This is a genomic window from Exiguobacterium sp. NPDC077395, assembly GCF_050269125.1.
Lineage (GTDB): Bacteria > Bacillota > Bacilli > Exiguobacteriales > Exiguobacteriaceae > Exiguobacterium > Exiguobacterium aestuarii_A.
On record NZ_JBNNHU010000004.1, the window covers coordinates 56,174 to 137,019 of the forward strand.

Consider the following 80,846-nt stretch of genomic DNA (forward strand, 5'->3'; position numbering starts at 1 on the left):
AGAAGACGAACCTGACGAACTGTTCGTGCGTCAATCGTGGGAACGTATCTTTGACAAAGCATGGTGCGAAGCGTCTGTCGCGGACCAACCAAATGTCGAATTGGTATATCAACACGTCATCCACCGAATTGATTTAACTCAAGTTCGAGCCGTTATGCCTTTTGTCGGTCGAGGCGACAGGTTATTAGACCGAGTGAGAGGGATGGGATGGCGCATCGGATTCAAACTCGGACTCATTCGATCTAAACCGTTTGAATGGAAAGCGTGATAAGGCGAAACGCAGCTAACCTAAGTCAGCTGCGTTTTGTGTTCGAATCTAATTGTTGTTCGATGTGGTCGAGACGTTCAATCAATACTTGTAACTGCTTCGAGCGTTCACGTTCCATAAAGAGTTGCTCGTCAGCCCGTTTCTCAGAGCGTACGACGACATTACGAATCCACAACATACCGATGATTAGCACGACGATTGGCAACATCGTGAAGATGAGTCCGAATAATGAAACCATGATGACGTTCATATAGACATTCCTCCCTTTCTACGTCTTCATTATACTTCCAAATACATCCAGATTAAAAGACTGTCATTGGTATTGTATCCTATATGCTCGTTAAACTGAATACAGAGACTTGAAAGGAGTCGATTGAATGGCAATTTATTATACATATCAACATGCAGGTGCGTGGGAAGCCGCTAAGAAGAATGGTTTTTTATTCGGTGACCCGAACTACGGTATGCTTAAAGATGAGGAAGATGCCAATCATCGATCTGCCTACGATTGGTTGGTTGACCAATATGAGAAGCGCACGAAACGATTACTGAATGAGAATAATCCCGTTTGGCTTAGTAATACCCCACCAAATGTCGCACGTGGTGGTTTTTTAGAGGTTGGGGAGCCGGGTGTCGTATTGACCGTCGAGCTACCTGATGAGGCCGTGTTAGAACTGGAAGCAGGGTATTGGGTGTTCGCCTTAAATCGATGGTTCCTTTCTTTTGAAGACCGTGAGGCAGAGAGCGAGGAAGAACTGCGTACATCGTGGGAGAACATGTTCGACCGTGAATGGTGTGAAGCAATCGTTAAGGAATATCCCGAAACGAATACGAAATATGACTATATCGTCGACCAGATTCATCTTCACCAAGTGCTTGATGTCCAATCGTTCATTGAACAAGGTGTGTCATGATCAAGCCGACCCGACTTGGAACAGACGAAGCGGGTTACGTCATCAACCAAACATCCATCCGTCATATACAGCCTGAGTTTGAAACTGTCCTTTTTAAAGCAATCGAATTGGTGAAAGAAGCATTCGATGAACAGCTACATAGCATATACCTATACGGAAGCATCGGTCGCGGGACGGCCGTTGCTGGAAAATCGGATCTCGATTTGACGGTGCTTGTGCATGAGGATGTCGATGCGACGGAATTGGTGGAACAGACGGAGCAATTACTAACGGAACATCCGGAAGTCATCAAAATCGACTACGATATCGGTCGTCTGGATGTGGCACTGGATTCAGCGAACCGTTTTGAATGGGGCTTTTGGCTAAGACATCTCTGTACGTGTGTTTACGGGGAAGATGTTTCGACTCAATTCCCACTCATGAAGCCGGATGCTCGTGTGAGTGAGGAGTTGAACCAGGATTTAGTTTCCACCATCGAAACAGCTAAGTCCAAATTGCTTCGTCGACAGATGTCACATCTGGAGAAGCGCTCTATCGTGAAGCGCGTCATCCGAGGTTGGTATTTGACGATCAATGTGAAGGACGAGAGTTTTTCGACGACTGTAGAAGCGTGCTTGGCGATTCTAAAGCTCTATTTCCCAGAAGATCCGCGAGTAGAGCAAGGGGAAACGCTATTGAGACAAGATGACATCACAAATCAACAGCTTCTAGACTATTTGAATGAAATAGATTGGACTTAACGATGTCGTTCTTCGATTGGGATATATCCGTTTGGTCGTCTTCGCTTTACGTCCGTCTCAAAGTAGAGTTGGGGCGTGTATAGAGCGCTCATTACGTAAAGGACGATAACAGACTCGACTATAATCGACCATTGAATGAGGTCGACCAAAAATAGAAACCATATAGAGTGTGAAACGAGACATAGCGCCCAAGTCATCCCATTCTCTGTCCGAATAAATCGGTACAGGATGCGCATCAATACGATATAAGGGAAGAAAAGATAATAGAACATATTTTTCAATTGATGTCGTCCTTTCTAGAACAGATCCAATCATCTAACTCAGTATAATCGAGGAGAGACGGACGACAAAGGAGAATTTACAATGAAATCAATCGCCATCATCGGAGCTGGTGTCAGCGGGCTCTATGCCGCAAGCGAGCTTCATCAAAAAGGATATGACGTCACAGTGTTTGAGGCACGTGACCGAGTTGGTGGACGCATTTTGACAAAGGACGGCTACGACCTCGGACCGACATGGTATTGGCCAGACACGGAGAAGACCATCTCGGAACTCGTGGATACACTCGCACTCGAGTCATTCCTTCAACATACGACAGGGGAGATGGTGCTCGAACGCCAAACGACGACTGCGCCGGAACGACATGTGTTGCCGGAAGAAAGCATCGTCCGATCCAAACGTTTAGTCGGTGGGATGACGAGTTTAGTGGAAGCCCTATACGCGCAGTTAACCGATGAGGTTGTTCAACTTGGGTATCGCCTCACATCCATCGACCGACAGTCAGACCGAGTACAATTGACGTTCCAAAATGGGGCGGTGCATCACACGGATGAAGTGATTTTTGCACTTCCTCCACGCCTTGTCGCCAATCTAACAATCGAGCCTGAATTGTCAGCATCGACACGGAATGCACTCAAAACGACTCCGACTTGGATGGCGTCTCAGGCGAAGGCGCTCATCGTATACGAAACACCGTTCTGGCGAGAAGAAGGTTTGTCTGGTTTTGGGATGAGCTGGGTCGGTCCGCTCCAAGAGATTCATGACGCCTCACAGATGGACGGTCAAGGCGCGCTATTCGGATTTTTCCGTCTGTCACCGGGAGAACGAGAAGCGCTAGGGGAAGGACAAGTGAAGACACGTGTCATCGAACAACTAGAGAAGTTATATGGTCCGAAAGCGAATGATTTTCTGGCTTTTCATTACATGGACTGGTCGACAGAATCTGAGACGGCGACATCTGACGACCTCATGCCGCTCACGGCATTCCCGGCTTACGGTCCAATCGAACTCGGTGACCGTCTCCATCTGATCGGTTCGGAGACGGATGCGCAGTTTGGGGGACATATCGAAGGGGCATTACGGTCGGCGGAGCGGATGGTAAAACAATTCAACATAGAAGATTAATCGAGTCTGTCACCCTGTGTGACAGGCTTGTTTCATATATCGAAACTTTTTTGGGTATCTTTGAAGTAACAATACATTCTGCTTATGATAAGCGACACGAGGTGATTCAACATGGAAGCATACATGGTGACCACACTGCAAAAAGGACTACATTTGATTGATTTGATTCGGGTGAATGAATCGATGACACTGACCGAGCTGATGCGAGCATCCGGTTACAACAAAACGACAACGTTCCGTCTCCTGTATACGCTCGAACAGCTGCGCTATGTGGAAAAGACGGAAGACGGCTATCGCCTCGGTGATAAGCTCGAATCGGTCGAAGCACCGATTGATACGGTGACGAACTGGTATACCGTGCCACCGCTCCAACAGCTAAGTGAAGAAACTGGCGAAACGGTATATGTCGCCATCCTGCATGGTACAAATGTCGTCAACACACAGGTCGTGGATGGAACGCATTCGATTCGAAGTCACACGGAAGTCGGAGAACGTTCGCCGGCGCATCAAAGCGCGCTCGGGAAAGCGATTCTCGCTTTTTTGGACGAGTCGTCGTTACAGCGTGTCATGACGGAACTCGAACTCGTTCAAAAGACGGCGCACACGTTCGTCGATCGTCAGTTGTTGACCTATCATCTTCGTGCCATCCATGAACAAGGGTACGCAGTTGATGACGAAGAAGCCGAAATCGGACTGCGTTGTATCGCGGTCCCGATTATGCGTGACGGTCATGTCATCGCCGCACTCGCCATCTCGGGTCCGAGTTCACGGTTGACGAAAAAGCGTGACCGTCAGCTCAGTAAAGTCCTTCAGCAGTATAGTCAAGCCATCACCTCCTTCATTCAATAATTCAGGAGGAATTCATTATGACGAAACAGATGTACCGCGCCTTGTTCGCGTTGGCCATCAGTGCCTTCGCCATTGGGACGACCGAGTTTGTCATCGTCGGTCTGCTCGAGACGGCCGCGGATGATTTAGCCATCTCGTTGACGACGGCTGGAAGTCTCGTCTCCGGTTACGCACTCGCATTGGCCATCGGGACACCGATTTTAGCGGTCGTCTTCAGCGGGATGAACAAAAAACGCTTGCTCGTTTGGTTAATGGTCGTGTTCACGATTGGGAATGCCCTTGGGGTCATCGCACCAACCTATGAATGGTTGATGGTGTCTCGTGTCGTGACTGCTGTCGCACACGGATTATTCTTCGCCATGGCGACGATTGTGGCGACACGAATCGTTCCACCCACGAAGCAAGGGACTGCCGTCTCCATCATGTTCACAGGTCTCACGGTCGCAACGATTTTAGGCGTTCCGCTCGGGACTTGGGTCGGTCAGTCGTTCGGTTGGCGCACCACGTTCGGTGTCGTCGCTGCGTTCGGTGTGATTGGATTAATTGCGATTCTCACATCTGTGCAACAAGACAAACAGCAGACCGAAGAAAAGACAACCCTTCGTGATATCGGAGCGCTCGTGAAGAATCCTCATATATTAGGAGCACTCACAATGACGATCCTCGGGTTTGGGGCGACGTTCGTCCTGTTCACGTATATGGCACCAATCTTATCGGGTGTCAGTGGGTATGCGAGCTCGAGCATCACGTGGATTCTGTTACTATACGGCGTGTTTGTCGCTATCGGGAATATCATCGGAGGGCGAATCGCAGACAAGGAGCCGCTCAAAGGCTTACGTTTCGTCTTTCTTGCTCAAGCAGTCATTTTAGCGCTGCAATACGTCCTATTACCGGAGAAATTCTTGGCGCTTGTTGCCATTTCACTTCTCGGACTCGTAGCGTTCATGATGTCAGCCGGTGTACAGACACACATCGTTCAGCTCGCGGAACGATACGTCCCGTCGGCGAAAGGAATGGCATCTGCATTAAACATTTCGGCATTCAATATTGGGATCGCACTCGGTTCGACGCTCGGTAGTGTCGTCCTCGCCGTCTCAGACGTATTGAATACCGCCTTTGTCGGAGCAGGGATGGCGTTACTCGCGTCACTTATTGCGATGGTCAGTTACAACAAACAAAAGGAGAGATTATGATGAATACAACACAACTTCAAGCACAAGAGGAACAATTGACACTTTCGACATTCGGTCATGAAGAGGCCCTTCAACTCGGTCAGACAATCATCGACTTGGCGAAAGAGGACGGGGTGAACGTCGCCGTTCATATTGAAAAGAACCGTATCCCGGTCTTCACGCATTTGATGGAAGGAACGACAGAAGAGAATTACATGTGGTTGTTCCGGAAGAAACGGGTGACGGACCACTATCAACGTGGCTCGCACTTCATCGCGAAGCGTTTTGAGGAGTCGGGTCTTTCACACGATACAAATTCACTGTTACCAGCGAACGACTATCAGGCCATCGGGGGAACGCTTCCGATCCGCGTGAACGGTGCCGGGATGATTGGTACGGTGACAGTCGCAGGCTTAACACCAGAACTCGATCATGAGTATGCGGTCAGAGGCATGGAACGTTTTCGACAGTATCAAAATTAAATAAAGAAAAGAACGACTTTAAATAAATCAGAAACAATCTGATTTTAAGTCGTTTTTTTCTATTAAAAAATATTTAAGTGTATTTTTGTAGAAACGTTTCGATAAACCATTGCATCTCTTTTTGTAAGCGCTTATACTTTTGATATACAAAGGTGAAACGTTTCGATTTACAAATCATAGATAAAGGCGGGATGGAATGAGAGCGACACAATTAGTGCAGGAGATGACAGTGGCTGAAAAGGTGGGACAGCTTGTTCAAACACTACCATCCATTTTTTCGGATGATGAGCAAGATGTGATCACCGGACCGATTGCGGAGTTGTTGAAAGAAGACGGCATTACCGATGAGAATCGGTGGAACGTCGGATCTGTCATCGGAATCAATAACGCGAAACAAGCGCAAAAGTTGCAAGAAAGTTACTTGCGACATAATCGACTTGGCATCCCGCTCTTATTCATGGCGGACATTATTCACGGTCACCGGACGATTTTCCCGATTCCGCTCGCAATGGCTTGTTCTTGGGATGTTAACGAAGTTGAACGAATGGCACGTACTTCGTCTATCGAAGCGACGGCATCCGGTTTACACGTCACGTTCTCTCCGATGGCTGACTTGTCGCGTGACCCGCGCTGGGGGCGTGTCATGGAATCGACCGGGGAAGATGTGTGGTTGAACGGGGAGATGGCGGCTGCGTTTGTCCGCGGTTATCAGTCGGACGATTTGAAGAAAGAAGATACGTTGGCTGCCTGCGTTAAGCATTTTGCTGCTTATGGCGCGCCAGAAGGAGGACGCGACTACAATACGGTCGATGTATCTGACCGCGAGTTACGTGAGTTCCATTTACCAGCCTATAAACGAGCTCTTGAAGAGGGTGCGAAGATGGTAATGACAAGTTTCAATGTCGTCCATGGTATTCCGGCCACGGCTAGTGAATATCTCATGCGGAATATCCTCCGCAGTGACTGGGGCTTCGAAGGAGTATTAATTTCGGACTGGACGGCAATCAAAGAACTCATCCATCATGGCGTCGCCGAGACGCTGAGGGAAGCGGGTGAACTCGCACTTCGAGCTGGCGTTGATATCGATATGATGTCAGGCGCATACACAAATCATCTGGAGGCGATGCTTGCAGATGGAGTCGATGAGTCTTTACTTGATGAGGCGGTATTGCGGATTTTGACGCTAAAAGATGACCTAGGTTTATTCGACAATCCGTACCGAGGGATTGATCAAACGAAAGAGACAACGCTCCATCTTTCAGATGAACATCGAGACCAGGCGCGCCGTCTAGCAGAAAAAAGTGCGGTTCTTTTGAAAAACGATGACATCCTTCCGTTGCAAAAGCAACGAGTCGCGCTCATCGGACCATTTGTTGACTCGAACGACGTTCTTGGTCCTTGGGCCGGGTTTGGGAAAAGAGAAGAGGCCGTGACATTGCGGCAAGCATTTGACCGCGCTGAAATTCCATATGTTTTTACAGAAGGGTCGACCGTTGAAAATGAAATTGATTGGACGGAGGCTTGCCGTATCGCAGAACAGTCAGATGTTGTAATCCTAGCGCTTGGCGAAGCCTCATGGATGAGCGGTGAAGCTGGAAGCCGTACGGATATTCGCCTTCCGAAGACACAGCGAGAAGGGCTTAAGCATTTAAAGGAAATCGGTAAGCCGATTGTAACAATCTTGTTCAACGGTCGCCCGCTCGACCTTCGTGACATCGTCGAACATTCGGACGCAGTGCTTGAAGCCTGGTATCCGGGGACTGAAGCAGGGGCGGCGCTCGTAAACTTGTTATACGGGAAGGTCAGTCCGTCAGGGAAACTGACAATGTCATTTCCTTACAATGTCGGACAAGTACCGATTCGCTACGATGCGCTCCGAACAGGACGTCCATCAGATATCGAACACGCCGACCCTCGCTACACGAGCAAATATCTCGACGCACCGAACGAACCGCTTTTCCCGTTCGGTTACGGCATGACATACACCACGTTTAGCTACAACGATTTCATCGTCAAAGACGTGATAGGCGGCATTGTCGAGGCGACTGTCGTCATTCGAAATGACGGGACGACGACGGCAGATGAAATTGTCCAATGGTATATCCAAGACAACATAGCCAAAGTCTCACGGCCGGTCAAACAATTGAAAGGGTATGAGAAAGTGACCCTTAAAGCCGGTGAATCCGTGACGGTAACGTTCTCTGTTGAAGGAGATATGCTCAGCTATCTTCAGCCGAACGGTTTGTTTGGCGCTGACCCGGGAATGTTTACGCTCTTTGTGGGCCCGAACAGCCGTGATGTATTGGCAAAATCTTTTGAACTAAAAACAAAAATGAGGTGTACGACGTGAATGTATTAACCGAACAGACAACGCTAACATGTGGAGAGGTCAGCCTTTCGCTCACTCCTATGGGGGACATCCGCCAATTGAAAACTGGACCAATCATGGTCAACCAGCTAATTCATCATCCATTTGATGGCTCGATGGCAAACCTATACGTTCGACATGAGGGTGGAGTTGCCCAGCCGCTGCTTGGACTACATTCACCTAGTGACTTCATGGCCTTAGGTCAAGAAATCTTTTGGTCAGGGTGCTATCCGGAGTTCGCTTATGAAGTGCGGGGTACGCTCAGCGACCACGGAATTCGTTTTGATGCGACATTTGAAGGGACAGGTCAATTCGACGTCACGTATGTCCAAGATCTCGGACTCGCTGATGAAGGGGGTGTTCGCACGAACGAGGCATACATGGCCCAGTATATCGACTATAAGAAGACGAGTACAGCGCTAATGGCGCGTCAAAATCAAAAGCAGTCGACCGGATTTCCAGCGATTCGAATGACGTCGTCCCGGACCATTGCTGAATATGCGACGGACGGTTTTGACGTGTATGGCACATCATATAAATTGACGGGGCGGGCCGTGGGGCTAGACGGTGCATTGCCTTCGCGTGTCTATCAATACGAGTTCGCTTTGCCGACACTTCGTACAGAGACGTTAGACATGGGGACGGAACGAGAAATCACATTCGAATTGTCATTCGTTCAAGATCACCCTGAAGAGCTGACAGAGAATTCAATCAAGCATTTCACAACAATCGAAGCGGGCTCACCTGTAGGACAAGCAGTACGTCCGCGCCCGCGGCTTCGCCAATCGTTCCAATCAATCAGTGGTGGCGGGCTCGCGATGAGCGAAATCGAGCGTCTCTATCCGGTGCGACGACTCGAAGAGATAGAGGATGGACAGCTCGTGTCCTTCTTCACCGAAGAGGGTTCGCACGTCGTCTTAGCGGCGAAAGAGTATCTCGTTGAGCGAAGTCACGGGAACATCTTATTGAACGCCGGAAGTCTGATGCCGGACGAGTCGAAGCTCGCGACGACTGTGTTCATGAATGGTGTCTTCAACTCACATATTGTTTACGGTAATACAAACTTCAACAAGTGGACGACTAACGTCCGAAACCCACTCAATGTCCCTAAAACGTCGGGACAACGTATCTATGTCGAGATGGATGGTGTATACCGTTTGCTGACGATGCCGAGTCTGTTCGAGATGCGTCTGAACGAGGCCGTATGGCGCTACGATTTGGACGGGGAGACGATTATCGTCCGAACAGTTATCGCCTCAGATGCTCCTGTTATCAAGACGACCGTCGAATCGTCGCAATCGCGACGATTCGTCATGAGCCACCAGGTCGCGATGAACACGCAAGAGTACGTCGTTCCGTTCCGTATGGAGCAAATGGACAACCGGCTCCTATTCAAGGCGGACAAAACGGCAGACAGCGCGAGTATACGACCTGATCTGACGTATGCGATTGAGAGCAATCAGCCGTTTGAGCTCCTCAAAACTTCAGATTGGTTCAATCAACCGTTCGAGGATGAGCTCGTTTGGATGTCATTCGAACCAAGCGAGCGCGTGACGATCCACCTAGGTTTGGCGAATCACACACCATTCGAGTTAGACGAAAAGCAGGAGCGGAACGCTTACCGAATGTGGATGGATCGCTATATGAACGGACTCACGCTTAAAGGTGAGACACTTGACATCGAAGCGTTGAATATTCAAGCGCTCTGGTACGTCCAAAACATGCGGGTGCACTATCAGTCACCGCACGGTCTAGAGCAGTATGGTGGAGCCGCTTGGGGGACGCGTGACGTTTCACAAGGACCAATGGAGTTCTTACTTGCGACCGGTCATTTTGAAGAGGCGCGAAAACTCTTGCTCGTTATTTTCAGCCATCAATTTAAGGACGGGGATTGGCCACAATGGTTCATGTTTGATGAATATGCGGGCATTCAACAAGAGGATAGCCATGGTGATGTCATCGTTTGGCCTCTCAAGGCATTGTCGGATTATTTGGCCAGAACCGAGGACGTGACATGTCTAAACGAAACAATCCCGTTCCGCGACCGTGACGGACAAACAAAAGCAGACGCTTCACTGTATTCACACGTGGAACGAGCACTCGGGTTTATTGAAAGTCATTTTGTTGACGGTTCTGTCTTCTCAGCATACGGCGGAGGCGACTGGGACGACACGCTCCAACCAGCTGATGAGGATTTGAAACGTCACCTCATCAGTTCGTGGACGGTCACCTTGACGTACCAAGCGTTCCGTCAGTTGCACGAACAGTTGCCGGCGTCACATTTGGCAGATCGCTTAGGTGAGTTGAGCCAAGCGATTCGGAAGCAGTTCACTGACGAGATGATTCGAGATGGGGTAATCGCAGGATTCTTAAAAGAAGTTGATGGACGCTTCGAGACGATGCTTCATCCATCTGACAAGACGCTCCCAATGCACTACCGCTTGTTGCCAATGACGCGCAGTGTCATTGCTGAACTTGTCGATCAAGATCAGATGATACGTAATTTTGATTTGATCGCCACGCATTTGACGTTCCCGGACGGAGTCCGTCTCATGAACCGACCTGCCGAGTACCGAGGCGGAGTCAGTCGTCACTTTATGCGGGCCGAACAGGCAGCGAACTTTGGTCGTGAGATTGGGCTGCAGTACGTTCATGCTCACATCCGCTACATCGAGGCGCTGGCGAAGGCAGGGCTACGCGAGAAGATTCGACCGGCTTTCAATATGATCAACCCGATTCGGATGGATGAGGTGAAGAATGCCGCACCGAGACAACGCAATGCCTACTTTAGTAGTTCGGACGGCGACTTCGCTGACCGCTATGCGGCGGAGTCACAGTTCGGCCGCTTGAAAGATGGAACGGTACCCGTGAAAGCAGGCTGGCGCATTTATTCGAGTGGACCGGGAATCTGGTTCAACCAACTCGTCTCAAACTACCTGGGGATTCGCCTCGGGACAAACCATGTCGAGTTCGATCCGATTGTAGATGACGACATGCATGTAAACCTCCGCCTCTTCGGTGTGGAGACGACGGTCCAGTTCAGGACGGGTGAGCCGAGCGTGACGTTGAACGGTCAGAGGTTGAACGGACACACCCTATTGAATCCATACCGCGAAGCAGGACAGCGTGTCGAAAAAGATGAATTTTTACGCTACGCTCAGGAAAAGAATGAATTAGTGATTACGGTGAAGGGGTGACGAATTCGTCACCCTTTTCTTAATAGGAGGACCATATGGACGCAAACAAAGTGAGCACAGTCTATCAAATATATCCAAAGAGTTTTCAAGACAGCGACGGTGACGGGGTCGGTGATTTACAGGGAGTGATCAGTCGCCTCGATTATTTAAGTTGGCTCGGAGTAGAGATGATTTGGTTGAATCCGGTTTACGTCTCGCCCGGTTACGATAACGGCTATGACGTCGCAGACTATACACGAATCGACCCTTTGTTCGGGTCGATGGATGATATGGATGAGTTAATTCGTGAAGCAGATAATCGAGGAATCGGAATCATGATGGACATCGTCGCCAATCACACGTCGCATCAACATGAGTGGTTCCTCCAATCCGAACGTGATCCGGAAGGAGCGTACGGTAATTTCTATATTTGGCGCGATACACCGAATGAATGGAGCTCGTTCTTCGGGGGTGGAACGTGGACGTACTCACCGATCCGGAACCAGTATTACTTCCATGCATTCGCTCCGGAACAACCAGATTTAAATTGGAAGAACGAGTATGTGCGCAAGGAGATGGCGGAAGTCTTAGCGTTTTGGGTCGAGCGAGGGGTGACTGGTTTTCGTTTTGATGTCATTGATTTGATTGGGAAAGACGTCGACCGTAAGCAATGGCTCGACTTTCCACTGATGCGCCGTTACTTGAAAGATTTAGTGGCGCAAGTTGACACTTCTTCCTTGTTACTTGTCGGGGAGGCAGGCGGATTGACCCCGGACGAAATTTTAGATTTGCAACGGGACAGTTCGCTAGACGTCGTCTTTAATTTTGAAGTGTGTGCCCTCGATGAGCAGGGCGGGCAAGGCAAATGGAAGCTGGCTCCGTTCGAGCCGTCGAGGCTGAAAACCACGCTCGATACGTGGCAGCGCGCATTTGCAATGGAAGGACGCAATAGTCTGTTTTGGAATAACCATGACCAGCCGCGTGTCATTTCACGATGGTATGACGATGACGAGCGAGCTGCGAAGATGCTTGCAGTTCTCCTATACGGATTGAAAGGAATCCCGTTTCTGTATCAAGGAGAAGAAGTAGGGATGACGAACGGTTTAATTGCACCAGAGGATTATCAGGATATTGAAACGTTAAATTATCTAAAAGCGGGTGGAACGCTTGATGCCGTTCGTATGAAAGGACGTGACCATGCTCGAATTCCGATGCTATGGGGCGAAGGAACGGACTCGTTCAGCACGGGAACACCGTGGCTTCAATCAGCTCACAACGAAGCAGGCAGGAACGTCGCGACGATGTGCACAGATGAAACGAGTCTGCTTTATCTGTATCGAGAATTGATTGCACTACGCCGGACAAATCAACTGCTTCGAGACGGAGCGTATGAACTCGTCCCGACCGAGGAACGGCTATATGTGTATCGCCGCATAATCGATGGAGAGCCTCCACTCCTTGTCGTCGCAAATTTGTCTCAAGATACGTTGCCGCTACCAAGTGGTTGCGGAGAGCGTTTAATTTCGACAGAAAAGGATGAGGCGCCAATGCTACGGCCATTTGAAGCGTTCATATGTTATAATTTTTGACAGAAGGAAGTGAGAAAATGGCAGGAATCAAAGACATCGCAAAAGAGGCTGGGGTTTCAATATCGACTGTCTCATATGCGCTGAACGGCAGTCCGAAAGTGACAGAAAAGACGAGGCAACGCATCTTAAAAATAGCCGAAGAGTTGAATTACGTTCCAAACGCAGCTGCGAGGACGCTAAAAACGAGAAAGACACATATTATCGGTGCTTTTTTAGGTGATTATTCCGGATCGTTTTATGGAGAGTTGCTAAAAGGCATCAACCAAGAGCTGTCTGATACGGGCTATGAGTTGATTGTTTGTAACGGTCCCGAATCACATCGTCTGATGACTGAACGCATGGTGGATGGAGCGCTTATCTTAGGGCATCGCTTCACCCAAGAACAGATTTTAGAGTTTGCGGACCGGGGCCACCCTCTGACGATGCTCGACCGTGAGATTGAGCATGTGAACATCAGTTGTGTGCTACTCGATAATCAGATTGGGATGAATCAAGAGATGGACGCCATCTTAGAGACCAATCCTGGACAGATTCATCTTGTGAACGGTCCGATCGGCAATCATGATGCTGTTGAAAGGCGGAAAGTTGTCGTTGATCGCGCGAATGCGGAAGGAATCACTGTCCGAGAATGGGCAGGTGAATTTACGAAGCGGTCAGGCATTCGGGCAGCAAGTGACTTACTTGAAGTGCTCGAAGAAGGGGATGCCATCATCTGTTTAAATGATGATATGGCGCTAGGGGTCTATGACGTCATGCAAAACTCTTCTTTTAGGATTGGGGAAGACATTTCGCTCGTTGGCTTTGATAAACTTGAGATTACAAACTATACGCAGCCTCGAATTGCAAGCGTCAGCTATTCGAAGTCTGAATGGGGAAAGAAGGCGGCCCGCGCGTTACTCCATCTGATTGAAGAGAAAGAAAATATGAAAGAAACGATTCCTTCAAAGTTCATGAAAGACGCCTCGATTCGAAAAAATAATAAGAAAAGATAAAATACGTATTGTAAGCGGATACATTGTGAATTATAATGTTTATAGAAACGTTTAACCTGTTGATTTTCAGTATAACCTTTGTATAAACATTATTTTTTTACACGTCAATCGAAACGTTTCGATTGACGAAAAAGGAGGAATTCAGATGAAAAAATTAGGCTTGGCAGCGGTAGCGGGTACGGTAATCATTTCTGGTTTATTGGCGGGATGTTCTTCTGGATCGAGTGGTGAGGACGCAAATACCATCACGGTTTGGGCGATGGGTGAAGAAGGAAAAGCCTTACCGAAACTAGCGGAACAATATGAAAAAGAGAACGAAGGTGTTAACGTCAAAGTACAGGCGATCCCTTGGGATACGGCGCACGATAAACTGTTGACTGCGGTCGCTTCAAAAAATGGTCCAGATGTCGTTCAAATGGGAACATCTTGGATGCCTGAATTCGTAGAGGCGGGAGCACTTGCTAATATGAAAGATTTCGTAAAAGAATACCCTGAACTTGACCCATCGAACTTTTATGAAGGATCGATTGAAACGGTTCAATTCGAGGATGGTCTTTACGGGGCACCCTGGTATGTCGATACACGTGTTCTTTATTATCGGAAAGACACACTTGAAAAAGTAGGTTATCCGGAAGCGCCAAAAACGTGGGGTGAATTAGAAGACGTTTCGAAAAAACTTGCGGCTCGTGACGGAGAAGACATGTACGGGATTACGTTGGACACGAACGACCAAATGCTATCGTTTATGTTCGCTCGTCAAAACGGTTCAGAGCTATTAACAGAAAATCAAGAGCCGCTCTTTGATCAACCAGAATTCATCGAAAGCGCAGAATATTTAACAAACTACTTCACAGAAGGATATGCACCAATCGATTTAGGGCTTGATGTTGTGCAGGCGTTCGGGGCAGAAGAACCAAACGTGCCGATGTTCATCAGTGGGCCATGGATGATTAACATTATCAATGATCAAATGCCTGACATTGAAGAGAAGTGGGGTACAGCCGTTCTTCCAGCGAAAGAAAATAACATTTCGTTCCTTGGTGGATCGAACTTAAGTATTTTCGAAAGTAGTGAAAAGAAAGACGAAGCCGCGAAGTTTATCGCATACATGAGTAAACCAGAAACACAGACTGAGTGGATGGAGATGACGAAGTCACTTCCATCAACAAAAGCGACATGGGCAGAGAACGAAACGCTCAAAAACGATGAGAAACTCAAAACATTCGGTGAGCAGATGGAAGCGGCAGAGCCGATGCCGATGATGACAACGTGGGAAAAAGTGGCACAAACATATTTGCAGAGCTTTGAAAAAATGTATCGCGGTGCGGCTACTGTAGAAGATGAAGTTAAGGTGTTCCAAGAAAAAGCGAAATCGATTTTAAAATAAACGGAGGGGGACACCCCCTCTCGTTTAATTAAAGGAGAACCTTATGAAACAATTTCTTAATAATCGCGCGCCATATGTGCTCGTCGCGCCGACCGTTCTTTTGTTACTCATGTTTTCAATCATGCCGTTATTCATCGCTTTTTTCATGAGTTTTACAGATATGGATTTGGCAGGAATTGCGAACTGGGCGAATATTGAATGGATTGGACTCACAAACTACATCGAAATCTTCAAAGATGAAGTGTTCATTCAAGCGTTATTGAACACAATCGTTTATGTCGTTATTGGAGTACCGATTGTAATCGGTCTTTCGCTCGCGATTGCGATGGCAATCAATTTCGGGACTGGTAAAGTCTTCGAATGGTTCCGTGTTGTTTTTTATATGCCGTCAATTACGAACGTCGTAGCAGTCGCGGTCGTTTGGGGCTTTTTGTTTAATCCACAGTACGGTCTCTTCAATTTCCTATTAAATACAGTCGGTCTTCCGGACGTTCCATGGTTACAAGATCCGTTTGTCGCTAAGTTATCATTGATCATGCTTGCCGTATGGCGTGCGGTCGGGATCAACATGATTATATTCTTGGCAGCTCTTCAAGGAATTCCACGAACATACTACGAAGCGGCAGCCTTGGACGGGGCAAGTACGTTCCAGCAAATGTTCAAGATTACAATTCCTTTGCTTCGATATGCGATTTTTTTCGTGACGGTGACAACTTTAATCGGTTGGATTCAGTTCTTCGAAGAACCTCTCATCATGACCGAAGGTGGACCGCTCAATTCGACGACATCACTTGCATTGTTTATATACAACAACGGATTCCAGCTCAGTAATTTTGGTTATGCTGCTGCAGGGTCGGTCGTGTTGTTTATTCTGATCATTACGGTGACACTCATTCAGTTCCGTCTTCAAAAAAATGAAAACAACTATTAAGGAGGGGCATTCATGATTCCAAAGGAAAAGCCGGTTACCGTGAATGTGAAGCGAGAGAATTTTTCACCACTTCCCGACTTAAACCATAAACGAAAAGCTAAATTGTCTCAATTATTTGTAGCGCTTATTTTAAGCGTTTTGGGTATCGCGTTCATGTTACCGTTCTTCTGGATGGTAATTTCGTCCTTTAAGACGGATGCGGAAATCTTATCGCTACCTCTGACAATCCTACCGGAAAATGTAACGTTTGAACATTACATCGATCTATTTGTGAATTTAAACTTTTTAACGTATTTGAAGAACACCTTGTTAATCGTTCTCGCATCATTTTTTGGTTTATTACTCACAGCGATGGCCGGTTATGCGTTTGCGAAGCATAAATTTAAAGGTAGTAATATTTTATTCATTGGTGTTTTAGCGACAATGATGATTCCAGGTCAGGTTACAATGATTCCAGTCTATTTGATGCTCAATCAACTGGGTTTAACGAACACTATGATGGGGATTGTCCTCCCCGGTCTTGTAGGTGCGTTCGGGGTATTCTTGTTCCGTCAGTTTATGACGACAATTCCCGAGGAAATGTTGGAGGCGGCTCGTTTGGACGGAGCAAGTGAATTTCGAATTTTCTTCTCGATTGTTTTGCCGATGTCAAAGCCAATCTTAGCCGTACAAGGAATCTTAACGTTCATAGGTGCTTGGAACAGTTTCTTGTGGCCACTTATTATCGCCAATGATGAAGCTCTTTACACATTGTCGGTCGGATTAGCACTTCTGCAAGGGCAGCATGGTGGAAACTATGCCTTACAGATGGCAGGTGCCACGTTCATGGTTGTACCGATTATCATTATCTTTATGATTTTCCAAAAGCATATTATCGAAGGGTACAATATCTCTGGAATGAAATAATGGCGAACTAAGAGAAAGGGATTTCCGATGTGGAAATCCCTTTCTTCATTTGAACTTTTGAATCATCAACGCGAGCGAGCGATTGATCATCTTCATCTCGTCATCTTCGAGGACGGAGAACATCTCTTCAGCGAGGCGTTCTTCAATCGCATCGATTTGTTTCGAGTACGCCAGGCCGTTCGGACCGAGACGGATGAAACTTTCCCGAAGGTTCTCAGGATTTTTTTCGCGAACGACGAAGTCGCGTTGCTCGAGCACTTTGATCACCTGACTGACGGCACTTTTGGAGATGGACATCTTCGTCGCAATCTCTGTCGTCGTCCACGTCTCTTGGCGCTTGAAGAGAAGCAACATCTGTTCTTGTTGATAGCTCAACTCGAACTCGTTCAGTTCCGTGAAATATTTCGTGAACAGCAAGTCGAGCTCATCGATTTGGCGGTACATCGTGAGGACTTGTTGTTTTCGTGTTTCATTCAACGTGTCATTCATCCTTTCTTTACGGTGTCCGTCGGAACGTTTCACTCCGGAGATATAAGAGGACACCACACACTAGTCCGATTATACCAAATGCCAATAAGAGCGTTTGAATCGGTACAGCCAGGGCGACAAGAATCGATAAGATTGCAAATGCAATCGGTTCAAGCCCCGAGGCAGCGAGTGACATGATGCTCATGACGCGTCCAATTTTGTCAGAGTCGCTTTGTTCCTGCATGATGGTGACGGTCGGCAAGTACACGAGCATGATCATAAATCCGCTCATGGAAGCCGCGACGGCAAACAGTGGAATCGATTGAACCTGCGTGTAGAGGAAGAATGCACCGAGCGTCAGGAACAGTGCTCGGAAGACGAAACGTCCACGATGAACGGACCGCAATAATAGAATCAAGAAACTTGCGACGAACGTTCCAACGGCGAGTCCGCCTTCGATGATACTTAAATCAAAAGCCGTCCCTCCGACCGCACCGACGAGAATCGGGATACTCATAATGAGCGGTCCCATGACGAACAAGTTCACGATGGCGATCGCGAACGTTCCACTTCGTAAAACAGGTGTCTTCGATACGTAACGAATGCCTTCTTTCAAATCAACGAGCACATCTTTTGGGGAGAGCGGAGCGACCTCGGGAATGTGATCTTGAATCAGCCGAGGCATGATCAAAATCGCAGAGAGGAAGATCAAGGCAGCCGCTGTTCCGAAACTGAGACCAAAACTTCCCCACGTGAGTAGGATCCCTGCAAGGAAAGGACCGATGACGAACATCAACTCTAGCGACCCTTGGAAGAGGGAGTTCGCGCGTTGCAACTGTTGACCTGATACGATTGAAGGCATGAGTGATGATAGTGCGGGGTAAGACATGCCGTCTAAAAGACCAAACAATATGGAGATGACCAAGAGTGCTGCCACCGAATAGGCGTCAGCAAAATGAAGCGAGACGACAAGTAACATCAACACGCCTTGCCCGATATTCGTTAAACATAACAAGCGACTCTTTTGGAACCGGTCGGCGAACACACCGCCGAACACCATCATGATCACGCGAGGTAACGAGACCGCGGTCAAAATGATTCCGAGTAGCGTGGGTTGTTTCAACACATCAATGGTTAACCACGAGACGCTCAAGAAGAAAATTGAAAACCCGAGCGTGAGCGTCATCCCGGATAACCAGGTAAACACAAATCGGGAATTGCTTAATAAACTCATGTTGATAACCTCTTACTTTCATTCTTTAACATATAGTTAAGTTAACTAAACTATAAGCCGAGACAATCGTATCGTCAAGAAACATGACTTTGGTACGAAAATGTAAAATAACGGAACTTTTCTCATGCGCATTCCGTATAGTGAAATAAGAGGTGAATGAGATGAACAAGCAAGAACGACTACATACAATCAAACAATCAAATCGAAAGCGACTCCTGCAACGCTTACTCTTAGCGATTCCGGCAGGTCTTGCGGTTTATTTCCTCATGCGAACGGACGGGAACATTTGGATTGGGTTCGCAATCATCGGTGGGGTGTTACTTGCGACGCGTTACTTCTTTTCGAATGAAGCAGAGGCGATCAGTCAATTGTCGGAGCAAGAACAGGTGAAACGTGTCGTGACACTGCAGTATCATCTGGACTTCCTCTTTATCGCATTGCTCGGACTGGTGAATCCGTTGGCCATTCGAATCATGGAGTGGTCTTGGATTCCTGCGGTCCTCATCGGTGGGGCATTGCTTTATATCTTATGGGCTCAAGAGAAGCTCGATCAACAAATCCGCTGGCTCGACCCGGAACAACCGACACGTCGAGAGATTCGACGATTCTGAAAGGATGAATGAGATGAATAAACAAGAACGGATCAATACGATTTATCGTTATCAGCAGCGTTGGCTTTTGTTGCGCTCAATTCTTGCAATACTGACAGGTGGACTTGTCGTACTCGTGCTTCAATCTAATGGAGAACCGATGTACACTATCCCGTTGGCGCTCGTACTAACAATTATGCTTTACGTCATCGGACGAGAACGTCGCTTCGTCAGGAAGTTAACGAATGTTGAACAAGCCAAACGGATCATCGATTGGCAGTATGTATCGGAAATGGGGCTACTCGTCTTATTAGCCATCCTCTTTCCATTCATCGTTCTAATCGGTTGGCCGGGATGGTCGCTATTCGTCGTCTTCTTAAGTGGAGTCATCTTATTGCATTTCTTACAGAAGATGCTCGACAGACAGATTTCCGAGTATGACGCGGAACAACCGATGCGCCGCGAAATCAAACTCGACTTCGTAAAAGACTGAGGTGACACCATGGACAAAGCTGAACGACTTCAACAAATCGAGCAGTTTGAGAAGCGATTCACCCGTCTGAATATCATCGTAAGTGGAGTCATGTTAGCCGTATCGATTTATTTTCTGTCGACATGGAGTCCGTATAGCATTCTCCTACCAGGTGTCGCACTTCTTTATGCGACATGGCTTGAATGGAACAAGATGAAATTACAGCAATCCTTCAATGAATCGACACGCTATCATCGTCTGTTACGAATGGATTTTACTGTCATGTTAATCAGTCTGATGTGGTTCGTGATTTTGATTGTCATGCATTTCAACGGAATCGATCTCTTACCTTGGATGAGTTGGACGCTCCTCGTCGGCGGACCGTGTCTCATATTGATTCCACATTGGATTGACCGAAAGCAGTCCGCGCTTGATGAGCACCACGTCACATCGGGCGAATGGACCCGGGCAAACCGTGAGCGTTTGAAACGTGCGTTAGATGAAATTTCAAGGAAGGATCGTAAAGAGTTATGACGAAACAAGAACGAATTCAATATATCGGCGCGTATCGGCAATTGCATCAAAATAAGAGCATCTGGCTTACAGCGGCCCTCGTTGTCTGTAACAGTTTCGTGCTCGGCTTGGACACATGGTGGATATGGGGAATCGGGTCGACGCTAGCAGCGACTGGACTCATGTATCTCACACGTCAAGAAAGTAAACAGTTGCAAACCTTGACGTCCGGAAAAGCCGAGTTACTCACGAGACGCTTGTACCGCCTCTATTCTTACTGGATTGGAGTGGTCATAGGAATGGTCCTTCTCAGTCGCCTTGAGGTTTCGTCAATCGGTCTAGGCTTCATCATCCTGGGCATCATTGGTCTAGGGATTGTCCTGCTAGCATGGACTCACTATCAGACCGTCCGGCAATTACGACAAGCCGACCCGGACCAACCGACACGGGATGAGGTGACGAAGCACTATCGATCTTACGAAGGGAGTACATATGCTGACGAAAGAAAAGCGAATTGAACAGTTGCTCAAACAAGATGACAGTCATTGGCGTTGGCGGTGGGGCGTCTCCATCGCGACCGTCGTGATGACATTCCTCATCGCTGCGCAGTACAGACTGTACGCTCCGCTCATCGTGTTCATCAGTTTTTTTCCATATCTCTGTCTCGAGTGGCGGAAGACAAAACTTCTTCTTACCTTTAACGAGGATGCCCGTTATCAACGTCTGGTGTATACAGACTTTGGAATCCAGTGGCTCTGTTTCGTCTCGACCATCTGCCTACTAGCCGCCTATTATGCTGATTCGTTGTCGCCCGTCGTTGCCATTGCCGGGTTATTCGGGATCGGTGGGCTGTCGATTTTGGCACCATACATCATCAATCAAAAGCTTCATAAGTTCGATGTGCATCACGTACTTGGGAAAGAATTGCGTGAAGCACGCGATCAGCGTTTCCATGAGTCCAAAACGAACACCTGAAAAGGGTTCGTTTTTTTTTGAGGACATCGGTCCTTTTCTTCTTGGGTGCCGAGGCGTAAGCTGACAATGTATAGAGAACTAGTAGAAGAATCGAGGAAGACATTCATGTTAGCTATTTTGATTGGATTGACGATTGGGATTTTGCTACCGATGCAGACGAGTGTGAACTCTCGTTTGCACCAAGTGGTCGGCTCCCCGTTCGTCGCATCGTTTTTATCGTTTACCGTCGGGACCATCTTTTTATCTCTGTTGCTCCTTTTGACCGGGCAGTCATTCGGGTTTGACAGCTCGGTCATTCAGCAAGGTCCCACTTGGATGTGGGTTGGCGGATTGTTAGGTGTCTTGTTCTTAACAGGAAATATCTTGTTGTTCCCGAGGCTCGGAAGTGTCCAGACGGTCATCATGCCAATTTTTGGACAGATTTTGATGGGCTTGTTAATTGACCATTTTGGTTGGTTCAACTCCGTTGAGCATCCGATCACGGCGTTACGCTTGTTCGGAGTCGTGCTCGTCTTACTTGGCGTCATCGGAACGGTTGCCTTATCCGACTGGCTTAACCGCCGAAGAGGCAAACTGGTCGTCTCGATGGAAACGGACACCGGGAACCTGAATCTTTGGCGACTGTTTGGAATTTTTACAGGAATGATGAGTGCCACGCAAACGGCCATTAACGGCTATTTGGGAACGGTGCTCGAATCGGCTCTGAAAGGGGCATTGGTCTCTTTCGTTGTGGGAACGTTGGCGCTCTTACTTATTTTACTCGTCTCACGTCAACCCGTTCCGCTCGGTCAACTGAAAGGTCAGCCATGGTGGATCTGGCTCGGTGGGATCATCGGGGCGCTCTTCATCGGAGGAAACGTCCTTATCGTTCCGATTGTGGGTACGGGGATTGCTGTCATCATCGTCATTGTCGGACTGTTATGTGGAAGTTTACTGATCGACCGTTTCGGTTGGTTCGGAGCGAAGAAGAACCCGGTCACCGGTGTTCAACTCGTGAGCTTGATCGTCATGGTGCTTGGAATTGTATTGATTCGTCTATCTTAAGGGGGGAAAACGATGCGAGGAGTGTTGTTTGCAATCAGCGGAGGCTTCTTTTTGACGTTACAAAGTGTTGCGAATGCGCGAATCAGTTCACAGATTGGAACGTGGCAAGCGGCGACGTTGACACAGTTCACGGGATTCATCGTCGCGCTCCTCGTCATGTTGGCGTTACGCGACCGCACGTATATCGAGATGCGTCACGTGAACCCGCTCTATTTATCGGGCGGAGCGTTCGCGGCAATCATCTTGTTCAGTAATATGACAGCCGTCCACGAGCTCGGGGTTACGCTCACGATTTCCTTGTTTCTCATCGCGCAGTTGGCACTCGCGCTCGTCATTGACTGGCGTGGATGGTTCGGAATGGTGCGTCGGAACTTGAACGGGATGCAGTTGTTCGGGGTGTTCATGATGATTGCGGGCGTCATATTATTAAAATGGTAGGGGGAAATGTGCATGGTTGAGGCGTATAAAAAGCAATTTGAATTAGCCGTTTTGCCTGTCGCTGCGCAGAACGAATTGAAGCTCGTCCGATATGAGGCGGGAGACGTCATCTGTACGCAAGGTGATGAAGCAGGGCATCTCCGCTTCTTAGTGAAAGGGAAGATTCGCGTCTCTCATACTTCCGCTACCGGTAAGCGACTCGTCCTTTCCTTCAAATATCCGCTCGATTTGATTGGGGATATCGAATATATTCAGCGGACTCCTTATTTGAATACGGTCGAAGCGGTCACAGAAGTTGAGATGCTTGTCATCCGATTCGAGAACTTGGTTCGTCATGCGCACCAAAATGTTGCGTGGTTACACTATTTATTAGAAGAAATCACGCGAAAGTTCGAACGGAAGTCGCAATCCCTCAGCTTCAATTTGTTCTATCCCGTTGAGGTTCGCTTAGCGAGTTATTTATTGTCGATGACGCCAGATGACCAAACGCTAGGTTCGACGGTCGACCAATTGACGGATATCGCTGATTTGATTGGGACGAGTTATCGTCATGTGAACCGGACGCTTCGGCGTTTCGTCGAAGCCGGTTTAATCGAGCGCAATCGACGGATGATTACCATCATCGACCGAGAAGGGTTGTTGGAGATTGTCGGGGAGAGTATTTATGAATAGGAGGGGAGAACCATGGCGATTGGGATGATGCTTGCTGTCATCGGCGGAATGCTCGTCTGTGTGCAAAACACGTTTAATGCCAACGTCAAGAAGCGTGTTGGTGCGTGGGCGACGACGACACTCGTCCTTGGACTCGGATTTTTAGCATCGCTACTGATCGGTCTATTCCAAGAAGGAAGTGCCTTGTTCCGAGTAGAGGAGATGGAGACATGGTACTGGTTCAGTGGAATCCTCGGCGTCGGGGTCGTCATGAGTGTGACGCAAGGTGTCGAGCGACTCGGACCGAGTTATGCCATCTCGATTGTCATGGTGTCTCAAATCTTGTTCGCGCTCCTCTGGGATACGTTAGGATGGTTCGGCTTGACGGCCGTTCCGTTCACCTGGAAGACGGTCGTCGGGATTGTGTTGATTGTTGGTGGGGTGCTCGTGTTTCAGTTGAGTGGGAAGACACCCGTCACATCAGCGAAAGTTTCAAAAGCCGGATAACGAGAAGCATCTGATAACATCAGGTGCTTTTTCCTTTTTAATGGAAAATCCTCGAAAGTTTGCTTTTAGATTGTTAGGATAAACATGTAGAGAGAATTAGATGTTTTTTACTTTTGGAGGTGTGTGAGGTGTTACGGGAAGAAAGAATGGAATACTTATATGACAAAGCGTGGACGAATAAAGGTCCACTTCTTGTGCTGGTCATCGGTGTCGTGACAGCACTTTGGTTATGGTTCAATGACTCAAGAATGAGCCTGCCCTTGTTCATCTTTTGTGCGGCAGTGTTCATGCCGCTTTTGGTTGCGACGTGGCACAAACTTAAGTTATTTTTACAATTCAATGACTCGACTATATACCGAAGATTCATCTACTTAAAAGGCACCATACAGTTGGTTCTCTTGATTGGTGTCATGTCGATGTTGGCGCTCTACTCATTGAAGTACATTACGCTAGACACGATGAGTCTTGGGGGAGCTGTTCTCATCGCGAGTTGCCTATTTCTTGAGTCATGGGTGGATTGGAAGGTTCTGAAGATTGATGACGAACATGTCGTCGAGAGTTTATTGGGGTTGATGAATCGGGAGAAGCGTAAGGGATGAAACGAATCGAGAATAGGTTTCGTACATAAAACTAACGAGAACACTCGAGGGGGATTCGATGGTAGACCATGAAGTTAGATTAGAACGAATGTTGAAAGATGATAAGAAACGAAAGAGACAAATGGTGATTCCGTTAATCGGCGTCATGTTGCTCTTCTTTTTATATTTTTGGAAGACGGATATTCTCTTATTGTTACCGATGATTCTCGTTGGACATGTTCCGCTCTTGTATCATGCATGGCATCGCAAAAAGTTACTCCTTTTATTTAACGAGGACACGCGATACCAACAACTTGTGCGGTTCGAGTTTTTATTGAATTTTGCTCAGCCGCTTCTGCTTCTCATCCTGATTGCTTGTATAGAGCTTGAATGGATTACATTACTCACGTTCATCATCGCAGCGTTTATCGGAATTATCAGCTTGTTGACGTTAAGCGTTCGCTTAGACCGCAAGCTAAAAGAAATCGACCCGTTACATGTGACGGGTGTCGAGCTCGGCCATGTCCAATTTGAGCGGAAGAAACAAAAAAGGAGGAAAGTGAATGGATAAACAAGAACGTCTCCCCAAAATGGTCGAACAGGACCTTGACGCACGAGGCGTCAGCGCGATATTTGGCATCATCGGCCTGTTTTTATTTCTAGTCGTTTCAGTCATAAAAGGTGTCACGGTGACGACGCTTGCCTTCTCTTTCCTCGTGACTCAACTGCCGATGCTCTATCAAGCGTGGCGACGGATGAAGCTGTTGCGCACATTCAACGAAGACGAGGAATACCGACGCCTCGTGCGCCGAGAATTTCTTATCATCGTCGCTATGTTTGGGTCACTTGTTGTATTTACCTTTCTTACATGGTTCGTATTCGGTTCGATGCAGGAGCTACTCGGTGTCGCATTGATAGGCGTCATCCCGCTTCTCATCTTGTACATCCCGATGGACCGTAAATTACGTGAAGCGGATCCTGAGCATGTGACCAATCGGGAGTTACGACAAGCACATCGTAAACAGAAACTCAGCCCCTGACAGAGCGTCAGAGGCTGAGTTTTTTTCATGAGAACATGGAGATGAGAAAACCGCAGACTACCATGCCGATTGTATAGAATGTGAACCGGTGTCGTTCCCAAAACGAGTCATTCATCGTGTCACCGCCACATCATCAAGTGGTGTGTCGACCATCCGAACGAACGCTTCATCCGGGTCGGTCGTTCCAGATTCTTTGAGCCAGTCCTGGAAGTCCCCTTCATACAAAATACGTCCACCGTGTAGGAAGATGACGTGGGCATCAAGTTGAACCAAGTCATGCAACTGATGCGTCGAGATGAGGCATGTCTTGCCTTCTTCGACGAGTCGCTGCAGGCGACGCATGATTTGAATGCGTGACGCAGGGTCGACTCCGCTTGTCGGCTCATCAAATAAATAGAGAGATCGTTTGATCGAAGACAATAGTGTCACGAAGAGCCATTTCTTCTCCCCGACGGACATTTTTCCGAGTTTCATCGTCCATAGATGTTCGAACAGTTCTTGCTCTCGGGAAGTTGAAAGGTTATTCACATAAGACTCGAGTTTCTTGAAGTCGGGGCGCTGCGACAGACGTCCGATGAAATAGGCGAAGTCTTTTCCCGTCAACTCATGATGGTTGTACATGAGTTGTGTCAAGTACAACATGTCCGTCGTCGGGACGAGGTCGAGTGACGCTTTGTCAACGGGAAGGGTACCCGTCATACTATCAAACAGTGTCGTCTTGCCGGCACCGTTTTGTCCGATCAACACATTCAGCTTATTTGGTTGCAGGGTGAACGAGACGCCGTCGAGTACAGGGCGCGTCGCTTTCGGATAGCGATAAGTGAGTTGGTTTACGTGCATAAGAACCTCCTAGCGTGTGATGAGTGAGACGAGACTGAAGCGTTTCAACGCAATCGCACCGATGATGAAGTAACCGAGTACGGAAAGGAATGTCGCCCATACTCCGAACGAGAGATCGACTTGAGTCGTCAGATGCAGCAACCCGAGCGCGAATTCATGGAGCGCGTAGAACGGGTTGAGGAAGCTGAACCATTGATTAGGTGACTTGATTGCCAATAAAAAGAGTGGGAACATCAGTATGTTTGCGAACGTTCCGAGACTCGATACTTTCACTGGAAGCGACGTGATGGCAACACTGGCAACCGCGAACGGGATACTGCCAATCAATACGAGTAGAGACGTTGCAATCAACTTGAACGAAAAGAACCCGTGTACGAGCGTAACGACCGTTGTGAATAAAAGTAGGCTGATGGAGGCGAATAGAAGTTGCGCCAAGATGACGGCGATGACGTATGTCAGTTTGTTGCCTGAGATCATCACGTACGTTTTCATCAGTCCATATTCGCGCATGCGAGCGAGTTCGATACCTACACCATTCACATATGTAGCAAGGACAATGTATACCCAAAAATAAGCGATTTGTCCGTAATATTCTGCAGGTGTCGCTTGATGAACACCTGATAATGGTGTCGTCAAAGCGATGACGAGTGGAATTCCGAGTGTCCAAAAGAATGGAACTTTATCCGTGACGACAACTTTGGCATACATAAAGAAATAACTTGTGATTTGATGCATCCTGTTCCTCCGTTTGTATGTTTGATTGTTTGTATCGTATCACAATATACGGAAGGGATTTGGAAAAAGTTTCAAAAAAATAATCCCTCATATTGAATGAGGGATGAAAGAACATCATTTCACTTTGTCACGTTTCGCAATCTTGTCGCTCACTTGCTGACCGCTGAGCGTCACCATCGGCATCCCACCGCCCGGGTTGACGGTCCCGCCGACGAAGTAGAGGTTATGGTAAAGCTCGCTCTGCTTCTTATGTTTGAAGCCACCGTTCCGATTCTTGTCGGCGACCGTTCCATAAATGGCACCTCGGTCCGAGCCATACGTCCGCTCGATATCATGAGGCGTCCATACGTCACGCGTCACCGTATGTTCACGCAGACCATCAAGACCCATGCGTTCTAACTTATCGAGTACACGCTCTTCAAAGGCGGCGTACTCTTCTTCGGTGAACGGATTGTCTTGGATATACGGGATGTGTGGCAAGATTTTAATGTTCTCATGTCCCGGTGGTGCTTGAGTCGGATCGGTCTTGTTGACGTTGACGAGATAAATCGTCGGATCGTCTGGAAGTTCGTGTTTCTCAAAGATTTTATCCATCTGCTCATGCAAATTTTCGGAGAAGAAGAAGTTATGGTGCGCGAGCTGAGGATAGGCTTTTTTCACCCCGAGATGGAGGACGAATCCAGAGCTGGCCGGTTCATATTTATCGACGAGTTTGTCGACGTACTGTTCGTCGGCGTCGACCATTTTCTGATAAAACGGGATGACTTCCATATTCGAAACGAAATAATCGGCCGAACGGAGACGTCCATCTTCAAGTTCGATTGCTGTAATCTTTTCATTCACCGCGTGGGCACGGATGACGCCCTGACCGGTATGTAGCTTCACACCGATTTCTTCGGCGAGCTTTGTCAATCCTTCCGCGAGTTTGTGGGTCCCACCTTCGACGTACCAACAGCCTTGGGCATACTGCATGTAAATCATCATGTTTAAGACGGCTGGTGCGTTATAAGGAGACGACCCAACATATTTGACGTAATACGACAGCATGTCCCGAAGATGCGGATTACTGATGCGCTTCTTGATGGCGCTATACATCGTCGACGTCAAATCGAACCCAAAGAGCGTTGGGAAGATCCCCGTCTTCATGACGGCTTCTAAAGGTGACTCAAACCCTTCAGCCAAGTAGCCTTTCTCGGTCGTCTTATAAATGCGGGCTGCGTAATTCAATAGTTCACGATATTCTTGCATGTCTTTTCGAGAGAGGGAAGGATTCGCGCGTTGCATCTGTTCGAGGTCATGATAGAGGTCGAGCACGGTCTCGTCCGGGAAGAACGAGCGCCATTCGAGCTCAAGCCGTTGGATGGAAACATAGTCCTCCATCCGTTTGCCGCTTCCGCGGAACAGTTTGTCGAAGATATGGGGCATCGTTAAAATCGAGGGTCCGAGGTCGAAGCCGAATCCGTCTTGTTCGAGACGGTTCACTTTCCCTCCGATGTGGTCGTTCTTTTCGTAGAGTGAGACGTCGTATCCCTTTTGAGCGAGCGAGATGGCTGCTGACAATCCACCGAGCCCTCCACCGATGACGATGACCGACTTATCCAATGATTGCATATATTCGCCGCCTTTCCGAAGTATTATTTTCAAAAAACAGAATGATTGCTACCTCTTCTATTCCCGTTTCTAAATGAATCGAACATGCTTTTACGGATTTGCCACATCCACAAAGATGTCATCCCTGAACGGGGAAAAGTCTTGTATAGTAAGGGAACAGAGACTGAACGAAAGTAGGAATTTAAGATGATCGTAAAAACAATCACGCTTCACTTTGCGAACGGCGATGAGATCACGATCCCGTTTGACGATATCGAATCGTGTCGGATGCATGATATTCAAGACGGGATGCGTGTTGCGGCGGATGGAGAATTGATTAAAGAGAAAGTGATGTACGGGCTCGACCTCGTATTAAAGGATTCAGCAAACCAACTGGAATGGGATGGTCCAGGTAGACCGTTTGACCGTATCCTAGGTATGTCGGATTTACAACATCTCGCCTTCGAGTTTGAAGGGATGCGAGGAAAGTCGTACCGCATCGCGTGGCATGATTTGGAGGCGTCACAAAACGTTTATCAGGAGACAACTGAAGAGAATGGAAGCTTGCACGTACAGGTTCGCGTCTCATAAAATAAGCCTCTCGCAAAAATATGCGGGAGGCTTTAGTCGTTTGATTTCACACCGCCGGCGACGAGCGGTCCTTCAAACGTGATCGTATAGATAATGCGAGCGATGTCTTCTGCTGTCTCTTCTGCTGACGGATTATTCAACCATTCGTAGATGACCCCCATGTGCGCCGAAGAGAGATAGGCGACGAGATACGGGGGCGGCACCATCATTTTGTCCGGGTCAAACAAGCTTACCGGAGAGCGCTGAAACAAGGCAGCCTGCATGAATGCACGGAGCTTCGTTTGAAATGTCGGGTCTCCGTTCGGTCCAAGCAGTGGCTTCATGATGATTTGGTTGTCTTCGATGAAGCGGATGAACGGAATGAGGTAATGGTACGAGTTGTCGGTCCGTTCGTCTCCGAAGATGTGTGGCAAGTGATAAATCAACTTCTGTTCAGCCTCTTCAAAGATTTCGTTGACGCATTTCTCCATCAACTCAAACTTATCCACATAGTGGCTATAAAAGGTTCCTCGATTGATACCGGCCCGTTCGGTCAATTGCTTGACGGTGACAGCTTCAAATCCCTGTTCTTCAATAAGACTGAAGAAGGCATCTTTGATCAACTTCTTCGTCCGGATGACGCGTAAATCGGTTTGTTCCATATTATTTCTCCTTTTCCTCAACACATTCATTGCATCTGTCGGAAAACCGACACGATGACCGATATTGACGATTGTTGCCACCGTGAACGGGGTCTATACTGAACTTATAAACCAACACGGTGTCGATTATCTTGAGTATACACGATGAGGCGCCGAAAAGGAGTGATAAGCATGAACATTCAATTGCAACACGTCGACAAGTCATTCGGTGACCAGCTCGCCATCGACAACATCGACTTCACGATTCCGTCCGGTGAGATTTGCTGCTTGCTCGGACCATCTGGATCGGGGAAGACGACGCTCATTCGACTCATGATTGGCGCACTTGCACCGGACAAAGGAAGTGTCCATATCGGGGAAACAAAGATGCCGAATATGGCCATGCTCCGACAAATCGGATTTATGCCGCAAAACGATGGCTTGTACGAAGACTTGTCGGCCGAGGCGAACCTCGCCTTCTTCGGTTCAATTTATAAGTTAGGGAAAAAAGCGCTCCAGGAACGGATCACCGAAGTGCTCGCGCTTGTTGATTTAACAAACGATCGACATAAACTCGTCCGTAATTTTTCGGGAGGGATGAAAAAACGTCTGTCGCTAGCCATTGCTATCTTGCATAAGCCAGACGTGCTGTTCCTCGATGAACCGACGGTCGGGATTGATCCGATTTTACGCCGTCAGATTTGGGATCAGTTCCAAACGATTCGAGCGGAAGGGACGACCATCATCGTCTCGACACACGTCATGGATGAAGTGCTCGAGTGTGACCGTGCTGCACTCGTCTATAATGGACGATTGATTGCGTACGATCATGTGCAAGACTTGCTCGACCAGACCGAGAACGGTCGCGTCGAAGAACTGTTCTTAATTGCTGGGAAAGAGGAGGTGGGTGACCATGCGTAACTTAGCGAAACGTGTTATCTTCCAAACGTTGAACGACAAGCGCAGTGTCGCCTTGATTTTAATCGCACCGCTTCTCATTTTGACACTCGTCTACTTCTTACTCGGAGACTCGGATTATGTGCCGACCGTCGTCCTCGACGAAAATGTACCAGAACAGCTCGTCACCGCATTTGAGGACGAGACGCTCGAAGTGGAACAGGCATCGTTCGATGATTCGAAGACGTATATCGAAGACAATGAACAGGTCGATGCCGTGTTTGAAATGAATCAGGAAGGTACGACTATCACGTTACGTGAGCCGTCGACGAAGTCTTCGAAAGCGGTTCGCGAGATTCAAGATGCGTTGACGACGCTCAATCCTGCAGCCGAGATCGATACGGCATTCGTCTATGGAGAAGAAGACCAATCTACGTTCGATTCGTTCGGCTTCGTCTTCCTATCCCTCTTTTCATTCTTCTTCGTGTTCATCCTTTCTGCGATGGCACTCGTCAAAGAACGGAGTGGCGGAACGCTCGAACGACTCTTGATGACTCCAATCAAGCGAGGACAAGTCATTTTAGGATATACGCTCGGGTACGGAACGTTTGCGGTCGTTCAGTCGATTTTCATCGTGCTCTATTCGATTTATGTGCTCGGTCTTTCTTCTCTTGGGAACATGGCATGGGTCATGTTGACGATGCTACTCATGGCGGGTACGGCGGTTCTCTTCGGAGCGACCATCTCGGTGTTTGCCCGTTCGGAATTACAAGTCGTACAGATGATTCCGTTCACCATCATCCCGCAAGTGTTCTTCTCGGGACTCATCCCGCTCGACTTGATTCCATATGGTCTCGGGAACTTGAGTTACATCATGCCAATCTTTTACGGAGCAACGGCAATCAAGGAAGTCATGATTTACGGTAGCGGCTTCTCAGGCATCTGGGTGTATTTACTCGGATTGATTCTCTATGCAGGTGTCTTGTATCTCTTAAATATGCGGGCACTCGGAAAATACAGAGGACATTGAGTTAAATAAACGTTAGCTAAAGCCGTGGTACTTATAGAGCGCCATGGCTTTTTGTTTATCCACAAAAAAAGCACTCGGACAATTGCCCGAAATGCTCATTAGCGCTTGAGTAACAACATCACGCCGGTCACGAATAGTGCGATTCCGCTCGCGAGTCTAACTTGTTTGCACGTCACGTTCTTTCACCCCTACATTTCTTCATCGTTTTGCTTTAGCGACACGTTTCGGTGTTTTCGACATTTCTTGATAAATCGAAAGAATCTCGTTTCCGTAATTTCCTTTTGGCTGCATGGCCCACTTTCGGTGAAGTGACGGCCAAGTCGTCGCGGAGCCCCGTTTGACGAGGTGGAAGCGTGGATCGACTTTTGTCATATTCAGCGCATCTTTTGAGGCGTATGCCTTTAGATGCTGAATTTGAGCAGTTACGCCTTGGTGTGGTGAACGGAAAAAGTGTCCCTTCACGCCGTTCCCAGTCGTCCCAATCCCTGAATAGTTATGTTGTTTCGGAAGGACATCGCCGGCATAACGGAAATAACCCGTCTCTTTTAGTGCCTGTGCGAACGCAACATCACCACGGACGCCTTCTTTTGCGCCGATAATGACGAAAAGTTTCGCCAAATCTTCGACAGACGTTTTCGCGAGCCGGACATCACGAGGATTCTTTTGTTTTACGTAATCCGCCATTTGTTGCGGAGTCAAAGCCGATACTCCCATGATAGCACGATTCTGCTTCTTTGGGGCCGCCTCAACGATTGATCCAGTCGAGACGAAAGATGAAATGACCAGAAGAACAACAATGATAAAGCCGAACACTTTTTTCATAATATGTACCCTCCTAAATGAATCCTATCCATTGAGAAATAATACCATATATGTATTAAAGTTTAATTTCATATTTATGTATAAGGGGAATGAGAAATTAAAAAAGCCAATCTGAATCCTAGATTCAGATTGGCTTTTCCATATTAATTCGCTTGTTTCAATTCTTCAACAGCTTCTACATTATCATCGAACTTCCGTACATCCACGCGTTTCACGAAAAATGCTAAAACAAGCGCCAAGAGGTTCATCCCGAGTGCGACGTAAAATGAATATTGAATCCCGGATAAGAGGGCTTGCTGAGTGATGGCACCCATTGAGCTTTCTGTGAGTGTCGCAGGATCGACTCCTGTCATCAATGATTCAGCTTCCGTACGTGTCACCGAGTTCATGATGGTCACGAGTACTGCCGTACCGATCGCACCAGATACTTGTTGGGCCGTGTTGTTGATGGCCGTTCCGTGTGGATTGAGGCGAGTCGGCAATTGGTTCAGTCCATTAGTCATGATGGGCATCATGACCATTGACATCCCAAACATACGCAACGTGTACGTTAAGACGATGTATGTGTAGGTCGAGTCAAGTTGGACGTTTGCGAGCATGTACGTCGATACCGCGGTGATTGTCAATCCGGTAAGTGCCAATAATTTTGGCCCGAATCGGTCAAACAGTTTACCCGTGATCGGCGACATGATTCCCATGATGATCGCACCAGGGAGAAGCATGAGTCCTGAATCGAGTGGGGAGATGCCACGAACGCTTTGGACATAAGCCGGTGTCAAAATCATACCGGAGAACATGGCGACCGCGTTGACCATCGCAATGACTGACGCGAGTGCGAACATCGGATGTTTGTAAGCACGCAAGTCGAGTAATGGTTTTTCCATATGGAGCTGGCGATAGATGAATGCGATCAACGAGATGGCACCGACAATCATCGTCGCTAAGACAATTGGGTTGTCCCAGCCGTCCGAGCTTGCTGAACTGACACCATACAAAATCCCACCAAATCCGAGCGTCGATAAGACGAGTGACAAGTAATCGAGTGACTGATCTTTATTTTGGACCATGACGTTCTCCGCTTTCCAAATAGCGAGCGCGAGACCGATGATGGCGAGCGGTAAAATCATTTCGAATAAGACGCGCCAATCATAGTACTCGACGATATAACCCGAGAGTGTCGGTCCAATCGCAGGTGCTGAGATCATGACGAGCCCGAAAACCCCCATCGCCATTCCACGTTTTTCACGCGGGAAGCTGACGAGCATGACGTTCATGAGGAGTGGTCCCATCGTTGAGGCACCGACTGCTTGAATCATTCGACCAGTCAAAAGCCAACCGAAGCTTGGTGAGAAGGCAGCGATAGCCGTACCGAGCGCAAAGATGCTCATCGAGGTGATGAACAAGCTGCGGTTTGAAAAACGAGTGATCAAATAGGCGGATGCCGGGACGAGCACACCCGTCACGAGCATAAAGCCTGTCGCGAGCCATTGTACGGTCGAGTAGTCTGCAATCTCGAGATCGACCATGATTGAGGGGAGCGCGACGTTGAGTAATGAGTTGTTTAAAAATGCGATAAACGCACCCGCAAAGAGGACCGCCAACATGACGTAAGGCGGTTTCTTTTGGAATTCTGGTTTCATATGGATGGCTCCTTTATTTTCTAAATAGTTATGTGTTGGTAAGTGTCGATGAAATGATTTTATACCCATTGTATAAATAAAGCAACCATTTTGTACTATTAGTCTAAAATGGTTTTCGGTGCTATAGTAAAGGTACAAACCAGACAGAACGGAGTCATAAGAGAATGAAAGAGAAAAAGAGAAAAGTCGCAGACATTGCCATGTCTCTTTTCATCGAAAATGGAGTGCAACATACATCGGTGCAAGAGATTATCGATCGTGCCAATATCTCAAAAGGGACGTTTTATAACTACTTCTCATCGAAGACGGATTGTGTGGCCAGTATCCTCGAGAACTTACGATATGATGCCGGGCAGCGCCGAATTGAGATGCAGATGGGACGAGATAAACGAGATCGTGATGTCTTTATCGAGCAAATCTCGATATTAATTCAATTGAACGAAGAACGGAACTTGCACGCGTTATTTGAATCGATCATGTCGTCAAACGAGAATGAATTGAAAAAACTCGTACTTCAACATCGCATTTATGAAATTGAATGGATTGCGATGCGTTTGACGGAAATCATCGGAGAGGCTGTCAGACCGTATTCGATGGAATTAACGGTACTCTTCAACGGAATGTTACAACATATCTTATTTACGAACCGGATCACGAATGCCGCTTACTCTCCTCAAAAAGTCGTGAGGAGTTTATATGCGTACGTAGAACTGATTGCTGCACGAATGATAGAGACAGGGGAGCACGTCTTGAATCCGGTCACGGTCGAGCAAATGCGTGGAACGACAGATAAACATCTCATTACGATTGAAGAATTGAACGAGATGGCTGCTCGCATCGAAGAGCATGTTGAGATGACGGAAGAACAACGAGATTTGTTCGATGCAATCGCGTACGAATTAAAACAAAATCGTCTTCGGAAGATTGTCTTAGAGCAATTGTTGAAGCCATTTCAACGTCTATTTAAAGGCGTGACAGGCGAAACGGAAGTACAAAAGTTTACGAATCTCGTCTGGTTGTATACACGGACACATTAGAAATCATCCAAAATTTTGGATGATTTTTATTTTTGGTTAGAAAAGATAGAACAAGTGTAGGTTTGTATGGGAAATATGGGTAATAATTAATGGTGGTTAATATTGAACTGAAGGTGGTTGAAGATAGGAGGAGCTGAATATGCTAGAAAATGTGATTGCATTTACTGCGATCGCTCTACTAATAGGTGGAGCGGCATATGGTCTCTATTCTGTATTTCGTTATTTCATCAAAAAGGATATCACGCCATTCCCGATTATATTAGGAGGTTCGATTTTTCTCGCGGGTATTTGGTTGATTTTCATACTCGGAATTCTTGAAACAAATAATCAAGAAGCTGTTACTAATTTTGAAGAAGAGAGCACGGTAGCAGTTACAGAGGACGAAAGTGAACCTGAACCGGTAATTGAAGCGGAGGAACCTGAAGAGGTCGAAGAAGTTCAAGAACCTTCTGTGGAAGAGTTTTTACAGGATGTTCAGCCGGAGGATCCACTATCGAACTATGAAGATTACATGGAATTTTATGAATTACAAATTAACCGAGGATACACTGTTTACGGCATGGAGTTTGATGAAGTTACAATCGAGAATCAAAACATAATCGTGGTATATGACGCAGACTCAATTATCGAGGTAGGTGTGAATAAAGATTTAGATCAAGTAAAAAATGATCATGTCAAAAGGGTTCAAGAAGACTTGACGACAACGATAGAAGGTTCATCAGATATGGGGACAGATGCAATTCAACTTGAAAGAGGTTTTGCTGTTGTAGCCAGCACTTACAATGGATCAAGCAACTTTGCAGTGACACTTCAAAATGATCAAGGGGAAATGATTGATTTACTAGTGAATGAAATAGGAAACTATTCAGGAAAGAGTTTTGTTTGGATTGAGGATACAGGGGATTATTACTTAAATATAAATGGCAATCAAGGTAATTGGACAATTAACGTTATGCAATATCGACCACTCGAAATAGAAAGTCTACCAGGTGATATAAAAGGAAAAGGTGACGATGTGGTCTTTTTTGAAATTGATAAAGGGTCTTATCAAATTTCATTTTCACACAATGGGGATTCTAATTTCGCTGTGACCGTTAACAAGGTTGATTTGTTAGTGAACGAAATAGGGAGTTACGAAGGCTCTCAACGTTACTCTTTTGAAGAGTCTAGTGTATATGTGTTTGTTATAACGGCAGATGGAGACTGGAGTATCAATGTTAAAGAATAGTTAAATTAAAACTGATAACGAAATAGTTTAACTTGGACACAGGTATGACAAAAATCTTCCCGATACAGTAATATAGAAGAAACAAGGAATGGGAAAAAGAATCAAAAAGTTTCCTCGAAAAAGAATTGATTCCTACAAATTCATGCGCTACAATCAAATTACCGAAAGCGCTTTCGGGAAGAGGAGAATAATATGGGTACGATTTATGATTTAGCCAAAAAAACAGGATTCTCAATCACGACAGTGTCCAAAGCGTTGAACAACTACAAAGACGTGAGCGACAAGACGAGAGCGAAGATTCTTCAAGCCGCTGCTGAGATGGACTACTTGCCGAACGCACATGCCCAGTCGTTATCGACGAAAAAATCATGGGCGATCGGGGTCATGTTCTCAGAGGCGAACGAAGTCGGGATGAAACACCCGTTCTTCAACGGAATCATCGAAAGTTTTCGTCACGCGACAGAGGAGCAAGGCTATGATTTAATCTTTGCCTCGCGTAATCTGCGCAATCGTGATATGAGTTATCTCGAGCACTTCAAACACCGTGCGGTCGACGGCATCGTCGTCATCTGCTCGGACCGAATGGATGAGCAAGTTCAGGAGCTCATGCGAAGCGACATCCCGATCGTCGTCGTCGATATGGACAGCGCCAATTGTAGCGTCGTCTATTCCGACAACATCGAGGGGGCACGTCTCGCTGTGAATTACCTCTATGAACTCGGTCATCGAAAAATTGCCCACATCGCTGGGGATGAGACGATTGACGCTGGAGCGGCACGGATCAAAGGATATGAACTTGCGATGCAAGAGCTGAACCTTCCGATTCGACCAGGCTACCTCGTCAACGCTGGTTTCTTCTCAGTAGGAGAAGGTAAGCAAGCGATGGAGCGATTGCTTGAACTCGACGATCAACCGACTGCAGTCTTTGTGGCCGGGGATCAAATGGCAATCGGCGTCATCGAAGCGATTCACGAACACGGTCTTCACGTCCCGAATGACATCTCTGTCATCGGATACGACGACATTGAAATGATCCAATACATTACGCCGAAACTGACTACGATTCGCCAAGATACGGATGAAATCGGGGAAGCGGCAGCAGAACTTTTACTTGAACAAATGACCGCGAAAGAGCGACTCACCGAACGTCGCATCATTCCGGTAAGCTTAGTAGAACGGGCATCTTGTGCGCCGGTCAAACAGTGATTTATAGCCAATGATATTTCGAAGTCGCTCTCTTTTCTTCAGTGGATGGAGAGGGGAGCGCGATTTCGAAAGTCATTTTTAGAGAAAATCGAAACCGCTTTCGATATTTTATTTCGGATAAACCGAAAGCGCTTTCGACAATTATTTACCTCTTTTTGCAAGCGCTTTCTAATACTACTTATAAAAAGGATGGGAACAACACATGCGTAAACTTGTTAGCTTACTTACCATTGGAGCACTTTCAGTTGGTGTCTTGAGCGCTTGCTCTGACGGCGGCGAAGGATCATCTTCAGAAGGTTCAAAAGATGATGTCCTAAAAATTTGGTCATTCACAGATGAGTTGAAAGAGCCAATCAAAACGTTCGAAGAGCGTAACGGCGTGAAAGTCGAATTGACAATCGTACCGACGGCTGACTACGCAACGAAGTTGAAGCCAGCTCTTGAAAGTGGCGTCGGCGCACCGGACGTCTTCACGGGTGAAATCGCGTTTCTTAAACAATGGATTGACGCTGGATATTGGGAAAACCTTTCGGAAGAACCATACAACGCAGAAGAAGTTTCTGGAGACATCGTTCCTTACGTCTTCGACCTTGGGAAAGACAAGGACGGAAACGTTCGTGCCCTTTCATGGCAAACAACTCCAGGTGGGATCTACTACAAACGTAGCATCGCTAAAGAAGCACTCGGTACAGATGACCCGGCTGAAGTCGGCGAAATGATGAGCTCGATGGACGGACTTTTCGAAGTCGGTGAAAAGCTTAAAGATAAAGGCTACAAACTCTTCCCAGACGAAGGTTCAATCCGTTGGTTCGCACAAGGCGATGACCCACAAGCATGGGTAAACGAAGACAATGAACTTGTCTTGACTGAAGGGAAACAAAACTACTTCGACTACGCAAAAGAGCTTCGTGAAAATAACTTGACTGCCCTTGCACCAGAATGGTCACCATCTTGGTTCGAAGGAATGGACAAGCCGATCAAAGTGAAAGAAGGCGGTAAAGAAACGGAAACAGAAGTCTTCTCTTACGTACTTCCAACTTGGGGTCTCCACGCTGTCTTGAAAGAGAACGCGAAAGACACTGCTGGTGACTGGGCTGTAACAAGCGGACCAAGCCCATACTTCTGGGGCGGTACATGGGTCGGAATCTACAAAGACTCTAAACATAAAGAAGAAGCTTACGACTTCATCAAACTCATGACACAAGATGAAGAGTTCTTGACTGAATGGGCGAAAGAAACAGGCGACGTACTTGCCTTCAACCCAGTTACAGAAAAAATCAAAACGGACTTCAGCGACGAGTTCCTCGGCGGACAGAACAACTACGAGTTCTTCCTCGGCGAAGCAGAATCGATCAAACCAGGGATCGTTACGAAATACGACCAACAGCTCGACACGCTTTACGGAGCGGCAGTTACATCTTACGTAGAAGGTAAGAAGTCGAAAGAAGATGCAATCAAAGAGTTCAAGAAACAAGTTAAAAACGCTTACCCAGACATCGTAGTAGACTGACGATGACCAACACGAGGGAGGGATTTCCTCCCTCGGTTCTTATGGAAGGAGAAATACACGTGAAAAAATTAGATCGTTACGGCTATCTGTTCATCGCCCCGTTCTGGGTTGTTTTCTTGACGTTTAGCATTTATCCGGTTTTCTTGACGCTTTATTATAGCTTCACGAATTACACCGGTAGCCCAGGAGAAGAGATTGTCGGATTTGCGAACTATACACGGTTGTTGACGGACACATACTTCATCGAAGCGTTTTTCAACACCATCAAGATTTGGGGAGTCAACTTCGCCTTGCAGATGGGAATGGCCCTTTTACTGGCGCTCTTATTCTCAGATCTACGTTTGAAGCTAAAAGGATTAAACTTCTTCCGTTCATTCTTCTATCTTCCAAACTTGATCACAATCAGCTCGGTCGCGCTTTTGTTCGGTATTTTGCTCGACTGGCAGCATGGTTCACTCAACATGGTGTTGATGAAAATCGGTTTGATCTCAAATCCGATCGACTGGTTGGCAGAACCCGTGACGGCTCAACTATCCGTCTCACTCATCTTGACATGGATGTGGTTCGGTCACTCCTTTATCATCGTGATGGCCGGTGTCTCAGGAATCTCAACAGATTACTTTGAAGCCGCTCACATCGACGGTGCGAACCGTTGGCAGATGTTTACGAAAGTGACGTTGCCGCTCTTAAAACCAATTCTTCTCTACATCATGATCACATCGCTCATTGGTGGACTTCAATTGTTCGACCTTCCGATGTTGATTACAGATGGAATCGGTTCACCAGACGGCTCGTTGAACACGATGGTGCTTTACTTGTATAACCAAGCCTTCAAGTACAACAACTACGGCTACGCATCTGCGGTCGCTTACGGCTTATTCTTGATCACGCTCATCTTCTCGGCGATCGTCTTCAAAGGTATGTTCCGCAACGAACGCGCAACACAGAAGAAGGGGGCGTAAGCGATGGAACAAAATGCAGAAACACGGCGAATGCTTCCGGATAGCGAAGCGCAGCCAAAACGTAAAGAAGACCGTCCACTCAAAGTGGTGCCACCTAAAAAACAAAAGTCGAAGCATCGTGTTGTAAGAGGCTTGATCTATGCAAGTTTGGTTATTCTTGCGATTATCTGCTTCATCCCGTTCTTGATGATGATCATCAACGCGACTCGGACGAATGGAGAAGTCATATCTGGCTTCACCTTGATCCCTGGTAATGCGTTGCTCGATAACTACGCTACCCTAAGCGAGTACATCAACATCTGGACCGGCTTTAAAAACAGCTTGATTATCTCGGTATCGGTGACGGTACTTTCGGGCTACTTCTCAGCCCTTACAGCTTATGGATTCACGTTCTACAACTTCAAAGGGAAGAATGCGATGTTCATCTTCATGCTCGTCATGATGATGGTTCCGGCACAACTTGGACTCATCGGATTCTACGAGATTTCAAAAACGCTCGGCATTCTCGATACGTTCATCCCGTTGATTGTCCCTGCGATTGCAACACCGTTCACGGTCTTCTTCATCCGCCAGTACACGCAAGCGACACTTCACATCAGTTTGATTGAAGCGGCACGGATTGACGGTGCGAGCGAGTTACGTATTTTCCATACAATCGCGCTCCCAATGATGATGCCAGCGATTGCGACGATGTCGATCTTCACGTTCATCGGCTCGTGGAACAACTACTTGATGCCACTTGTCCTCTTATTCTCTCCTGAGAAATACACGTTGCCTGTCTTGATGGGCTTCTTGAAAGGATCACAAGTCGCAGAAAACCTTGGCGCGCTTTACCTAGGAATCGCGATCTCGGTCGTACCGATCATGATTGCCTTCTTGTTCCTCTCGAAGTACATCGTCAGCAGTATTTCGGCAGGTGCTGTCAAAGAATAAATATAGAGAAAAGAGGAAAACACTATGCATTTTAAGAAAGACTTCGTATTCGGGACAGCCACGTCCTCATACCAAATTGAAGGCGCACACAATGAAGGGGGACGTACCCCTTCCATCTGGGATATGTTCTGTGACATCGACGGGCGCGTGTTTGAAAAGCATAACGGCGATGTCGCATGTGACCACTACCATCGTTACGAAGAAGACATCCAACACATCAAAAAGCTAGGTGTCGACACGTATCGATTCTCCATCGCGTGGCCACGAATCTTCCCTGCCAAGGGAGAGTATAACCCAGAAGGTATGGCGTTCTACAAAAACTTGGCGCTGCGTCTCCGTGAAGAAGGAATCAAACCAGCCGTCACGATTTACCACTGGGACCTTCCGATGTGGGCTCATGAAGAAGGTGGCTGGGTCAACCGTGAGTCGGTTGACTGGTTCCTCGATTATGCGAAAGTCTGTTTTGAAGAGCTTGATGACATCGTCGACTCTTGGATCACCCACAATGAGCCTTGGTGTGCCGGCTTCCTCGGCTACCATGTCGGTGTTCACGCACCGGGTCATCGTGACATGAACGAAGCGGTACGCGCCGTGCACCACATCTTGTTGTCGCACGGAAAAGCGGTCGAATTGTTGAAGCGAGAGATGACATCCACGACCCCGATCGGCATCACGCTCAACTTGTCACCGATGTACGCGAAGACGGATTCGGCGAATGACCGCCTTGCGATGAACAATGCCGACGGGTATTCGAATCGCTGGTTCCTCGATCCGGTCTTCAAAGGCCAGTATCCGGTCGACATGATGAACTTGTTCTCTAAATATGTGCATAACTTCGATTTCATCCAATCGGGTGATCTGGAGACGATCTCGACAGCTTGCGATTTCTTCGGCATTAACTTCTACAGCCGTGGCATTGTCGAGTTCAACGCAGCAAATGATTTCTTGAAGGCAGACGCTTATTCGGACTATGAGAAGACGGGCATGGGCTGGGATATCGCCCCGAACGAATTCAAAGACCTGATCCGTCGTTTACGCGCCGAGTATACTGACCTTCCCATCTATATCACAGAGAACGGAGCCGCATTTGACGACGTGCTGGAAAATGGCGAAGTCCATGACGATAACCGGATCGACTACGTCCGCCAGCACCTCGAAGCCGTTTCTGACTTGAACGATGAAGGCATGAACATTCAAGGCTACTACCTCTGGTCGCTCATGGATAACTTCGAATGGAGCTTCGGATACGAGAAGCGCTTCGGAATCCTCTATATCGACTTTGAGACACAAGAGCGTATCTGGAAAGATAGCGCGAAGTGGTATGCTGGTGTCATCGCCGACCATAAAGCCAAACACGCGGATAGCGTCGAGGCGTAACATGCATCCATCCCTGCCGCTACGGGGATGGATTTTTTTGTGTGCAATTTATCTGTTGCGGGAACTGTAAGAGGGGGAGGGATATTCATGAAACGAGAATTTTCGACATACGAAGTAACGGGCTATGACGACCAAGGGAAGATCAAGTTCGTTCATTTGAGAGAAGGGGAATTCGTGTTGCCGGTTGAGATTAAAGGAGACGACTTACTAAAAATCAAGAAGATGATGGAACTGAATCCCGGAGTGACTGTGATTATTCATGCGGCGGTCGACCAGAAACGGATGCGGCTGCTTGAGGTGGACGGATATTCGCTCCGAAAAAAGGATATGTAAAACGCCAGCACCGAAAACGGGCTGGCGTTTGTTTATGGAATCAAAAGGATTTTCCCTTGGCTCTTCCGACTTTCTAAAAAGGCATGGGCCGATGCACCATCTGACAAGGCGAACGTTGTCGGTGATGGAATGATGAGTGAACCGTCCACGATCCAACTGAACAATTCGTGCGACCGACGAATGCGTTCCTCCTTTGAGGTGAGGACGTTCCATAAGTCGCCACCCGTCAATGTCTTCGATGTGTCCATGAGCATACGCGGATCGACCGGTTTTGGGTCGCCACCGGCCATGCCGTAGAAGACGACCGTCCCACCGATGCACGTTGCTTCAAAGCTGTTTTCTAATGTCGCACCGACCGAATCATAAACGACATCGGCACCGCGACCGTTCGTGGCATTACGAATCTCTTCGACCCATGCTTCATCATAGCGATAGGCACGGGCACCATGTGTTTGAATAGTGGCCACTTTTTCGGCTGTGGACGTGAGACCGATGACCTGTCCGCCGAGACGCTGAATCATTTGCGTCAACAATTGACCGACACCGCCAGCGGCTGCATGTACGACCGCGACATCATCGGCCTGAATCCGATAGCTGTCGTGGACGAGGTAATGGGCCGTCAATCCTTGAAGCATGGTCGATGCGGCTGCTTCGAATGAAATGGCATCTGGAAGAGGAATCGCCTTGTCGAGCGGGACGGCAACAAATTCTGCGTTGGCGTGCGGGACATCGGCAAAGGCGATGCGGTCCCCGACTTGAAGCGAGGTGACGTTCGCCCCGACCGCTTCGATGACACCGGCTCCTTCATATCCGAGAATGTATGGAGGGTCTCCGACGAGGTGATAGTTGCCTTTCCGGCGATACACATCGGCATAGTTCAATCCGATGGCTTTTGTGCGTACCAATACTTCATCAACTTGTGGCATCGGTGTCGGGACTTCTTCATATGTTAAAACATCAGGACCACCGAACTGATGGAAGACGAGTGCCTTCATGTTGATCACTTCCTTCGTTAGACTCACTCAAACTATAGCATACGTTGCTTGAATCACTTATAGAGATGCCCAAGACAAAGCCTGAGTCCAATTTGATGAACTCAGGCTTTCTTCGTCTCGATTTGCTTTCCTGCTTGATAGCCGGCCGCTAAAATGAATAAGATACCTACGATGAAAGGAATGACTGACTGAAAGGCAAGACCTGCTGCAAACGAGGATGAGGCAAATAGCGAGAACATGACGGTGACATTTCTTTTCATCCTACCCCAACTTTCCAATCTTTTCCTACATCATAACAGCCCTCCTCATTGCTGAGAAGGGCTGTCGTTTTTGTTTCAGGCTGACGCTTTGTCTGCTTCTTCTTGTGCTTTCAATTCTTCACCGTACGAGACGCGGTCTTGAATGCGAACGAACGGAAGGTAAACCGCAACGGCCATAGCGATTGTTGCAATCTGTAAGAGCGCAGCACGCCATCCACCAATCAAGAATCCAGAGATGACTGGAGGTGTCGTCCATGGTACTTGAAGCGCGTTGAACGGCTCGACCCAACCCCAAAGGATCGCGAAGTAAACCATGAATGAAGCGATGGCTGGCACGACAACGAATGGGACGAACATGATCGGGTTGAAGACGATTGGCATCCCGAAGATGACCGGCTCATTGATGTTGAAGATACTTGGCGCAAGTGACAACTTACCGAGCTGCTTCAAGTGTGCCGAACGTGCGACAATCAGTGTCGCGATGATGAAACCGATTGTGATTCCTGATCCACCGAGTTTCGTGAACACATCGAGGAACTGGATTGTAACGATTTTTGCGTTCTCGCCAGCGACAAGCGTACCACCTGCATCGATGATCGCTTGGTTTTGAAGCGCGTTCGCTGTGAGAAGTGGTCCCATGATTCCCATAAGGATTGCAGCACCGTGAATCCCACACCACCACATGACAGACATGAGCACCATGATGATAACGGCTCCAGCGAGTGTGTCTGTCAAGTTTTGAAGTGGTGCTTGAAGCACATCATAGATGACTTCTGTGAACGTACGCTCTGCAACCGCTTGGAAAATCGCAAACGTTGCAACGGCGAGCGAGATGATTGCCAAACCAGGAACAAGTGCAGAGAATGAGTTCGATACGCCTGGCGGTACACCGTCTGGCATTTTAATGCTAATCCCGCGTTTGATGAACTGCGAGTAGATGAATCCGACTGTCAATCCGACGATGATGGCAGCGAGGACACCTTGTCCACCTGTCCATACTTTTGGAATGACGCCACCGACGAATTCCCCAGATTCAGACAAGACAGAAGCTTGTGTGATGATGAGGAACGAGATGATTCCGAGAATACCAGCCGGTACCCCTTCGATCTTTTCGTTCTTGACGTACGAGTAAGCGATTCCAAAAACACCGATTAAAGCAAGGATGTCAAACGTCGCACCGACGACTTGCGTGAGCGGGAGTGACCAGTCTGCCCCGAATAGACCTGACATGAAGTCAGCCCAACCTGGAATCGGTAACGCCAGGATGAGAAGGAACAGCGACCCGATGATGGTCATCGGCATCGTGAGGATGAACCCGTCCTTAATCGCAAGGACGGGCTTGGCGTTCGCGAAGCGAACAAAAGCAGGGGTGAACTTTTCAAATACTCTTTCTAAGCGGCTCATAGGGGAACCTCCTTATAGGTCTTCAGCGCGCGTGGCGATGATCTCTTTATACCAGTGGAACGACTGTTTCTTCTTCCGTTCGAGACCGTTGTTGTGGTCGACGTAGATGAAGCCGTATTGTTTCTTATAACCGTTCAACCAACTGAGAAGGTCAATTGCAGACCAAGCGTAGTAACCGGCAACGTTGATGCCTTGTTGAACAGCATGTTTGACTGCACGAAGGTGACCTTCGATGTACTCGATTCGTGGCGTGTCCATGATTTCACCGTCGACGATCGGGTCGACATCACCGAGACCGTTCTCTGTGATATAGATTTTGACGTCGCCGTAACGATCTTTCAACATGTGCATCCCATCGAGGAACGCTTCCGGTGAGATTTCCCAATCCCATTTCGTGTACACTTTGTCGTCCATCTTGACTGTCTTATAGACGCCATCGAACGATGGGTTACCAGGGCGACCTGTCGAGTTCTCACGTCCACCAGCCATGACGAGCGCTGAGTCATTTTTCATGACGCGCTGCGGGCTGTAGTAGTTGAGACCGATAAAGTCGTTCATCGGAGCGGTACGTTTCAAGACGTCGAGTTCTTCCTCTGTCATTTCAGGGAAAAGACCTTGTTTGTTCAGACCGTTCACGACGTACTCTGGATATTCACCTTTTAAGATCGGGTCGTAGAACCAATGTGTCGCATAAGCGTTCGCATGCATTTCGGCAAACTTGTTCTCTTCTGCGTCATCGATACTGAACGCCGGGTTGAATACGTGCGTGATCCCGATTTCGCCAGTGTGACCGTTTTGTTTGAAGAGCTCGACGGCACGGGCGTGAGCGACGAAGACGTTATGCGTCGTTTGGAAATAACCTTTGACGTCGCCTTCGATGCCTGGCGGGTGTGCGCCTGTTAAGTATCCAAGTGAGCAGAAGATGACCGCTTCGTTGAACGTGATCCAGTGGTTCACACGGTCACCGAACGATTGGAAGCAAGTATCCGCGAAACGGACGAATGCGTCAACCGTCTCTTTGTTCTTCCAGCCGCCTTTTTCTTCAAGTGCTTGTGGAAGGTCCCAATGGTAGAGTGTGACGAATGGGACGATGTCGTGTTTCAAACATTCGTCGATCAAGTTGTTGTAGAACTCAAGTCCTTTTTCGTTCACTTCACCCGTACCGTTCGGGAAGACGCGTGGCCATGAGATCGAGAAGCGATACGATTCGAGTCCCATCTCCGCCATGAGCGCGATGTCTTCTTTATAACGGTGGTAATGGTCGACTGCGACGTCGCCGTTTGTGTTTTCAAATGTCTTACCAGGAATTTTCGAGAAGACGTCCCAGTTCGAGAGACCTTTCCCGTCCTCGTTCCATGCGCCTTCGACCTGATAAGAGGCCGAAGCAGCGCCGAACAAGAAATCTTTAGGCATTTTCAAAGTCATCACCTCAGTTTATTTATTTACAAGTTTTAATGAGTGGTCTAATACTTTCGCACCGTTCATCATGCCGTAGTCGACTGTGTTGATGACATCGATTGGAACACCTTTTGGTTCGCAGATTTGCTTCCCTTTTGAAAGAAGGTACTTCACTTGTGGTCCGAGAAGCGCAACGTCGATGTTGTTAACGTATGTTTCCATCTCTGATTCTGGGTAAGCTGCGATTTCAGCTTCGATACCGCGCTCAGAGGCAACCGCTTTCATTTTTTCTACTAACATACTTGTTGACATACCTGCCGCACAGAAGAGTCCGATTTTAATCATTTTTGATCCATTCCTTTCAATTCGTTGATTTCGTTTTGCATGTTCATCATATATCCAAGCATTTCTTTAACGAGAATTGTGTTCATCAAGTGATCTTGCGCGTGCACCATGAGGACACCGACTGTTGCCGATTTACCTTGTGCTTCGAGCGTGACGAATTTCGTTTGAATCGCATGTGCTTCTTTTAATGTTGCGTCACCAGCAACGACTGCTGCCTCGGCTTCTTCTTTTTTTCCTTCTTGCATGAGGAGCATCGCTTGATGGTAGCTCGCTTTGGCGTCACCCGAGAGGGCGATGAGACCGAAAATATCTTCCGGTGAAATTTCGATTGTTTCAGAAACCATAGTATCTCTCCTTTTTGTATGGATAACTAAAATTCATAGGTACAAATATTTTCTACACGTTGATAGTAGCACGAAAGCGTTTTCGTGTAAACCCTTTCTTTTTGAAAAATTGCATAAAAAATGCGCACGAGAAAAGCATCTCCCGGGCGCGTTTAGGACTTGATGTTCGAGACTTTGAGCATTTTGACATGTTTAAAATGATGGATGGAACGAGAGACGTCGAAGATTTGACCATTTGTTAAATAGACGGTGTTGTCGACAATCAAGGCTGGGTCATTCTCGTTCAAGTCGAGCAGATCGGCGGACTCAGAATCTAAAAAGTCTGCGTAAATGACTCGGTCGGCGAATCCGATGGCAAGTTTTTGGTCACTTCGTAAATACGTATAAATCGACTTTTGAACGATGTTCTCGTCTAAGTAGATGACGAGCTCTTTTCGGAAGTATGAATCTTCCACCGAGAACGGGTGGTCATCGACGAGACGTAGACGCTTCACGAAGTAGACGGGGGTCCCGATCGGGCACTTCATACGTTCTGCGACTTCATCGTTTGCAACCGTCTGTTCAAAATGTAAGACGCGTGTTTCGACTTTCCGACCACTGAAGTCACTTGTGAGACCTTGAAGTTTTTCAAGGTTGATGTAATCGCTATTGTAATGGTCGCGGACGAAAACGCCGCTCCCTTGGACTTGATAAACGTATCCTTTGTTGACGAGGATCTCGATTGCTTTTCGGACCGTATTGCGACTGACACCATATTTATTGGCGTACTCATCTTCGGTCAATAATTTATTCGTATGTTGGTAGACGTGATTGACAATGTCTGATTCAATCTGGCTCGCAACTTGCTTGTACTTCGGAGACATACGGTTCTACACCTTTCATAAAAAATTTGTAGGAATGAATTCGCTAACAGTATAGCAGATAACCTTTGTAAGCGGATACGTTTCATTCGTTAATTGTTGAAAAAAGTCGAACGATTAATTGCGGGAATATTCGGAAAATGTGAAACAATGATGGCATAGAATGCGTATATAAGAAAAATGCACGTTAGAGAAAGGAGGTGCTCGATTTGACTGAGACACATTGGTATATAGAAGAGACAACATGGCGGAAGTCACATCTTCAGGTCGGTTATACATTGCTGGCGTTTATTGTACTTGCAATTATCCTATCGTTCTTCGGACGTTATGTCTGGCTGACCGTTCCGTTTGTTTTGATCTTAATCGCCATGATTGGATTAGATGTGAAAAAGTATAGAATGCGTCGTAAGCATATGGATAATCAAAATCTGATGCGATTACTGATATGGAACCTACTTTATGATTTGATCAGTTCAGGTGTGCTTATCTCACTCATTTCAGCTCTTCTCATCTTTCAATTTGACAGTTTGGCGTTAGCGATAGGTCTTCTCGTATGGGGAGTGGTGAGCGATCAGGTGTCACGAACGTTTCAAAAGAAATTAAATGAACAGGTTCCATTATTAAAGCAGTTGGATCAGGAGCGACAAAAATGATGAATGAACGGATAACGCAAGAGAAGGCATGGAAACGTTTATTCGACCAATGGATCTTCGGCATATTTGGAACATTGGTGGTACTCATGGTTCCCATCAGTTTATGGACGGTTGACCTTACATGGGGCGTGTTGTATATCGCCTGTACATTCATTCCGTTGAACATCTTATATGTGAAGCGTTATCGGATGCGCCTGTCATTTCAACCAGAATTGAAAGGGTTATATCGTCGTCAACTTGCTCGGAACGGGATCAACAGTGTTGCCTTCTTTCTCGCATTGAATTATCAATTATTGTTCACATCAAACGTGGCGTATATATGTGTCACGGTGTTCATCGCAGGCGCGATGTTATGGACATGGAACGTGGAGACGCAGACAAAACGACAAGATGTAGAGTGTATCAACTTTAACAAGGAGGCGATATAAGTGGAGCAAGACATAAAGTGGATGCAACGGATGCGAGGTTATGCCGTACCCGTCATGATTCTATATGTCACAGCCGTCATTGTCGCCCTCTTGTTAGAGAAAATGTGGTTGATTCCCATTATGGGGTCGGTCTCCGTGATTATCGTCGTGATGGGCTATCAAGAAATGCGCATCATGTGGCGAATGACCAAGCATCCAAAGGCACATCGAATTCTCATTATTCAATACGTATTCGAATGGGTGGATGCGATTTTATTGACGACACTCATGGTGACCCTGCTGACCGCAGAAGATTTTGGTCTCATGATTGGTCTCTTTTTCGGGATATGGGGAGTACTTAGTCCGCTTCGGCAGAAGTGGTTCACAAATCAACTCCAACATATTGAACCAGGGCTTCCGACGTATGAAGAAGTGATTGAAGGGAGGGTCTCGCATGAATCGTCCATTTGAACTCACAGTAACGCATGCCAAACAGTTCGAGCGGTTCTTTGGTTGGCCCGTACTCGTCATTTTCTTGATTTCGTTCATCGTGATGGTACGGACACAGGCGATGTGGGTCATCCCCGTCATGTTGGTCGTATCCATGGGCATGGCTTATAAAGGATATATGGAATATCGAGTCATTCGCCCTTTTGCCGAACATCAAGCGGTCGCTCGCGTGTTACGCTATCGACTCGTTGACTGTTGGATTGGTGCCGTTTCTTTATTTTTACTCTTCATCCAAATGTATGTGAACGAAGATATCTTTATCCTGACCGGTGGGATCGTCGCCCTTTGGGGGTTGACGAAATCATATCGAGAAAAGAAGTGGGAAGAGCGAATTCAGGTATATCAGTCTAGGCTACCGACGTATGAAGAAGTGTTGGAAGGAGGAGAGGACGTATGGAACTATCACCAAAAGTAAAAGCGCAAATCGACACGATTTTAAAAGTAGACCGTTGGACCGGATGGGGTGTTGGCATCATCGTCATCGGGCTCGTCGTCAGTTTTTTGATTTACGCCTCATATTGGACGCTTTCAGATGGGGTGATCACGGGATCGTTATATGTGGCACTTGCCGCAATTCTGACGAGTGTATTTATCCGATATCGGATGTGGCTACGTTTTGTGACGAATCAAAAGGCACGTAACCTCTTATCATTCAAAATGATGGCACACACGCTCGCCTTGACGGGGGTCGGGATTTACGGACTCTTTTACTTCACGAGTGAAGCGACAGGTCCACAATCGTTCCGTGTGTTCCTCCTTTCGCAGCTGACGTTTTTCGGGATTGAATATTTGGCGAAACGCTTTGACCGGGTCATTCAATCTTATGATGAGAACTATTTGACGGATCAAGATTTAAAAGAGATTCGTGAAGTCCGCGAATACGAGAAGGAGCAACGTCGTGAACAAACGTGATCAGATGAGAGAGCTTGTCACAGTGGAAACTGAAAAGAATGGAGTCTTCACTTTTCTGTCGTGGATGGTCTGTATATCGTTGTTTGTGGCGACTGAAAAAGGATGGGTGTCAGCAGGAACTGTTCTTTTGATTGGTCAATTTGCGGGATTATTTGCGATTAAAAAATCTTGGAGGAAAGAAACAATTCAATTGAAGTATTTAACGAATCGAGACGCCAAACGTCACATACACTTGATGTCGATTTTTAATTTTTTGACGTTCCCGATTTTGCTCATCCTTATGTTCGGATGGGTAACGAAACAAATTGAGACACCTTACTTTATTGGGTTGATGGTGACTGGAGGTGTCATATCCGTCATCGGTCATAAATGGTACGAGCGATATATGGTTCGTCTCGACGAGAACTATGTCACGGAACGAGAGTTAAAAGAAGAACAAAAATGGGGGAGCGCGTGACTCACTCGAGAAAGTAGGAATATGAAGTGAGGATTGCGACGTATAACATTTGGAACCATGACACGCTATGGCAAAAACGAATCGATGCGATTTGCCAAGAAGTAAAACGAATCGACGCGGACGTGATTGCACTGCAAGAAGTCCGTTCTTACGAAGAGGGTAGTGTGGCTCATGACATTGCGGAAGCGACGGGTTATCCGTACTGTGTCTTTCATGCTTACCCCGACTCACCGGACGAAGGACTCGCTTTTTTGAGTAAAGTCCCTTTTTCTTCAGTTGAAGCGATTTGGGAAGAAGATGTGGAAGAGTCAAACTTTTGTGCGACCCGAGTGACGCTTACGTTCGGCGGTCAGGAATGGGGCATCACGAGCGTGCATCTGAATTGGCGCTCTTCTTCGATTCGAGAACTTCAGATGAGAGCGGTTCAAGACTGGTTAAGTAAAGGATGCCGGAAGTCGGTCGAAGTGTTATGTGGAGACTTCAATGATCATCCTCAATCCACTATCTATTATGACTTATCGGATACAGGGTGGCGGGACGTGACGACGTTTGTTGCGGAAGAGCCACGGGCGACGCTAGACGTAAAGCACAACCCGTACCTACAATCCTCTCATCTCGAGCAGTCTGAACGATACGATTGGATTTTGATCCGTTCCGAGTGGAAGGACGTTGAGGTTCAGCATGTCGATGTATTTGGAGACATAAGAACGAGTACTGACGTTATACCGAGTGATCATTACGGGGTTGTCGCCGATTTCATCGTGAAATAAAAGTAGGATGTGCTGCGGCGCGTCCTTTTTTATTTGAACAGGCGAGCGATGAATCCTGCGCATGCTAGGAACGGTATGACGAAAAGGAGTCCGAGCCATTGATCGCGCCAAACAACAAACCAGAAAGCGGCTTGCAGACATAGGATGCCGACTGCGGCAAAAATCACGAATAAGAATGCTTTCTTACGGGTGGAGCGGTCGTCCCACCATTCTTTAAAGTAAGGAAAACTGCAGAAGAATGCCATGGCCATAAAGAAAATCGCAGGAAACAACATGACATCCCCTAACGTGCTATTCCCTTCAAATTCAAGCCACCTGGATAAGACAGATAACAGTATGCCAATTAACAGGAAGATGCCGCCCATGTGTTTCCCCTCATTTCTTTACTCGTTACTTGTATCATGCCCGTTCTCTCCCTAGTCGAAAACCTGAAGGAGTGATGGCTTTTTAGTGAAAGTGGTGACTTTTACATGAACGGTAAAAAAGTATTCGGCGACATTTTTTCGAATTGCTCTATCCAATTCTTTTTATACTCGATAGCATGAAAGCGTATCTGGAGAAACGGTTGGATATGAAACAGAAGCGCCAGAACTCTACGGAGTTGACGAGGACGAAGGTGATCGAGATTTCGGCGGATGCCTTCCAGTTGTGTGTCACGACTGAGAGGGTCTCGTTAAAGCGTTCGGGTGACCGGACGGACAAAGCGAGACTTGATGACATTACTCTAAAAAGCCCGTTTCCTTTTTCGAGAAATCGAAGAATAGAGGAGATTTGTTTATGTGTGGAATCGTAGGAATGATCGGACAAGTTGGAACGAAAGAGATTTTATTAAAAGGGCTTGAAAAGCTCGAGTATCGCGGCTACGACTCGGCAGGGATTGCCTTGGTCGGTGAGGACGTTCTTACATTCAAAGAAGTGGGACGAATCCAAGCACTCCGTGACATCGTACCGGCTGACGCTGAAGGAACCATCGGAATCGGTCACACGCGTTGGGCGACACACGGGGTACCGAGCGTACCGAACGCCCACCCGCACCAAAGTACGACAGGACGCTTCACGCTCGTGCACAACGGCGTGATCGAGAACGACGAAATCATCAAGAAGACGCTTGACGTCCCGTTCCTCTCGGAGACGGACACGGAAGTCATCGTCCAGCTCATGGAGAAGCACTTCGTCGAGCTCGGCGATGTCGAAGTGGCGTTCCGCAAGACGCTCTCGGACCTTCACGGTTCGTACGCGATCGCGATGATCGACTCAGAGGACAAAGGGCGCCTCTATATCGGGAAGAACAAGTCACCACTCCTCGTCGGACTCGGTGACGGCACGTTCAACGTCGTCGCATCGGACGCGATGGCGATGCTCCAGGTGACGGACCAGTACCTCGAGCTCCACGACGGCGAGATTGTCATCCTCACGCGTGAGTCGGCGACGATCAAGACGCTCGACGGTGAAGTGCTCGAGCGTGCACCGTACACGGCCGAGATCGATGCGTCAGACATCGAGAAGGGCACGTACGCGCACTACATGTTGAAGGAGATGGACGAGCAACCGGCCGTCATCCGCAACATCATCCAGCACTACCAGAACGAAAACGGCGACATCGAACTCACGGACGGCGTGCGTGAACTCGTCTCGGAAGCGGACCGTGTCTATATCGTCGCATGTGGGACGAGCTATAACGCCGGACTCGTCGGAAAAGACATTTTAGAACGCATCGCCGGCATTCCGACAGAAGTGCACGTTTCTTCTGAATTTGGCTACAATATGCCGCTCTTAAGTGAACGTCCATTGTTTGTCTTCTTATCACAATCCGGTGAGACGGCGGACAGCCGTGCCGTCCTCGTCGAAGTGAAGAAACGCGGATATAAAGCGCTCACCATGACGAATGTACCGGGTTCAACGCTCTCACGCGAAGCGAACGAGACGATGCTCCTCCACGCAGGGCCGGAAATTGCGGTCGCGTCGACGAAAGCATACACGGCACAGATTGCCGTCCTCGCGATTCTCGCGTATGACATCGCTCGTGCGACAGGGAAAGAATTACCGTTCGACCTGATGCCGGAGCTTGCACGTGTTGCGACCATTATGGACTCCATCATGGCGCAAAAAGAGTTGTTCGAAGACCTCGCGGAACGTTATTTGAAAACGACACCGAACACGTTCTTCATCGGTCGTGGGCTTGACGCTTCTGTCTGTCTCGAAGGGGCGCTCAAGGTGAAGGAGATTTCGTACATCCAAGCGGAAGGGTACCCGGGCGGAGAACTGAAGCACGGGTCGATTGCGTTGATCGAAGACGGGACACCGGTCATCGCGCTCATCTCGCAACCGAAGACGAACTTGAACATCCGTGGGAACGTCAAAGAAGTCGTCGCCCGTGGCGCGAACGCCTGTATCATTTCCATGCAAGGCGTCGAACATGAGAATGATGACTTCATCTTGCCGCACGTCGAGCCACTCTTGGCACCGCTCATCAACGTATTGCCGGTTCAGTTGATGGCATATTACGCGGCGCTCGCTCGTGGATGTGACGTGGACAAGCCACGGAACTTGGCGAAATCGGTGACGGTCGAATAAACTGAACATAGTGTAAGGCACCTTTCTTCAGGAGAGGTGCTTTTTACTGCTTGCCGATATCTTTGCCAACAAGCAAAATAGTAGAAGAAGTAAGCGGTTCCAACTTATGATTAGATAAAGATAAGCGACGAAAGAAGGGCTGACATGAACGTATACATTGCTTGCCATAGCGGGTTTGTGACAAGTGCGATGGCGGCGAAGTTGTTCGCACAGGCAAGCGAGGGGCGCTTGCTTTGTACGATTACGCACGGAACGATTCAAAACATCCCGAATGAGGTGGATTTGATTCTCTATCAGGAAGGGGCGCCCCCGGTCACCCATCCAACCGCACGTGTCCGGTCAGTCCGACAACTCCTGTCGCTCGAGGAATACCGACTACTTGTCGAAGAATGGATGGATGAGCATGAGACATGAGTGGACCGCGAGAGAACGGTCGATTTTACTACACTTATTAGCAACTGAGACATCGACACCGCTCGCCGAAATCGCGCAGGCGGTGAATTTGTCTGAGCGTACGATTCAACGAGAACGACAATTACTTGAAGGCATCTTAAAAGAGTTCGAGCTCGAGCTCGCTTGGCAACGCGGGCATGGACTAAGCCTTGTCGGCAAACCGTCTGCGAAGCAACAGTTACGAGAAGACCTCATCTTATCCGCAGAAGCGATCCCGACGAGCGAGGACCGCTTATTTGAGCTGGCGTGGCGCCTTTTGTTCGAGAGCGATACACTTAAATTGCAAGCCGTAGCCAAACAGATGCACGTCTCTCCGAGTACGTTGACGCAAGATTTGGAGAAGTTGGATCGATGGTTCGAAGAGTATCATTTAGAAGTCGAGCGGAAAAAAGGTGTCGGTGCCAGAGTGCTCGGCTATGAGTCGGAGAAACGAAAATTACTGATCAACGCGTTGCTCGCTCACTGGGATACACTTGCCTTTTACCGCTTCGTTCGTGGCGAGGATGACTACATTCCGGCCTTTTTGAAGACCGTACCATGCGAAGAGATGCTGGAAGGTCTTCGGGACGGTTATGATTATTTGAAGTCACGCTCGTTTGAGCGGATGGATGACCGCACTATCATGCGGGTCACGTTCGCCTATGGTGTGCAACAAGCACGGCTAGCGTCCGGATTCTTTTTAGAGATGTATACGAAAGGCCGGTCTGAGGACTATTTGAAAGTCGCGACCGACATGGAGGAAGCGCTTGGCATCACTTACTCGATGGCGGAACGCGTCTGGTTTGCCGAGGAGGCGAATCGACTTCGCTCGATTAAAGATCAAATGAAAGAAGATGAAGAAGAGCGGTGGATCATGCAAATTCGGGTGCATAAACTAATTCATCACGTCTCGCTCATTTACGGGTTTACCTTTACGGATGACGCAGCGCTCGAACGTGGACTGCTCGCGCACATCTTGTCGAGTATGAACACGCAGGCTTTGCCGGAAACGAGTACGGTGAAACCTCATATCGACCGCGACTATCCGGGACTCCGTTCGGCCATTCAACAGGCTGCCGACATCGTCTTTGGGACAAATACCTTCTCCGAGGAAGAGACGGTATTTTGGGCGATGCACTTCGCGGCAGCACTCGTCAAACCGGTGCGGCGTCGTGAGTATCGGGCACTCGTCGTCTGCTCGGCCGGACTCGGTTCGTCGAAAATGCTCGTCAATCGGGTACGTCAAGAGTTCCCGGAGATGCAAGACGTCGTCAACTCGTCTTTATTTGGATTAGAGCAGCACCGACTTGAGGAATATGATGTCATCTTGTCGACGGTGCCATTACCACCACTCTCGGTACCGACATTGATTGTCAATCCGTTGTTGACGAGTGAGGAAGTACAGCGCGTCCGTCATCTCTTGTTGTCGTTACCGCAATCATTCCAAACGATGACTTCAAAGCCGAGATCGACGATGCTCGATTTTGCCGAACTTGGCGAACTCGTAGAGACGTTCGAGCGAATGGATGATCAGTTTGATTTGGTCACACTCAACAATACGGACCGTTTAGAAGATATCTTGGTCGACATCGGAACGCATCTCGAGGAGCGAGACCTCGTGCAAAGCGGGATTCAGTTATCTGCGCAATTGCTCCGGCGTCACGAAGTTGCAGGTCTTGGTGTCCCAGGTACAAAACTGGCACTCTTCCATGGACGACATACTTCGATTGAGAAAGCGAGTGTGTTTGCATTTGATTTAACGACGTCAATCCCGCTTCTCATGATGGATCAATCGACTGAACCCGTAACGCGACTTCTCGTGCTCCTAGCACCAGAAGAGGCGCGCGATGTCGAACTTCAATTTTTAAGTGCGATCAGTGGATCGCTCATTGAGAGTGAGGAACATATGCGTTTATACAGCACGGGGGCGAAAGAGGACCTTCGTTTGTTGTTGCACGAATGCATGAAGAAAATGATTCATGAGACGTTGTACGAAAAATGACCGAACCATGGTCATTTTTTTGTTTGGCACAAAATGTTGCCAAAGTGTGAACTGGATTGAATTGAGAAAGCGCTTACTCTAGACATACAATATGGGTGTAGAGCACAAACCGGTTAGCTACACTACACATTCAACCTTTCACATTTTACAGACTGGAGGTTTTATACATGGCGAATACGCAAGCGAGCTCGGGCGGGGTCCGAGTCAAAGTACAACGATTCGGTAGTTTCCTCAGTGGGATGGTCATGCCGAACATCGGTGCCTTCATTGCCTGGGGGATTATCACAGCACTCTTCATTCCGACAGGATGGTGGCCAAACGAAAACTTAGCAGAACTCGTTGGTCCAACGATCACATATCTCTTACCATTACTCATCGGTTTCACGGGCGGTAAATTACTTCATGACGTACGAGGCGGTGTCGTCGGGGCGCTCGCCACGATGGGGGTCATCGTAGGGACAGACATTCCGATGTTCCTCGGAGCGATGATCATGGGTCCACTCGGTGGTTACATCATCCGTCAAGTCGACCGTGCCCTTGAAGGCAAAGTCAAAGCAGGATTCGAAATGCTCGTCAACAACTTCTCGGTCGGGATCATCGGTGGACTTCTCATGCTTGGGGGATTCGAAATCTTCGGTCCAATCATGAGTGCCCTCGATAAAGTGATGGCAGCAGGTGTTGACTGGATCGTCGGCGCGAAATTACTTCCAGTGGCGAGCTTGTTCATTGAACCAGCAAAAGTTCTCTTCTTGAACAACGCCATTAACCACGGGATCTTGAGTCCACTCGGTGTCGATCAAGTGGCTGAGGCTGGAAAGTCAGTTCTCTTCTTACTTGAAGCGAACCCAGGGCCGGGTCTTGGATTACTTCTCGCATACATGTTCTTTGCGAAAGGTGCAGCGAAACGTACAGCACCTGGTGCAGCAATCATTCACTTCCTCGGTGGGATTCATGAGATTTACTTCCCATACGTGTTGATGAAGCCAATTTTGATCCTTGCGATGATCGCAGGGGGCGCAACAGGAATCTTCACATTCGTACTCTTTGATGTCGGTCTCGTTGCACCAGCTTCACCAGGTAGTATCTTCGCTATTCTCGCGATGGCATCACGCGGTTCATACCTCGGACTCGTGGCAGGGATTTTCTTATCGGCAGCGGTCACATTTGCTGTGGCAAGCGTCATCTTGAAATCGAGCGCAGCAGAAGAAGTATCACTCGAAGAAGCGACACAAAACGTTAGCGCGATGAAAGGCAAACAGTCTTACGCATCTGCTCTCGTGACAGATCGCCTTGATAAAGTCGATCACATCATCTTCGCATGTGATGCAGGAATGGGGTCAAGTGCGATGGGGGCCTCGGTTCTCCGGAACAAGGTCAATAAAGCTAACTTACCAATCAAAGTGACGAACACGTCAATCAGCAACTTGCCGAAAGATGCGCAGTTTGTCATTACGCATGAAGATTTAACGGAGCGCGCAGAAGCGCAAGCACCGAATGCGATTCATCGCTCGGTCACAAACTTCTTAAACGCCGATTACTATGATCAATTGGTAGAAGAAATTAAAGCAGAACGCAGCAAAATTTCTTGAACACAGAACAGATAGAAATACGGTTTAGCTATTAGGAGGAAATTAAAATGCCATTCATTCAAACAGAGATGATTCGACTTAACCAAACATTCGCAACGACAGAGGAAGCGATCACAGCAGCCGGGGCAGTCCTACAAGACGCCGGCTGTGTGACGCCGGAATATGTAGAAGCGATGCATGAACGTCAAGCGATCGCAAACGTCTATATCGGAAATCACGTAGCCATTCCACATGGTACAGAAGCGGCGAAATCAGCGGTTCAGAAGACGGGAATCTCGTTCCTGCAAGTACCGGACGGTGTCGACTTTGGTGGACAGACGGCTAAACTCGTCATCGGGATTGCAGGCGTGAATGATGAACATTTAGAGCTCCTTTCGCAAATCGCGATTCTCTGCTCGGACGAAGAAAACGTGGAGCGTCTTGTTCAGGCGAAGACGAAAGAGGAAATCTTGGCGCTCTTCATGGAAGAGGTGGCATAAATGAAAGCTGTTCATTTTGGAGCAGGAAACATCGGACGCGGATTTATCGGGTTGCTACTGAATCAAAGTGGTTATGAGGTGACGTTCGTCGACATTAACGACACAGTCATCGAAGCACTCGAAGCAAAACGTCATTATGAGGTCGGATTCGCGGAAGACGGTGTTGATCGAATCATCGTCGACCGAGTACGTGGGATCAACAGTTTGAAAGAACCAGCCCGCGTCGCGGCTTTGATTGCAGAAGCGGATCTCGTGACGACGGCTGTCGGACCCTCACTTCTTTCAAAAGTAGCGCCATTGATCAGTGAAGGGCTTCGCGCGCGTGAAGTCGAGGACGCGCCGGTCTATGTCATCGCATGTGAAAACATGATTGGTGGTAGTGTGATTCTACGTCAGGAAGTAGAGGCGTGTGGTGGCGTCGGAGAGGCGAACGTCTTCTTCCCGAACGCGGCAGTTGACCGTATCGTTCCCCTTCAACAGCATGAAGACCCACTTTACGTGGAAGTCGAGACGTTCCATGAATGGGTCATTGAGACGCAAGGACTGAACGAGCAACCACCGATTCAAGGTGTGACATGGGTCGAGGAAATCGGACCGTACATTGAACGTAAATTGTTCACGGTCAATACAGGGCACGCCATCGCCTCTTATATCGGTTCGTTGTTCGGGAAGGCGACGATTGATGAGGCGCTACAAGATCGCCGCGTGCGTCAAGTCGTTCAAGGCGCCTTGTATGAGACAGGTTGGTTATTGCTTGAGAAATATGGCTTCGAGGCGAAAGAGCATAGCCAATACATCCAAAAAATCATCAAGCGTTTTGAGAATCCAAAATTGAAAGATGAAGTGTCACGGGTGGCACGTTCGCCGATTCGTAAACTCGGACCGAGCGACCGTCTCGTCAAACCAGCGCGTGAGTTGATGGATAATGGGATCGAGCCGAACGAACTCGCTTACGGGATTGCAGCGGCCCTCCATTATCACAACCCGGAGGATTCGGAATCGTCAGAACTCAATTTGTCGATTGAAGAGCACGGGATCTCATCAACAATCGAAAAATATTTGCAGCTCCATGAGGGAGACACATTGACGCAATTGATTCTCGACCAATATCATTTGATTCGGGAAGAAGAGAAAGAACGCGTGTCTTAACCAAAACCGCTTCTGTCAGGTGACAGAAGCGGTTTTTTTTAGTGTTTCCCAAATTCGAGATAGGTCGTTGTTTGTTTTACGTGAAGTGGAACGTCTGTCTCGGCTAACGGGCGACTAAAATAATACCCTTGAACAAAATCGCATGACTCTTTGAGAAGCCATTCCAATTGTGCGGATGTTTCGACACCTTCCATCAGAACTTTCATGCCCAAATTGTGACCGAGTTGAATCATCGAGCGAACGATGGCCTCTTGATTACGGTCGGTAAACAAGTTCACGATGAACGACCGATCGATTTTAAGTACTTGCACCGGAAGTTCTCGAAGTTGACTGAACGAAGAATAACCCGTACCAAAATCGTCAAGGGAAATGAGAATCCCTAGTTGATGCAACTGTGTCAATTTTTCACGGGTTGAGGCTTCGTAAGAGAGCATCGAGGACTCTGTCACTTCTAATTCTAGATACATGGGGTCCATCCCGGTTTCTAAAAGAATGGATTGCAAGGTATCAACGAAATCTTCACGTGCAAATTGAAGCGGTGAGACGTTGAGAGATAGCGTGAATGGATCAATCCCACTCCGTTGCCAGCGCACCCAAGTACGACAGCCTTCCCGAATCACCCAATTGCCGATTGAATGAATCAACCCTGTGTTCTCGGCAATCGGGATAAAGTCAGAAGGTGCGATGTTTCCAATGCGGGGATGATGCCAACGAAGTAACGCTTCGACACCTTCTAATCGATTCCGCTTCAAATCAATTTTTGGTTGATAGACGAGTGTGAGTTCATCTTTACTTAATGCGGTGACGAGCGCTTTTTCAATCTCGATATTGCGTAAAATTTGAGGACGTGACGATTCTTCAAACGTCTTGATCTTATTCTTTCCGTCCCGTTTTGATTCGTGCGCAGCTAGACGAGCGAACTGAATCAGTTCATTCGGAGAATGTGTATCTTTTGGATAATGACTAATTCCTGCACTCATCGTTAGTTCAATTGTCGTCCCGTCGACATCAAACGTCGAGGAGATGGCTTTCATACATTTTTCAGCTTTTTGATGAGCGAGCGAGCTGCGTTGAGCGAATAATAAAATGATGAACTCGGATGGTCCGATTCGCGTCAGCACATCATCTGGATGAATTGTAAGTCGCAGACGATCAGCGACTTGGATGATTAATTCATCAGCTCCATGATGACCAAGAATATCACTTAAAAAACGCCAGCGGTTCACATCGATATACAAGCAGGCAACAGAACGCTCTTGTGAGATGCTCTCTTGAAGAAGCGAATCGAGTTTATGACGGTTTGGCAAATCGGTCAATACATCATGGAACGCCATATGTTCGACTAAGCGCTGTGAAGTGACCGTTTTCGTCACATCTCGGATGAACCAAAGTATTTGACGATTCGAACCATCTTGGAGCGGATACGATGTTACTTCTAACACTCGATCATTTGTCTCAATCTGAATTGGTTGGTAGAACGGTTGTTGAGCCGATAACGACGGATGATAGTCTTGAAAAAAAGGTTCTATCGGATGTCCCTCGAATAAGTGAACGAACGCTCGATTTTGATATTGGATTTCCCCATCGTTTGTCGTCGTCACTACGGCATCCGTCGTCGATTCTAATATGGTCGCTTGAAAGAGGTCACGTTTCTGAATTTGTTGATCTAACGTATAAGCGATAAAGTACATCCCGAACAAGAGGAACACGATGCCCGTGACGAGCCAAGCAAGTATAGTCGGGTCGATTGGGATTCGACTCATTACGGAACCGTCTGGTGTAATCGTCGTGGCTTTCATCCCAACGACATGCATACTAAAAATGGCTGCTCCCATTAATAGTGAGAACATCAGCTTCACGGAAAAGGTGACACGTGTTGTCGAGTAGGAAGAAAAGAAACCTACCCATAAAGCAAGAAGCGAGGCCCCCCATGCGATGCCGAGTGATAAGAGAACCCAAAGATAGTCGAAAGTCAGTTGAACGCCTTGAATGGCTGCAGTCCCGATATAATGCATACTGACAATGCCCAATCCCATCAACCCGGAAGACTGAAGCAATGTCATCCATGTCGTGTTACGCGCAATTAATCCGAATGACAGAATACATCCAACAATTGCAGGCATCATAGATCCGATAATGAGCCAGATGGAATAAGTACTTTCGTGCAGAGAAGCATGACCAAGCATGGCGACAAAATGCATGGACCAGATTCCAAGTCCTAATATAGTGCCGCCAAACAAGATCCAAATTCGGTTGGATGAGGTCGATCCTCCCGTGACCCGTTTCGCTAACTCGAGTGCCATTAAGGCAGATACGCTAGCGATGATAAAGGCGAGCGTCATTAGAAATCCGTTGTGACTCATGGTCTGTGTGCTAATCTCTTCCATAGTATCCATACCTCGTAGGGTTTATTTGTAGTACGTTCAGTTTATTATATGCGGAATCGTGTCAATTACATATAAAAATATTGAAATGCTATTCTTTGCGTTAAATAACGGGTACTAAGTTGCTGAAGGGGTGCTGACGATGTATAAAAACAAATACATTCTTTACTTTTTATTGATTGCGTTCAGCTATTCATGGATTGTCTGGGCGAGCCTCTATTGGTGGACCGATTTACCGATTATGGCAATCGTCATTATCGGAGCGTTTGGACCGAGTCTTTCCGGTGTGTTGACGATGTATCGACTTCGAGGTGTAGCAGGGGTCAGGCATATTCTTCAAAAAAGTATTCAAGTGAGAATGAGTTGGAAAACGTACGCAATCCCGTTCGGATTGATTCCATTCATATTCCTTGTCGCGTATTGGTGGACGGACCGGAGTGGTGCGTTAATCGCTCGTGAACCGTGGTGGATTGCCCCTTACTTTTTATATATGCTCTTCCTCGGTGGGACGCTACAAGAAGAATACGGATGGCGAGGGTATTTACTTGATGCGTTGCAGTCGAGATTGTCCCCGTTATTGGCAAGTTTAGTGCTAGGGGGAATTTGGGCGATTTGGCATACACCGCTCTTTCTTATGGCTGGTACCGGTCAGGCAAATTTGCCGTTTTGGGCATACGGGTTGTCTGTCATGGCCTATTCGATTCTGATTAGCTGGGTATACAATGGATCATCGCGCAATTTGTGGTCCGCATTTCTCATGCATACAATGTTCAACGTCATGTTCGTGATGGTAGGCTTCGAAGCAGAAGAAGGGTATCCGATTGGCTTGATTCATTTAATGATCACGTTATGGACCGCAGCGATTTTAGTGTTATGGAAAACCTATGGGAAGTTGAATTACGAGCCACTCGAAGAAATGATCCCATCTTACCCGAGTGTTATGCATCGGATTCGCGAGGGTAAAGAGTAAAAACAAAAAAGAGAAAAGGAAGTGGACGTCTTGAACTTTCGCGCACTCGAACAATCAGACGTAAAATCTTTGCAACGCTTATTTATGGAGAGTTTGAGTGACTTGATTCGACGAGAACGTTTTGAAGATGCTGATTTGCTTGATGAAGAAGTGGCACGCCTAAATACGACCATTCAGGATCATTTTGACGACGATCATGTTCAATTGTATGTGGTTGAGCGCGAAGGAATCCTTATTGGAGCAGGAGCCTTGTTGCCTCCAAACGATATTATATCGGGCAACTTGGAAATAAAGCGTGGTGCCATCGAACTCGGGAGCGTCTACGTTCTTCCTCGTATGCAGCGTCAAGGAGTCGGGTATTTTCTATTAGAAGAAATGAAACGAGAAATCCTCGCGAGAAAGCAACACGTCTTCTACTTAGATGCGGGCTTTCCCAGTGCTCAGACCTATTGGCAAAAACAATTGGGTGAACCTTCATTGATTCTCGACCATTACTGGGGTCCTGGTGCACCCCACATGATATGGGAAGTGAACATAAAATAAGGAACTTAGCGATGAAAGCTAAGTTCCTTATTTGTTAATAATAAGAACGCATGAACTGATGAATACCGGTCGCTGTCGCATTCGCCATTTGTTGGCGGTTCGTCGCATTCGTCAAATAGGCACGATCATTTGAGTTACTGATAAAGCCATACTCCACAAGTGTAGAAGGAACGACATTTTTTCCGACAACATATACATTTTGGTATTTCACGCCACGGTTTTGAACGGCCGAAATACGTGAACCAATCTCTTGATTAATCGAAGAACCAAGCGATCGACTCGCAGAAACGTATGGATTTGTCGTGTAGCTTTCCGTTGTCGGCACGAGCACCTCATGTCCATGTGCAGAGCTGTACACAGATGAGTTTGCATGGAGACTAACGAAAATATCCGCTTTATATGATTTACTCAATGAGACGCGTTCTGATAAGGAAAGATACGTATCGGTCGAGCGGGTCAATTTGACGTTGTAGTCATAGGTGTTCGTCAACGTGCTCATTAATCGCTTCGCCATATCAAGAGCAATGACTTTCTCGTATACCGATCCATATACAGCACCAGGGTCATTCCCACCATGCCCCGCATCGATAACAACCGTTTTTTGAGACGTATCCGTATCCCCTCCGCTAGATGTTGTTACATACTGGGAAGAAACATAGCCCGTGACACCTTTATAAGTAACGCGATACCAAGAACCATACGTGCTCAGATACGTCACAGCACTGCCTGAAGGAATGGTTAGTAAAATCGTACCTGAAGTCGATGCCATCTTGCGAAGATTCAAGTTTGCGGTAGTATAGTAGGTTGCTGTTGAATCTGGCGTAATCGTAGAGGAAGATGTGACTTTGACATACTGGGAAGACACATACCCAATTGTTCCGTTGTAAGACACGCGATACCACGAGCCATATGTACTGAGATAAATCACTTCTTTTCCACTCGGAATCGTCGTTAAAATCGTGCCTGAAGTCGATGCCATTTTACGAAGATTCAAATTTGCTGTTGTCGTGTAGGTTTTCACAGTGGTCGGCTGATATGTTTTAAGATATTGAGAAGACACATATCCGACAGTTCCGTTATAGGAAACACGATACCATGATCCGTATGTACTGATATACGTGACGGTTTTTCCAGAAGGAATCGTCGTCAAAATCGTTCCCGAAGTCGATGCCATCTTACGAAGATTTAAATTGACGGTCGTTGTGTAATATTTCGTTGCTGCTTCAACACGATGATTAAGAGAAGATGGAGATTGGAAATCAAATGGTGTAAATGTGACAGCCGAGACGATGAGTGTCGAGCTGATAAACAATTTTGTATGTAATTTAGACTTTAACATTTTCAAAATAGTGACTCCTTTGCAGAAAAATAGTTGAACTTTTCATTATTCGATCAACAAATCACTATTATTATATAGATAATAAAGAAAAAAATGGGCATTAATATTTAATTTATTTATCTTTTTTTGAAATATAAAGGACTTTTACAAATAAAAAAGACGCACGAGGCGTCTTTGTGTAATTAAATTAATCTTGGAAGTTCTTCAAATGATGAGTTTGATTTTTCCTCTAAAAAAGCAATGCGTGGTAAATCTTCACCAAATAGCTTGATCGGCTCTTGGATTTTTGCGATACGAGGAAGATCTTCGCCCATTGGACGAATCGTGTTATTAAGTTCTGCAATACGTGGTAAATCTTCACCAAACAACTTAATTGGTTCTTCAATTTTTGCGATGCGAGGAAGATCCTCTCCCATCGGGCGAATCGTATTATTGAATTCTGCAATGCGTGGTAGATCTTCTCCAAGTGGTTTGATTGAACTTCCTAGTAATAAAACTGCACCAGCGATACATAAAATTCCTGCTACTTTTTTCATTATAATGCCTCCATTATTATTTGATATAATTACATAGCCGCAAAGAGCTATAATAACTCTTAATATTAAGATTTGAGCAATTGATAGATAGAATTACATTGCTGTTCAATACACTTGTTTATACAGCCTTTATAATCATTTGGATGATTTGGCTCAAATACTACAATTTTGGAGTCATCATTTAGAGACGTTGTCAAAACCGGTACATTCGCAGTTTGACTCAAAAAGCTGCTACACAACGGAATTACTGTATATTGATTTTCTCTCAAATGACTCGGTTTCCAGTGAAATGAAGCCTCTGGGAGAACATACACTATGTGACCTTCTTTTAAAAGGCTAATACAATGATTAAACAAATCGTCTTGATCTTCTTCAATTCCTAAATATTGAAAATTATAAAAGTGCTTATCGTAGTTGGTTTTGAGACCACGCTTTATAATTGAGAGTGATAACTCAGGACCTACGATATACAGTTTTTTGTGTATCTGATTCGTACTAAGTGTTTCGATAATTAACTTTGGTAACAATTGATAATAGTCAACTTGGAAAGCATTTATAACGAACCCACTTGATGATAGTAACATTTGGGATAGATGATCAAGTCCAGAGAAATTATTTTTATTGTCTTTAGAAAAATGAATGCTATTTTCAGAAGTTTTAGAACGAAAATAGATTTTTGGTTTAATATAATCTTCTGCTAAAAGAAAATTCAACTTACCCATTTGTTATGTTCACCTCCAAAAGCTTACTTATGCCTAGAACAATTGATACATTTTGACTAAGGTGGGATGTTCTGTAGTTAAATTTTATCATGGGTGTCAGGTCTTTCGAACTGTTATAGGTTGGGAAACTAATGCGAATAACATGCGAAATTTATATAAGTTTGAAATGAATTTTCCTAAAGATGCGATAAAACGTAGAAAATGTAAGGAAAGAAATCACTTAGGTCGAAGGGGCTATCGCTTACATGGAATATAATTATGGAAATTTAATTAAGATTGAACGAATGCGTAAGGAGATGAAACAAGCGGTTTTAGCACGAGGAATATGTTCGGTTTCATACTTAAGTAAAATTGAAAATAACCAGACTTCCCCTAGTGAAGAAGTACTAGAGTTGTTGTTTGAAAGATTAGGTTTAGATGTTCCATTGTATTATGATTTTGCAGAACAAGCTAAAAAGATTGAAATTGAAATTAGAGATATCCTCAGAGATGCTCTATTAAGTAGAAAAGATTCTGGTAAGCAGAAACAAATCCAAAAATATTTATATCATCCAGTTGTAAACCAATCAAAGGATTTATATATTACCTTGTTAATGACTTTGGCAAGGTTTCAAATTATGCCAGATGGAGAAGGGGACTATATAAAACAAATTGGATGGGTGGAAGACCAGCTATCAAAAGAAAATAAACTGCGTTTTATGGTAATGAAAAGTCTAATTCTATTTGATGAAAACGCAAAAGAAGAGTCTTTCAAACTATTGGAATGCTTGAATAAAGAAATTTCACACGCAAACATTCCCGACTGGGAGTTAGCGGATATGAGATACATCATCGGTGCATCTTACTATCGTTTCACTGAATATCTACCAGCAATTGAGAATGTAAAAAGTGCTCTTGAGTATTTTCAAGAACACTTCTACCTTGAAAGAATTGTAGAATGCCATTTAATAATTGGACTATCTTTAAAAAGAAGAAGGCGTTTTTCTGAAGCATTGGCACATTATCATCGGGCAGTGAAAGTGATTAGTGCAACAGACCGAACGGATTATTTTGGGATGCTCTATAACAACATGGGTGAGATCTATTCTTCGTTAGGAGATCAAGAGAAGGCACTTGAGTACTTTATGCAAAGCTTCGATTACAAGTTAGAAGTAAAAAGTAAATTATATAGTGTTCTCTCTCTTATTGAAGGTTATGTAAACTATCAAAATACCGAAGAAATATTAAGTTGGTTAGACAAAGGCTATGAAATCAAAAGTGATCGCAGTGGACTCGAAGAATTTAATCATCACTTTAAAATTTATGAATATTGCTATCGCACACATGACAAAGAGGCATTAATTCAAGCTCTAAAAGCTGCTGTCATTTATTTTGAAACAATTAATGATTATATATACATTCAAAAATATTCCCTTTGGCTTGCAAGGGAATTAAAAGGTTCAGGAAAATACAAATTATCGACAGATTACTACGAAAAAGTAATTTCAATCATGTCACAAACAGAATGACGCTCAGAAATGAGCGTCATTTTTTATGAAACTAGATGTTCTTTCGCACATCCTATGGCGTTGTAAAATAATGCACCGTCCAGACTTGTTCTTGAACAAGACGCTCATCTGTTAAATGACCGTTATGGACTTGCTGCAATAAATGAATTAAGTGTTTTTGGAGATTTCCTTCATATGAACCACTGTGCAAAATTTGCTCTTCGCTCGCAATAATATAAAATCCACCAAGTCGCAATGGAATATGTTTTCGAACTAATGCGGCAGCCGTTTGGAACTTCGCCTGCTCCCCTATGTGAGGCACATCGATTTCAAAACGCCCCCATTGTTTAAAGTCTCCAATTTCTGAAAAAGGTGGGTCACGATGATCCAATGGCAAGCCCTCCGATCTAACAATCTCTTTACATTCAGTATATCTTGTTTTCACTTTAAAACGTGCAAAAATAAATACATAGGGTATGGCTCAATCTACACTCTTAATTCACATTTATGGTTTTCTATATTTTGTAAAAGAAATCCTTTCGTTTTTTGAAAAGAGACAAAAATAACACGGTCGGATTGACCGTGTTATTGCATGATGTGTTCTTTTGAAGTAGGTAACTCACAGATGAAGGTACTTCCTTCTCCGTAGACCGACTCCACGTGAAGTTGACCATCGTGTGCTTTAGCGATTTCCTTACAGATTGCGAGCCCGAGCCCAGTACCGCCAATTTTACGACGATCTGAGTTGTCGACACGATAAAACTTTCCAAAGAGATGAGGGAGAGAGGCGCTTGGAATACCCATTCCGTGATCTCGCACCTTCATCACGACTTGTTCGTCTACTCGTTCGAGTGACACGAGGATGTTCCCCCCGTCTGGTGAGTACTTAATGGCGTTACTTAATAAATTGCCGAGTAACTGACGCATTCCTTCTAAGTCTGCATCGATTATAAAATTCTCTTCAGCATTGGCATCGATAAACAATTCATGTTGATCAGTCGTTTCTTGATAAAACGTCACACTGTCTGTGGCGAGTTTATATAAATCGACCGGTTCCCATTCAAACGTTTGTTTCCCAGACTCCATTTTTTGGAGGTCCAAGAAATCATTAACGAGATAAGACAATCGTTTCGCCTCATCATGAATCGTTTTTAAATAAAGCTCTCGTCGATTTTCTTTCAAATCACGTGACAACATGAGCTCCGTAAATCCATAGATTGACGAAAGGGGCGTTCGCAACTCATGTGATACGGTCGAAACGAGCTCTGACTTCATTCGATCTACCTCGGTCTCGGCAGTGACGTCGCGTAGCACAAGCATCGTTCCGCGAAGTCGACGATCGCGATAGACGCTTTCGGCATAAAGCTGAATGAAACAATCACCTTGATCGATTGAAATTGTAAGTCCGTCTTCGGGCGTATCTTGTAAAAAGACGCGTTCGAAGTAACGAACGAATTGTTCATGCTGATCCACACGTTCTGCGAGTTGCTCGATATCGATATCAATCGCTGACAACTCTTCATACCCTTTGTAGTCAAAGTGAAGGTCGTCAAACATGCGAATAAACGCGCGATTTCCAACGACAGTGTCATCTTCATAGTTCACGTATAAAATGGCTTCGCGCACGGAGTTGATCAATTGAGCGGTTTCTTTTCGATCTTGTTGCATCTGACGATAAAGCTGCATCCGAAGCAGTGAAATGGCGAGCTGACTAGCGAACGCATTCAGTTCAGACTTTTCACTTGCGTCATATTGTTCATCGTAACGAGCTAAATATAGGCAACCAATCAGGCTGTTATCTGACGGGTCCATAATCGGGATGACCGTTTCATAAATATAATACGGATACGTGTGCAAAGCATCGACGACCCGTTTTGACGTAGCTGCAGGAGATTTAGAAATCATGACACGTTTCAGGAGCAGTGATTCCTTTTTAAGACTCTCTTGCTGATCTTCCGTCATTTCTTTTGGTACGACAGACGTGATTTCTCCGTCTTTTGTGAGTAGCAAGGCACCAAATTCAGACTTTGTGAGTAAAACAATTTTTTCGATGACGGATGAATAATCAAATAAAGATTCTTTCGACGCTAATACTTCAATCAATTCATTACGATATTGGAGGTTCGTTTCATTTAACTTTGATTCTTTAATCACGTTTTCGAGCTTTTCTTTTTTCATTTTGAGTCTACTGTTTTGGTCGGCCATTCGTTTGATGAGTGGGCGACCAATCAATAGAATGGCGCTGATAAACATAATGAGACCAATCATCCAAATCCATCGAAGGGCGGTAAGTTCGAATGAGGATACATTTTCATCTCGAATAAACCAAACCCCGATTAAAGTCAAAATAATACTAAATCCGCATACGCTATATAAAATACTGAGTATTTGACGACTGTTTAGTTGTTCAATCCACTTGCTGATCATTCGTTCTACTTCCTTCCTTGAACATAAAAAACGATAGGCCATCTTTTCCTTGCCCTGCATTTTATGAAAAAGGGAAAGGAAATTGAATTAATTTGCTTACGTAATGTGTATATCTAGCACATAAAGCGATTTACCCGAAATGATTGAAATATACACGTCCGAATCTTCTAGTCGTTGACAAGATCATCAATAATTATTATCTTGAATTTAAGATAAAAAAACCAAGGAGTGTGACTAAATGTTATCCATTGAACCGTCCGCCTTAACTGAGCGAGACGCGTATAAGTTTTTGATTGGCAGTATTGTGCCGCGACCAATCGCCTTTGTAACGACACGTAATGGGGACGTGATCAACGCTGCTCCATTCAGTTATTTCAACGTAGTCGCTTCCAATCCGCCTCTCGTTTCCGTTTCTATTCAACGAAAAAATGGCGTGATGAAAGATACAGCACGAAACGCAATCACGACTAAAGAACTTGTCATCCATGTTGTTGACGAAACGAATGTTCACGATGTGAATGAGACGGCTGCGAATCTTGACGCTGATGAGAGTGAACTGTCACGTACAACGTTCACAATTCAACCGAGCGACGTGATTGCGACTCCAGGGATCAAAGAAGCAAAAATTCGATTCGAGTGCGTCTTACATCAACATGTACCAATCGAACATGAAGGACAAACGACAGCAGACTTGTTGATTGCAAGGGTTGTCCGTTTTCACATTGATCGGGAATTGTATGAACGTGGACGAATCGATGCGAGACAGTTGGCGCCGGTCAGCCGTATGGCCGGGAATAGTTATGCAACACTCGGTGAACTTTTTGATGTGAAGCGTCCTGAATAATCCACAAACGTGCCCGTTTTTCTAAAGAACGAGCACGTTTTTTGGGTAAAGGAATAAGGAGCGTATTTGCATGTAGTATTTCTTTCATTTCGGAACGCTCTTATGTCACAATAAAGTCAGAACATTCTAACTTCAAGTCATCCTAGATTCAGAGAAAAAGGGGAATCCGTCATGTACCGTCCAACTGTCCAATCGATTATAACTGCCATTGAAACTGTGATTGTCGGAAAAGAAGAAGTCATCGCCAAGAGCCTGACTGCCTTGTTGGCAGGCGGGCATGTTCTTTTAGAAGACGTACCTGGCGTCGGGAAGACCATGCTCGTTCGTACGTTTAGCCGGGCAATCGACTTAGATTTTAAACGGATTCAATTCACACCAGACATGTTGCCGTCAGACTTGACGGGAATCTCGATGTATAACCAAAAAACGAGAGAGTTCGAATATCGTCCGGGACCGCTCATGGGCAATATCATTTTGGCGGATGAAATTAACCGAACTTCACCAAAAACGCAGTCCGCTCTTCTCGAGGCAATGGCCGAGCGGAGTGTAACGGTAGACGGTGAGTTGAAAGTGTTACCTTCACCATTTTTCGTCATGGCGACACAAAACCCGATTGAGCATGAAGGGACATATCCATTACCGGAAGCACAGTTGGACCGCTTCTTACTCAAAATCGAGATGGGTTATCCGACATTCAATGAAGAAATCGCACTCTTAAGTCGTTTTGAGAAGGAAGAACCGCTTGAGGCGCTTCATAGTGTCATTACAAAACAAGAAGTAGAACTCATGCAACGTGAAGTGAGAGAGGTCCATGTATCGAGTGCCGTCAAACAATACATCGTAAGATTGGTGCATGAGTCACGGAAGGATCCCCATACGTATTTAGGTGGCAGTCCACGAGCTACGCTTGCGTTGATGAAAGCGGCGCAGGCATGGGCGTATATTCATAATCGTGACTTCGTGTTACCGGATGACGTCAAGGCGATGGCGGCGAGTGTGCTCGGACATCGTATCTTGTTAACGGCTGAAGCGCGATATAAAGGAAAAACACCAAATCAATTGATTCAAGGTTGGCTTGATACGTTGCCTGTCCCGATGGATCGTGAGGTCAACGAGGTATGAAAAACTGGATGAAGCTGTTCGTTGTATGGGCGGCGGCATTCGGGTTGTACGCATTTGCCCGTATCGAAGGGAGTATCGTTGCTTCGACATTATGGTGGTCGTTCGTGGTGTTGACGGTTTATTGGACGCTCTTTATGATTTATCCGGTCACTGCGGCAAATGTATCACGACGAGTCACGACGAAACGTCTCGTCTCGGGTCAATCAATGGACGTCGAGTTACGAATCGAACGAAAATATCCTTTTTTGATTGGAATGGTGACGTTAGAAGAACGATTGCCACAACGATTGATTGATGAAGACAGGACAATCATCGTACCGGTAGACCGTTTCTTTCGACGCGCCGAAGAGGTCCATTACGAGGTCAATGCGATTAAGCGGGGGATTCATGTCTTTGACCGAACGGTTCTTCATGTGCGCGACGTGTTCGGTTTATTTGATCGGAAGCGGACGTTGCGAATCGAGACAGTTGTAGAAGTGTCACCTGCCGAACTTCCGTTTGACCTTCCTCGAGATGAACATGTCGGAGGACGCGGCGAACAATATCGTCAAATGCGTACTTACACGGAAGTGGCCAATACGACGAGCGGTGTCCGTGAATACGCGGCAGGAGACCGAATTGGACGGATTGACTGGAAAGCTTCTGCTCGACGAGGGAACTTGATGACAAAAACATTTGACCAAGAGCAAGAAAAGAAACTTTCACTCGTATTCGTACCGGCTGTCTCTGCCGGGTATGAGGAGGCGTTTGAACGTTCGTTGTCTTTGCTCGTTGGTGCGATTCGACAGTTGGAACGAAAGAATTTGCCGTTTGAACTATATGTCATTGAAGAACAGGTACGTCTGTTCCATCTTCCGGATCAAAGTGCAGAAGTCGGACACTATCTGTTGACTGCGACTCCAGAAGCGGAGGGGCGTCTTGTCGAGCGGGTGAAACAGAACCTGCCTCAACAAACAGGGGACTTGATTCTGATCAGTCCGTTTGAAACGACCTCGATTCGTGAACTCATGCATGAGACGCAAGGCAGTTATCACCTGTACACAGCGGTAAATGAGGTGACGGGATGAAGACATGGATCACGCGAATCATATATACAGCGCTCGCCGCCTATTTATTGTCTTTTTGGATTGAGCCGATTGTTGGAAGTACAACGTTCGATGTAAGTTGGCCGTTTTATTTCCTTCTGATCGTCCCGATGTTCGTCAGTCTTCTTCCGTGGGGTGCATTTCTTGGAATCTCCCTTCTCAATTTCCTAGTTGTGTTATACGTCTATCACGGAAGTATTTTCGACTGGTTTGGCATATGGATGGAAGATTTTATGGGCGTCATAAGCGGTGAGTTACCAAACGAGGCGATTTTCTTCTCTGCAATGGCGCTCATCGGTCTACTATTTGCCATCCTTGTTGGACGAACATACCCGAGTTACGGATTCGCACTTGGGATGATTGTTTCAACGCTCGGTGTCATGGCTTATTTCGATACGTGGACACTGTATGACGGAGAAGGGAATATCCTTTATGCCATCGTCACGTCACTTCTCTTACTATTTGTCACGGATTTAGCGAAGCGACCAAGTCAATCGCTCGTACGCTTCGTCAGCATCGGTTTGCTTCTCAGTGTCGTCGTTGCGCTTGCGAGTGCCTCCCCGACATTGGAAGGAGATTGGTCCGACCGCATCACAACGAGTTTCCGAAATGCGACAACAGAAGGTGATGGGAACGGACCAGGTCGGGTCGGATATGGTGTGAACGATGAGGCGCTAGGCGGGCCGTTTGAACAGGATGATAGCATTGTCTTTATCGCGCGAGGCGTCCCGGCTCGTTACTGGCGAATCGAATCAAAAGCCATCTATACAGGAAAAGGTTGGATTGAGGCACCTGTTTTAGATTCTAACTATAATCGTGGGCAATTGGTCGACTCTGAAGTGGATACAACCCCGGAACAGGCGCTTTTGCGCTTTGATCGTCGTCAAACATTCGTTCCGTATGGGGGAGAGTATCCTCAAGCGACGGAAACAGAGTCAGGCACTGAATTTCGGGTCGGAGATATCGAACAAGCTTTTCCGAACGAGACCATCATAATTCAACCTTCTGGGAAAATTGTGTTTGAAAACGAAAACCAAGCCACACCGCGAACGATTCAACTTCGCTACAGTGTACCAGCTTTCTCGGAAGAACAGCTTGCTTTAAATGAAGAAGTGAGCTCGCTGACAGAAGAGGAAGAACAGGTCTATTTACAACTACCAGATTCCTTACCGGATCGTGTACGTGACTTGGCTTCGGAGATTACCGCTGAAAGTGAAACTCCAAATGAGAAAGCAGAAGCGGTAGAAGCGTATTTCCGAAACGGGGAATTTCAGTATGATACCGAAGATGTCGCGCAACCAGAAGGGGAAACCGATTATGTAGACCAATTCTTGTTCGACACACAGATTGGGTATTGTGATAACTTCTCTACATCAGCAGCCGTCTTATTACGGGCGAATGGAATCCCGACACGTTGGGTAAAAGGGTTTACGATGGGTGACACGCGAGGAGTTGTTCAAGGTGAGGAAGAGCATACGATTCGTAACCGTCACGCCCATTCATGGGTCGAGTATTTTATCGAAGGTGCAGGTTGGGTCCCGTTAGAGGCAACGATCAGTTTCTCGGACGCTAACTTATTACAGATGGAACGAGAAACGGACACAGATGATACGACACCGGCAACGAATGATCCGCAGGCGACGCAAGACAACAACGCACAAAATCGTCCTCAAGAAGATTTGTTAATCGATGACGTCACAACAGGTGAGGCACAAGAAGAGTCTCGCAGTATCCCGGTTTGGGGATGGATCGTCATTCTTTTCTTCGTGGCCGTTGTCATTTGGAACCGGAAAATCATTGAGCGACAAATTATGTATGTCTGGTGGATGAGTCGTCCGCTCTCAGACGGTAGCCTCGTATCGATGCATCGCTATTTAGTGAAGCGACTTCGCGCGAACGGATTTAAAGTCGAAGGACGTACGCCGTCGGAGCTTGCCAAAGAAGTCGATGCCTATTACGAAACGAACGACATGACGCGCTTGACGGCCTTGTTCGAGCAAGCGGTTTATGCCGAACAAGAACCGAATTCAAAATATAAAGAATATTGGAAAATCATGATTCGCAGAATTATGAGTTGAAGTGGCGGGATGCATCAAGTAAGATAGACGCATTAGTTAGATAATTGAACATGGCATTCCTTCGTATATACTCGTGAATTGGCGCGAGAGTCTCTACCGGACCACCGTAAATGGACCGACTATGAAGGAGCACGTTTCGCATACAAAGAAAAGGGCGTGCTTCTTCTTCGGTTTGGATAATCTGGGGAGAGGCTCGTCCTTTTTTGAGGAGAAGGCAGAAAGGTGGAGATTTCGTGAAAGTAGAACAAGAAATGATTTTGGTGCTCGATTTTGGTGGACAGTATAACCAGTTGATCACGCGTCGTGTCCGTGACCTTGGCGTATACAGTGAGTTGCATTCACACAAAATGACTGCAGCGGAGATTCGCGAATTGAACCCAGTCGGCATCATCTTCTCTGGTGGACCGAACAGCGTATACGCGGAAGGTGCATATCGTTGTGATCCAGAAATTTTCGAATTAGGTATTCCAATCTTCGGAATCTGCTACGGTATGCAGCTCATGACGCATCATTTCGGTGGTCGTGTCGAACGTGCCGCACACCGTGAGTACGGAAAAGCGACATTGTTCTCAACGCCGGAAGCATCAGCCATCTATAATGGACTTCCTGTTGAACATACAGTTTGGATGAGCCACGGCGACCTCGTCATGGAAGCACCTGAAGGATTCATCGTTGACGGAACGAACCCATCTTGCCCGGTCGCTTCGATTAAAAACGATGAGTTGAAAATGTATGGTGTTCAATATCACCCAGAGGTTCGTCACTCGGAGTATGGGAACGACATCTTGAAAAACTTCATCTATGAAGTGTGTGGTGCTAAAGGTGAATGGTCAATGGAAAACTTTATTGACCTCGAAGTCGAAAAGATTCGTGAAATCGTCGGCGACAAGCAAGTACTTTGTGCCCTTTCAGGTGGCGTCGACTCTTCTGTCGTTGCGGCACTCGTGCATCGCGCAATCGGTGATCAATTGACATGTATGTTCGTCGACCACGGTCTCCTTCGTAAAGGAGAAGCAGATAGCGTCATGAAGACGTTCGCTGACGGGTTTAACATGAAGGTCATTAAAATCGATGCGCAGGAACGTTTCTTGACGAAGTTGGCTGGTGTGTCGGATCCTGAACAAAAACGTAAGATTATCGGAAACGAGTTCATCTATGTATTCGACGAAGAAGCATCGAAACTTGTCGATATGGACTTCCTCGCACAAGGAACGCTCTATACAGACATTATCGAGAGTGGGACAGATACAGCGCAAACGATCAAATCACACCATAATGTCGGTGGATTGCCAGAAGACATGAACTTCACACTGATCGAGCCACTCAACACGCTCTTTAAAGATGAAGTCCGTGCGCTCGGTACTGAGCTCGGTCTTCCTGACTATATCGTGTGGCGCCAGCCATTCCCAGGCCCGGGTCTAGGAATTCGTGTACTTGGTGAAATTACGGAAGAGAAACTCGAAATTGTCCGTGAATCAGATGCAATTTTGCGCGAAGAAGTGAAGAAGGCAGGTCTTGAACGAGATATCTGGCAATACTTCACGGTCCTCACACCGATTCGCTCAGTTGGAGTTATGGGTGATGAGCGTACGTACGACTATGCAGTCGGCGTCCGTGCCGTTACATCAATTGATGGGATGACGTCTGATTGGGCGCGCATTCCATGGGATGTACTTGAGAAAATCTCTGTCCGTATCGTCAATGAAGTCAGCCACGTCAACCGTGTGCTGTATGACATTACGTCTAAGCCACCTGCAACAATCGAATGGGAATAAGCCAAACAGAGGGCTCACACCCTCTGTTTAGTCTTAAAACCGAACATTAACGTTTTTTTTAGATGTAAAATCCGTGAATTTAGTTGACATTCTATTTTCACGCTGATACGATAAGAACGTTCTTATTATAACCGAACAATTATAAAATATTTTGCCGTATAATGTCGGGGATATGGCCCGAGAGTCTCTACGAAATCACCTTAAATGATTTCACTACGGCGAGACATAGATGAGGGTGTATGCCCTCGTATGTTTCGCGTGGGGTCCTCGGTCATTTGCCGGGGGCCTTTTCTCGTTTTACGGCGAGTACAAGGAGGAAAACAAATGAGCACACAGCTCAAGCAAGAACAGCAACAACCTACAACGAGTCGGATTGATCGTTACTTCCAACTCACAGCACTTGGAACGAGTGTCCGCACTGAATTGATTGCAGGATTCACAACGTTCCTCGCAATGGCGTACATCCTTTTCGTGAACCCAAACGTTCTCGGGGCAGCGGGGATGGATACAGGCGCGGTCTTCGTCGCAACTGGACTTGTTGCAGTAGTCGGTTCATTGACAATGGGACTTTTAGCGAATTATCCGATTGCGATTGCGCCGGGCATGGGCCTCAACGCGTTCTTCGCATATAGCGTTGTTATCGGAATGGGTGTACCGTGGCAAACGGCTTTGTCGGGTGTACTCGTATCAGGTCTCTTCTTCATCGTATTGACGCTTTCTGGTATTCGCGAAACAATTGTTAACGCGATTCCAGCGCCACTCAAAATGGCGGTCGCAGCAGGGATTGGTTTCTTTATCGCTTTCATCGGATTGAAAAACGCAGGAATTGTCGTAGCGAACGAAGCGACACTCGTAAGTCTCGGTTCACTTGGAACGGGCACGACACTTCTCGCGGTGTTTGGACTTGTTGTCAGTGCCTTGCTCATGGCGCGTGATGTAAAAGGTGGAATCTTCATCGGGATGTTGTTGACGGCAATCGTTGGTATGATCTTCGGTCTCGTTCCGACTCCGACGGCAATCTCTGATGTTGTGTCAATGCCACCGAGCATGTCATCAACGTTCGGTCAAGCGTTCATCAACTTCAGTGACGTTTTCACGCTCCAAATGCTGATCGTCATCTTAACGTTCTTCTTCATCGACTTCTTTGATACGGCTGGAACGCTCGTTGCAGTAGCGCGTCAAGCGGGAATCATGAAAGAAAACAAAGTACCACGCGCAAGTAAGGCGTTAATGGCTGATTCGACAGCAACGGTAGCGGGTGCAATCTTCGGAACATCTACAGCGACTTCATATGTTGAATCGTCAGCTGGTGTTGCTGCAGGTGGACGTACAGGTTTGACGGCGGTGTTCGCAGGGTTGTTCTTCGGTTTGGCATTGTTCTTCTCGCCTCTCTTGGCAGTTGTGACTGCGCCGGTTACGGCTCCTGCATTAATCATTGTCGGTGTGCTCATGGCCTCGGCTCTTCTTGATATCGATTGGAAGAAAATCGAAATCGCCGTACCAGCTTTCTTGACAATCATTATGATGCCTTTGACATCTTCAATCGCAACAGGAATTGGGCTTGGATTCATCCTTTACCCACTCATGATGATCGCGAAAGGGAAGACGAAAGAAATTCATCCAATCATGTATGGGATGTTAATCATCTTCTTGGCATACTTCATGTTCTTACCACACGCATAAGTTCATTTGAAAAGCCGGCTCTTACATTAAGAGTCGGCTTTTTTGTATGCAGTATTTTCGGGTAGGAAAGGATCATACATCGTGATGGCATGATTCTCTGTAATGAATTCATTTCGGAGATGAGTCCCATTCATTGAAGTAACCTCTCTGAAAATCTGATTATGTCGTATCGTCCCTCCCCACCATTCACGTGTGAAATGATGGTTTTCTTCATATATACGATACTGCTCTTTATTCGGGATGTTAGAGCGCCATTCACCTACGAGATAATCTCCCTCTATATATAGAAGGAGTTGATACGTTTGTGCGGTTTGATTTGTAATTTGTAAATCGAGATAATTGTAAGAGCATGTTGCGCCACTTCCGAATGGCTGGTCTCTTCGATAGTCAGGAAACACGTCGTAGCTATGACGATAACGCTCAGTTACAGTCAATGGGCTATGAAGTGTAATCCAATAAATGAGGTTAGATAGTTGGCATAAGCCACCGCCGATTCCTGAGGTGACCTTTCCGTAATGCAGAATCATGCCATCGACATAGCCTTTTCGTTTAGTAGGCTTGCCAATCATCTTCCAATAAGAAAAGACGTCGTTCGGTGTTAGGATGGCTCCGTTTAGGTTTGCGATTGCGATCTTTAGATTCGTGATTTTATTATGTTGAACTTCCATGTCTACATCTCGTAGTTGTCGATAGAGGGGAGTTCGGTGTGTAAAAATGAGATAAGGCATTGGTTCAATGTTTTGTTTCGAGACGTATTGTCGTTTGTCTGTCATCCATTCCAATCGTCGTTTCATTGTGTATATTTGTGTACCGGACCAGATTCTAAACGGGGAACGCTTTTTTGGTTTTTGTAAATCGGTTTGGATCATGAATGTGACTCCTTATCGGTTGATAGTCGTTATTAGATATAAGTGTATTCTTTAAAGTGATCTGTTCTTCCTTTTAGAAGTTGAGATTCAAACTTTATGAAGATACGAAAAATAATCAAAAGTTTTTTTAGAATAATGCTTGCAAGATTAAAAAGCAGGTGATATAGTTATCTCTGTTGCCAGCGACAAACGTTGAACAAACAAATAAGTTGTTGACATCAAAAAGAATTAAATGTTATTATCATTTAGTCGCTAAGAGCGGCAGACGAACTTTGAAAACTGAACGATGAGGCAAAAATAAGTTTTATAATTTTTGAATGAAGCGCAAGCTTCGTCAATCTAAGAGCTATATCAAATTCTTTGGAGAGTTTGATCCTGGCTCAGGACGAACGCTGGCGGCGTG

The 80,846-nt window shown here is 46.6% G+C and carries 83 protein-coding genes, 1 pseudogene and 2 riboswitches (1 of these 86 cut by a window edge); of the genes and pseudogenes, 59 read left to right on the forward strand and 25 right to left on the reverse strand.

The genetic code is table 11. The features are described 5' to 3' along the window. A protein-coding gene (locus ACQKD4_RS13535) for a DUF3841 domain-containing protein (RefSeq protein WP_427373701.1) crosses the window boundary here: on the forward strand, positions 1-268 show its 3' end. 368 nt of this gene lie to the left of the window's left edge; the window shows 268 of its 636 coding nt (coding positions 369-636); its start codon lies beyond the left edge, outside the window; it ends in the stop codon at positions 266-268. 25 nt (positions 269-293) lie between these two features. Here ACQKD4_RS13535 and ACQKD4_RS13540 read toward each other — a convergent pair whose 3' ends face one another. After that, positions 294-518 (reverse strand): hypothetical protein, encoded by a 225-nt coding sequence (locus ACQKD4_RS13540; RefSeq protein ID WP_427373703.1) that lies wholly within the window; start codon positions 516-518, stop codon positions 294-296. Between the two features lie 127 nt (positions 519-645). Between ACQKD4_RS13540 and ACQKD4_RS13545 the strand changes: the two genes are divergently transcribed. Then, positions 646-1,182, forward strand: coding sequence for a DUF3841 domain-containing protein (locus ACQKD4_RS13545; protein ID WP_427373704.1), 537 nt, complete (start codon positions 646-648; stop codon positions 1,180-1,182). Then, positions 1,179-1,922: a nucleotidyltransferase domain-containing protein gene (locus ACQKD4_RS13550; RefSeq protein ID WP_427373705.1), complete on the forward strand. Its 744-nt coding sequence runs from the start codon at positions 1,179-1,181 to the stop codon at positions 1,920-1,922. The genes ACQKD4_RS13545 and ACQKD4_RS13550 overlap by 4 nt, the downstream gene beginning before the upstream one ends. On the opposite strand, the gene ACQKD4_RS13555 is transcribed toward ACQKD4_RS13550, so the two are convergent. Next, complete coding sequence (locus ACQKD4_RS13555; RefSeq protein WP_427373706.1) at positions 1,919-2,203, reverse strand: hypothetical protein; 285 nt, start codon at positions 2,201-2,203, stop codon at positions 1,919-1,921. The genes ACQKD4_RS13550 and ACQKD4_RS13555 overlap by 4 nt on opposite strands. Before the next feature lie 61 nt (positions 2,204-2,264). Between ACQKD4_RS13555 and ACQKD4_RS13560 the strand changes: the two are divergent. From ACQKD4_RS13560 to ACQKD4_RS13610, 11 genes and pseudogenes are all read left to right on the forward strand, one after another. Next, a pseudogene (locus ACQKD4_RS13560) lies at positions 2,265-3,326 on the forward strand (flavin monoamine oxidase family protein); the annotation flags it as partial. Positions 3,327-3,437: 111 nt separating this feature from the next. Continuing rightward, the gene (locus ACQKD4_RS13565; protein WP_427373707.1) at positions 3,438-4,175 is read left to right on the forward strand and encodes an IclR family transcriptional regulator; all 738 of its coding nucleotides are present in this window, start codon (positions 3,438-3,440) and stop codon (positions 4,173-4,175) included. A gap of 17 nt (positions 4,176-4,192) precedes the next feature. Beyond that, positions 4,193-5,368 (forward strand): MFS transporter, encoded by a 1,176-nt coding sequence (locus tag ACQKD4_RS13570; protein WP_427373708.1) that lies wholly within the window; start codon positions 4,193-4,195, stop codon positions 5,366-5,368. Then, complete coding sequence (locus ACQKD4_RS13575; RefSeq protein ID WP_427373710.1) at positions 5,368-5,829, forward strand: heme-binding protein; 462 nt, start codon at positions 5,368-5,370, stop codon at positions 5,827-5,829. The genes ACQKD4_RS13570 and ACQKD4_RS13575 overlap by 1 nt, the downstream gene beginning before the upstream one ends. A gap of 196 nt (positions 5,830-6,025) precedes the next feature. Beyond that, complete coding sequence (locus ACQKD4_RS13580; RefSeq protein WP_427373711.1) at positions 6,026-8,179, forward strand: glycoside hydrolase family 3 N-terminal domain-containing protein; 2,154 nt, start codon at positions 6,026-6,028, stop codon at positions 8,177-8,179. Further along, positions 8,176-11,394: a GH36-type glycosyl hydrolase domain-containing protein gene (locus tag ACQKD4_RS13585; protein WP_427373713.1), complete on the forward strand. Its 3,219-nt coding sequence runs from the start codon at positions 8,176-8,178 to the stop codon at positions 11,392-11,394. Before ACQKD4_RS13580 ends, ACQKD4_RS13585 begins: the two co-directional genes overlap by 4 nt. Positions 11,395-11,429: 35 nt before the next feature. Then, positions 11,430-12,962 carry an alpha-glucosidase gene (locus ACQKD4_RS13590; RefSeq protein WP_427373715.1) on the forward strand — a complete coding sequence of 511 codons (1,533 nt, stop codon included), beginning with the start codon at positions 11,430-11,432 and terminating at the stop codon, positions 12,960-12,962. Positions 12,963-12,979: 17 nt separating this feature from the next. Further along, positions 12,980-13,954 (forward strand): LacI family DNA-binding transcriptional regulator, encoded by a 975-nt coding sequence (locus ACQKD4_RS13595; RefSeq protein WP_427373717.1) that lies wholly within the window; start codon positions 12,980-12,982, stop codon positions 13,952-13,954. 145 nt (positions 13,955-14,099) lie between these two features. Continuing rightward, the gene (locus ACQKD4_RS13600; protein ID WP_427373718.1) at positions 14,100-15,341 is read left to right on the forward strand and encodes a sugar ABC transporter substrate-binding protein; all 1,242 of its coding nucleotides are present in this window, start codon (positions 14,100-14,102) and stop codon (positions 15,339-15,341) included. Between the two features lie 43 nt (positions 15,342-15,384). Further along, positions 15,385-16,272: a carbohydrate ABC transporter permease gene (locus ACQKD4_RS13605; protein WP_427373720.1), complete on the forward strand. Its 888-nt coding sequence runs from the start codon at positions 15,385-15,387 to the stop codon at positions 16,270-16,272. Between the two features lie 12 nt (positions 16,273-16,284). Next, positions 16,285-17,178 (forward strand): carbohydrate ABC transporter permease, encoded by an 894-nt coding sequence (locus ACQKD4_RS13610; RefSeq protein ID WP_427373721.1) that lies wholly within the window; start codon positions 16,285-16,287, stop codon positions 17,176-17,178. A 45-nt stretch (positions 17,179-17,223) separates the two neighbouring features. Here the strand turns inward: ACQKD4_RS13610 and ACQKD4_RS13615 are convergent, their stop codons facing one another. Beyond that, the gene (locus tag ACQKD4_RS13615; RefSeq protein ID WP_224863545.1) at positions 17,224-17,655 is read right to left on the reverse strand and encodes a MarR family winged helix-turn-helix transcriptional regulator; all 432 of its coding nucleotides are present in this window, start codon (positions 17,653-17,655) and stop codon (positions 17,224-17,226) included. A 19-nt stretch (positions 17,656-17,674) separates the two neighbouring features. After that, positions 17,675-18,880, reverse strand: a complete 1,206-nt coding sequence (locus tag ACQKD4_RS13620; protein WP_427373723.1) for an MFS transporter — start codon at positions 18,878-18,880, stop codon at positions 17,675-17,677. 161 nt (positions 18,881-19,041) lie between these two features. On the opposite strand from ACQKD4_RS13620, the gene ACQKD4_RS13625 reads away from it, so the two are divergent. The 12 genes from ACQKD4_RS13625 (at position 19,042) to ACQKD4_RS13680 (ending at position 25,688) form a co-directional block, all read left to right on the forward strand. Further along, positions 19,042-19,491: a hypothetical protein gene (locus ACQKD4_RS13625; protein ID WP_427373725.1), complete on the forward strand. Its 450-nt coding sequence runs from the start codon at positions 19,042-19,044 to the stop codon at positions 19,489-19,491. Between the two features lie 13 nt (positions 19,492-19,504). After that, positions 19,505-19,963: a hypothetical protein gene (locus ACQKD4_RS13630; RefSeq protein ID WP_274664984.1), complete on the forward strand. Its 459-nt coding sequence runs from the start codon at positions 19,505-19,507 to the stop codon at positions 19,961-19,963. Between the two features lie 9 nt (positions 19,964-19,972). Then, positions 19,973-20,476 carry a hypothetical protein gene (locus tag ACQKD4_RS13635; RefSeq protein ID WP_427373727.1) on the forward strand — a complete coding sequence of 168 codons (504 nt, stop codon included), beginning with the start codon at positions 19,973-19,975 and terminating at the stop codon, positions 20,474-20,476. Beyond that, on the forward strand, positions 20,473-20,973 hold the full coding sequence (locus tag ACQKD4_RS13640; protein ID WP_427373728.1) for a hypothetical protein: 501 nt from the start codon (positions 20,473-20,475) through the stop codon (positions 20,971-20,973). Before ACQKD4_RS13635 ends, ACQKD4_RS13640 begins: the two co-directional genes overlap by 4 nt. Continuing rightward, positions 20,948-21,430 (forward strand): hypothetical protein, encoded by a 483-nt coding sequence (locus ACQKD4_RS13645; RefSeq protein WP_427373730.1) that lies wholly within the window; start codon positions 20,948-20,950, stop codon positions 21,428-21,430. Before ACQKD4_RS13640 ends, ACQKD4_RS13645 begins: the two co-directional genes overlap by 26 nt. Before the next feature lie 105 nt (positions 21,431-21,535). Beyond that, a complete protein-coding gene (locus ACQKD4_RS13650; RefSeq protein ID WP_427373732.1) occupies positions 21,536-22,474 on the forward strand; it encodes a DMT family transporter in 939 nt (312 codons plus the stop codon). A 12-nt stretch (positions 22,475-22,486) separates the two neighbouring features. After that, positions 22,487-22,912: a DMT family transporter gene (locus tag ACQKD4_RS13655; RefSeq protein ID WP_214786096.1), complete on the forward strand. Its 426-nt coding sequence runs from the start codon at positions 22,487-22,489 to the stop codon at positions 22,910-22,912. A 12-nt stretch (positions 22,913-22,924) separates the two neighbouring features. Next, positions 22,925-23,584, forward strand: coding sequence for a Crp/Fnr family transcriptional regulator (locus tag ACQKD4_RS13660; protein ID WP_427373733.1), 660 nt, complete (start codon positions 22,925-22,927; stop codon positions 23,582-23,584). A gap of 12 nt (positions 23,585-23,596) precedes the next feature. Further along, a complete protein-coding gene (locus tag ACQKD4_RS13665; protein ID WP_337874740.1) occupies positions 23,597-24,070 on the forward strand; it encodes a DMT family transporter in 474 nt (157 codons plus the stop codon). Between the two features lie 128 nt (positions 24,071-24,198). Continuing rightward, positions 24,199-24,669 carry a hypothetical protein gene (locus ACQKD4_RS13670; protein ID WP_427373735.1) on the forward strand — a complete coding sequence of 157 codons (471 nt, stop codon included), beginning with the start codon at positions 24,199-24,201 and terminating at the stop codon, positions 24,667-24,669. 58 nt (positions 24,670-24,727) lie between these two features. Further along, entirely contained in the window at positions 24,728-25,219 is a 492-nt protein-coding gene (locus ACQKD4_RS13675) for a hypothetical protein (RefSeq protein WP_427373736.1), read from the forward strand. After that, positions 25,212-25,688 carry a hypothetical protein gene (locus ACQKD4_RS13680; RefSeq protein ID WP_427373737.1) on the forward strand — a complete coding sequence of 159 codons (477 nt, stop codon included), beginning with the start codon at positions 25,212-25,214 and terminating at the stop codon, positions 25,686-25,688. Before ACQKD4_RS13675 ends, ACQKD4_RS13680 begins: the two co-directional genes overlap by 8 nt. Before the next feature lie 111 nt (positions 25,689-25,799). Here ACQKD4_RS13680 and ACQKD4_RS13685 read toward each other — a convergent pair whose 3' ends face one another. The 3 genes from ACQKD4_RS13685 to ACQKD4_RS13695 all read right to left on the reverse strand — a co-directional run bounded on the left by ACQKD4_RS13685 (position 25,800) and on the right by ACQKD4_RS13695 (position 28,874). Beyond that, positions 25,800-26,528, reverse strand: coding sequence for an AAA family ATPase (locus tag ACQKD4_RS13685; RefSeq protein WP_427373739.1), 729 nt, complete (start codon positions 26,526-26,528; stop codon positions 25,800-25,802). Positions 26,529-26,537: 9 nt separating this feature from the next. Continuing rightward, positions 26,538-27,263, reverse strand: a complete 726-nt coding sequence (locus ACQKD4_RS13690; RefSeq protein WP_427373740.1) for a hypothetical protein — start codon at positions 27,261-27,263, stop codon at positions 26,538-26,540. Between the two features lie 114 nt (positions 27,264-27,377). Further along, positions 27,378-28,874 carry a phytoene desaturase family protein gene (locus ACQKD4_RS13695; protein ID WP_427373742.1) on the reverse strand — a complete coding sequence of 499 codons (1,497 nt, stop codon included), beginning with the start codon at positions 28,872-28,874 and terminating at the stop codon, positions 27,378-27,380. Positions 28,875-29,060: 186 nt separating this feature from the next. On the opposite strand from ACQKD4_RS13695, the gene ACQKD4_RS13700 reads away from it, so the two are divergent. Beyond that, a complete protein-coding gene (locus ACQKD4_RS13700; RefSeq protein ID WP_427373744.1) occupies positions 29,061-29,444 on the forward strand; it encodes a hypothetical protein in 384 nt (127 codons plus the stop codon). Between the two features lie 32 nt (positions 29,445-29,476). Here the strand turns inward: ACQKD4_RS13700 and ACQKD4_RS13705 are convergent, their stop codons facing one another. Then, on the reverse strand, positions 29,477-30,085 hold the full coding sequence (locus ACQKD4_RS13705) for a TetR/AcrR family transcriptional regulator (protein ID WP_427373746.1): 609 nt from the start codon (positions 30,083-30,085) through the stop codon (positions 29,477-29,479). A gap of 171 nt (positions 30,086-30,256) precedes the next feature. Between ACQKD4_RS13705 and ACQKD4_RS13710 the strand changes: the two genes are divergently transcribed. Both ACQKD4_RS13710 and ACQKD4_RS13715 read left to right on the forward strand, forming a co-directional pair. Next, positions 30,257-30,985, forward strand: coding sequence for an ABC transporter ATP-binding protein (locus tag ACQKD4_RS13710; protein WP_427373748.1), 729 nt, complete (start codon positions 30,257-30,259; stop codon positions 30,983-30,985). Continuing rightward, on the forward strand, positions 30,978-31,991 hold the full coding sequence (locus ACQKD4_RS13715) for an ABC transporter permease (RefSeq protein WP_427373750.1): 1,014 nt from the start codon (positions 30,978-30,980) through the stop codon (positions 31,989-31,991). Before ACQKD4_RS13710 ends, ACQKD4_RS13715 begins: the two co-directional genes overlap by 8 nt. Before the next feature lie 198 nt (positions 31,992-32,189). Here ACQKD4_RS13715 and ACQKD4_RS13720 read toward each other — a convergent pair whose 3' ends face one another. Next, positions 32,190-32,813 carry a glucosaminidase domain-containing protein gene (locus tag ACQKD4_RS13720; RefSeq protein WP_427373752.1) on the reverse strand — a complete coding sequence of 208 codons (624 nt, stop codon included), beginning with the start codon at positions 32,811-32,813 and terminating at the stop codon, positions 32,190-32,192. Between the two features lie 143 nt (positions 32,814-32,956). Then, positions 32,957-34,453 (reverse strand): DHA2 family efflux MFS transporter permease subunit, encoded by a 1,497-nt coding sequence (locus tag ACQKD4_RS13725; protein ID WP_427373754.1) that lies wholly within the window; start codon positions 34,451-34,453, stop codon positions 32,957-32,959. Positions 34,454-34,617: 164 nt separating this feature from the next. On the opposite strand from ACQKD4_RS13725, the gene ACQKD4_RS13730 reads away from it, so the two are divergent. From ACQKD4_RS13730 to ACQKD4_RS13765, 8 genes are all read left to right on the forward strand, one after another. Beyond that, entirely contained in the window at positions 34,618-35,490 is an 873-nt protein-coding gene (locus ACQKD4_RS13730) for a TetR/AcrR family transcriptional regulator (protein ID WP_427373755.1), read from the forward strand. A gap of 139 nt (positions 35,491-35,629) precedes the next feature. Further along, positions 35,630-36,718, forward strand: a complete 1,089-nt coding sequence (locus ACQKD4_RS13735) for a hypothetical protein (RefSeq protein WP_427373757.1) — start codon at positions 35,630-35,632, stop codon at positions 36,716-36,718. Positions 36,719-36,910: 192 nt separating this feature from the next. Then, positions 36,911-37,924 carry a LacI family DNA-binding transcriptional regulator gene (locus ACQKD4_RS13740; RefSeq protein WP_427373759.1) on the forward strand — a complete coding sequence of 338 codons (1,014 nt, stop codon included), beginning with the start codon at positions 36,911-36,913 and terminating at the stop codon, positions 37,922-37,924. A gap of 202 nt (positions 37,925-38,126) precedes the next feature. Then, a complete protein-coding gene (locus tag ACQKD4_RS13745) occupies positions 38,127-39,434 on the forward strand; it encodes an ABC transporter substrate-binding protein (protein WP_427373760.1) in 1,308 nt (435 codons plus the stop codon). 59 nt (positions 39,435-39,493) lie between these two features. Further along, positions 39,494-40,396 carry a carbohydrate ABC transporter permease gene (locus tag ACQKD4_RS13750; protein WP_214696921.1) on the forward strand — a complete coding sequence of 301 codons (903 nt, stop codon included), beginning with the start codon at positions 39,494-39,496 and terminating at the stop codon, positions 40,394-40,396. A gap of 3 nt (positions 40,397-40,399) precedes the next feature. Continuing rightward, complete coding sequence (locus ACQKD4_RS13755) at positions 40,400-41,329, forward strand: carbohydrate ABC transporter permease (protein ID WP_214876822.1); 930 nt, start codon at positions 40,400-40,402, stop codon at positions 41,327-41,329. 24 nt (positions 41,330-41,353) lie between these two features. Further along, positions 41,354-42,706: a GH1 family beta-glucosidase gene (locus ACQKD4_RS13760; protein WP_214876824.1), complete on the forward strand. Its 1,353-nt coding sequence runs from the start codon at positions 41,354-41,356 to the stop codon at positions 42,704-42,706. Positions 42,707-42,793: 87 nt separating this feature from the next. Then, a complete protein-coding gene (locus ACQKD4_RS13765) occupies positions 42,794-43,039 on the forward strand; it encodes a hypothetical protein (protein WP_427373762.1) in 246 nt (81 codons plus the stop codon). Between the two features lie 32 nt (positions 43,040-43,071). Here the strand turns inward: ACQKD4_RS13765 and ACQKD4_RS13770 are convergent, their stop codons facing one another. The 7 genes from ACQKD4_RS13770 to ACQKD4_RS13800 form a co-directional block, all read right to left on the reverse strand. Then, the gene (locus tag ACQKD4_RS13770; RefSeq protein ID WP_427373764.1) at positions 43,072-44,034 is read right to left on the reverse strand and encodes a quinone oxidoreductase family protein; all 963 of its coding nucleotides are present in this window, start codon (positions 44,032-44,034) and stop codon (positions 43,072-43,074) included. A 101-nt stretch (positions 44,035-44,135) separates the two neighbouring features. Continuing rightward, a complete protein-coding gene (locus tag ACQKD4_RS13775; RefSeq protein ID WP_427373765.1) occupies positions 44,136-44,294 on the reverse strand; it encodes a hypothetical protein in 159 nt (52 codons plus the stop codon). A gap of 75 nt (positions 44,295-44,369) precedes the next feature. After that, entirely contained in the window at positions 44,370-45,698 is a 1,329-nt protein-coding gene (locus tag ACQKD4_RS13780) for a PTS sugar transporter subunit IIC (RefSeq protein WP_214696903.1), read from the reverse strand. Between the two features lie 12 nt (positions 45,699-45,710). Beyond that, entirely contained in the window at positions 45,711-47,117 is a 1,407-nt protein-coding gene (locus tag ACQKD4_RS13785) for a GH1 family beta-glucosidase (RefSeq protein ID WP_427373767.1), read from the reverse strand. Between the two features lie 15 nt (positions 47,118-47,132). Beyond that, positions 47,133-47,441, reverse strand: a complete 309-nt coding sequence (locus ACQKD4_RS13790) for a PTS sugar transporter subunit IIB (protein ID WP_224863627.1) — start codon at positions 47,439-47,441, stop codon at positions 47,133-47,135. Then, complete coding sequence (locus tag ACQKD4_RS13795; RefSeq protein WP_214696899.1) at positions 47,438-47,785, reverse strand: PTS lactose/cellobiose transporter subunit IIA; 348 nt, start codon at positions 47,783-47,785, stop codon at positions 47,438-47,440. Before ACQKD4_RS13795 ends, ACQKD4_RS13790 begins: the two co-directional genes overlap by 4 nt. Positions 47,786-47,937: 152 nt before the next feature. After that, positions 47,938-48,648 carry a GntR family transcriptional regulator gene (locus tag ACQKD4_RS13800; protein WP_214696897.1) on the reverse strand — a complete coding sequence of 237 codons (711 nt, stop codon included), beginning with the start codon at positions 48,646-48,648 and terminating at the stop codon, positions 47,938-47,940. A 206-nt stretch (positions 48,649-48,854) separates the two neighbouring features. Here ACQKD4_RS13800 and ACQKD4_RS13805 point away from each other — a divergent pair, with 206 nt between their 5' ends. The 7 genes from ACQKD4_RS13805 to ACQKD4_RS13835 are packed head-to-tail and all read left to right on the forward strand — an operon-like array spanning position 48,855 to position 52,354. Beyond that, positions 48,855-49,298: a hypothetical protein gene (locus ACQKD4_RS13805; protein WP_427373769.1), complete on the forward strand. Its 444-nt coding sequence runs from the start codon at positions 48,855-48,857 to the stop codon at positions 49,296-49,298. Continuing rightward, entirely contained in the window at positions 49,298-49,726 is a 429-nt protein-coding gene (locus tag ACQKD4_RS13810) for a hypothetical protein (protein WP_427373771.1), read from the forward strand. The genes ACQKD4_RS13805 and ACQKD4_RS13810 overlap by 1 nt, the downstream gene beginning before the upstream one ends. Next, complete coding sequence (locus ACQKD4_RS13815; protein WP_427373773.1) at positions 49,727-50,176, forward strand: hypothetical protein; 450 nt, start codon at positions 49,727-49,729, stop codon at positions 50,174-50,176. Then, entirely contained in the window at positions 50,160-50,630 is a 471-nt protein-coding gene (locus ACQKD4_RS13820) for a hypothetical protein (protein ID WP_427373775.1), read from the forward strand. Before ACQKD4_RS13815 ends, ACQKD4_RS13820 begins: the two co-directional genes overlap by 17 nt. Further along, positions 50,609-51,127 (forward strand): hypothetical protein, encoded by a 519-nt coding sequence (locus ACQKD4_RS13825; protein ID WP_427373777.1) that lies wholly within the window; start codon positions 50,609-50,611, stop codon positions 51,125-51,127. Before ACQKD4_RS13820 ends, ACQKD4_RS13825 begins: the two co-directional genes overlap by 22 nt. After that, the gene (locus ACQKD4_RS13830; protein WP_427373779.1) at positions 51,114-51,584 is read left to right on the forward strand and encodes a hypothetical protein; all 471 of its coding nucleotides are present in this window, start codon (positions 51,114-51,116) and stop codon (positions 51,582-51,584) included. The genes ACQKD4_RS13825 and ACQKD4_RS13830 overlap by 14 nt, the downstream gene beginning before the upstream one ends. Before the next feature lie 26 nt (positions 51,585-51,610). Continuing rightward, on the forward strand, positions 51,611-52,354 hold the full coding sequence (locus tag ACQKD4_RS13835; RefSeq protein ID WP_427373780.1) for an endonuclease/exonuclease/phosphatase family protein: 744 nt from the start codon (positions 51,611-51,613) through the stop codon (positions 52,352-52,354). Between the two features lie 29 nt (positions 52,355-52,383). Here ACQKD4_RS13835 and ACQKD4_RS13840 read toward each other — a convergent pair whose 3' ends face one another. After that, entirely contained in the window at positions 52,384-52,719 is a 336-nt protein-coding gene (locus ACQKD4_RS13840; protein WP_427373782.1) for a hypothetical protein, read from the reverse strand. Between the two features lie 412 nt (positions 52,720-53,131). Here ACQKD4_RS13840 and glmS point away from each other — a divergent pair, with 412 nt between their 5' ends. From glmS to ACQKD4_RS13870, 6 genes are all read left to right on the forward strand, one after another. Next, entirely contained in the window at positions 53,132-54,928 is a 1,797-nt protein-coding gene (glmS, locus tag ACQKD4_RS13845; RefSeq protein ID WP_427373784.1) for a glutamine--fructose-6-phosphate transaminase (isomerizing), read from the forward strand. Between the two features lie 144 nt (positions 54,929-55,072). Further along, positions 55,073-55,342, forward strand: coding sequence for a hypothetical protein (locus ACQKD4_RS13850; protein WP_427373786.1), 270 nt, complete (start codon positions 55,073-55,075; stop codon positions 55,340-55,342). Further along, positions 55,332-57,362 carry a BglG family transcription antiterminator gene (locus tag ACQKD4_RS13855; protein WP_427373788.1) on the forward strand — a complete coding sequence of 677 codons (2,031 nt, stop codon included), beginning with the start codon at positions 55,332-55,334 and terminating at the stop codon, positions 57,360-57,362. The genes ACQKD4_RS13850 and ACQKD4_RS13855 overlap by 11 nt, the downstream gene beginning before the upstream one ends. A 167-nt stretch (positions 57,363-57,529) precedes the next feature. Then, entirely contained in the window at positions 57,530-58,951 is a 1,422-nt protein-coding gene (locus ACQKD4_RS13860; protein WP_214697278.1) for a PTS mannitol transporter subunit IICB, read from the forward strand. A 47-nt stretch (positions 58,952-58,998) separates the two neighbouring features. Then, the gene (locus ACQKD4_RS13865) at positions 58,999-59,430 is read left to right on the forward strand and encodes a PTS sugar transporter subunit IIA (RefSeq protein ID WP_214748595.1); all 432 of its coding nucleotides are present in this window, start codon (positions 58,999-59,001) and stop codon (positions 59,428-59,430) included. Next, positions 59,431-60,579 carry a mannitol-1-phosphate 5-dehydrogenase gene (locus tag ACQKD4_RS13870; RefSeq protein ID WP_427373789.1) on the forward strand — a complete coding sequence of 383 codons (1,149 nt, stop codon included), beginning with the start codon at positions 59,431-59,433 and terminating at the stop codon, positions 60,577-60,579. A gap of 38 nt (positions 60,580-60,617) precedes the next feature. On the opposite strand, the gene ACQKD4_RS13875 is transcribed toward ACQKD4_RS13870, so the two are convergent. Then, positions 60,618-62,966 carry a bifunctional diguanylate cyclase/phosphodiesterase gene (locus ACQKD4_RS13875; RefSeq protein WP_427373790.1) on the reverse strand — a complete coding sequence of 783 codons (2,349 nt, stop codon included), beginning with the start codon at positions 62,964-62,966 and terminating at the stop codon, positions 60,618-60,620. Positions 62,967-63,105: 139 nt separating this feature from the next. Between ACQKD4_RS13875 and ACQKD4_RS13880 the strand changes: the two genes are divergently transcribed. Continuing rightward, positions 63,106-63,933 carry a CPBP family intramembrane glutamic endopeptidase gene (locus tag ACQKD4_RS13880; protein ID WP_427373791.1) on the forward strand — a complete coding sequence of 276 codons (828 nt, stop codon included), beginning with the start codon at positions 63,106-63,108 and terminating at the stop codon, positions 63,931-63,933. A gap of 30 nt (positions 63,934-63,963) precedes the next feature. Beyond that, entirely contained in the window at positions 63,964-64,476 is a 513-nt protein-coding gene (locus ACQKD4_RS13885; RefSeq protein WP_427373792.1) for a GNAT family N-acetyltransferase, read from the forward strand. Positions 64,477-64,510: 34 nt separating this feature from the next. Here ACQKD4_RS13885 and ACQKD4_RS13890 read toward each other — a convergent pair whose 3' ends face one another. The 3 genes from ACQKD4_RS13890 to ACQKD4_RS13900 all read right to left on the reverse strand — a co-directional run bounded on the left by ACQKD4_RS13890 (position 64,511) and on the right by ACQKD4_RS13900 (position 67,073). Further along, on the reverse strand, positions 64,511-65,815 hold the full coding sequence (locus ACQKD4_RS13890) for an N-acetylmuramoyl-L-alanine amidase (RefSeq protein ID WP_427373801.1): 1,305 nt from the start codon (positions 65,813-65,815) through the stop codon (positions 64,511-64,513). A 182-nt stretch (positions 65,816-65,997) separates the two neighbouring features. Continuing rightward, entirely contained in the window at positions 65,998-66,351 is a 354-nt protein-coding gene (locus ACQKD4_RS13895; protein WP_427373793.1) for a hypothetical protein, read from the reverse strand. Between the two features lie 65 nt (positions 66,352-66,416). Continuing rightward, on the reverse strand, positions 66,417-67,073 hold the full coding sequence (locus ACQKD4_RS13900; protein ID WP_427373794.1) for a hypothetical protein: 657 nt from the start codon (positions 67,071-67,073) through the stop codon (positions 66,417-66,419). A 245-nt stretch (positions 67,074-67,318) separates the two neighbouring features. Between ACQKD4_RS13900 and ACQKD4_RS13905 the strand changes: the two genes are divergently transcribed. Next, a complete protein-coding gene (locus tag ACQKD4_RS13905) occupies positions 67,319-68,581 on the forward strand; it encodes a tetratricopeptide repeat protein (protein WP_427373795.1) in 1,263 nt (420 codons plus the stop codon). A gap of 52 nt (positions 68,582-68,633) precedes the next feature. Here the strand turns inward: ACQKD4_RS13905 and ACQKD4_RS13910 are convergent, their stop codons facing one another. Next, a complete protein-coding gene (locus tag ACQKD4_RS13910; RefSeq protein ID WP_214697262.1) occupies positions 68,634-68,951 on the reverse strand; it encodes a hypothetical protein in 318 nt (105 codons plus the stop codon). 194 nt (positions 68,952-69,145) lie between these two features. Next, positions 69,146-70,987 (reverse strand): ATP-binding protein, encoded by a 1,842-nt coding sequence (locus tag ACQKD4_RS13915; RefSeq protein WP_427373796.1) that lies wholly within the window; start codon positions 70,985-70,987, stop codon positions 69,146-69,148. Positions 70,988-71,225: 238 nt separating this feature from the next. Between ACQKD4_RS13915 and ACQKD4_RS13920 the strand changes: the two genes are divergently transcribed. From ACQKD4_RS13920 to ACQKD4_RS13945, 6 genes are all read left to right on the forward strand, one after another. Continuing rightward, entirely contained in the window at positions 71,226-71,831 is a 606-nt protein-coding gene (locus tag ACQKD4_RS13920) for a flavin reductase family protein (protein ID WP_427373797.1), read from the forward strand. A gap of 171 nt (positions 71,832-72,002) precedes the next feature. Further along, the gene (locus ACQKD4_RS13925; RefSeq protein ID WP_214697256.1) at positions 72,003-72,953 is read left to right on the forward strand and encodes an AAA family ATPase; all 951 of its coding nucleotides are present in this window, start codon (positions 72,003-72,005) and stop codon (positions 72,951-72,953) included. After that, the gene (locus tag ACQKD4_RS13930) at positions 72,950-74,020 is read left to right on the forward strand and encodes a DUF58 domain-containing protein (protein WP_214697254.1); all 1,071 of its coding nucleotides are present in this window, start codon (positions 72,950-72,952) and stop codon (positions 74,018-74,020) included. The genes ACQKD4_RS13925 and ACQKD4_RS13930 overlap by 4 nt, the downstream gene beginning before the upstream one ends. Next, positions 74,017-76,116 carry a transglutaminase domain-containing protein gene (locus ACQKD4_RS13935; protein WP_427373798.1) on the forward strand — a complete coding sequence of 700 codons (2,100 nt, stop codon included), beginning with the start codon at positions 74,017-74,019 and terminating at the stop codon, positions 76,114-76,116. The genes ACQKD4_RS13930 and ACQKD4_RS13935 overlap by 4 nt, the downstream gene beginning before the upstream one ends. A gap of 41 nt (positions 76,117-76,157) precedes the next feature. Beyond that, positions 76,158-76,258, forward strand: a riboswitch (purine riboswitch). A gap of 109 nt (positions 76,259-76,367) precedes the next feature. After that, positions 76,368-77,891: a glutamine-hydrolyzing GMP synthase gene (gene guaA / locus ACQKD4_RS13940; protein ID WP_251127027.1), complete on the forward strand. Its 1,524-nt coding sequence runs from the start codon at positions 76,368-76,370 to the stop codon at positions 77,889-77,891. Positions 77,892-78,025: 134 nt separating this feature from the next. Beyond that, a riboswitch (purine riboswitch) is annotated at positions 78,026-78,127 on the forward strand. 88 nt (positions 78,128-78,215) lie between these two features. Then, positions 78,216-79,574, forward strand: coding sequence for an NCS2 family permease (locus ACQKD4_RS13945; protein ID WP_251125744.1), 1,359 nt, complete (start codon positions 78,216-78,218; stop codon positions 79,572-79,574). Positions 79,575-79,600: 26 nt separating this feature from the next. On the opposite strand, the gene ACQKD4_RS13950 is transcribed toward ACQKD4_RS13945, so the two are convergent. Next, entirely contained in the window at positions 79,601-80,443 is an 843-nt protein-coding gene (locus ACQKD4_RS13950; RefSeq protein ID WP_427373799.1) for a VanW family protein, read from the reverse strand. Between the last annotated feature and the right edge of the window lie 403 nt (positions 80,444-80,846).

Bases quoted from the DNA above. Each gene is read 5' to 3' on its own strand.
- ACQKD4_RS13540 (WP_427373703.1), bottom strand. From the start codon at position 518: ATGAACGTCATCATGGTTTCATTATTCGGACTCATCTTCACGATGTTG.
- ACQKD4_RS13545 (WP_427373704.1), top strand. From the start codon at position 646: ATGGCAATTTATTATACATATCAACATGCAGGTGCGTGGGAAGCCGCT.
- ACQKD4_RS13550 (WP_427373705.1), top strand. From the start codon at position 1,179: ATGATCAAGCCGACCCGACTTGGAACAGACGAAGCGGGTTACGTCATC.
- ACQKD4_RS13565 (WP_427373707.1), top strand. From the start codon at position 3,438: ATGGAAGCATACATGGTGACCACACTGCAAAAAGGACTACATTTGATT.
- ACQKD4_RS13570 (WP_427373708.1), top strand. From the start codon at position 4,193: ATGACGAAACAGATGTACCGCGCCTTGTTCGCGTTGGCCATCAGTGCC.
- ACQKD4_RS13575 (WP_427373710.1), top strand. From the start codon at position 5,368: ATGAATACAACACAACTTCAAGCACAAGAGGAACAATTGACACTTTCG.
- ACQKD4_RS13580 (WP_427373711.1), top strand. From the start codon at position 6,026: ATGAGAGCGACACAATTAGTGCAGGAGATGACAGTGGCTGAAAAGGTG.
- ACQKD4_RS13590 (WP_427373715.1), top strand. From the start codon at position 11,430: ATGGACGCAAACAAAGTGAGCACAGTCTATCAAATATATCCAAAGAGT.
- ACQKD4_RS13595 (WP_427373717.1), top strand. From the start codon at position 12,980: ATGGCAGGAATCAAAGACATCGCAAAAGAGGCTGGGGTTTCAATATCG.
- ACQKD4_RS13600 (WP_427373718.1), top strand. From the start codon at position 14,100: ATGAAAAAATTAGGCTTGGCAGCGGTAGCGGGTACGGTAATCATTTCT.
- ACQKD4_RS13605 (WP_427373720.1), top strand. From the start codon at position 15,385: ATGAAACAATTTCTTAATAATCGCGCGCCATATGTGCTCGTCGCGCCG.
- ACQKD4_RS13610 (WP_427373721.1), top strand. From the start codon at position 16,285: ATGATTCCAAAGGAAAAGCCGGTTACCGTGAATGTGAAGCGAGAGAAT.
- ACQKD4_RS13620 (WP_427373723.1), bottom strand. From the start codon at position 18,880: ATGAGTTTATTAAGCAATTCCCGATTTGTGTTTACCTGGTTATCCGGG.
- ACQKD4_RS13625 (WP_427373725.1), top strand. From the start codon at position 19,042: ATGAACAAGCAAGAACGACTACATACAATCAAACAATCAAATCGAAAG.
- ACQKD4_RS13630 (WP_274664984.1), top strand. From the start codon at position 19,505: ATGAATAAACAAGAACGGATCAATACGATTTATCGTTATCAGCAGCGT.
- ACQKD4_RS13635 (WP_427373727.1), top strand. From the start codon at position 19,973: ATGGACAAAGCTGAACGACTTCAACAAATCGAGCAGTTTGAGAAGCGA.
- ACQKD4_RS13640 (WP_427373728.1), top strand. From the start codon at position 20,473: ATGACGAAACAAGAACGAATTCAATATATCGGCGCGTATCGGCAATTG.
- ACQKD4_RS13645 (WP_427373730.1), top strand. From the start codon at position 20,948: ATGCTGACGAAAGAAAAGCGAATTGAACAGTTGCTCAAACAAGATGAC.
- ACQKD4_RS13650 (WP_427373732.1), top strand. From the start codon at position 21,536: ATGTTAGCTATTTTGATTGGATTGACGATTGGGATTTTGCTACCGATG.
- ACQKD4_RS13655 (WP_214786096.1), top strand. From the start codon at position 22,487: ATGCGAGGAGTGTTGTTTGCAATCAGCGGAGGCTTCTTTTTGACGTTA.
- ACQKD4_RS13660 (WP_427373733.1), top strand. From the start codon at position 22,925: ATGGTTGAGGCGTATAAAAAGCAATTTGAATTAGCCGTTTTGCCTGTC.
- ACQKD4_RS13665 (WP_337874740.1), top strand. From the start codon at position 23,597: ATGGCGATTGGGATGATGCTTGCTGTCATCGGCGGAATGCTCGTCTGT.
- ACQKD4_RS13675 (WP_427373736.1), top strand. From the start codon at position 24,728: ATGGTAGACCATGAAGTTAGATTAGAACGAATGTTGAAAGATGATAAG.
- ACQKD4_RS13680 (WP_427373737.1), top strand. From the start codon at position 25,212: ATGGATAAACAAGAACGTCTCCCCAAAATGGTCGAACAGGACCTTGAC.
- ACQKD4_RS13685 (WP_427373739.1), bottom strand. From the start codon at position 26,528: ATGCACGTAAACCAACTCACTTATCGCTATCCGAAAGCGACGCGCCCT.
- ACQKD4_RS13690 (WP_427373740.1), bottom strand. From the start codon at position 27,263: ATGCATCAAATCACAAGTTATTTCTTTATGTATGCCAAAGTTGTCGTC.
- ACQKD4_RS13695 (WP_427373742.1), bottom strand. From the start codon at position 28,874: ATGCAATCATTGGATAAGTCGGTCATCGTCATCGGTGGAGGGCTCGGT.
- ACQKD4_RS13700 (WP_427373744.1), top strand. From the start codon at position 29,061: ATGATCGTAAAAACAATCACGCTTCACTTTGCGAACGGCGATGAGATC.
- ACQKD4_RS13705 (WP_427373746.1), bottom strand. From the start codon at position 30,085: ATGGAACAAACCGATTTACGCGTCATCCGGACGAAGAAGTTGATCAAA.
- ACQKD4_RS13710 (WP_427373748.1), top strand. From the start codon at position 30,257: ATGAACATTCAATTGCAACACGTCGACAAGTCATTCGGTGACCAGCTC.
- ACQKD4_RS13715 (WP_427373750.1), top strand. From the start codon at position 30,978: ATGCGTAACTTAGCGAAACGTGTTATCTTCCAAACGTTGAACGACAAG.
- ACQKD4_RS13720 (WP_427373752.1), bottom strand. From the start codon at position 32,813: ATGAAAAAAGTGTTCGGCTTTATCATTGTTGTTCTTCTGGTCATTTCA.
- ACQKD4_RS13725 (WP_427373754.1), bottom strand. From the start codon at position 34,453: ATGAAACCAGAATTCCAAAAGAAACCGCCTTACGTCATGTTGGCGGTC.
- ACQKD4_RS13730 (WP_427373755.1), top strand. From the start codon at position 34,618: ATGAAAGAGAAAAAGAGAAAAGTCGCAGACATTGCCATGTCTCTTTTC.
- ACQKD4_RS13735 (WP_427373757.1), top strand. From the start codon at position 35,630: ATGCTAGAAAATGTGATTGCATTTACTGCGATCGCTCTACTAATAGGT.
- ACQKD4_RS13740 (WP_427373759.1), top strand. From the start codon at position 36,911: ATGGGTACGATTTATGATTTAGCCAAAAAAACAGGATTCTCAATCACG.
- ACQKD4_RS13745 (WP_427373760.1), top strand. From the start codon at position 38,127: ATGCGTAAACTTGTTAGCTTACTTACCATTGGAGCACTTTCAGTTGGT.
- ACQKD4_RS13755 (WP_214876822.1), top strand. From the start codon at position 40,400: ATGGAACAAAATGCAGAAACACGGCGAATGCTTCCGGATAGCGAAGCG.
- ACQKD4_RS13760 (WP_214876824.1), top strand. From the start codon at position 41,354: ATGCATTTTAAGAAAGACTTCGTATTCGGGACAGCCACGTCCTCATAC.
- ACQKD4_RS13765 (WP_427373762.1), top strand. From the start codon at position 42,794: ATGAAACGAGAATTTTCGACATACGAAGTAACGGGCTATGACGACCAA.
- ACQKD4_RS13770 (WP_427373764.1), bottom strand. From the start codon at position 44,034: ATGAAGGCACTCGTCTTCCATCAGTTCGGTGGTCCTGATGTTTTAACA.
- ACQKD4_RS13775 (WP_427373765.1), bottom strand. From the start codon at position 44,294: ATGAAAAGAAATGTCACCGTCATGTTCTCGCTATTTGCCTCATCCTCG.
- ACQKD4_RS13780 (WP_214696903.1), bottom strand. From the start codon at position 45,698: ATGAGCCGCTTAGAAAGAGTATTTGAAAAGTTCACCCCTGCTTTTGTT.
- ACQKD4_RS13790 (WP_224863627.1), bottom strand. From the start codon at position 47,441: ATGATTAAAATCGGACTCTTCTGTGCGGCAGGTATGTCAACAAGTATG.
- ACQKD4_RS13795 (WP_214696899.1), bottom strand. From the start codon at position 47,785: ATGGTTTCTGAAACAATCGAAATTTCACCGGAAGATATTTTCGGTCTC.
- ACQKD4_RS13800 (WP_214696897.1), bottom strand. From the start codon at position 48,648: ATGTCTCCGAAGTACAAGCAAGTTGCGAGCCAGATTGAATCAGACATT.
- ACQKD4_RS13810 (WP_427373771.1), top strand. From the start codon at position 49,298: ATGAATGAACGGATAACGCAAGAGAAGGCATGGAAACGTTTATTCGAC.
- ACQKD4_RS13820 (WP_427373775.1), top strand. From the start codon at position 50,160: ATGAATCGTCCATTTGAACTCACAGTAACGCATGCCAAACAGTTCGAG.
- ACQKD4_RS13825 (WP_427373777.1), top strand. From the start codon at position 50,609: ATGGAACTATCACCAAAAGTAAAAGCGCAAATCGACACGATTTTAAAA.
- ACQKD4_RS13840 (WP_427373782.1), bottom strand. From the start codon at position 52,719: ATGGGCGGCATCTTCCTGTTAATTGGCATACTGTTATCTGTCTTATCC.
- glmS (WP_427373784.1), top strand. From the start codon at position 53,132: ATGTGTGGAATCGTAGGAATGATCGGACAAGTTGGAACGAAAGAGATT.
- ACQKD4_RS13850 (WP_427373786.1), top strand. From the start codon at position 55,073: ATGAACGTATACATTGCTTGCCATAGCGGGTTTGTGACAAGTGCGATG.
- ACQKD4_RS13855 (WP_427373788.1), top strand. From the start codon at position 55,332: ATGAGACATGAGTGGACCGCGAGAGAACGGTCGATTTTACTACACTTA.
- ACQKD4_RS13860 (WP_214697278.1), top strand. From the start codon at position 57,530: ATGGCGAATACGCAAGCGAGCTCGGGCGGGGTCCGAGTCAAAGTACAA.
- ACQKD4_RS13865 (WP_214748595.1), top strand. From the start codon at position 58,999: ATGCCATTCATTCAAACAGAGATGATTCGACTTAACCAAACATTCGCA.
- ACQKD4_RS13870 (WP_427373789.1), top strand. From the start codon at position 59,431: ATGAAAGCTGTTCATTTTGGAGCAGGAAACATCGGACGCGGATTTATC.
- ACQKD4_RS13875 (WP_427373790.1), bottom strand. From the start codon at position 62,966: ATGGAAGAGATTAGCACACAGACCATGAGTCACAACGGATTTCTAATG.
- ACQKD4_RS13880 (WP_427373791.1), top strand. From the start codon at position 63,106: ATGTATAAAAACAAATACATTCTTTACTTTTTATTGATTGCGTTCAGC.
- ACQKD4_RS13890 (WP_427373801.1), bottom strand. From the start codon at position 65,815: ATGTTAAAGTCTAAATTACATACAAAATTGTTTATCAGCTCGACACTC.
- ACQKD4_RS13895 (WP_427373793.1), bottom strand. From the start codon at position 66,351: ATGAAAAAAGTAGCAGGAATTTTATGTATCGCTGGTGCAGTTTTATTA.
- ACQKD4_RS13900 (WP_427373794.1), bottom strand. From the start codon at position 67,073: ATGGGTAAGTTGAATTTTCTTTTAGCAGAAGATTATATTAAACCAAAA.
- ACQKD4_RS13905 (WP_427373795.1), top strand. From the start codon at position 67,319: ATGGAATATAATTATGGAAATTTAATTAAGATTGAACGAATGCGTAAG.
- ACQKD4_RS13915 (WP_427373796.1), bottom strand. From the start codon at position 70,987: ATGATCAGCAAGTGGATTGAACAACTAAACAGTCGTCAAATACTCAGT.
- ACQKD4_RS13920 (WP_427373797.1), top strand. From the start codon at position 71,226: ATGTTATCCATTGAACCGTCCGCCTTAACTGAGCGAGACGCGTATAAG.
- ACQKD4_RS13925 (WP_214697256.1), top strand. From the start codon at position 72,003: ATGTACCGTCCAACTGTCCAATCGATTATAACTGCCATTGAAACTGTG.
- ACQKD4_RS13930 (WP_214697254.1), top strand. From the start codon at position 72,950: ATGAAAAACTGGATGAAGCTGTTCGTTGTATGGGCGGCGGCATTCGGG.
- ACQKD4_RS13935 (WP_427373798.1), top strand. From the start codon at position 74,017: ATGAAGACATGGATCACGCGAATCATATATACAGCGCTCGCCGCCTAT.
- guaA (WP_251127027.1), top strand. From the start codon at position 76,368: ATGATTTTGGTGCTCGATTTTGGTGGACAGTATAACCAGTTGATCACG.
- ACQKD4_RS13945 (WP_251125744.1), top strand. From the start codon at position 78,216: ATGAGCACACAGCTCAAGCAAGAACAGCAACAACCTACAACGAGTCGG.
- ACQKD4_RS13950 (WP_427373799.1), bottom strand. From the start codon at position 80,443: ATGATCCAAACCGATTTACAAAAACCAAAAAAGCGTTCCCCGTTTAGA.